The 115343-nt window shown below is 39.2% G+C and carries 112 protein-coding genes, 1 tRNA gene, 3 rRNA genes, 1 pseudogene, 1 riboswitch and 1 other annotated feature (2 of these 119 running past the window's edge); of the genes and pseudogenes, 32 read left to right on the top strand and 85 right to left on the bottom strand.

Annotated elements, in window-relative coordinates; translation table 11 throughout:
* A protein-coding gene (locus tag J9537_RS05950; protein ID WP_218257078.1) for a V-type ATP synthase subunit I crosses the window boundary here: on the bottom strand, positions 1-1641 show its 5' portion. The gene continues 321 nt to the left of window position 1, outside the view; only the first 1641 of its 1962 coding nucleotides appear in the window; the start codon lies at positions 1639-1641; the stop codon falls past the left edge of the window.
* Positions 1631-1951 carry a hypothetical protein gene (locus J9537_RS05945; RefSeq protein ID WP_218257077.1) on the bottom strand — a complete coding sequence of 107 codons (321 nt, stop codon included), beginning with the start codon at positions 1949-1951 and terminating at the stop codon, positions 1631-1633. The genes J9537_RS05950 and J9537_RS05945 overlap by 11 nt, the downstream gene beginning before the upstream one ends.
* 49 nt (positions 1952-2000) lie before the next feature.
* Positions 2001-2048, bottom strand: a sequence feature (sodium ion sensor (DUF1646 type); this cis-regulatory element may regulate processes involved in with the transportation of sodium ions).
* A gap of 219 nt (positions 2049-2267) precedes the next feature.
* Between J9537_RS05945 and J9537_RS05940 the strand changes: the two genes are divergently transcribed.
* The 3 genes from J9537_RS05940 (at position 2268) to J9537_RS05930 (ending at position 5098) form a co-directional block, all read left to right on the top strand.
* Positions 2268-2990, top strand: a complete 723-nt coding sequence (locus J9537_RS05940) for a gamma-glutamyl-gamma-aminobutyrate hydrolase family protein (RefSeq protein ID WP_218257076.1) — start codon at positions 2268-2270, stop codon at positions 2988-2990.
* 157 nt (positions 2991-3147) lie between these two features.
* The gene (locus tag J9537_RS05935) at positions 3148-3825 is read left to right on the top strand and encodes an ABC transporter ATP-binding protein (RefSeq protein ID WP_218257075.1); all 678 of its coding nucleotides are present in this window, start codon (positions 3148-3150) and stop codon (positions 3823-3825) included.
* A 1-nt stretch (position 3826) separates the two neighbouring features.
* Entirely contained in the window at positions 3827-5098 is a 1272-nt protein-coding gene (locus J9537_RS05930; RefSeq protein ID WP_218257074.1) for an ABC transporter permease, read from the top strand.
* A 45-nt stretch (positions 5099-5143) separates the two neighbouring features.
* Here the strand turns inward: J9537_RS05930 and J9537_RS05925 are convergent, their stop codons facing one another.
* The 7 genes from J9537_RS05925 to uvrC all read right to left on the bottom strand — a co-directional run bounded on the left by J9537_RS05925 (position 5144) and on the right by uvrC (position 12361).
* Complete coding sequence (locus J9537_RS05925; protein ID WP_218257073.1) at positions 5144-6592, bottom strand: alanine/glycine:cation symporter family protein; 1449 nt, start codon at positions 6590-6592, stop codon at positions 5144-5146.
* Between the two features lie 193 nt (positions 6593-6785).
* Positions 6786-7601, bottom strand: a complete 816-nt coding sequence (locus tag J9537_RS05920) for an aldo/keto reductase (protein WP_218257072.1) — start codon at positions 7599-7601, stop codon at positions 6786-6788.
* Positions 7602-7666: 65 nt separating this feature from the next.
* Positions 7667-8926, bottom strand: a complete 1260-nt coding sequence (locus J9537_RS05915) for an ABC transporter permease (protein WP_218257071.1) — start codon at positions 8924-8926, stop codon at positions 7667-7669.
* Positions 8919-9818 carry an ABC transporter ATP-binding protein gene (locus J9537_RS05910; protein ID WP_218257070.1) on the bottom strand — a complete coding sequence of 300 codons (900 nt, stop codon included), beginning with the start codon at positions 9816-9818 and terminating at the stop codon, positions 8919-8921. The genes J9537_RS05915 and J9537_RS05910 overlap by 8 nt, the downstream gene beginning before the upstream one ends.
* 11 nt (positions 9819-9829) lie before the next feature.
* The gene (locus tag J9537_RS05905) at positions 9830-10294 is read right to left on the bottom strand and encodes a hypothetical protein (protein ID WP_010744493.1); all 465 of its coding nucleotides are present in this window, start codon (positions 10292-10294) and stop codon (positions 9830-9832) included.
* Positions 10291-10497, bottom strand: a complete 207-nt coding sequence (locus J9537_RS05900) for a helix-turn-helix transcriptional regulator (protein WP_010744492.1) — start codon at positions 10495-10497, stop codon at positions 10291-10293. Before J9537_RS05900 ends, J9537_RS05905 begins: the two co-directional genes overlap by 4 nt.
* 88 nt (positions 10498-10585) lie before the next feature.
* Complete coding sequence (gene uvrC, locus J9537_RS05895) at positions 10586-12361, bottom strand: excinuclease ABC subunit UvrC (protein WP_010744491.1); 1776 nt, start codon at positions 12359-12361, stop codon at positions 10586-10588.
* Positions 12362-12729: 368 nt separating this feature from the next.
* Between uvrC and J9537_RS05890 the strand changes: the two genes are divergently transcribed.
* Entirely contained in the window at positions 12730-14031 is a 1302-nt protein-coding gene (locus tag J9537_RS05890; protein ID WP_002302440.1) for an ISL3 family transposase, read from the top strand.
* A gap of 73 nt (positions 14032-14104) precedes the next feature.
* On the opposite strand, the gene trxA is transcribed toward J9537_RS05890, so the two are convergent.
* The 4 genes from trxA to zapA all read right to left on the bottom strand — a co-directional run bounded on the left by trxA (position 14105) and on the right by zapA (position 17951).
* Complete coding sequence (gene trxA, locus J9537_RS05885; protein WP_010744490.1) at positions 14105-14419, bottom strand: thioredoxin; 315 nt, start codon at positions 14417-14419, stop codon at positions 14105-14107.
* Between the two features lie 115 nt (positions 14420-14534).
* Positions 14535-16895 carry an endonuclease MutS2 gene (locus tag J9537_RS05880; RefSeq protein WP_218257069.1) on the bottom strand — a complete coding sequence of 787 codons (2361 nt, stop codon included), beginning with the start codon at positions 16893-16895 and terminating at the stop codon, positions 14535-14537.
* A 60-nt stretch (positions 16896-16955) separates the two neighbouring features.
* Positions 16956-17504, bottom strand: a complete 549-nt coding sequence (locus J9537_RS05875; protein WP_218257068.1) for a CvpA family protein — start codon at positions 17502-17504, stop codon at positions 16956-16958.
* Positions 17505-17516: 12 nt separating this feature from the next.
* Entirely contained in the window at positions 17517-17951 is a 435-nt protein-coding gene (gene zapA, locus J9537_RS05870; RefSeq protein WP_010744487.1) for a cell division protein ZapA, read from the bottom strand.
* Positions 17952-18085: 134 nt separating this feature from the next.
* On the opposite strand from zapA, the gene rnhC reads away from it, so the two are divergent.
* A complete protein-coding gene (gene rnhC, locus J9537_RS05865; RefSeq protein ID WP_218257067.1) occupies positions 18086-18988 on the top strand; it encodes a ribonuclease HIII in 903 nt (300 codons plus the stop codon).
* 44 nt (positions 18989-19032) lie between these two features.
* On the opposite strand, the gene J9537_RS05860 is transcribed toward rnhC, so the two are convergent.
* The 8 genes from J9537_RS05860 to J9537_RS05825 all read right to left on the bottom strand — a co-directional run bounded on the left by J9537_RS05860 (position 19033) and on the right by J9537_RS05825 (position 26022).
* The gene (locus J9537_RS05860; protein WP_218257066.1) at positions 19033-20223 is read right to left on the bottom strand and encodes an amidohydrolase family protein; all 1191 of its coding nucleotides are present in this window, start codon (positions 20221-20223) and stop codon (positions 19033-19035) included.
* Positions 20224-20327: 104 nt separating this feature from the next.
* Positions 20328-21785: an amidase gene (locus tag J9537_RS05855; protein WP_218257065.1), complete on the bottom strand. Its 1458-nt coding sequence runs from the start codon at positions 21783-21785 to the stop codon at positions 20328-20330.
* 212 nt (positions 21786-21997) lie between these two features.
* Positions 21998-22657 carry an amino acid ABC transporter permease gene (locus tag J9537_RS05850; protein ID WP_218257064.1) on the bottom strand — a complete coding sequence of 220 codons (660 nt, stop codon included), beginning with the start codon at positions 22655-22657 and terminating at the stop codon, positions 21998-22000.
* Complete coding sequence (locus J9537_RS05845) at positions 22657-23493, bottom strand: transporter substrate-binding domain-containing protein (RefSeq protein WP_376713217.1); 837 nt, start codon at positions 23491-23493, stop codon at positions 22657-22659. The genes J9537_RS05850 and J9537_RS05845 overlap by 1 nt, the downstream gene beginning before the upstream one ends.
* 208 nt (positions 23494-23701) lie before the next feature.
* On the bottom strand, positions 23702-24805 hold the full coding sequence (locus J9537_RS05840; RefSeq protein WP_218257063.1) for an alpha-hydroxy-acid oxidizing protein: 1104 nt from the start codon (positions 24803-24805) through the stop codon (positions 23702-23704).
* Positions 24806-24991: 186 nt separating this feature from the next.
* Positions 24992-25312, bottom strand: coding sequence for a DUF1292 domain-containing protein (locus J9537_RS05835; protein ID WP_218257062.1), 321 nt, complete (start codon positions 25310-25312; stop codon positions 24992-24994).
* A gap of 15 nt (positions 25313-25327) precedes the next feature.
* Positions 25328-25756 carry a Holliday junction resolvase RuvX gene (ruvX, locus tag J9537_RS05830; RefSeq protein ID WP_218257061.1) on the bottom strand — a complete coding sequence of 143 codons (429 nt, stop codon included), beginning with the start codon at positions 25754-25756 and terminating at the stop codon, positions 25328-25330.
* Positions 25753-26022, bottom strand: a complete 270-nt coding sequence (locus J9537_RS05825; protein WP_010739601.1) for an IreB family regulatory phosphoprotein — start codon at positions 26020-26022, stop codon at positions 25753-25755. Before J9537_RS05825 ends, ruvX begins: the two co-directional genes overlap by 4 nt.
* A 251-nt stretch (positions 26023-26273) precedes the next feature.
* Here J9537_RS05825 and J9537_RS05820 point away from each other — a divergent pair, with 251 nt between their 5' ends.
* The 3 genes from J9537_RS05820 (at position 26274) to J9537_RS05810 (ending at position 27757) form a co-directional block, all read left to right on the top strand.
* Entirely contained in the window at positions 26274-26741 is a 468-nt protein-coding gene (locus tag J9537_RS05820; protein WP_218257060.1) for a TspO/MBR family protein, read from the top strand.
* 156 nt (positions 26742-26897) lie between these two features.
* Positions 26898-27347, top strand: coding sequence for a LytTR family DNA-binding domain-containing protein (locus J9537_RS05815; protein ID WP_218257059.1), 450 nt, complete (start codon positions 26898-26900; stop codon positions 27345-27347).
* Entirely contained in the window at positions 27344-27757 is a 414-nt protein-coding gene (locus J9537_RS05810; RefSeq protein ID WP_218257058.1) for a DUF3021 family protein, read from the top strand. The genes J9537_RS05815 and J9537_RS05810 overlap by 4 nt, the downstream gene beginning before the upstream one ends.
* Positions 27758-27816: 59 nt before the next feature.
* On the opposite strand, the gene J9537_RS05805 is transcribed toward J9537_RS05810, so the two are convergent.
* Positions 27817-28551 carry a class I SAM-dependent methyltransferase gene (locus J9537_RS05805; RefSeq protein ID WP_218257057.1) on the bottom strand — a complete coding sequence of 245 codons (735 nt, stop codon included), beginning with the start codon at positions 28549-28551 and terminating at the stop codon, positions 27817-27819.
* 340 nt (positions 28552-28891) lie between these two features.
* Positions 28892-30142: an IS110 family RNA-guided transposase gene (locus tag J9537_RS05800; RefSeq protein WP_028020802.1), complete on the bottom strand. Its 1251-nt coding sequence runs from the start codon at positions 30140-30142 to the stop codon at positions 28892-28894.
* Between the two features lie 392 nt (positions 30143-30534).
* On the opposite strand from J9537_RS05800, the gene J9537_RS05795 reads away from it, so the two are divergent.
* Together J9537_RS05795 and J9537_RS05790 are read left to right on the top strand one after the other, a co-directional pair.
* Entirely contained in the window at positions 30535-31290 is a 756-nt protein-coding gene (locus tag J9537_RS05795) for an ABC transporter ATP-binding protein (protein ID WP_218257056.1), read from the top strand.
* The gene (locus J9537_RS05790; protein ID WP_218257055.1) at positions 31271-32113 is read left to right on the top strand and encodes an ABC transporter permease; all 843 of its coding nucleotides are present in this window, start codon (positions 31271-31273) and stop codon (positions 32111-32113) included. The genes J9537_RS05795 and J9537_RS05790 overlap by 20 nt, the downstream gene beginning before the upstream one ends.
* Before the next feature lie 55 nt (positions 32114-32168).
* Here the strand turns inward: J9537_RS05790 and glnA are convergent, their stop codons facing one another.
* Complete coding sequence (gene glnA / locus J9537_RS05785; RefSeq protein WP_010744472.1) at positions 32169-33509, bottom strand: type I glutamate--ammonia ligase; 1341 nt, start codon at positions 33507-33509, stop codon at positions 32169-32171.
* Positions 33510-33557: 48 nt separating this feature from the next.
* Positions 33558-33938, bottom strand: a complete 381-nt coding sequence (locus J9537_RS05780; protein ID WP_010744471.1) for a MerR family transcriptional regulator — start codon at positions 33936-33938, stop codon at positions 33558-33560.
* Positions 33939-34130: 192 nt separating this feature from the next.
* On the opposite strand from J9537_RS05780, the gene J9537_RS05775 reads away from it, so the two are divergent.
* A complete protein-coding gene (locus J9537_RS05775; RefSeq protein WP_218257370.1) occupies positions 34131-34376 on the top strand; it encodes a hypothetical protein in 246 nt (81 codons plus the stop codon).
* Here J9537_RS05775 and J9537_RS05770 read toward each other — a convergent pair.
* The 5 genes from J9537_RS05770 to J9537_RS05750 form a co-directional block, all read right to left on the bottom strand.
* On the bottom strand, positions 34330-35583 hold the full coding sequence (locus J9537_RS05770; protein WP_218257054.1) for a methionine gamma-lyase family protein: 1254 nt from the start codon (positions 35581-35583) through the stop codon (positions 34330-34332). The two genes, J9537_RS05775 and J9537_RS05770, sit on opposite strands and share 47 nt — an antisense overlap.
* Entirely contained in the window at positions 35567-36811 is a 1245-nt protein-coding gene (gene hflX / locus J9537_RS05765; RefSeq protein WP_218257053.1) for a GTPase HflX, read from the bottom strand. Before hflX ends, J9537_RS05770 begins: the two co-directional genes overlap by 17 nt.
* A 90-nt stretch (positions 36812-36901) precedes the next feature.
* On the bottom strand, positions 36902-37831 hold the full coding sequence (gene miaA, locus J9537_RS05760) for a tRNA (adenosine(37)-N6)-dimethylallyltransferase MiaA (protein WP_218257052.1): 930 nt from the start codon (positions 37829-37831) through the stop codon (positions 36902-36904).
* Positions 37828-38562 carry a glycerophosphodiester phosphodiesterase gene (locus J9537_RS05755; protein ID WP_218257051.1) on the bottom strand — a complete coding sequence of 245 codons (735 nt, stop codon included), beginning with the start codon at positions 38560-38562 and terminating at the stop codon, positions 37828-37830. The genes miaA and J9537_RS05755 overlap by 4 nt, the downstream gene beginning before the upstream one ends.
* Positions 38563-38623: 61 nt before the next feature.
* Entirely contained in the window at positions 38624-39139 is a 516-nt protein-coding gene (locus tag J9537_RS05750) for a hypothetical protein (RefSeq protein ID WP_010744465.1), read from the bottom strand.
* 287 nt (positions 39140-39426) lie between these two features.
* Here J9537_RS05750 and clpP point away from each other — a divergent pair, with 287 nt between their 5' ends.
* Complete coding sequence (clpP, locus tag J9537_RS05745; protein ID WP_010744464.1) at positions 39427-40020, top strand: ATP-dependent Clp endopeptidase proteolytic subunit ClpP; 594 nt, start codon at positions 39427-39429, stop codon at positions 40018-40020.
* 74 nt (positions 40021-40094) lie between these two features.
* Here clpP and J9537_RS05740 read toward each other — a convergent pair whose 3' ends face one another.
* The 4 genes from J9537_RS05740 to J9537_RS05725 form a co-directional block, all read right to left on the bottom strand.
* Positions 40095-40736, bottom strand: a complete 642-nt coding sequence (locus tag J9537_RS05740; RefSeq protein ID WP_218257050.1) for a lactate utilization protein — start codon at positions 40734-40736, stop codon at positions 40095-40097.
* A gap of 426 nt (positions 40737-41162) precedes the next feature.
* A complete protein-coding gene (locus tag J9537_RS05735; protein ID WP_376713208.1) occupies positions 41163-41831 on the bottom strand; it encodes a DNA/RNA non-specific endonuclease in 669 nt (222 codons plus the stop codon).
* 182 nt (positions 41832-42013) lie between these two features.
* Positions 42014-42958 carry an SPFH domain-containing protein gene (locus tag J9537_RS05730; RefSeq protein ID WP_010744460.1) on the bottom strand — a complete coding sequence of 315 codons (945 nt, stop codon included), beginning with the start codon at positions 42956-42958 and terminating at the stop codon, positions 42014-42016.
* Positions 42945-43160: a hypothetical protein gene (locus J9537_RS05725; RefSeq protein ID WP_028021263.1), complete on the bottom strand. Its 216-nt coding sequence runs from the start codon at positions 43158-43160 to the stop codon at positions 42945-42947. Before J9537_RS05725 ends, J9537_RS05730 begins: the two co-directional genes overlap by 14 nt.
* Positions 43161-43296: 136 nt before the next feature.
* On the opposite strand from J9537_RS05725, the gene J9537_RS05720 reads away from it, so the two are divergent.
* The gene (locus tag J9537_RS05720; RefSeq protein WP_218257049.1) at positions 43297-43986 is read left to right on the top strand and encodes a CPBP family intramembrane glutamic endopeptidase; all 690 of its coding nucleotides are present in this window, start codon (positions 43297-43299) and stop codon (positions 43984-43986) included.
* Between the two features lie 19 nt (positions 43987-44005).
* Here J9537_RS05720 and J9537_RS05715 read toward each other — a convergent pair whose 3' ends face one another.
* Positions 44006-44260: a DUF1648 domain-containing protein gene (locus J9537_RS05715; RefSeq protein WP_245001297.1), complete on the bottom strand. Its 255-nt coding sequence runs from the start codon at positions 44258-44260 to the stop codon at positions 44006-44008.
* Between the two features lie 468 nt (positions 44261-44728).
* A tRNA-Gly gene (locus J9537_RS05710) sits at positions 44729-44799 on the bottom strand.
* A gap of 133 nt (positions 44800-44932) precedes the next feature.
* On the opposite strand from J9537_RS05710, the gene J9537_RS05705 reads away from it, so the two are divergent.
* On the top strand, positions 44933-45271 hold the full coding sequence (locus tag J9537_RS05705; RefSeq protein WP_218257048.1) for a thioredoxin family protein: 339 nt from the start codon (positions 44933-44935) through the stop codon (positions 45269-45271).
* Between the two features lie 74 nt (positions 45272-45345).
* Here J9537_RS05705 and J9537_RS05700 read toward each other — a convergent pair whose 3' ends face one another.
* Entirely contained in the window at positions 45346-45990 is a 645-nt protein-coding gene (locus J9537_RS05700; protein WP_010744455.1) for a redox-sensing transcriptional repressor Rex, read from the bottom strand.
* Between the two features lie 202 nt (positions 45991-46192).
* On the opposite strand from J9537_RS05700, the gene J9537_RS05695 reads away from it, so the two are divergent.
* Positions 46193-48112 (top strand): ABC-F family ATP-binding cassette domain-containing protein, encoded by a 1920-nt coding sequence (locus J9537_RS05695; RefSeq protein ID WP_218257047.1) that lies wholly within the window; start codon positions 46193-46195, stop codon positions 48110-48112.
* Positions 48113-48179: 67 nt separating this feature from the next.
* Positions 48180-48839 (top strand): C39 family peptidase, encoded by a 660-nt coding sequence (locus J9537_RS05690; protein ID WP_218257046.1) that lies wholly within the window; start codon positions 48180-48182, stop codon positions 48837-48839.
* Positions 48840-49121: 282 nt separating this feature from the next.
* On the opposite strand, the gene J9537_RS05685 is transcribed toward J9537_RS05690, so the two are convergent.
* The 9 genes from J9537_RS05685 to J9537_RS05645 all read right to left on the bottom strand — a co-directional run bounded on the left by J9537_RS05685 (position 49122) and on the right by J9537_RS05645 (position 56697).
* The gene (locus tag J9537_RS05685) at positions 49122-49760 is read right to left on the bottom strand and encodes a bifunctional 4-hydroxy-2-oxoglutarate aldolase/2-dehydro-3-deoxy-phosphogluconate aldolase (protein ID WP_218257045.1); all 639 of its coding nucleotides are present in this window, start codon (positions 49758-49760) and stop codon (positions 49122-49124) included.
* 26 nt (positions 49761-49786) lie between these two features.
* On the bottom strand, positions 49787-50854 hold the full coding sequence (gene uxuA / locus J9537_RS05680; RefSeq protein WP_218257044.1) for a mannonate dehydratase: 1068 nt from the start codon (positions 50852-50854) through the stop codon (positions 49787-49789).
* A 21-nt stretch (positions 50855-50875) separates the two neighbouring features.
* Positions 50876-51319, bottom strand: coding sequence for a PTS sugar transporter subunit IIA (locus J9537_RS05675; RefSeq protein ID WP_218257043.1), 444 nt, complete (start codon positions 51317-51319; stop codon positions 50876-50878).
* A 16-nt stretch (positions 51320-51335) separates the two neighbouring features.
* Positions 51336-52208, bottom strand: a complete 873-nt coding sequence (locus J9537_RS05670; protein ID WP_218257042.1) for a hypothetical protein — start codon at positions 52206-52208, stop codon at positions 51336-51338.
* 34 nt (positions 52209-52242) lie between these two features.
* The gene (locus J9537_RS05665; RefSeq protein WP_218257041.1) at positions 52243-52749 is read right to left on the bottom strand and encodes a PTS sugar transporter subunit IIB; all 507 of its coding nucleotides are present in this window, start codon (positions 52747-52749) and stop codon (positions 52243-52245) included.
* Between the two features lie 21 nt (positions 52750-52770).
* Positions 52771-53640 carry a PTS system mannose/fructose/sorbose family transporter subunit IID gene (locus tag J9537_RS05660; RefSeq protein ID WP_010744447.1) on the bottom strand — a complete coding sequence of 290 codons (870 nt, stop codon included), beginning with the start codon at positions 53638-53640 and terminating at the stop codon, positions 52771-52773.
* A 23-nt stretch (positions 53641-53663) separates the two neighbouring features.
* Positions 53664-54506 carry a PTS mannose/fructose/sorbose/N-acetylgalactosamine transporter subunit IIC gene (locus J9537_RS05655; protein ID WP_010744446.1) on the bottom strand — a complete coding sequence of 281 codons (843 nt, stop codon included), beginning with the start codon at positions 54504-54506 and terminating at the stop codon, positions 53664-53666.
* Between the two features lie 74 nt (positions 54507-54580).
* Positions 54581-55684, bottom strand: a complete 1104-nt coding sequence (locus J9537_RS05650; RefSeq protein WP_218257040.1) for an iron-containing alcohol dehydrogenase family protein — start codon at positions 55682-55684, stop codon at positions 54581-54583.
* A 14-nt stretch (positions 55685-55698) separates the two neighbouring features.
* Positions 55699-56697, bottom strand: a complete 999-nt coding sequence (locus J9537_RS05645; protein WP_218257039.1) for a D-isomer specific 2-hydroxyacid dehydrogenase family protein — start codon at positions 56695-56697, stop codon at positions 55699-55701.
* Between the two features lie 281 nt (positions 56698-56978).
* Here J9537_RS05645 and J9537_RS05640 point away from each other — a divergent pair, with 281 nt between their 5' ends.
* Positions 56979-57839: a MurR/RpiR family transcriptional regulator gene (locus tag J9537_RS05640; protein WP_218257038.1), complete on the top strand. Its 861-nt coding sequence runs from the start codon at positions 56979-56981 to the stop codon at positions 57837-57839.
* A 161-nt stretch (positions 57840-58000) separates the two neighbouring features.
* Here J9537_RS05640 and J9537_RS05635 read toward each other — a convergent pair whose 3' ends face one another.
* The 14 genes and pseudogenes from J9537_RS05635 to J9537_RS05570 all read right to left on the bottom strand — a co-directional run bounded on the left by J9537_RS05635 (position 58001) and on the right by J9537_RS05570 (position 72761).
* A complete protein-coding gene (locus tag J9537_RS05635; protein ID WP_218257037.1) occupies positions 58001-58621 on the bottom strand; it encodes a YczE/YyaS/YitT family protein in 621 nt (206 codons plus the stop codon).
* On the bottom strand, positions 58614-60509 hold the full coding sequence (locus J9537_RS05630) for a BglG family transcription antiterminator (protein ID WP_218257036.1): 1896 nt from the start codon (positions 60507-60509) through the stop codon (positions 58614-58616). The genes J9537_RS05635 and J9537_RS05630 overlap by 8 nt, the downstream gene beginning before the upstream one ends.
* 54 nt (positions 60510-60563) lie before the next feature.
* The gene (locus J9537_RS05625) at positions 60564-61991 is read right to left on the bottom strand and encodes a glycoside hydrolase family 1 protein (RefSeq protein WP_218257336.1); all 1428 of its coding nucleotides are present in this window, start codon (positions 61989-61991) and stop codon (positions 60564-60566) included.
* 83 nt (positions 61992-62074) lie between these two features.
* Positions 62075-62416, bottom strand: coding sequence for a PTS lactose/cellobiose transporter subunit IIA (locus J9537_RS05620; protein ID WP_010744438.1), 342 nt, complete (start codon positions 62414-62416; stop codon positions 62075-62077).
* Positions 62417-62454: 38 nt separating this feature from the next.
* Positions 62455-63720: pseudogene (locus J9537_RS05615) on the bottom strand (PTS sugar transporter subunit IIC).
* A 3-nt stretch (positions 63721-63723) separates the two neighbouring features.
* Positions 63724-64029, bottom strand: coding sequence for a PTS sugar transporter subunit IIB (locus J9537_RS05610; RefSeq protein ID WP_028021270.1), 306 nt, complete (start codon positions 64027-64029; stop codon positions 63724-63726).
* 227 nt (positions 64030-64256) lie between these two features.
* On the bottom strand, positions 64257-65336 hold the full coding sequence (locus J9537_RS05605; RefSeq protein ID WP_218257034.1) for a helix-turn-helix domain-containing protein: 1080 nt from the start codon (positions 65334-65336) through the stop codon (positions 64257-64259).
* Positions 65337-65487: 151 nt separating this feature from the next.
* On the bottom strand, positions 65488-66609 hold the full coding sequence (locus J9537_RS05600; RefSeq protein WP_218257033.1) for an aminotransferase: 1122 nt from the start codon (positions 66607-66609) through the stop codon (positions 65488-65490).
* A gap of 169 nt (positions 66610-66778) precedes the next feature.
* Positions 66779-67891: a hypothetical protein gene (locus J9537_RS05595; RefSeq protein ID WP_218257032.1), complete on the bottom strand. Its 1113-nt coding sequence runs from the start codon at positions 67889-67891 to the stop codon at positions 66779-66781.
* A gap of 483 nt (positions 67892-68374) precedes the next feature.
* Positions 68375-69445, bottom strand: coding sequence for an ABC transporter substrate-binding protein (locus tag J9537_RS05590; protein ID WP_218257031.1), 1071 nt, complete (start codon positions 69443-69445; stop codon positions 68375-68377).
* Positions 69442-70287, bottom strand: coding sequence for an ABC transporter permease (locus J9537_RS05585; protein ID WP_010746410.1), 846 nt, complete (start codon positions 70285-70287; stop codon positions 69442-69444). The genes J9537_RS05590 and J9537_RS05585 overlap by 4 nt, the downstream gene beginning before the upstream one ends.
* The gene (locus J9537_RS05580) at positions 70284-71093 is read right to left on the bottom strand and encodes an ABC transporter permease (protein WP_218257030.1); all 810 of its coding nucleotides are present in this window, start codon (positions 71091-71093) and stop codon (positions 70284-70286) included. The genes J9537_RS05585 and J9537_RS05580 overlap by 4 nt, the downstream gene beginning before the upstream one ends.
* Positions 71094-71108: 15 nt before the next feature.
* Positions 71109-72197 (bottom strand): ABC transporter ATP-binding protein, encoded by a 1089-nt coding sequence (locus tag J9537_RS05575; RefSeq protein ID WP_218257029.1) that lies wholly within the window; start codon positions 72195-72197, stop codon positions 71109-71111.
* Between the two features lie 21 nt (positions 72198-72218).
* On the bottom strand, positions 72219-72761 hold the full coding sequence (locus J9537_RS05570) for a helix-turn-helix domain-containing protein (protein WP_010746413.1): 543 nt from the start codon (positions 72759-72761) through the stop codon (positions 72219-72221).
* Positions 72762-73262: 501 nt separating this feature from the next.
* Between J9537_RS05570 and J9537_RS05565 the strand changes: the two genes are divergently transcribed.
* The 4 genes from J9537_RS05565 to J9537_RS05550 are packed head-to-tail and all read left to right on the top strand — an operon-like array spanning position 73263 to position 76146.
* Positions 73263-74258: a YhdH/YhfP family quinone oxidoreductase gene (locus J9537_RS05565; protein ID WP_218257028.1), complete on the top strand. Its 996-nt coding sequence runs from the start codon at positions 73263-73265 to the stop codon at positions 74256-74258.
* Positions 74255-74980 carry a phosphopantothenate--cysteine ligase gene (locus J9537_RS05560; protein ID WP_218257027.1) on the top strand — a complete coding sequence of 242 codons (726 nt, stop codon included), beginning with the start codon at positions 74255-74257 and terminating at the stop codon, positions 74978-74980. Before J9537_RS05565 ends, J9537_RS05560 begins: the two co-directional genes overlap by 4 nt.
* Positions 74977-75519, top strand: coding sequence for a phosphopantothenoylcysteine decarboxylase (coaC, locus tag J9537_RS05555; protein WP_010746416.1), 543 nt, complete (start codon positions 74977-74979; stop codon positions 75517-75519). Before J9537_RS05560 ends, coaC begins: the two co-directional genes overlap by 4 nt.
* A 3-nt stretch (positions 75520-75522) precedes the next feature.
* Entirely contained in the window at positions 75523-76146 is a 624-nt protein-coding gene (locus J9537_RS05550; protein WP_010746417.1) for an ECF transporter S component, read from the top strand.
* 45 nt (positions 76147-76191) lie between these two features.
* On the opposite strand, the gene murB is transcribed toward J9537_RS05550, so the two are convergent.
* Together murB and J9537_RS05540 are read right to left on the bottom strand one after the other, a co-directional pair.
* Positions 76192-77100 (bottom strand): UDP-N-acetylmuramate dehydrogenase, encoded by a 909-nt coding sequence (murB, locus tag J9537_RS05545; protein ID WP_218257026.1) that lies wholly within the window; start codon positions 77098-77100, stop codon positions 76192-76194.
* Between the two features lie 85 nt (positions 77101-77185).
* Entirely contained in the window at positions 77186-78097 is a 912-nt protein-coding gene (locus J9537_RS05540) for a Gfo/Idh/MocA family protein (RefSeq protein WP_218257025.1), read from the bottom strand.
* A gap of 116 nt (positions 78098-78213) precedes the next feature.
* Here J9537_RS05540 and J9537_RS05535 point away from each other — a divergent pair, with 116 nt between their 5' ends.
* On the top strand, positions 78214-78969 hold the full coding sequence (locus J9537_RS05535) for an exodeoxyribonuclease III (protein WP_218257024.1): 756 nt from the start codon (positions 78214-78216) through the stop codon (positions 78967-78969).
* 76 nt (positions 78970-79045) lie between these two features.
* Positions 79046-79579, top strand: coding sequence for a 3'-5' exonuclease (locus J9537_RS05530; protein WP_218257023.1), 534 nt, complete (start codon positions 79046-79048; stop codon positions 79577-79579).
* A 22-nt stretch (positions 79580-79601) separates the two neighbouring features.
* Here J9537_RS05530 and J9537_RS05525 read toward each other — a convergent pair whose 3' ends face one another.
* The 9 genes from J9537_RS05525 to J9537_RS05485 all read right to left on the bottom strand — a co-directional run bounded on the left by J9537_RS05525 (position 79602) and on the right by J9537_RS05485 (position 87561).
* Positions 79602-80123, bottom strand: a complete 522-nt coding sequence (locus J9537_RS05525) for a GNAT family N-acetyltransferase (protein ID WP_218257022.1) — start codon at positions 80121-80123, stop codon at positions 79602-79604.
* Positions 80120-80587, bottom strand: a complete 468-nt coding sequence (gene tsaE / locus J9537_RS05520; protein ID WP_218257021.1) for a tRNA (adenosine(37)-N6)-threonylcarbamoyltransferase complex ATPase subunit type 1 TsaE — start codon at positions 80585-80587, stop codon at positions 80120-80122. The genes J9537_RS05525 and tsaE overlap by 4 nt, the downstream gene beginning before the upstream one ends.
* Positions 80588-80746: 159 nt before the next feature.
* Positions 80747-81211, bottom strand: coding sequence for a PTS sugar transporter subunit IIA (locus J9537_RS05515; RefSeq protein WP_218257020.1), 465 nt, complete (start codon positions 81209-81211; stop codon positions 80747-80749).
* A 2-nt stretch (positions 81212-81213) separates the two neighbouring features.
* Positions 81214-81666 (bottom strand): hypothetical protein, encoded by a 453-nt coding sequence (locus J9537_RS05510; RefSeq protein ID WP_218257019.1) that lies wholly within the window; start codon positions 81664-81666, stop codon positions 81214-81216.
* Positions 81667-81703: 37 nt separating this feature from the next.
* Positions 81704-82483, bottom strand: a complete 780-nt coding sequence (locus J9537_RS05505; protein WP_218257018.1) for a MurR/RpiR family transcriptional regulator — start codon at positions 82481-82483, stop codon at positions 81704-81706.
* A 64-nt stretch (positions 82484-82547) separates the two neighbouring features.
* Entirely contained in the window at positions 82548-83879 is a 1332-nt protein-coding gene (locus tag J9537_RS05500) for a 6-phospho-alpha-glucosidase (RefSeq protein WP_028020723.1), read from the bottom strand.
* Between the two features lie 19 nt (positions 83880-83898).
* A complete protein-coding gene (locus J9537_RS05495) occupies positions 83899-85488 on the bottom strand; it encodes an alpha-glucoside-specific PTS transporter subunit IIBC (protein WP_218257017.1) in 1590 nt (529 codons plus the stop codon).
* 253 nt (positions 85489-85741) lie between these two features.
* On the bottom strand, positions 85742-86722 hold the full coding sequence (pta, locus tag J9537_RS05490) for a phosphate acetyltransferase (protein WP_010746429.1): 981 nt from the start codon (positions 86720-86722) through the stop codon (positions 85742-85744).
* A 158-nt stretch (positions 86723-86880) separates the two neighbouring features.
* On the bottom strand, positions 86881-87561 hold the full coding sequence (locus J9537_RS05485) for a uracil-DNA glycosylase (protein ID WP_218257016.1): 681 nt from the start codon (positions 87559-87561) through the stop codon (positions 86881-86883).
* Positions 87562-87729: 168 nt separating this feature from the next.
* Here J9537_RS05485 and J9537_RS05480 point away from each other — a divergent pair, with 168 nt between their 5' ends.
* Entirely contained in the window at positions 87730-88593 is an 864-nt protein-coding gene (locus tag J9537_RS05480) for a Cof-type HAD-IIB family hydrolase (RefSeq protein WP_218257015.1), read from the top strand.
* 26 nt (positions 88594-88619) lie between these two features.
* On the top strand, positions 88620-89141 hold the full coding sequence (locus J9537_RS05475) for an LURP-one-related/scramblase family protein (protein WP_218257014.1): 522 nt from the start codon (positions 88620-88622) through the stop codon (positions 89139-89141).
* Between the two features lie 61 nt (positions 89142-89202).
* On the opposite strand, the gene J9537_RS05470 is transcribed toward J9537_RS05475, so the two are convergent.
* Positions 89203-89784 (bottom strand): GNAT family N-acetyltransferase, encoded by a 582-nt coding sequence (locus tag J9537_RS05470; protein WP_010746433.1) that lies wholly within the window; start codon positions 89782-89784, stop codon positions 89203-89205.
* Positions 89785-89985: 201 nt separating this feature from the next.
* On the opposite strand from J9537_RS05470, the gene J9537_RS05465 reads away from it, so the two are divergent.
* The 3 genes from J9537_RS05465 (at position 89986) to J9537_RS05455 (ending at position 92282) form a co-directional block, all read left to right on the top strand.
* On the top strand, positions 89986-91053 hold the full coding sequence (locus J9537_RS05465) for an endonuclease/exonuclease/phosphatase family protein (RefSeq protein ID WP_218257013.1): 1068 nt from the start codon (positions 89986-89988) through the stop codon (positions 91051-91053).
* A 325-nt stretch (positions 91054-91378) separates the two neighbouring features.
* Positions 91379-91846: a GNAT family N-acetyltransferase gene (locus tag J9537_RS05460; protein ID WP_218257012.1), complete on the top strand. Its 468-nt coding sequence runs from the start codon at positions 91379-91381 to the stop codon at positions 91844-91846.
* Positions 91836-92282 (top strand): GNAT family N-acetyltransferase, encoded by a 447-nt coding sequence (locus J9537_RS05455; RefSeq protein ID WP_218257011.1) that lies wholly within the window; start codon positions 91836-91838, stop codon positions 92280-92282. The genes J9537_RS05460 and J9537_RS05455 overlap by 11 nt, the downstream gene beginning before the upstream one ends.
* Positions 92283-92328: 46 nt before the next feature.
* Here the strand turns inward: J9537_RS05455 and mgtA are convergent, their stop codons facing one another.
* The 3 genes from mgtA to J9537_RS05440 form a co-directional block, all read right to left on the bottom strand.
* The gene (mgtA, locus tag J9537_RS05450) at positions 92329-94983 is read right to left on the bottom strand and encodes a magnesium-translocating P-type ATPase (protein WP_218257335.1); all 2655 of its coding nucleotides are present in this window, start codon (positions 94981-94983) and stop codon (positions 92329-92331) included.
* Between the two features lie 199 nt (positions 94984-95182).
* Positions 95183-95611, bottom strand: coding sequence for a GNAT family N-acetyltransferase (locus tag J9537_RS05445; RefSeq protein WP_245001294.1), 429 nt, complete (start codon positions 95609-95611; stop codon positions 95183-95185).
* A gap of 175 nt (positions 95612-95786) precedes the next feature.
* Positions 95787-95956: riboswitch (M-box (ykoK) riboswitch) on the bottom strand.
* 264 nt (positions 95957-96220) lie between these two features.
* The gene (locus J9537_RS05440; RefSeq protein ID WP_218257009.1) at positions 96221-98638 is read right to left on the bottom strand and encodes a hydroxymethylglutaryl-CoA reductase, degradative; all 2418 of its coding nucleotides are present in this window, start codon (positions 98636-98638) and stop codon (positions 96221-96223) included.
* 229 nt (positions 98639-98867) lie between these two features.
* On the opposite strand from J9537_RS05440, the gene J9537_RS05435 reads away from it, so the two are divergent.
* The 3 genes from J9537_RS05435 (at position 98868) to J9537_RS05425 (ending at position 101939) form a co-directional block, all read left to right on the top strand.
* A complete protein-coding gene (locus J9537_RS05435) occupies positions 98868-100019 on the top strand; it encodes a hydroxymethylglutaryl-CoA synthase (RefSeq protein ID WP_218257008.1) in 1152 nt (383 codons plus the stop codon).
* A gap of 478 nt (positions 100020-100497) precedes the next feature.
* The gene (gene nrdI / locus J9537_RS05430; RefSeq protein ID WP_218257007.1) at positions 100498-100947 is read left to right on the top strand and encodes a class Ib ribonucleoside-diphosphate reductase assembly flavoprotein NrdI; all 450 of its coding nucleotides are present in this window, start codon (positions 100498-100500) and stop codon (positions 100945-100947) included.
* 86 nt (positions 100948-101033) lie between these two features.
* Positions 101034-101939: a lactate/malate family dehydrogenase gene (locus tag J9537_RS05425; RefSeq protein WP_218257006.1), complete on the top strand. Its 906-nt coding sequence runs from the start codon at positions 101034-101036 to the stop codon at positions 101937-101939.
* 25 nt (positions 101940-101964) lie between these two features.
* Here J9537_RS05425 and J9537_RS05420 read toward each other — a convergent pair whose 3' ends face one another.
* From J9537_RS05420 to J9537_RS05400, 5 genes are all read right to left on the bottom strand, one after another.
* Positions 101965-102525 (bottom strand): histidine phosphatase family protein, encoded by a 561-nt coding sequence (locus J9537_RS05420; protein ID WP_218257334.1) that lies wholly within the window; start codon positions 102523-102525, stop codon positions 101965-101967.
* Positions 102526-102670: 145 nt separating this feature from the next.
* Positions 102671-103657 (bottom strand): RnfABCDGE type electron transport complex subunit D, encoded by a 987-nt coding sequence (locus tag J9537_RS05415; RefSeq protein WP_218257005.1) that lies wholly within the window; start codon positions 103655-103657, stop codon positions 102671-102673.
* Positions 103658-103659: 2 nt separating this feature from the next.
* Positions 103660-104973, bottom strand: a complete 1314-nt coding sequence (rsxC, locus tag J9537_RS05410; protein ID WP_218257004.1) for an electron transport complex subunit RsxC — start codon at positions 104971-104973, stop codon at positions 103660-103662.
* 396 nt (positions 104974-105369) lie between these two features.
* On the bottom strand, positions 105370-106290 hold the full coding sequence (locus tag J9537_RS05405) for an IS3 family transposase (RefSeq protein ID WP_315968035.1): 921 nt from the start codon (positions 106288-106290) through the stop codon (positions 105370-105372).
* The gene (locus tag J9537_RS05400) at positions 106269-106952 is read right to left on the bottom strand and encodes a helix-turn-helix domain-containing protein (RefSeq protein ID WP_060789657.1); all 684 of its coding nucleotides are present in this window, start codon (positions 106950-106952) and stop codon (positions 106269-106271) included. The genes J9537_RS05405 and J9537_RS05400 overlap by 22 nt, the downstream gene beginning before the upstream one ends.
* Before the next feature lie 158 nt (positions 106953-107110).
* On the opposite strand from J9537_RS05400, the gene J9537_RS05395 reads away from it, so the two are divergent.
* The gene (locus J9537_RS05395) at positions 107111-108412 is read left to right on the top strand and encodes an ISL3 family transposase (RefSeq protein WP_002302440.1); all 1302 of its coding nucleotides are present in this window, start codon (positions 107111-107113) and stop codon (positions 108410-108412) included.
* 174 nt (positions 108413-108586) lie between these two features.
* Here J9537_RS05395 and rrf read toward each other — a convergent pair.
* The 5 genes from rrf to J9537_RS05370 form a co-directional block, all read right to left on the bottom strand.
* Positions 108587-108702 (bottom strand): 5S ribosomal RNA (rrf, locus tag J9537_RS05390).
* Between the two features lie 78 nt (positions 108703-108780).
* Positions 108781-111693 (bottom strand): 23S ribosomal RNA (locus tag J9537_RS05385).
* Between the two features lie 223 nt (positions 111694-111916).
* Positions 111917-113475 (bottom strand): 16S ribosomal RNA (locus J9537_RS05380).
* Together the 16S, 23S and 5S rRNA genes form the textbook arrangement of a ribosomal RNA operon.
* Before the next feature lie 423 nt (positions 113476-113898).
* A complete protein-coding gene (locus J9537_RS05375; protein ID WP_218257003.1) occupies positions 113899-114690 on the bottom strand; it encodes an endonuclease/exonuclease/phosphatase family protein in 792 nt (263 codons plus the stop codon).
* A gap of 48 nt (positions 114691-114738) precedes the next feature.
* Positions 114739-115343, bottom strand: the end of a protein-coding gene (locus tag J9537_RS05370; RefSeq protein ID WP_218257002.1) for a PTS transporter subunit IIBC. The gene runs 1579 nt beyond the window's last position; the window shows 605 of its 2184 coding nt (coding positions 1580-2184); its start codon lies beyond the right edge, outside the window — the gene reads right to left on this strand; its stop codon occupies positions 114739-114741.

The following is a 115343-nucleotide window of genomic DNA, read 5'->3' as shown; positions in this document are numbered from 1 at the left end:
GTTGTATGCACCTTTTGCTAATCCCTTAATCTTAGATTTTGCTTGCAACATCGGCGTAACAATGATCATAAGGGCGCTTAAAACAGCTAGAGCCACACCAATCACAAATAATGCTTGATTATTAAGCAACATTTTTCCCAAGCCTCCGATGATTGCACCAACCATGATTCCTTGCCAAGCGAATCCATCGGAAACCGCACCAAGGTAATTCTTTGCCTTTATATTTTCTCTTGCAGCTAAACCTAATCCAATAAAAATTTGAATCACACCAAAAACGATTGATAAAATCAAAATACTAATGACATCGTTACTAGTTGACAGGATAGGTGTGTAGCCAAGCGAGAATCCAAAGAATGAATTATATATCAATCCCCATAATATTGTAGGAATTGATAAAATTTGGAAGAAACGCATAAATCGTCCCATTCCTCTAGGCAAGACAGTTCTCAACGCAATTGTCGTAGCAATAAGCATCAACGCGCCATAACCAGCATCAGCAACCATCATTCCAAAGAACACAAAATAAAATGGCATAAACCAAGGTGTCGGATCAACCTCATGATATTTAGGTAAGCTATACATTTCAGTCAGCATCTCGAATGGTTTCACGACCGCGTGATTTTTAAGTTTTGTTGGAATCTCTTCATTTATTTCGATATCAGTAGGTTCCTCTATCTCTAAATAAAGATTTTCTTTCCCAACCGCTTGGTTCATAAAGTCTTCAAATGACGTAAAGGCTTCTGTCTCAAGCCACCCTTGTAATAGGAATAACTTATCATCCTTAATAAAACGATCGTGAATCATCCAACGATTTTTACGCGCGAGTAAAACCTCTTCCGCTGTTTCCAAACGTTGGATAACTATTTTTTTCTGTCCGATTAGTCGAGCCAATTGTTTTTGCTCCTCGACCAACTCAAGTATTTCTCGTTGAATCACGGTTAACTCAGCCTTAGGCAGAAGTGATCTATTATAATTAAACGTGCTAATACTAAATTGCCGAACCAGTTCTTGGACTTCCGTCTGTTCCTCTCGCAAAAATAATAGAACAAAATTAACGCTTTGATCATCACTATATATACTTTCACAATGAATCTGTTTTTCTTTAACTTTTTGTTCAAATAAATCCCAAATACTTGCATCAGCAGTTCCTAAAAAACATTTTGTTGACCGCAAGCTATATTCATTAGGCAAAAAATCTAACATTTTCCATTTTTGTAGCAGACTTTCTTGTTCTTGCAACTCACGTTGTTTCGAGCTGGCTTCAATAAAACGCTTCTCCAAGTCTTGGATACTCTCTAACTCGCTTAACAATGCGGACTCGTCAAACGTATCTTCTAATTTTTGAAGAGTTGCCTGCTGACGTTTAAGGTGAAGCCCTTTTTCTCGACTGCTACCATGATGCTCTACAAATTGTATAGCATGCGTTATTTGTTCTAACTGATTATCCACTCTTGCAAGGGCGTCTTGACTAGGTAAGGGTGCTACTTCTTCAAAATATTTTTCTACCCAATCATTGCTCACAGTTTGCTCAAAAAGGTCACGAACTTCCACACCTTGAAATCCTTGAATCGCAGATAGAATTTGTTCACTATGTCCTTGTTGGGCAATCAAGGTCAGTTTACTCATTTTGCTAACTGCCATATTCTGAGATCACCCTTTCAATAATTTTTTGAACCGTTTGTTCCTTTTTTTCTAAATAATTGTCTTCCATTTTCTTAATTGCAACTTCTGCACGACTGGTTAGTTCTCGTTCTTCGGTTTCTAACTCTTCAGCTAATGTTCGTTCTCGTATAGCCAAGGCATTAGAAAAATCATTTTTTAACTCATCACGTTTCTTTTGCAACAATTGTTTTTTAGTTGACTCGTAACTCGACAGTTCTGCTAGTAACAGTTCTTTTTTTCTTTCATTTTGTTCTTCAGCAGACTTTATTTTCTCTAAAGCTTCTAACACACAAACCCTCCTTTATATACAAAAAAAGAGCGCAAAACTCTTAAGGTTGCTCTTCTCACCCCTTGAAGAACACGATCCTTGAAGCTTACGCCCAACCATTTTGTATCTATTCAATGAGTCTAGTATATCAAAAAAAGGAATACTCGTAACTATTTTTCCTCAAAAAGGTTAAAAATCTCATATATTTAGCAAGTAAAATCTGCTTTATTTATAGTAGGGTTTTACTCAATAAAAATTAGAAAAAGTTTAAAAACCATAATACTTGCTTTTTCAGTTTTGACTATGGTATCAAGTAATGTAGAAGGAGTGGTCGGTCATGAAAAAAAATATTATCGGAATAGCGGCAAACCAGCATTATCAAAATAATCAAGATTTTTTTGATCAGCAATTTACTTACACCCCACAAGGTTTTATTGATGGTGTACACCAAGCTGGAGGTATCCCAATGTTGTTACCAATCAGTGACCCTGAACTTGCTAAGGATTATATTGCTTCTATTGATAAATTATTACTTGCTGGTGGTCAAGATGTCACACCATTTCTTTACGGGGAAGAACCTCATCCGAAATTAGGTCCGACAAGTATCGAGCGAGATTCTTTCGAAATGGCACTAATTAAAGAGGCCATCAAACAAAACAAACCAATTTTTACTATTTGCCGTGGAACCCAATTACTGAACGTTACTTTAGGTGGAACATTGTACCAAGATCTTTCACAGTATTCTGATTGGAAAGTAAAACATGACATGTTTCCCACCTTACCAGATTTCGGGCTTCACTCAATCACAGTGAACTCTGATTCAACATTAGCTCCCCTTTTTGGTGAACAAGCACAAGTAAACTCTTATCATCATCAAGCGATTAAAGATTTGGCAGAAAATCTTATGCCTATTGCTTGGTCTCAGGATGGGATCGTGGAAGCAGTAGAAAGTCGTGAAAAAAATACTAAAATTCTTGGTGTGCAGTGGCACCCTGAATTGACTCAGAAAAAAGATGTAAAAGAGCAACGCCTATTCGATTTCTTCGTTCAAGAATTTTAATAACAGCAAATAAGGTTCAATCTCCAAATCCGAGATTGAACCTTATTTATTTACATTTTCTTACTTTTTATCAATAAATCCTACTTTAGTACCATTTCTTTCGTTTTCACTTATGGGAGAATCATCTCATAGCTTTTTAGCTAAAAGGAGGAAAATAATGAATGCAATTGAAGTAAATGATGTGAAAAAGGTGTACGGTTCTGGACCAGCAGCCTTTGAAGCACTAAAAGGGATAAGTTTCACGATTAAAAAGGGAGAATCAATCGCGATTATTGGTAAAAGTGGTTCAGGTAAATCTACCTTAATGCATATTCTTGCGTTACTTGATCGACCGAGCTCCGGAAAAATAGCTTTATTAAACCAAGACACACAAAAGATTAATAAACGAACGCTGAATAAAATGAGAAATGAAACCTTTGGCTTTGTCTTCCAACAATTCTTTATGAACCCTAAAGATACCGTTCTTTCCAACGTTGTCTTACCGCTTAAAATAGCTGGGCTTTCTAGTCGTCAACGAAAAGAAATGGCCATCAATGCATTAGAGGCGGTCGAGCTCAGTGATAAAGCCAATAACAAGGCCAATGATTTATCAGGAGGGCAAAAACAGCGTGTATGCATTGCACGTGCGATCGTCAATCAACCAGAAATTATTTTTGCTGATGAGCCCACCGGAAACTTAGATTCGACTACTGGTGAAAAAATTGAAGAACTTTTATTTAATTTGAATCAAAATAAAGGGATTACCTTGATAATAGTGACTCACGACCCTGAACTCGCAGCTCGCTGTGATCGTCAAATCCATATTAAAGATGGTCAATTATTGGAGGGCGCGTAAAATGAGACTAATTGACATACTTAAATCTGCAAGCTCAAATCTTTGGCGTAACAAAGGTCGAACACTACTTACAGTTATCGCAATATTCATCGGTGCCTTTACAATCTCACTAACCACTGGTGTGAATAATGGCGTAAATGATTACATTGATCGCCAAATAAGCGGAGTTGGCGGAGAGGATCAATTAATGGTTTTTCCTGAATCGCAAATGAGTTCTGGTAATGAGGACCCTCAAGAGTATAATCCTGACAAGGGCGCGGGTGCTGATGCAGATTTTTTAACAACAAAGGATCTTGAAAAGATCAAGAGTACAAAGGGAATCCGCAAGGTTGAGCCTTTTCATTTTCTATCTACAGATTATGTTCAACGGCATAACGGAAAAAAATATTTACTCTCTGCTGTAAGTGTCAGTGATATCTCTATTGATCTAGAGTCTGGTCGTGAAGTAAGTAATTCCGACGAACATTATGAAATCAACTTAGCACCCGAGTATCTAAAATCATTAGGCTTCAAAAATGCAAAGTCTGCACTAAACAAAAAGATAAACATTGCGGTTAGTAGTCAAGCTACTGGAGAACAAGAAATTATTGAGGCAACAATTGTCGGTGTTCGAAATGTTAGTTTGATTCAACAAGGACAATCTATTATGAGCAAGGCATTGTCTGATAAAATTGTCAGTATAAATGAAAATGGTTTGCCTGAAAATATGAAGAGCAAGTACAGTACTCTTTTTGCAACAATGGATAAAAACTTATCAAAAAAACAAATCGATCAATTAAAAAATCGTTTGTCTAAAAAAGGGTTCAGTTCAATGACTGTTGAAGATGAAATTGGCATGATACGACAAGTAGTTAACGCTATTACTGGTGTACTCACTCTATTTGGCGCAATCGCATTATTGGCTGCAAGTTTTGGCATAATCAACACCTTATATATGTCTGTGCAAGATCGAACACGTGAAATCGGTTTGATGAAAGCGATGGGAATGGGACGACTAAAAGTCTTCTTAACTTTCAGCGTCGAAGCACTCTTAATTGGCTTTTGGGGAGGAATCACCGGAATAGCTGGAGCTATCGTTGCAGGGAGTCTTCTAAATGATTTTGCTGCCACCTCCTTTTTAGATGGATTAACTGGTTTAACCCTGCTACAATTTTCGTGGCCTTCTATGCTGATCATTTTAGTGATTATTATGTTCATTGCTTTTTTAGCAGGAACTTTTCCAGCAAATCGAGCAGCCCGTCTAGATCCAATTAACGCTTTACGCTATGAATAAAAAGAAGCTATAGCAATTTTTGCTATAGCTTCTTTTTATTCTTTATTAGTCATCTTCAATAGTTGTCTCTGACACTGAAAATGTTGATAAATCAGTCGTTTCACCTGTAGACAAACGTTCAAAATAGGATTTTGTCTCTTTAAATACCACAGGACTTAGTAAAATCAGGGCAATGATATTTGGAAATGCCATTAATCCATTAAAAATATCGGCAATTGTCCATACCGCAGAAACTGTCAAATACGGCCCAATAAATACCGCTAAGATATAAACCAGACGAAATGCTGATGAAAACTTCGTGTTCCCTCCAGTCAAATAACTTAAACAACGCTCCGAGTAGTAATTCCAGCCTAAAATCGTGGTAAAGGCAAAAAATGCTAAACATGTCATTAATAATAAAGACGCAATGGTTTGCGAAATTGGTAATGCTTCTGAGAAGGCAAAAATCGTCACTGCGGAACCCTCTAGACCAGTTTCCCATGCCCCTGTAAGAATAATTGCCATACCAGTCATATTACAAACAACTAACGTATCAATAAAAGTACCCGTCATAGATACTAAACCTTGTCGTACAGGTTCTTTCGACTGTGCAGCTGCTGCCGCAATTGGCGCACTACCTAATCCAGATTCATTTGAAAAGATTCCTCGAGCAATCCCTTTTTGCATGGCGATCATCATTGCCCCCATTGCACCACCAGAAACTGCGCGTAAGCCAAATGCACTTTGGAAAATTTCAATAATAACTCCTGGTAATTTTGTGATATTCACAATGATCATGAACAAACAAAGTCCTACATAAATGACGATCATTAAAGGAACAATAATCTCAGACACTCTTGCAATACGTTGTACACCACCAATTAGAACAATAGCAACAAGAACTGTCACTACAATACCCGTGAGAATAACTGCCCATGAATATTCAGTACCAAAAAGGGTAATCGTATTCACTTTATTAGGATCAAAAAAAGTTTCTGCCGCTGAAGTAATCCCATTAATTTGAGCAATTGTACCAATTCCAATTAGTCCAGCAATTGCTCCAAAAAAGGCAAACATCTTCGCTAGCCACTTCCACTTTTGTCCCAACCCATTTTCAATGTAATAGAATGGACCACCTAGTGCTTTTCCATGGTCATCGAACGTACGGTATTTAACCGCCAGTAGCCCCTCTGCATACTTTGTAGACATTCCTAACAAGCCAGCTAATTCTAACCAAAACAGGGCACCTGGACCTCCCGCAACAATTGCCGTAGCAACGCCTACAATATTACCTGTACCAATTGTAGCTGATAGCGCTGTACATAAAGCTTGGAAACTTGTGACATCTCCTTGTCCACCCTCTTCATTTTTCACCATGTACTTCAGGGCAAGAGGCAAACGACGAACTTGAATCATCCGGCAACCAACAGTTAAAATAATACCAATTCCTAAAATTAAGACGATCATTGGTGCTCCCCAAATCACAGAATTAATTTTCAATAAAATATCACCCATCAAATTCCTCCCTTTTTCTAGTTATTCTATCATAAAAATAATTCACAAACTCTTTTTCAATTAAAAAAATTTTCATTCTTGTTTTTATGGACAGAAAAGATTCAGCATTTTTCATTGGAAAATACACAAAAAACACGTATAACAAATATGAATTATATCTGTTATACGTGTCTCTTTTCTTCTAAAAACTTTATTAGAAATCAAAATTATCAGGATCGGCACCAAGACGTTCATTAATATTTAAACTATCTATTTGATTCATATCTTCTTCACTCAGTTCAAAATCAAAAACTTCAAAATTTTCTTTGATACGATTTTCATGAACAGATTTTGGAATAACAATGATATCACTCTGCAGATGCCAGCGAATAATTACCTGTGCAGCAGTTTTATCATATTTTTGTCCAATCTCAACAAGTGTTTCGTTTTGTAATATCTTACCTTGTCCTAGCGGCGACCATGCTTCAATAGCAATATCTTCTTTAGACAAAAAGTCACGTAGCTGAACTTGTGTTAACGTCGGATGTAGTTCAATTTGATTGACCATTGGTTTAATTTTTGCCGTTGTCATTAATTCTTCAATGTGATGCTGATGGAAGTTTGAGACACCAATTGCTTTAGCACGACCGCTCTCATAAATTTCTTCCATTGCTCGCCAAGAATCATTGAATTTTCCTTCAACAGGCCAATGGATCAAATATAAATCTACATAGTCTAGTCCTAAACGCTCTAGACTATCATTAAACGCTTGATGAGCAGATTCATATCCTTGATCGACATTCCAAAGCTTAGTGGTGATAAATAGATCTTCTCGGTTCACTCCAGCTTGACGAATCCCCTCGCCAACTCCTTTTTCATTTTTGTACACTGCTGCTGTATCAATCAGTTGGTAGCCATTACTTATGGCCCATTTAACAGAATTCGTAGCATCATCATCATTCACACGCCAAACACCTAAACCTAATCGAGGCATTTCGAGACCATTTGCTAATTTCTTCATCTTATCCATCAAATTTCCTCCTTCTAGTTTGTGTTTCAATTCTATTGTGAAAGACTTTGATTCAACGAATTTGTCTATTTCTTTTTCCGATCATTTTGCATAATAGAAATTGATTGTTTTAAAGCACTAAGCGTTCCGCCTTCACTATAGACTAAGACATTTGACTTATACAATTGTGCTGAGAAAAGTGTCAGTAAAATCGTAAAGACTATCAAAATTCCTAAAGAGACAAATGCGCTGGACATTGCGGCTGTACCTGATGCTAAACGCAACGGCATACTGTACGACGATAAAAATGGAATGTACGAAGTAACCTTGATGATTACATTGGTTGGATCAGAGGTCCCTAGAATTAAACCTAACATATAACCAATCATCGAAAGATACATCACTGGTTGGATCGCTTTTGCAGTATCCTCTGGTTTGCTTACTAACGAGCCGCATAAGGCAGATAGAACAGCGTATAAAAAGAGCCCAACCAACATAAAGGCAATAATCGCCAAGGCACCGCTTCCCAGTAACGATTTAATAGATACGTTATTGATAAGATCTTTTACCATAGCAACATCTTTGAATTGTCGATAACCAAACACGACAGCTACACCATAAATTAATAACTGGGTTAAGGCCACTAACAAGACACCCAATAATTTCCCATAATAATGCGTTTTTGCCTTCATACTTGACAGTAGGACTTCCATGATACGTGTACCTTTTTCTGAGGCAATTTCTTGAGCGATAATTGATGAATAACTAATAATAAACACAAACATAATGATAGTAGTTAAAAAACTCAAAATAAACTGGGTTCCTGAATCTCCCCCATCACTTTGCATCTTTCCATTCTCAAAAGTCACTTTAGTAGATTCGAATTTTGCCGGCTCCATAACCTTCTGTACTTGTGCAGTTGTTAAATTTAACTGATTGGCACGAATAGTCGCTTGCATTGAACTTAAAATCTGCTGCAACTGCGTCTCAGTCGAGGTCCCTAGAGAAGCTTTACTATAGAGCTTTCCTGAAACATTCTCCTGACTCATCTTAAGATCAAGATAAGCATCAACCTTCTTATCTTCTAATTGTTTTTGCGCTTTTTTATCGGAGGATATTACTTTGAAGCTGTAATCCTCACTTTTTGTTTTTGCTAATTGTTCTGTTACTGCTGGCTGATCACTGACAATACCAATTTTATTAATATCATTAGCATCTCCAAAGAAATGTTGTGATAAATAGAAAATGCCCATAACTAAAAATGGTGCAAGGATCATAATGACGAAGGCGGTTGATTTCACATTCTTTTTATAAACATCTTTTATAATAATCCCCATTTTACTCATTTACGGCACCTGCTTTCCATTTAAAAATTTCTTCTAGTGTTGGCGGTTGTTGATTAAACATTGGAATATAACCGTCTTTAGTTGCTTGATTAAAGATGTCTTGTCCAGCATCTGGATTTTCCAAAGTAATATCAAAACTTCCATCCTCTTTTTGAATCACAGTATGCACACCAACAAAGGCTTCTATGTCCTCTTTTTTCAAATGAGAATCTAAATATAATTTACTACGTCCAAAAGACTCACGGATTTCATGAACCTTCCCATTTAGAACAGTTTCGCCATTTCTCAACATAATCAGGTGATCACAAATTTTTTCTACGTTATCCATATTATGACTAGAAAATATAACGCAAGATCCCTTCTCTTTTAGTTCAATAATGCCATTCTTTAGTAATTCAGCGTTCACCGGATCTAACCCACTGAATGGTTCATCTAAAATGACTAACTTCGGTTCATGAATCAGAGTTGAAATTAATTGAACCTTCTGTTGATTCCCTTTCGATAAAGATTTTACCTTATCTGTTTTTTTCCCTTTGACCTGAAACTTTTCCATCCATTCATCAATTTTCGGTGCTATTTCCTGTTTGCTTTTTCCTCTCAATGAGGCAAAGAAAAGCAACTGATTTTCAATTGTAACCTTGGGATAAAGCCCACGTTCTTCTGGCAAATAACCAATGATGTTATAGTCGTTACCAGATAATTCATGTCCATCCCACAGAACACTCCCCGAATCTTTTGATAGGAAATCTAGAATTAAACGAAATGTTGTAGTTTTTCCTGCTCCATTCTGCCCAATCAATCCCAAAATCTTTCCATCTTCGATCGTAAAATTCATATTATCTAACGCTTTGTATGATCCGAAACTTTTACTCAAACTCTCAACCTTTAACATTTTTTCACTCCTTATAATTTCTTTCTAAAATAAAGACAACAAATCAGATAGCTGAATAGAAAAACATAAAGCAAGCTGCTCGCAGTAATCATCAAACTCTCTGAAATAAAGCTGCCAATCATACTTAACATTACTAAAACAACCGCAAGTATATACGCAGTTACTTTTAAAGCCATATTTGAAATTTCTAGGTTACGTTCATCCGTTCTAGCAATCCGTTGTTGTTTCAATTTTTCAGGGTTACGTATTGTACGTTGATTTCTAAAAATAAAAATAATGAAGGCAACACTTATTGAAAGAAAGAAACCTAGCAAATATCCAACAGCATGTTCACTTATTTTTAATTTATACCAATTCGTTCCAACAAATAATATGCCAGAACAACTTAACATAAACAAAATCGTCACTAAATAAATTTTACTCTGCTTTCGTAATTTCTCTGCATATTCACGGTCTGCCTTGGATAGCTCTTTCATTCCTCGTCCTCCTCATCGAAAATGAACACCTCTTCAATTGTTAAGCCAAAAAAACGGGAAATCTTATGGGCTAAAATTAACGAAGCATTGTATTTTCCGTTCTCTAAAGAAATAATGGTTTGTCGCGTTACTTCTAGATAATTCGCCAACTCATTTTGGGTCAGCTTACGTTCTTTACGTAAGGTTTGAATTCGATTTTGCAAATAATCCCCCCTCAATGTATAGCGCGCTTTACATATGATACAAAAAAAGTATAGCATCCTTTACATTTAATGTAAAGGGTACTATACATTATTTCTTTTGCAATTCATTATAGGTGTTTTCAGCTACTACTTTTGGTAACCCTACTTTTTGTAGTTCATCAATTGAGGCTGCTTGAATATTCTTTAATGATTTGAATTCCTTTAACAGCATTTTTTTTCGTTTCGGCCCGAGACCATCAATATTATCCAGCTTAGAGGCAAAGCTGTTTTTACTTCGTAATTGTCTATGAAAGGTGATGGCGAAACGGTGAACTTCATCCTGAATTCGTTGAAGCAGGAAAAATTCCTGAGAGTTGCGCTCTAACGGAACGACATTCAATTCTGGTCCAAAAAGTAGTTCACTTGTTTTGTGCTTATCATCCTTTGCTAAACCAGCAATGGGAATATCTATCCCTAATTGATTGGCTAACACATCTTTTGCTACATCTACTTGGCCTTTTCCCCCATCAATCACAATAAGATCTGGAAAAGGTAGACCTTCTTTCAGAACACGTGAATAACGCCGATAAATAACCTCTCGCATTGAAGCATAGTCATCGGGGCCCTTGACTGTTTTAATTTTATACTTACGATATTCTTTTTTAGCTGGTTTCCCATCAATAAAGACAACCATTGCTGAAACTGGATCCGTCCCCATAATATTTGAATTATCAAAGGCTTCAATACGAATAGGAGCTGGAATATTCATAGCATCACCCAATTTTTCCACCGCACCGATTGTTCGAGCTTCACTGCGGCCAATTAAATCAAATTTTTCATTTAAAGCTACTTGTGCATTTTTTCCCGCCAACTTAACAAGTTTTTTCTTGTCACCACGTTGTGGCTGCAGAACTTTTGTGTCTAACATTGCTTCCACACTTACTTTATCGATATTATCGGGAATCAATACCTCTTTTGGAATAAAATGCTCATTCTCCTGATAAAACTGACCGATATATGTAAGAAAATCTTCCTCTGCATCGTTGTAAAAAGGAAACATCGAAACATCCCGTTCGATCAACTTTCCTTGACGTACAAAGAAAACCTGAACACACATCCACCCTTTGTCAGTAGCATAACCGAATATATCACGATCGACTAAATCCGTATTCGTCATTTTCTGCTTCGTCATAACTGTTTCAATCGCTCTGATTTGATCCCGATATTCCGCAGCTTTTTCAAACTCCATGTCTGCTGCTGCTTGATTCATCTTCTCTTTTATTTGATCTTGAATCTCTGTGTGTCCGCCATTCAAGAAATTCTTTATCTCTTCTACCATATCTTTGTAAACTTGAGGATCAACGTGAAACGCGTAGGGACACAAGCATTGTCCTAAATGATAATAGAGACAAGGAGTTTTCTGTGATGGCTTGCATTTTCTCAGTGGAAAAAGTCGATCCAATAATTTCTTTGTTTCATTTGCGGCATTTACATCAGGATAGGGACCAAAATAATGAGCTTTATCCTTTAAAACCTTACGAGTAATCATTAATCGCGGATATTTTTCATTTGTAATTTTTAAAAAAGGATACGTCTTGTCATCCTTCAACATAATATTGTACTTAGGATCATTTTTTTTGATTAGATTAATTTCAAGCAACAATGCTTCGATATTTGATTCTGTCACAATATATTCAAAATCCACAATCTCACTGACTAGTCGCTCCGTCTTAGTGTTATGACTACCTGTAAAGTAAGAACGAACACGATTTTTTAAAATTTTAGCCTTTCCTACGTAAATAATCGTCCCATTTTTATCTTTCATCAAATAGCAGCCAGGTTGATCTGGTAATAGTGCTAATTTATTTTTTATTCGTTCATTCATAAGTTGCTATCCTCCAAAGCTGCCTATAGTTAAACAATCCTCTTTAATAATCTGATTGTTACCAAGGTTTATTCCTACATTAATCTAAACGTTCAAAACTCTAGGGTAGCTACATAGCTACTTATATTCTTATCATGCATACTATCCTACTAAACAGCTTATAGTAAAATCAATCCTTTAGTACGAATAAAAACGTAAAAATTAAATTGAAAAAAGCTGGACATAACGTCCAGCTCATTTTCTGGCTCTATAATTTCTAGGACTGATAGAAAATCATTCTATCGGTCCTTTTTGAGCATGAAAAAACAAAACATACAGAAGCTCCGTTAGAATTGAATCACCACAACACAAGCAAAGGAGCGTTCTGTATGCCTGATCTTCATCATATCAAACTACTACTTGGAATCAAAGATAAAAACATTTTCATCACAAATGTGGAATCGAAGAGCATTAAGAATATCAAGAGTCTTGTTGTTTCTGCGACGTTAAGTAAAGAAATTCGTCGCTGTCCTTTGTGTAAACAGATGAATCATGAAGGCATGATCGTTAAGAACGGAAAGAAAAAATCGCTCATTCAACTTAATAAATGTGCGAACCAACTGACTTATCTTGCTTTAGCGAAACAACGCTACCACTGTCGTGGCTGCCACACCTATTTTACGGCGAATACCTACATTGTCGATAGAAACTGCTTTATCGCTAAACAAGTGCGCTATAAAATTTTAGAAGAGCTAACGGAAAAACAAGCAATGACGACAATCGCTAAGCATTGCGGAGTTTCTTGGTCGACCGTTTCTCGGACACTCGCTTCTCTGATCCCCATGACAAAAGTAAAAAGAAATTGGTTACCGCGTTGTTTATTAATGGATGAATTTCGTTCACTGAAAAATCAAGTCGGTCCCTACTCCTTTTCTTGTATGGATGGCGATACTGGAAAATTACTGGATATTCTTCCTTCACGGAAGAAAAAGGCTCTCGTTTCTTATTTTATGCAATTTGAACGACGCGCACGATTGAAGGTAAAGGTCATCGTGACGGACATGAATGTTTCTTATGCCTCTCTGATAAAGGAATGTTTTCCAAAGGCAAAACTCGTTGTGGATCGTTTTCACATTGTCAAACATCTCATTCGTAAATTTGAGGATATTCGCGTACGAATCATGAAAAGCTTTGATCGAAACGATCCAACACAAGCCAAATATTATCGACAATTAAAGGCGTTGTCTCGGCTTCTGATCAAACGACAGGACAAGCTTGTTTATGACAAATGGACCAAATGGCGCAATTTTGGTTGGGCGTATCTCACCGAAAGTGAAGTGGTGGATCGTCTGCTTTCGATCTCTGACGAATTACGAATCGCCTATTTTTACTATCAAGAAATTCTTCAAGCGTTTCACGACAAAGAGGCGGACACTTTCTTTAAACTTGTAAGAACGATGCCCAATTCCGTTCCAAAAGAACTGCATTCTATAAAAAAAGCTTTTATAAACTATGAATCCGGCATTCGTTTAGCCCTCGAATTGCCTTATTCAAATGCCAAAATAGAAAATCTGCATACCCACATCAAAGCATTGAAACGAGTCGCTTATGGCTTTCGAAGCTTTCGGAAAATGAAGACCAGAATTTTCTTACTAAATAATCTGATTACCTATGAATCAAAAAACATCTAAAGTAGAAAAGGAATTCTACCTTAGATGTTCTTATCTCACTCTATCAGTCCTATTTGACAAAGAGCCCATTTTCTTACATGTGAGCTTGGATAAGCTCTTTTAATTGATCCTTTGTGTGAACACCAATAACTTTGTCAACAACTTGTCCATCTTTTTTCAATACAAGCGTTGGAATGCTCATGATTCCAAATGATGCTGGAGTTTCAGGATTCTCATCTACATCCATTTTTACAACTCTGAATTCATCTTCGTCGTATTCTTCGGATAATTGTTCTAAGATCGGTGCTTGCATGCGACAAGGACCACACCAGGTTGCCCAAAAGTCGATTAAAACAAGACCGTTATCTGTTTCTTCGTTAAAAGTTTTATCAGTAACTACTTGTGACATTTGAATTCCTCCTATTATAAATCGAATACCATAAAAACAGGTATTTCTTTTTCTTACTAAAAGTAGTATATCACGGTCGCATTTTCTTCGCTACTCTTCTGCTTACACTTGTAAACTATTTAAAAGTAACTACAGTTGCACCGCTTCCGCCTTGATTCGCCGGAGCAAATTCAAAGCTCTGAACATTACGATTATTTTTGAGATAATCTGTAATACCTTTACGTAAAGCACCAGTACCTTTTCCATGAATGATTCTCACTTGAGCAAAATTCGCTAAAAGCGCCGCATCAATATATTGATCAACTTCGGCCAGGGCTTCTTCGTACCGTTTGCCTCGCAAATCCAATTCTGGTTTCACACGAGCACTGGCTCCGCGTTGCACGCCTGTGACTACACGTTGTTTCGGTTCTTCAACAGGTGTAGTTAATGTCATATCGTCTTCGGAAACAGTCATTTTCAAAATTCCTAGTTGAACTTGCCACTCATTATTTCCAACCTTTTGAATTAACGTTCCGCGCTGACCATACGTTTCTACGATCACTTCATCATTTGGCTTGAACTGTTTCTTTGCCTTCGCTTTTTGTAAAACCTTATTTTTCTTTAATTGCTCATCTTGTTTTAAGTCAGCTAGTTGTGACTTTGCATCAATCAATTGGTGTTCTTTTATCGTTCCTTGACCATCCAACTGCATTTGACGAATATCTTTAATAATTTTTTCAGCTTTTTCTTCTGCTTCTGTAACAAGCTTATTTGCTTCTTTGCGCGCTTTTTCCATTTCCTTCTCACGCTCATCAAAGAAATACGTATAAGCGTTTTTCAAATCACGATAAAGTCTCTCAGACTCCTCTACATAGTGTCTAATTTCTAGGTATTCCGTCTCTGTAGCTTTACGTTGATTTTCTAAATCCGAAATCATTTCATTTAAATCTTGGCTTTCCTCATCGATAATTTGTTTCGCACTTTCGATCACCAAAGGATCCAAGCCAAGTCGTCGAGAAATTTCAAAAGCATTGCTTCGTCCGGGTACCCCAATCAATAAACGGTAAGTTGGACTTAGTGTATCCACATCGAACTCCATGCTTGCATTAATTGTGTTTGAACGATTATAGCCATAAATTTTCAGCTCAGGATAGTGGGTCGTCGCCATCACATATGCTGATTTCGCACCAACTGCATCTAAGATCGCAATCGCTAAAGCAGCTCCTTCTTGTGGGTCTGTTCCAGCCCCAAGTTCATCAAAAAGTACTAAACTATGTTCGTCAATCTTATCTAGTATTGATACAATATTTGTCATATGAGAAGAGAACGTCGATAAACTTTGTTCAATAGATTGTTCATCACCTATATCTGCAAAAACTTCCTCGAAAATGCCCATTTCACTTTCTTCTGCGACAGGGATTGGCAAGCCTGCTTGCCCCATCAATTGTAAAAGGCCAAGTGTTTTTAAGGAAATGGTCTTCCCACCCGTATTTGGTCCAGTAATTACGACAGCTTGAAAGTCTTCTCCAATCATCAGATCATTTGCCACCGCTTTTTCCTGATCCAATAATGGATGTCGAGCCTGCTTAAAGAAAACATGGTTTTCTTTATTGATAGTTGGAACAACTGCCTTTAAAGTTTTGGCAAATCGTGCTTTTGCATTCATTAAATCAAAACGTCCGAGAACATAAGCATTGTGTAAAATATCTTTACGTGGAGCAACTAACTCAGCGGATAGTTCAGCTAAAATTCGTTCAATCTCTGTTCTCTCAGCAATTTGCTGTTGACGTAATCGATTATTTAATTCAACAACTTGCTTAGGTTCCATAAAAAGTGTTTGACCTGAAGCGCTTTGATCATGAACAACTCCGCCAAAAATACCGCGATACTCTTGCTTTACAGGAATAACATAGCGGTCATTCCGCATGGTAATAAGACTGTCACTTAAGTATTTCGCGTTTTTTCCACGAATCAAGCCGTCTAATTGCTCACGAATTGTTTGCTCACTCCGACGAATCTGATTTCGGATAGCACGCAGTTCTGATGAAGCCTCGTCTCGAACTCTTCCATCTTCTTCTATAGAACGACGTAATTTGCCACTTAATTCTGGTAGAGTCGTCAATTGCTCTTCCCAAAAATAAATTCGTAGAAATTCTAATTCACTGTCTTTTAAATCTTCAATAAAACGAACAAGTTCACTAGTTGTTGACAGAACACGAGAAACCTCAGCTAATTCTAATCCATTAAGATTCGCACCGATCTCAATTCGTTTCATATGCGGCTTAATATTATTTAATTTAGGAATCGGCAGCCCACCCCGCAGTCGTTGGACTTTCATTCCATCTTCTGTTTCATCCAACCAAGCTTGAACAATATCTTCATCGCTAGAAGGCGTTAATTGTCGGATTTCTTCCTCACCTTGCTCCGTCGTTAAGTGTTGCTGAATCATTTTCATTACTTGGTCAAATTCTAATGTTTTTAGAATGCGTTCATTCATTTTTTCACCTTCTATACATAAATAAACCGAAACCTGTCAAACAGCGTCCCGGTTTTTACTTTATCCAATAATTTTTGTCACCCATAAGTTATCAAAATGAGAACTTAAAAATAGTGAATGCTCAACCATAAAGCGAGCATACCAACTACCCTCTAACTGATTTTGAATTAAGGCCATCGGTACGAAGCTGACTAATTTCAAAATCAAAAAAATAGACACATAACAAACAATCAATTGTAAAATTCCAGCAACAATGCCATCATACTGAGGAATGATCACCTTAAACAACAAATCTTTAAAGAAGATTGCAATTAAATGTGTCACTAACCATCCGGCTATTAAAATCATAACGAATGCAACTCCAGCATAAAAGGCCTTGTCCAGATTAAATGCTTGTTCAACTGAATAATAAATCATTTTAGAATTACTCGTAACGGATGGATAGGGAACAAATAGGTCTAGATGAGAACCTAATTGTTGATAATACATCCGTGCAACGATAAATGATAGTAAATATCCAACAGTAAACACTATCTGATAAGCTGCGCCACGTCGATAACCCACATAAAAAGATAGCAGTAGTGCAAATAAAATTACCAATGTTAACATAGTATCCCTCACTTATTTATTTGCCGCTCTTTTTTGAATCTCACGTTTTCGATTTTCATTAACAATCTGTTGTGCTTCAACGTGATTCCGGATTGGAACATTTTCTTTTCCATTTTTCCGCATAATTTCTTTGGCTTCGGCTTCAATTGCTTCAATTTTCTTAATGCGATTTTCTAATTCCAAATTATGTGCAGCTTGTCCATCAAGCGTATACTGCTGCTTTTCCAGTTTCATTAACGCTTCTTGTTTTTTTAATTGATCTGAGATCGCATTTATCGCTAGCAACATCGCAGCTTTTTCTTGTGTGATTTCAGGGGATAATGACATGATCTCATTTAACTGCTCATTGACCAAAGCGGTAACCATATCCATATGTTGCTTGGATTCTTGTCCAATGATAGTATAAGTCTGACCGGCAACGATTGCCTTATAGCGATTTTGCGCCATATCGATCAACCTTCCTAATACAATTTTTTATTTACTCAGTTTTAAAAATACTAATATATTATATGCTAAAACCTTTCATATGTACAACTTTCATCAATTAAAAGCCAATTAACTTAAAGAAAAGAGAAAAATTTATGAGTTCTACTGTTTTAAAACTATCAAAAACTGAAATCCAAAAGCTGAAATCCTATTACACTGATTACTTGCTAAACAAAAAAGCCCCCTATAGTGAGTTTTCAGCAAAAAAGAATGGCACAAGCATCACCGCCTACACCTCTGGAAAAGTATTGTTTCAAGGAAGCAATGCTGAACAGGAGGCCGCAAAATGGGGGAAATCAGAATCATCAACAGTAAAGAAAAGCACCAGTCTGCCCGAAAACTTTTCATCGCTATCCGTTCTCGGCAGTGATGAAGTTGGAAACGGCAGCTACTTCGGCCCCCTATGTGTCTGTGCAGCATATGTAGACAAAGAACACCTTTCCCCCTTAAAGAAACTCGGCGTGAAAGATTCAAAAATGCTGACTGATGATCAAATTCGTAAAATGGCAATTACTATTAAAAAGCTGATCCCATACAAATTACTAGTTGTTAATCCAGAAAAATACAATGAGATTCAACCAAAATATAATGCGGTACGCATGAAGGTTGCTTTACACAATCAAGCCATTCGTATATTACTAGAAGAGATTGAGCCAGTTAAACCTGATGCAATACTAATTGACCAATTTACTTCAGAAGCCAATTACATGAAGTATGTTAAACAAGAAGCACAGCGTGTTAATCAAAAAATCTATTTTGTCACTAAAGGTGAACAATATCATCTAGCTGTGGCAGCTGCTTCAATCATCAGTCGTGCAAGCTTCCTTGAAGAATTAGACAAAGCTTCTGTTGAACTCGGAAGAAAAGTTCCTTCAGGTGCAGGCAAACCTTCTGATGAGTTAGCCGCTGATCTGATACGTCAAGGAGGAACCGAATTATTAAGTAAATATGTTAAACTCCATTTCGCTAATACAGAGAAAGCGAAAAAATTAGTTTAATGGGCTTTGCCCGTCAAAATGCGCAACCATTTTGACGGGTAATTTTAGACTTCTGTTCCTGCAAGATAGACTTGCTGAACATTCCGGAGTGCCTCAATGTCGGAAGCAGCGTCACCAGTAACTACCAGGATATCTGCTTGTAAGCCGCTTTTCAATTCACCAGTAAGATGAGATAAATCAAAAATTTTCGCTGGATTTTGCGTAGCCGTCTGAATAGCTTCGATTGGCGATAAACCATATCGCACCATCAATTCTAGCTCTTCTACAATCGGGACACTTGGTGCTTCAAGCATTACCATGTCCGTTCCAGCTAAGATGGTTACTCCCTCATCGTAAATTGCTTTGAAGTTTTCTGAGTAAGCCTGAACCGAACTTTCGAAAAAATCCAAATGATGTGAATACGTTTCGGTTGATTGATTTGAATGATCAATGCCAACTTCTTGAACCTTTTGATTGTATTCTGCAAGAAAATGGTACGCAAACATTGTCGGAGTCCATGATTGGTGATTCTTCGCCATTTGTTTTGCTTGCTCAACAGTTAAAAAATTTCCATGCTCAATCGTATCAAACCCCGCATCAATACACATCTGAATCCCTGGTTGCGTTCCTGAATGTACCACACATTTCAATCCAAGACGGTGTGCTTCGGCAACGCATGCATTTAACTCCTCTTGTGTAAACTCACAAATGTCGTCACGATTTGTCGTTAATAACTTAATCCAATCGGCTCCATCTTTCTTTTGACGTCGAATCGTATGCCGTATATTTTCAACACCATCAACCTCTTCAATACCATCTTCGTGACCATGACCTCCAGTTATGCATATTCCTCGATCGGTATGTAATATACGTGGGGCTTTAACAAATCCTTTCTCAGCGGCTAGTCGAAGTGTTTCTAATAAAAATTGCGGCCCACAACAATCACGAATCGTTGTGACTCCCTTAGCCAAACACGTTTCTGCTTGCTTTTGTGCATAATAGGCAATCATAAAATCATTGTATCGATGCAAATCTGGCTGCGTCCAATAATAGCCAAGGTGGATATGGGCATCCATCAACCCTGGTAAAATAGTCCCGTTGCCATAATCTCGGATTTCGGCCTGTGGAAATTCTGCAGATAATTTTTCTGCCTTTCCTACAGCCTTAATCGTGTCATTTTCAAAAACAACACCACCGTCTTCAATGATTGTCTTCCCATCACCAGTGATTACTTTTTTTGCCTTTAATAAAATCATCTCTACCCCTCCAAAAAAACGTTTTCATTAACATAATTAAGTGTAACAAAAGAACCCTTAAAAAGGATAGACAATTTTAAGGGCTCCTTTGACTAACTATATTTTTATTGATAATACTCTGGTAATTTAAATCCATATTCTACTTCGAATACTTTTCCAACCTGCAGCAATAAATCTTCCCGTCCCCGCGCAGCCGTGAATTGAATACCTAGGGGTAAGCCTTCTGAGGTCACATGCGTCGGTAAACTAATTGCCGGTTGACCTGTTAAATTTGCTAACTGAGTATAAGGGGTAATTTGTAAACTCTTCTCGAACATGCGATCAATTAAATGAAGAAGTTCCGACTCCGTTAGCGTAGCTGCTGCTTCAAGTGCATCCCGAACCTCATCGCTTACTAAATGATCACTCAACTTAGGCGCGGTCTCCGCAGTCGTTGGGGTCAAGAGCAGATCATATTTCGTAAATAATTCTTCCATTTTAAAAGCAGCGTAATCCCATTGATTCAAGGCATTTACAAAATGACTAGCTGGAATTTTTTTGCCATATTGATAAATTCCCCACGTCATCAATTCCATATCATTCTTTTCAACCGGTCGTTTCATGCCTTTTTCGATCTCTGAAAACATCGCCGCAGTTTCTGCACCGTTCATTGAGTAATAACTGGTGATTATCTCATTTCCATTTACTGGATACGAAATCATTTCTACTTGATGTCCCTTTTCCGATAAGAAATCCCGTGCTTGCTCCACTGCTTTGATTGCTTCATCAGAAACTGGCGAATCGATTGGAGAATCAATAATGACTGCTATTCGCAGTTTCTTTCCATGTGCTGCTTGAAAATGTTGCCAAGCTCTTTCAGGAGCCTGATAGGGTGCTGCACTATGGATACTGCGCATTCCATAGAAGAGTTTCTCCGTATCACGCATTGAAACAGTTAATGCAAAATCGATTGCCGCTCCTTGCCAGCCACGCCATCCGCTTGGACCAACTGGCATCACTCCTCGAGTAGGCTTTAACCCAATCAACCCGCAAAACGAGGCAGGGATTCGGATGGAACCGCCGCCGTCGCTTGCTCCTGCAATCGGAACAATCCCTGAAGCCACAGCACTAGCTGCACCTCCACTAGAACCGCCAGAATAATAGTCAAGATTCCATGGATTTTTGGCAGAACCATAAATTTGAGTATCTGTAATATTTTTAAACCCAAATTCAGGTGTATTTGTTTGAGCAAAAGGGATCAAGCCATTTGCTACCAATTGATTAGTAAAATTACTACTATGACTTGCATGATGTTCTCGTAATAACTTAGAACCTGATGTGCTTAGCCACCCTTTCTTTTCTTGCCCCAACATTTTTAATGGGATCGGTAGACCAGCAAATGGACGGTCCAAAATATTATCTAGTTTTTCATATTCTTTAAGTGCCTCTTGGTCCATTATCGTTACAAAGGCATTTAGAGCTGAATTTTGCTTAAGAACCCTTTCTTCAAATTTCATTAATAATTCTTGAAAGCTTATTTCTTTTTTTCGCAGCAATTCTGCCCAATACAAACCATCTTTCATTAGCGACACCTCATTTTATGTTTTATTTATTATCACAAATTTTTTTGGATAATACTAGCAGCTGATTCTTAGAAATAGGTAGATGAATAAACCACTGAATTCAATCATTCTATATTAACACTTGCTGATGATGGTTGTGTTAGAAAGTCATCACCGCTGATTGAAACTTAGACTAAATAAGAACCCACATTGTTTTGTGAGTTCTTACTTTATCATATATATTTTCTTTGAAAATGAATTTCCAAACGTTTCTGAATATTGCCAACAATAATACAAAGCAGCCAATATATAATCGCTACTAAAATATACATAGATAAATAATCGAATGTTCGTCCCCCTACGATTTTAGCCTTTTGAAAGATGTCTGGTACGGTGATCATAGCAGCTAAGGAAGTCCCCTTTACTAGATCCATCGCAACGTTACTTAAAGCCGGAATAGAAATTCTCATCGCTTGAGGTAGAATAATGTAGCGCATCGTTGGAAAAAAACGATTTCCCAAAGCATTCGCAGCATCCCATTGACCTTTATTTACGCCTGCAATTGAGCCACGATAGATTTCACCGATAAACGCACTACTGGTCAAGCTAAAACAAATAATTGCCGCGGCCACTGCATTTAATTGGTAAGGCAAACCAAAGTACAATAAAAATAGTAAAACCAATGCTGGTGTTCCACGCAAGAAAGACAAGTAAAAACGTACAAAAAGCTGAAGGGGTTTCCAAGATATAAACCCTAAAATAGTTACAATTATTCCAAGAAAATTCCCAAGCAGAAAGGCTGCCACACTAATCCCTAACGTGTAGCCTAATCCGCTTACTATAAATGGAATAGATTCTATCATTAAATTGATATTAATTGTAGGGATATACATTAATCTGGTGAAACCTTTTCTGTTACTTCTTGTTTCGGTTTTACTGAAACATCTATTCCAAAGTACTGTTCAGCTATTTTTGTTAAAGTCCCATCTTCTTTTAAATCCTTCAACGCATGATTAATTTTAGTTTTTAACATCTTATTTTCTTTTTTGAAAAGAAAACCAGTTGTATTTGCATTGAAGTAAACGTCTTCTAAAATTTTTACGGGGATATCAGGTAACGCTGCTACGGACATTTTTTGCAGATAATAGTCATTTAAGATCACATCTGTCCGGCCGTTTGCCACATCCGTTAAATATTGATCATTCGTAGCATTGTCGTAAGTAATTGCTTTTGCACCATATTTTTCCGCAATTTTCATATAGCTAGTATTCGGTTCGCCTGCAGCCTTTTTCCCTTTTAAATCATCTAAAGAGTGAATGCCTGAGTCATCGCTTTTCCTAACGATCATGCTATCAAAAGAATATTTGATCGGGGATGAAAGAGAGAATTTTTCCGAACGCTCTTTTGACATGCCAAAGTCATTGGCAGCAAAGTCGGCTTCCCCTCGATTAACTGCGGTAACTTGTCCATCGACATTATATTCCTTGAATTGAATTTTCAAATCTAGTTTTTTCGCTATCGCTTTTGCAACATCTACATCATAACCAACTAAATTGTTCTTACCATCGTAATAGGATGACGGAAATAGTGTTCCCGAAGTCGCCACAACGATCTCTTTTTTGTCCTCAACTTTTTCCCAACTCGCATCCTCTTTTGCTTGACCATTTCCGCATGCAGTCAAAATAAAACCTGCGGCAATAAGTGTCACACCTATCATCCATTTCTTCAATGCTCTTTCACCCATTCCTTTAAACATATTTTTTTATTGCTTCTTTACTTATAGCATATAAAAAACACATGTTAATAGAAAGTTGCCTATGAAAAACAGGATATAATACAGATATGATCAATTTCAATGTGTGATAAGACACCTCTTAAAATAACTAAATTTATTTTTAAGAATAACTAGTTCTCAACTTGTATTCGTTTAAAAGCTTTTATACATATCTATTTTCTCTTAATTCTATCTTCCGTATGTCCTCTATTGTTTGTGTTCCTGCCAATTGCATCACCATCTCCAATTCCTTCTTGAAAAAATCAAAGACTTGTTGTACACCAATGGAGCCACCAAGTGCTAAACCATAAATGACAGGACGACCTATCGCAACCAAATCAGCGCCAGATGCCAGCGCCTTGAAAACATGCTGACCGCGACGAATGCCGCTATCAAAAACAATGGGAGCTCTGCCTGCCACAGCGCCCGCTACATATTGTAAGGAATCAAAGGATGCTGGCCCTCCATCAAGCTGCCGACCTCCATGATTTGATACCCAAATGCCAGAAGCACCTGATCCAAGTGAACGTTCTACATCTTCTTCTGACTGAACGCCTTTTACATAGACAGGAAGTTTAGAATTCTGGGTGATAAATTCTACATCTTTCGCGCTAAGTTTTTGTTTTGATGAACCATATACAGCATCCATGGTTTGTCCGATTCCTGATTGATACGCTTGAACAATTGGCATTGCTAAAGGGAAAGTGAAGCCATTTCTCCGTTCTGTTTCACGATTTCCTCCCACGGTAGCATCCGCAGTCAGAACGATCGCCTTAGCGCCATTTCTTTTTGCCATATCTAAGATATCACGATTTATCCCATCGTCTTTACTCATATAGAATTGAAACCATTGAGGCGCTTCTTTTCCTCCAGCTTGTCGTATCTCCTCTAACGTACAGGAAGCATAAGAACTTGCTGTATAAATTGTACCAAAGCGAGCAACCCCCTTTGCAGAAGCCTTTTCTGCGGAAACATTAGCCAATCCATGAGCTGCAACAGGAGCCATAATTATCGGTGCTGCTAACTCAACATTATCAAACGTTGTCTTCGTATTAGGTAATTCCACGTCTCTTAATACATGCGGAATAATCAATTTATGATTAAAAGCCTTTTCATTTTCCTGATACGTAAAGATATCCCCTGCACCACTGCTGATATATCCATACCCGCCTCTAGGGATAACCTCTTTTGCAGCTTCTTCCAGGTCAAACATATTAATAAAATCGATGGCACCTTCTGCAGTGCTCGCCTGATAAATCTTTTCCATCTAAATCCCCACCTTCAATTTGATAACGTTTACAAATCCAATGTTACCCTTCTACTTAATTAGTGACAAATGATCTGTTTATCGATTATTTTTAGTAGTAATCTATAAAAATATTCTTTTCTATTGACGTTTTATTCCAGTGGAAACAAAAAAAGAACCCTAAAAAAGGATTCTTCTTAATTCATTTTATTCTTCTTCGGTCATGAAGGTATTGAAAACTTCTTCAATCATATCCCATTCAGCATCTGTTTCGATTTGCTGCAATTCGCCTTCGCTACCGTCTTCATTTTCAACATAAGCGTAAGCCTGCAATTCAACATCTTCGTCTTCAGGTGCTCCTGCGGGATAAAGTAATACATAATTGCGATTAAATTCTTCTTGTCCATCAATTGTCAAAAGAATTTCGTATAACGTTTCATTTCCTTCATCGTCAACTAAAGTAATTACTTCGTGTTCGTGGTCATGATCATGCTCGTGATCGTGGTCATGTGTATGTTCGTGTGCCATATCTATTCCTCTTTTCTAAAGTTTATTGCCAGTACGGTCAAGATAATTTTGTAAGATCATCACCGCTGCAAGTTTATCGATAACTTTTTTTCTTTTCGAACGCGACACGTCCGCTTGTTCGACTAACATCCGTTCAGCTTGCACTGTCGTCAGTCGTTCATCTTGAAACTCAACTGGTAAATCAAAAAGTTCTTTGATTTTTTCAGCATAGGTCATAGAAGCTTCTGCACGTGGACCAATTGAATTGTTCATATTTTTAGGGAGTCCTACTACAAATTTAGTAACCTGATATTCCTTGGCAAGCTCGCGTAAACGATCAAAGCCAAACTCCCCTTGCTCCTCATCAATACGGATGATTTCGACTCCTTGAGCCGTCCAGCCAAATGGATCGCTTACCGCAATTCCAACAGTTTTAGAGCCGACATCTAGTCCCATTATTCTCATCGAATATCAATACCGTGATCTTTTAGATAGTATTTTACCAAAACTTCCATGACTTCATCGCGCTCATGACGACGAATCAAGTTTCGTGCATCTTGATAACGAGGAATATACGCAGGATCTCCTGATAATAAATAGCCGACGATTTGGTTAATCGGGTTGTAGCCTTTTTCAGCTAAAGCATTGTAGACAATCGTTAACGTTTCACTAATTTCTTTCTTACGATTATCATCAAAATCAAAACGGACTGTTTCATCTGTGTATCCCATTTTCTCACACCTCTCCTTGGAATTATCAACAATTATATTCTACTAAAAGAAGACAAAACTTACAAACTTTGCAAGTTGCCAATCTATTGGCTTTAGAAAATCTTCCAAATTATTATAACATGCTTTCCTCTAGTGTATGTCTTTTTTTATAAGCATCTTTTTTTCTTTTAAGGATAATGCTCGTTATACTGAAATTATAACTTGTTTTACTAAATACATTTCTTGCTTAAAAAAACAAAGGAGGCTCTACTATGTCCAATAGATTTTTTAAATTACTTGCCTGTATCATTGGTGTAGAATTAATCGGATCAATCTCTGGTTTCTTTGCTGGCGATATCCCTGCAATCTACGCTCAGCTAAACAAACCATTTTTAGCACCCCCGGGCAGCATCGTAGGAACGATTTGGATTATCCTTTATGCTCTAATTGGTTTGGCATTATTCTTGGTGATCGATAGTAAGGAAGCAAAAGGCAAAACTCTTTCTTATATTCTCTTTGGCATCCAATTAGTACTTAACTTTATTTGGAGTATCATTTTCTTTGGAGGTTCACATTTCTGGATCGCCTCCTTCATCAGTTTGTTTCTACTAATTAGTATCATTTTTAGCATTCGTGAATTTCGAGGAATTTCTACAGGAGCAGCGATTTGTTTTGTTCCTTACCTTATTTGGATTATTTATGCTACCTACCTTTCATTTGGATTAGCGTTTTTAAACTAGTCAAAAGACATCAGCTCTCTGATGTCTTTTTATTAGCTTTGATCATTTCATTTTCTTTCCGTCAGTCAATAGGACACTTCTTTTCTCTCCGATTTGACCTTTCCATAAAGCGCTTGCTATACTTTTAGACAGGAATCTATTGGAAAGGAGCCGCTTTTGAAGACAATTGTTGAGATTATTGAAAAATCAAAAGAAGAAACAGCCAATTTTAAAGTTCATGAAGTAACAAAATCCCTTCAAAATGTGCTTTCTATTCTCAAGAACGAAAAACTTTTTTTAGTTGGTGAGGAAAATGGTGCTCATTACAAAGTGCCATACTCAAATGTTTTTTATATAGAAGTTGTCGATAAGAAAAGCTTTATTTATACGCAAGACAAGGTCTACCAAAGTGCTGAAAAGCTTTATCAGCTGGAGGAAAAGCTTTTGCCCCACAAATTTATCCGAATCGGAAAATCAATGTTACTAAATATCGAAGTCATTCAATCTGTATCACCTACTTTGAGTGGCCGCTTTGAAGCAACTCTTGTTAACGATGAACGCGTTGCTGTATCGAGAAAATATGTTCCTGAACTAAAAAAAGCCTTAGGAATGAGGAAACGGATATGAGAGTAATCGACTATTTCAAAAGTGTTTTCCGATTGTCATCTATGATTTTTACGTTACTAGTCCTTGTAAACTTGGCAATCAATAAGCAAACGCTCTTTGAAATCATAGAATACATGCTGATCGTCTCATTAATATCTGGATTACTGCGTTTCATTATTGAAGACAAGGAAACCTACTCTAATCGTCGTATTATTTTAAATCAACTGCTCTATATCGGATTGATTTTCCTACAAATTATCATTGGCGATATTGGGTATGGTTGGAATTTAGGAATGATTGGACTAATGCAAAATTTTGGGATCACTCTATTAATTTACGCTTTCATTAAATTTTTCATCTACAGTAATGACAAGAAGGAAGCAGCCGAGATCAATCAGCTAATTCAGCGAAAAAGGAAGCAAAATAACTAAGTGAATGCCTAAAATACAATTCTCTGCCGATTGGAATAGCCAATCGGCATTTTTCATGCTCACCTCGCAACGACAATCAATCGCTTGCTCTCTAAATCATAAAGGGCTTGATCATAATCTCCAAATATTCGTACATCTTTATATCCAGCTAAACTAAGCAATCGACGGTACTCATCATCAAGAATTATCTTATATACAATGTCATATTGGTTGCTTTCCAGACGCTCTGTCGAATGATACAGATCTAAAACATGGATGGTTTGGAATGCTCCATCCTGTTCCTTAACAAATACACGAGAGAAATTTGGCTTATTCACTACTACTTCAATTGCTGGCAAACTTAAATTATGATGTGTTGTCCCTTGTGTCAAAATAAGTATCCCATCGTCTTTCATCCTTGCTTTCATTGATTTTAGAGCAGTAACCAGATCTTTTTCCGTGTGCAAGTGAGGCAAAGAAGTCGTTAAGCAGACGATTGCATCAAATTTCTTTTGATACGCTTTCTCTAAATACCTAAAATCACATTGTTTAAGTGGTACCTCTATCCCTTTTTCACTTAAATTTTTAGCAGCAATTTCTAACATAGATGCTGAGTAATCCGATCCAGCGACATCTAAGCCCATCTCTGAAAACATATAAAGATGCTGTCCTGTTCCACATGCGCAATCCAACACACTTTCCACTTTCTCTTTCGAAAAGACGGATTGAAAAAACTCCTTCTCTGTGCCAAGATATTCCTCAATACTGCCAAACTCATCATAATCATAAGCGAATTGTTGATATCTATCTTTCATCTTTCACACCTCACAAGTCTTTACTTCCATTATATCAAAATGATTTTACTAGGCATTTTTTATTGAAGACCGGCAAAAAAATAGGGGAACATTCACCTTAGTTCGAGTTAACAACCACTTAGAGAAATTCCATTGTTTCAGCCAAAAAAGTTGCTTATAGTGGGTTTATTAAGAAGAACAACGAGAGAAATATTAACTAGAAAGCCTAATGGTAATAAGTCAAGATAGAAATTTAAAAAAATGAGTTAGATTTTCAAAGATTAGACCGCACTGAACTAGACCCGACGAAAATTCAAATTTTTTCGGGCTGATTACGAGGTTTTGTGCAAATAACTTTGCGTTATTTTTCTATCACCACCTTCGTTGGCTGATAGAGTTGACCGTTGCGTAGTAGCACATCGATCAAGCGCACAAATTTTCTTCCGGTTAAGACGAGCGCTCGCTTATGTTTGTGTTTAGGTACTTCATTTTTCTTTTTTTGGTAGTACTCTTTAAATTCTGGAAGCGTGATTCTTACTCGATTGGTGGCTTCAATTAAGTAGTAACGAAAATAGCGATTTCCAGAACGATTTAGTGGTGTGTTTTCAGATTGAGAGTTTCCCGATTGATTCTTAGTCCAAGTTAGACCCGCATACTTTGCTAATTTAGATTGATCGTCAAATCGTTCGATTTGACCAATCTCAGCGATTAAGCCTGCGGTATAAACAGGCCCTAAACCTGGGACGCTTAACAAGCATTGGGCCTCTGGAATTGTTTCAAGTAAGGCAGTAATGGCTTTTTCGATTTCTTTAATCTGTTTTTTTAGAAATTTGATTTCATTGGCTATTATTCCTAACACAAGATCAATAGAGTTCTTGGTTACTTTACCTAAACGATAAGAACTACGAACAGCTTTTTTAATACTTTTGACAAGTTGCTCTGGATTTTTGAATCGACCTTTTCCTAGCTTTTGAAGTAATTCGGCTGCTTCTTCCAAAGGCATTTCTGAAAATTCGTCTAAGGTAATGTCCTCTGTTAGGAGGTTCATAATCGTAGTTCCGAATACGGAAGTTTTATTGTCTTCATTCGCAAGTTCTTTTGATAAGGTGTTACATTTATACGTTAGATTTTCTAAAAAATGTTGTTTGGCTTCTACCATTTGAGTTACTAATTGATAACGAGATCTTGTCAATCGTTGAAGACCAACATAGATTTCTTCTTTAATAGGAGATAGTGTATGAAGATCTACTCGCAGATAATCGGCTATGATCCGTGCATCAATTTTATCTGTTTTATCCTGATCAAACATTCTTGAATACTGTTTGATTCTATAAGGATTTTCTACAGTAACTTCGACAGGTAACTGCTTTAAATCTTCATCTAAGTAGAAAAACATTGATGGATGAAAACTGTAGACAGAGGTTGATTCCATGCCTATGACAATTCGACTGAAATCGCAGGTTTCTTGGTAATTCAGAATTTTTTGTTTGATTTCACTAGCTCCGATCAAATCGTTGCTAAGTGAATCTTCAAATAGAATTTCTTTTGAATCTGTTAAAAAACAAGTATCTAATTTTTGAGAGCTAACATCTAAACCGATAAATAATTTCATGGAAGGGCCTCCTTTCGTAAATTATTTGGAAATACTTAGCTATTGAAGTTTATCCCTGAACCTTACTGGATAACCGCAGTCTCGCTTAATAGTACTCAATTGTTTACTTTCTAAAAGCCACTCTATTTCCTACTAGAAATAGTATAAAAAGTAAACGGTACAGCTAATGGGTTTGAGGCATGATAACCAATAAGTCGGGATGCAGGCTTTCTGCTGTAGTCATAGCTACAAAGGAAAATAGCAGTGTTTCGATAGACCATTTCCACAAGTCTATTATTCAGGAACAAAAGTCAATAGCCAAGGTTTTAAAGTTATTTAATAAGGAATAACCCGAAAGGGTGACTGGAACGATGAAAATCGTTTCAAAATATATATTACGAGAGGGAACTAAAATGAATGAACTCGTAACAATATCAAACCTAGCTAAATCTTATAATCATCAAGAAGTTTTAAATAATATTTCATTTTCAATAAAAGAAGGAGAGTTGTTTTCTGTCTTAGGTCCAAATGGGGCAGGAAAATCAACTTTGATTTCTTTGATTCTAGGATTAGCCAAGGCAGATGCTGGTGAAATTCTATTTGAAGGAAAAGCTTTAGAAACACAATCCACTGAGCATAAATCAATGATCTCCGTTGTTTTCCAAAACAGTATCTTAGATCCAGATTTATCAGTGAAAGAAAACTTATTTATTCGGGCATACTTTTACACTAATAATTGGAAAGAAGCCAAGCAATTAGCCAAAGAAAAACTAGCGGATGTCCAAGGCGAACATCTCTTAAATAAACGATATGGTGTTCTATCAGGCGGAGAAAAGAGAAAGGTTGATATCGCAAGAGCTTTGCTTAACACACCGAAATTATTGTTCTTAGATGAACCAACTACCGGACTAGACATTGGTTCACGATCAGACATGTGGCGATTGATTCATCAATTAAAATCAAAATATCACATGACCGTTGTATTAACTACTCACTACATGGAAGAGGCTCGAGATTCAGATAATATTTTGATGCTAGATAATGGGAAAATTATGGCGTATGACGCCCCAGAGAATTTGAAGAAAAACTATCAGTGCTTGACACTGGAGGATGTCTTTTTGACGATTATGGAAAAAGGGAGAGAGAATTATGAATGCATTAGTATATAGAGGATTGTTGCTATTTTTCAAAAACAAACAGGCGGTGATTGGTTCGTTTATCGGAGCATTGATTATGATTATCCTTTACGTTTTCTTGCTAGGCGACAGTTTAGTTGATTCCTTATCTGCCCTTTCGCATCCGAAACTTGTAATTGACACTTGGATGCTTGCTGGTGTGATCGGTATTGCATCAGCAAGTTCTACTCTTGGTTCAGTCAGCCTAATGATTAGAGACAAGGAGCGAAATGTTTATACTGACTTTATGATCTCTCCGATTTCTAAAAGTAAAATTATGTTGGGTTATTTTTTTAGTACCTTCTTGATTTCACTGTTGATTACTTTTATCGTGATTCTTGTAGCAGAAATCTACATTGTGGTTCTTTCGAATGGTGACTTTCTCACTTTGCCACAGTTGGGCCTATTATTCATTGTTAGTTTATTGACAGTTTTTTGTTCTTCAGCCTTTATGTTTTTCATTGCGAGCTTTTTTAGACGAATTGATACCTTCTCCACTATGACTTCTGTGATCGGTCCTTTCATTGGTTTTTTGACCGGTTGCTATGTTCCGATAGGAAGTCTGCCTGACAATGTGCAGACAATAGTAGAATATTTTCCTTTAACTAGCGGCATCGTATTAATCCGCCGTATCTTAACGGCAAACGTATTTACTGCTGCAGATGAACCAATTGCGACAGTAATTAAAGAAGAATTAGGAATTTTATTAAATGGTCAAGAGAGTATCATTCTTCCTATCGCTATTCTAGTGATCTCAAGCTGTATATTTTTAGCTATTGCCTTATGGAACGTCAAACGGATAGAAGTAAAGAGATAAACTATTAATTTAAAAGACCTCTTGAGGAAATCCTCAAGAGGTCTACGAGTTAGGATTAGTAAAGTTCTAAGTATTGATCACGTTCCCACTCTGAAACAGTTTGACGGAAGGCTGCCCATTCCATGCGTTTTGCTTCATTGAAGTTCGTGTAGATATGATTACCTAGAGCATCGATCATCGTTTGATCTTCACGCAATGCTTTGATTGCATTATGAATTGTAGAAGGTAAATCATATATTTCAGCTTCTTTACGCTCTTCTTCAGTCATTACATAAATGTTGCGGTCCACTGCTGCTGGTGGTGTCAATTCATTACGGATACCATCTAAACCAGCTTCTAATAAAACAGCCATAGTCAAATATGGATTTGCTGCTGGATCCACAGAGCGTAATTCTAAACGTGTAGACAAACCGCGAGATTCTGGAATACGAATCAATGGAGAACGATTGCGTCCGCTCCAAGCTACATACACAGGAGCTTCAAAACCAGGAACTAATCGTTTGTAAGAATTCACGATCGGGTTACATACTGCCGTATATGCACGCGCGTGCTTCAAAAGACCAGCTAAAAATTGATAAGCTGTTTTGCTCAGTTTCATTGGACCATCTTCGTCGTAGAACACGTTGCCTTCATCATTAAACAGTGACATATTGCAATGCATTCCTGAACCGTTGATTCCGTAAAGAGGTTTAGGCATGAACGTTGCGTGCAAGCCGTGTTTACGTGCAATTGTTTTTACAACTAATTTGAAGGTTTGAATGTTATCGCATGCTTCAATCGCATTTGCGTATTTGAAGTCAATTTCATGCTGACCAGGAGCAACTTCATGGTGAGAAGCTTCTACTTCAAAGCCTAAGCTTTCAAGTTCTAGTACGATATCGCGACGACAATTTTCACCTAAATCAGTTGGTGCAAAATCAAAGTATCCGCCCTTGTCATTCAAGTCTAATGTTGGATCGCCATTTTCATCCATTTTGAATAAGAAGAATTCTGGTTCTGGTCCTAAGTTGAATGAAGTATAGCCGAACTCTTCCATTCCCTTCAGTACACGTTTCAAGTTTCCACGAGGATCTCCTGGGAACGGTGTACCATCAGGACTATAAATATCACAGATTAAGCGTCCTACTTTGCCATGATCGCTTTCCCATGGGAAAATCATCCAAGTAGACAAATCTGGATATAGATACATATCACTTTCTTCAATACGGACAAACCCTTCAATAGATGAACCGTCGAACATCATTTTGTTATCTAGGACTTTTTCCATTTGGCTAACTGGTACTTCAACATTTTTGATAGTCCCCATAATGTCTGTAAACATCAGACGTAAAAAACGGACGTTTTCTTCTTCGACAATTCTTGTAATATCCTCTTTACTTAGATCTCTTTTCGGCATAATATCTAATCCCTTCCTCGCACTTCATTTTTTTATATTCCACAATCACTACAGCTTTGGACCTTGTGATTGATATGGATTTTGTTGCTGGAATCCACCTTGTGTCAACATTTCGTCATAAAAAATACGGCGAACATCCTTATCAGTCAATGGCGGTTTTTCTTTAGCCGCTTTCACTTCTTCTTGACGCATTTGATAGACTCGTTTGATTCCTGCCATATTTAGGCCATCGGATAGATAGTCCTTGATTTCTAGCAATACATCAATGTCATTTAGAGAATACATCCTACGGTTACCTTCACTTCGTTCCGGATGGATCAGTTCTTGCTCCTCATAGTACCGAATCTGTCGCGCAGTCAAATCCGTCAACTTCATAACTGTACCAATTGGAAAAACAGCAAGTGAACGACGCAATTCTTTTTCCCGCATAACATCTCCTCCTTGTTTTTTGATGTTGAAAAAAGGATACCATCCGTTAGACCAATCGTCAAGTCTTTATGTCACATTTTCTTACATATAAATTCCGAACGTTCGTTTTTATCAAAGAAAGCTTATTGTATCAAGGGTTGATTGGTTCAAAGAAATTGATATACTGGAGAAAAAAGACAGGAAGATGGAAGATTGTTTAAATTTGAAATTGGTCAAACCGTTGAACTAAAAAGGCCTCACCCAATGGCTGGGTTGATTGGAGTCGTTAGAGCTTCTTATGAAGAGAATCGTACCTATCTTGTGTATTTCAACCATGATTATCAATTAATCCTCCACGAAAATCAGCTTGAAATAAAAAAATCCGAAGTTCAACAACTTCGGATTTTAACTATTATGAATAATAAACTTCATTTACAGCGTTTGCTACCGCAACTTTAACATGTTCAAAGGTCAAGCCCCCCTGAAGATAGAGAGAATAAGGTTCTCTCAATGGACCGTCCGCACTGAGTTCAATACTTGCCCCTTGAATAAAGGTTCCTGCTGCCATAATGATATCATCTTCATAGCCAGCCATGTAAGATGGGATTGGGGCCACATACGCATCAATCGGAGAATATTTTTGAATCGCTTGACAAAACTGAATCATTTTCTCTCGATCTCGAAAGTCGATCAACTGAATCAAATCTGTTCGCGGCTGATCCCACTTGGGTGTAGATTCTAAATTGTACTCGGCCAACAAAGCAGAAGAGAAAATCGCACCTTGAATCGCTTGGCTTACTACATGAGGTGCCAAGAAGAAGCCCTGCAGCATGTCAAAGACACTCCCTAACATCGCGCCACCTTCCGCTCCAACTCCAGGCGTGGTTAAGCGATAAGCACATCGCTCAATCAACTCTTGTTTCCCAACAATATAGCCGCCAGTTTTGGCAATCCCTCCACCGGGATTTTTGATTAAGGAGCCCGCCATCAAATCCGCCCCGACTTGAGTCGGCTCCATTAGTTCTGCAAATTCACCGTAACAATTATCTACAAAAATAACAACGTTTGGAGCAATCGATTTAACAAAATCACACATTTCTTTGATTTTTTCAATCGTAAAAGAAGGTCGGGACGCATAGCCACGAGATCTTTGAATTGCCACTACTTTGGTCTTATCTGTTATCTTTTCCTTGATTTTATCAAAGTCGACGTTTCCATCCGGCAAAAGATTCACTTCATCGTAACCAATGTTGTATTCTTTGAAAGATCCAATACCATTTCCTTGTATTCCGATCACTTCTAGCAAAGTATCATAAGGTGTCCCAGTAATATAAAGCAGATCTTCACCTGGACGTAGCACACCAAACAATGATGTCGCAATGGCGTGTGTTCCTGAGACAATTTGAGGTCGTACTAATGCAGCCTCTGCTCCGAAAGTCTGAGCATAAACTGTTTCTAATACATCCCTGCCCTGATCGTCATTCCCATAGCCTGTTGAGGGTAAAAAATGACTTTCCGAAACATGGTTTTCTCGAAACGCAGTCAATACCTTCGCCTGATTTGATAACGCAACCTCTCTTATTTCCTGCAACCGCTTTGCAATCTTTTGATCAACCTGATCAATTATTTCAACCAACTCAGGTGCTAGGTTAGTCGTCCAATCCATCGTCCATTCTCCTAATCCAAAGAGATTTTTTCTTAGCAAATCCCCGTACAATATATTGTTCTTTTTCTTCATCAAAGCGCTCGCTCAACACAAGCGTTTCCCTTTTCATCTCATTCAAAGCCTGTCCTTCATCGGTATTTAAAGTCACTAAATAGGGCTCCAACAAGTTCATGATTTCTCGCTTGATGGCCTCTGCCAAGAGGTCTTTTCCCTTATTTGTTTTCGCAGAAATCAAAACACTTGGAAACAAGGTCGGTGCAAAGCTGAATTCATCAATTCGATCAGCTTTGTTATAGATAGTTAGCATTGGAATGTCGTCCATTTCCAGTTCCTTTAACAGTTCAATCACTGTCTTTTCCTGCTGCTGTCGATCCTCCGCACTTGCGTCTACAATATGAAGCAAAAGATCCATCCCTTTGCTTTCCTCTAATGTTGATTGAAAGGCATCAACCAATTGTGTAGGTAAATCCTGAATAAATCCAACTGTGTCTGTGATGGTCGTTTCCATTCCTTGTGGTAAATGCCATCGCTTAGTCAAAGGATCTAATGTCGCGAATAACTGATCTTCAGAATACGTGTCCGCATTCGTTAATAAATTCAGAATCGTTGATTTTCCAGCATTCGTATACCCAATCAAGCCCATTTGAAAAATACTTGATTGTTGCCGTTTTTGACGATTGCGCTCACGGTGTGCCTCGACTTCTTTCAATTCTTTTTTGATTGCTGAAATACGACGTCGAATATGACGTCGGTCTGTTTCCAATTTTGTTTCACCTGGACCGCGGGTACCAATCCCACCACCAAGTCGAGATAAGCTTTGACCTTGTCCAACCAACCTGGGTAATAGGTAATCCAACTGTGCAAGCTCTACTTGCAGCTTTCCTTCTTTTGAGCGGGCACGCTGCGCAAAGATATCTAATATCAATTGGATTCGATCAATCACTGGAACACCCACCTGAGCTTCAATAGTTTGGCTTTGGCGTGGTGAGAGGGCATGGTTAAATATCACCAAATCAGCTTCGTGTACATCGACAAGCTGAGCCAATTCCTCTACTTTCCCTTTTCCGATAATCGTTTGACGATCTACTCGAGGGCGCTTTTGTGTTAATGAAAAAACTATCTCGCCATGAGCCGTCTTGGTTAGTCCGGCCAACTCATGCATCGATTCTAAATAATTATATTTACTTTCGTCTGTCTCGACGCCGACTAATATGACTCTTTCTGACAATCCGTTTCCTCCTAATTTCATTAATAACGTTTCCGCTTCATAATGAATACTATTGTTTTACGCTGTGCACCTGTCTTATTTGTTCACCCATCAATTTTGATCATTCTCCTCTGCCAACCATCTCGTGATTTCCGCTTCAATGTCATTAATCACTTTCGGCTGCTGAACCAAATCAAACCAATGAACCGACATGCGATTACGGAACCATGTTAATTGACGCTTCGCATAGCGGCGCGAGTGTAATTTCACCTCTTCGAGCGCTGCCTCTAAGGACATTTCTCCAGCAAAATATGGAAACAATTCCTTATAGCCTATTCCCTGAGCAGCCTGAACATCCGGTGTTTCAGCAAGTTTCTTAGCCTCTTCCAGCAATCCTTGTTCAACCATAAGATCCACTCGGTGGTTAATTCGCTGATACAAAATTGCGCGATCTGTATTTAAACCAATCAAAAAGCTATCATAAAGTTTTTTAGGCTGGTCCTTAGGTTCAAGGATCGAATGACCGGTCAATTCAAACACTTCTAACGCTCGGATCATTTTTTTTCGATTATTAAAATGAATCTTCTCAGCCGCCAATGAATCAACTGCCTGTAATCTCTCCCATAATGCTTGGTTGCCATTTTTTTCAGCGAAATGCTCATAGCTTTTTCGTAATGTGTCATCTTCCGGCTCACCTTCACTACCAAGCTTGTAATCCCATAATAAAGATTGAATATATAACCCAGTTCCGCCAACGACAATTGGGAGTCTTCCACGTTCAGTAATCTCTTGAATGGTTTGCCTAGCTGCTACTTGAAAGTCAGCAACAGAATAGTTTTCATCTAACTCTCGAACATTAATTAAATGGTGGGGAATCCCATCCATTTCCTCAGGTGTTACTTTAGCGGTACCGATATCTAATCCACGATATACTTGCATAGAGTCTCCACTAATGATTTCTCCATTAAAGCGTTTCGCTAAATCAATACTTAAACTCGTTTTACCTACAGCGGTAGGTCCTACAATTGCAACTACTTTCATTGCTTAAACCTGCTTCTCGTTCGAATCGCTTTTTCTGGAAAGTCAGTAATGATACCAGCTAAGTTGTTCTCATAGCAGGTCATCATTGTTTCGTAAAGATTTGGTGTCCATGGGCGAATCGCTTTTTCAAAGTTTTTTACAATCTCTGGATGCTGTCTCACCCAGTCATAACTTGGATGCAGTCCTTCAATAAAATCTGTATCCAAGACGAGTTGATATTTTTCTAAGTCATTCTTCTGGATCAAGTCATATTGAACATCCGGTTCATACTCGTGCATGATTCGCAATGAATCAATATTAAAGCTTGTATACCAATAGGTGAAGGGCCATTCTTTACTCGTCATTACGTTTGATATTTTCTCTTCGATCCCTGGATAATGATATTTATTCGTCTTTATCTCAATACATAAGAAACCACGAAACCGCATCTGCAGCAGGAGGTTTAAAACTTCCTGCAGCGTGGATATCTTGGTAGCTTGATATTTTTCGTCAAACCAACTACCAGCATCTAATGCCTTAATTTCTTCCAGTGTTAACTCACGAATGAATCCCTTACCATCTGTGGTACGGTCAACACTTTCATCATGAATAACGACCAATTGCTGGTCCGCTGTTAAATGGACGTCAAGTTCAATTCCATCTGCGCCCGTTCGTACTGCCTCCATAAACGCCGGCAAGGTATTCTCCGGATGAGTCCCTGCACTCCCGCGATGAGCAATAATTACTGTCATTTACTTCACCTCGTTCATCATCAATAAAAAAACTCGTAAGTTTGTGAGTGTTGCTAAGCTACTATTGTACATTAAAATAGCGCAAAGGTTGTTTGGTAGAACGAGACAACTGTTGTTTCTTTTCATCTAATATTTCTAAAAGCTGTTCAGAAAAAGTTTCCATGACAATCCGTCCGCCTTTGTACGTATATCCCCCGATTTTTACCGTTTCTTCCGGAGATAAAATAACCTTTCGATGAGAAATATTTTTGAAAAATTCCTCAATTAAATAATTTGGTAGATAGAAATTATTTTGCGCCGTAAAGGAATTCAAATAGATGAAATCATCAATTGTGATATAGCAATCATCGAATGAATTAAATGTCACATACTCCTGCATTAACACATTTCGTTTTGATAAAATTTCATTTACTTTTTTATTTAAGAGATTAATGGTTTCAATTTCCTTTACCTGATGCTCCAATTCTCTTTCACGTCGATGACGCAAGTCAATATACTTAAACACAAAGTAAACCGCGATGCCTGTTAAGCCCGCTCCAATTAACACGCCGATTAGTCCAATAAATGCGATTTCCACGTTTTTCCCTCCTAATTCATCCTTATGAAATTATTTCTAAAAAATTGATTTTCACACGCCCTTCATCCCACAGAAATCATTTAAGTTGCGGCAATCTGACATCCTGTTATCATCGTTATTAATAGTACCATATTTTGATGTTTTGAGGATAGTTTGACCTGTTTAAAAAAACGAAGCCTAATATTTGACCAAAACTGACCAACGTTGTATACTTTTTTTAAGTTTTAGCAATCTAACCTCGTTTGTGCTAAAATAATTTATGAACACTATTTTAAGGAGGATTCACTATGAATTTAGTTCCTACAGTTATTGAACAATCATCTCGTGGCGAACGTGCTTACGACATTTATTCTCGTTTATTGAAAGACCGCATCATTATGTTGAGCGGAGAAGTGAACGACGATATGGCGAACACTATCATCGCCCAATTACTTTTCTTGGATGCCCAAGATTCTGAAAAAGATATCTATCTTTACATCAACTCTCCAGGCGGTAGCGTTTCTGCCGGCTTAGCGATTTTTGATACGATGAACTTTGTTAAAGCCGATGTCCAAACAATCGTCCTTGGGATGGCAGCTTCCATGGGAAGCTTCTTGCTGACAGCTGGTGCTAAGGGGAAACGTTTCGCCTTACCAAACGCTGAAATTATGATTCACCAACCCCTAGGCGGCGCGCAAGGACAAGCAACAGAAATTGAAATTGCTGCACGTCACATTTTGAAAACGCGCGAACGCTTAAACAACATTTTATCTGAACGCACTGGTCAACCGATCGAAGTAATCGAACGTGATACTGATCGCGACAACTTCATGACAGCCGAAGAAGCAAAGGCATACGGCTTAATTGATGAAGTGATGGAAAACAGCAGCGCTTTGAACTAAACGTTTAAAAACCGAGGATATCCTCGGTTTTTTTATTTTGGCTATTGATTATTAGCTGATACGAAAATAATTTCCTATAACCCAACCTCTTCAATAATCAAAAAAATCACAATACGATTTTTTTTCATTGATCGTCTCGTTATAGCGATGGTATTGCAAATACATTCTGCCTGTAAACAATCTCCACAAGTTCCTTTTTTGATACATGGCGTTTTTTCAAGGCCTAAACGATAGGCATTTAATGGTGCCGTATTTCGCCTAACCATTTCGACAGTCGTCTTCAGATCGCCATACACTTTTTTCATACTGACAAATGTAAATACATTGTCTGGACCATAGGTTAACGCAGCGACACGATTTCCTACGCTATCTACATTAACTAATTCTCCATCCTCGGTAATTCCGTTAATACTCGTCAAAAAATAATCAGCCAGCAGTGCCTGCTTCATTACTTGATGCCGTTCTTCTGCTGATTTTGTTTTTTCTCGATCAATCATTCGTTGACCGCGTTCATATAATTTCTCAATAATTTGCGATTGCTCTACAGTAACAGAACCTCCAAAACCTACCGACTGATCGGGAGCGATTTTCTCTAATGCTTTTTCTCTGGCTTCTTTTAAACTTTGACAAATAATCGGTTGAAAATTTCTTCGCTCTAATTTTCTGCTTAGGCTTTCTGCGGCAGCTACGTACCGATCTTTTTGATATTTCTCCATATCTACTCTCCTTAAGTCCTCATTTATAAGCTTTACTAGCTAAATTTTTTCAGCCAGACCTAAAACAACGAAATCCATCTTTACTTGAATTCTTCTTGTTCATTTTCAATGATTTGTGACTGATTGGCAACCAAAAAAACACCTAAAATAATTTTTAGGTGCGTGCAGCTGTTCTCTAAAAGCAATTAGTCCTTTAATATACTGTAGAATTCGCTCATTAGTTACTTCAAATGAACCTGTATGCCTTTATTCATGAATTAAAAAATGAAAAGTGACCTCTCAATAAAGGGTGAAAAATGATAGCAAAAAACCAGATGATTAGCTAAATAACCGATCATCTGGCTTCTTCAGATTTCTTACTAGGAATTTCAATGACAAACTGTTCACTTTATAGGTAATCCACAATGAACTTGTAAAACTTTTATTTTATTCTTTTTGTGAATAGCCGGTTTGATAGTCGATGTTAATTCCTTCTTGAACGTTGTAAATAAAGAGATTAAATGAAATCTGACCGTCTTCAATACTTTGCGCTTCCATCTGGACCCCACGAGCGACTAATTCATTCCCTTTGAAATATGGAGTTACCCGATAACGAACGTGGTGATTCGTTTTGCGAATATAATTTCCGATTTTAATTTCACAATCATTCATGCCTGGATCATTCATTGATGCAGTGCCAGTCATTAAATTTTTTAGATTATTATTTTCGCCTGAAAATTGATACGCAATCAAGTGCGCTCGATTATACAAGGGCTCATCATTATAAAATTTTTGATGCCAGCCAGTCGGCTTTACATATAAACGTTCCCGCTCTTGATGAGGCATCAAATCTTTTCCTAACATCCCATTCGCTACACCAACGCGATTCAATTGATCTAAATCAGAAAACTGCGTCCATGTTCCCTTCGTCAAAGAAAGATCGCTGTTTGAAAAATTGGGTTGATTATTATTTAATTGAATAGTTTGATGCTCCCCATCATACTCTGGAACCTCAGAAATATGACTGACGGACACCTCTTTCACTGCATCTCTTGCTTCATTGCTAGGACTTACTTGTGAATAAACACCGTAAATCCCAGCTAAAGCAACGACCACAGCAGTAATAATTTTCGGTACTTGTTTTTTTACTGTGATGGTACTTCAACTCCTACTATCTAAATACAGGTTTATCATTCAACCACTGACTATCGAATTACACCAATACTAACTTGTAACAGTTGATATGTTGAGTGGTCTGGAAGATTTTCTGCCTATTTTTTCCCATCACGCTGATCCACTTATTTTGTTTGCTGCCAAATTTCCTTAATCGCTGGGACATTTCCTAACTCGGTTAAATTACTTGGCATAATCACAGTATTACCATTATTTTCTACAACGTGTTTGAAGGCCTCGATTCCTAGATAAGCAATCATTTCATCCGTCAAGTTGCTTTCAGCAATGGCTTTATTGATTTCCTTAATTCGTGCAGTTTCAGCTTCCGTGATTCGAGCGATTCGATCTGCTTCTGCAGCAGCATCGATTCTAGTACGTTCTGCTCTAGCATCTGCATCGATTTTTGTTTGTCTGGCTCGGGCTTCTGCATCAATCTGCATCTCAGAAGATTTTGCTTCAGATTCTAAGATCACTGATTGCTTTTTCCCTTCAGAAATCGTGATCAACGATTCTTTATCCCTGCTAGCTGTAATTAATTTATTCATCGAATTGACAATTTCATTCGAAACAGAAATCTCACCAATATTAATCCGATCAATTGATAACCCGTAACCAGCTGTAATGTCCTTCACGCTTTCATAAAGATTTACGTTAATCTCTTCCGTCCCATTCAACACTTCGTTCAGTTCCATCTTACCGATAATGCCTCTTAAATTTGACTGACAGTCTTGGATCATTGACGTGACAGAATCTTCATTATCATACACAAAAGCTCTAGCATCTGTCACGTGATACTTAATCGCCTCATCGATTTCGACAATAACATTATCTCTGGTGATCACACTTTGTGGTTCAATTTGAATCGGCGTTTGTTTCAACGAAACACGACGACGAACCACGTATAAAATCGGAATCAAAAAATGTAATCCTGGTTCTAAGGTCTTCACATACTTACCAAAACTCTCAACAACTTTAACTTCTCCTTGCTGTACAATCACGACTAATTGACTGATAACAAACAAAAGGACTACTATTGCAAGGACTAACAAAACAATATTAACTATTAACAATGTAATTCACATCACTTTCTTCTAAATTATTATTAATGATGACCAGCAACTCTCGACTAGTAAAGTCGACAACTTCCAACATATCTTGCGGCTCAGGCGGACCGTTCACTACTTTATAATCATACCAACTACCCAAGATTCGAACGAGCCCACTAATACTTGACCCCTTACTGCGAAAACATTTTCCCATCGTTTTCTGCATCTGATAATCCACTACACTCTCCCCCTCCTTTTTTCTAGTATACCAAATCAATCACAAAGAACCTGCTTCTTATTTCATATTGCTTTACACTATTCCTCAATTTTTTTAAACTAGGAAAAGAAATGGGGCATAAAAGATGGAGACGAATAAAAAACAATGGTTGGGACTTCTAATCGTCCCAGCAGAATTATTGATTGGTGATTTTCTTTTTCCACTCATTCACTTAGACAGAGACCCAAAACTTGCTTTGCTTGCTTCGACCGTTCTTTTTTTAACAGGATTTGTCATGATGCTTTACTTATTTCATGATTTTTTAAAAGCACAATGGCGCCTGTTTCGACAAAAACTTTTTATAAAATTACTCATTAGTATTGTTTTAGTTGCCGGAGCATTTTGGTTACTTCGGGTCGTGCGTGGAATGATCCCTAGTGAGCTTCTTCAGCTTCGGTCTTCCACAAGCTACACTTCCCAGAAACTTGATCCTTCTTGGACGGTTTTAGCAGCCATTACACCCTTTATTGCGCCTTTTGCTGAAGAGCTAACTTTTCGCTATTTATTATTAGGGAAATTCCAGAACACAATTCTGCGAATACTGATGCTGTTTGTTCAAGGAATTTTATTTGGATTGGTCCACTGGAACAATTTTAGCGGCAATTTATATGCCGTGATTCCCTACATGGTATTAGGTGTTTACTTAGGCGCAATCTACTTATTGTCAAAAAATATTTGGTCATCCATTATGGTCCATTGGATGATAAATACCATTAACGGTATGCTCCCGGCTCTTTTACTTTTCATCCTAAGTCTTTTTGGAATCACTACTTAATCCGCTTTGTGGGGATTATCTATTCTAGCAGTCGCGCATAGAGAAAAAAGAGGTAAACGCCTACAACACAAATTAACAACAAAGATCCACACAATGCTATTTTACTCACTCGATTTTCGATACTTCGTACAGGATATTTCATGTCACTATAGTTACTACTGCTGATGATTGCTATCAGCAGTAAAAGGGTCGGAAAAAGAAAAACAGTTCCTCTGCTTCCCCAGTTAGTCACCTTCTCATCAAGACCAAACTGAATCGGAATTTTAGCAGGCAAACGAGAATAGAAAAAAGACTTAAGCCATAAAGTCCTACAGAAAATAGAACACTAATTCGTCGTACCCAACGATAACCTCTTTCAAACATCATCGTTTCTCCTCCTTTAATAGTTAGCTCATAGTATATGCCTCACAAAATAAGAACACTAGAAAATCTCAAATAGAAAAATGCGATTTTATATACAAACAAATTCCTTCATTAAAGTAAGCACTTCAGATTCTATTGTATTTCAAAAAAATATACTTTTTCGCATAATCCGCTTACAAATCTACACAAAAAAACCAACGCTCAGCCACAAACGTTGGTTTAATCAGGATAAATTACCCTAAGTGAAGGTTTCCCCTCACATCACCCTTAGCATACATCAATCACTGATTGAATAGCAAGGGGACATTAAAAAGAAAAGTATTAAATACTAAAAAACACAGCAGCCAATTAATCTAAGGCCCTGTGCTTTCGTAAATGAAGCGGGTGACGAGAATCGAACTCGCGACGGAAGCTTGGGAAGCTTCTGTTTTACCACTAAACTACACCCGCGGTACATAAGAGAGTATAACGCTTTTTATTCAATCCAACAACTATTTCTATCGAACATAAGAATTGACAAGTTGACCAATTCTGATTATCTTACAGATAGTAAGTAAGCATCACAGAAAGGAAGCTTTAATCAATGGAAAATCTTACAACTGTAAAGAAATCCCTTGCCAGCGAAATAAATAGCATTGTTTTCATCTCCTCTGAAACTTGCAGTATTTGTCATGTTGATGCTCCTAAGGCAAAAGCACTGGCTGAAAGCTACAAGATTCCTTTTCATCATTTAGATATTGTTCAAGACCCTGAGTTATCTGGCTTTTTTGAGGTTCTGACTGTGCCAGCCGTTTTGGTTTATCACAATGGAAAAGAAGTCGCTCGTCAAGCTCGCTTCATTGACTTTAAATTGTTGGAAAAACTTCTACAACAATTACCGGAAGAAGCTGAAGCGATAGATTATCAAGAGCTGTTCAAATGAAAAAGACTAAGCACTGAACCGACCTCCAAAAGTAAGATTTTTGGTCTAGCTTTTTGGGATCGGTTCACACACGCTTAGTCTTTTTTATTATCTGTATTATGATGTAAAAAGTAAATCAATGTTTGCAATTCATTCGTTAAATCAACGCTTTGAATAATGACATCTTCAGGCGCAGTTAACCGAGCTGCGGTAAAGTTCAAGATTCCTTTAATACCTGCAGCGGCTAATTGATCCACTACTTGTTGGGCCTGTTGTGCAGGCAACGTCAAGATTGCGATTTCGATTTGCTGCAGCTTGATTTGCTCCACCATGTTGTCTAATGGATAAACTGGAATACCGTCAACGATACGTCCCACGATATCTTCTTTCACATCGAAAGCACAGCTTACACGGATACTATTGCTTTGATGAAATTTGAATTTCAACAAGGCGCTCCCTAAATTACCGACACCGACTAATGCGACATTGGTCAATTGATCATCGTTTAAGATTTTTCCGAAGAAATGCATCAAATCTTCAACGTCATATCCATATCCACGTTTGCCCAATTCACCAAAGTAAGAAAAGTCTCGGCGGATCGTTGCACTATCGACCTGAATCGCCTCACTTAGTTCTGTAGATGAAACTTTGGTTTTTCCAGCATTATTTAAAATACGTAAATACCGATAGTATAACGGCAATCGTTTAACAGTCGCTTTTGGAATTGAATGTTCTTTCACAATAACTCTCCTTTATCAAAAAAATTCGTAAATGTTGACTACTGCACTATAATAGCAAGAATGTTAGTGAAATTGCAACGCACTTGCTCGAAAATTTGTGAAAAAATCACGATTAGGTGAAATGACCGCTTCCAATCGCAAGGACCTTAAAAATATGGTAGACTGAATCCATTCGGAAAAATAAATTTAAGGAAGATATCCAATGATTTTATTACAAGCAAATCAAATTGCCCGCTATTTTGGTGCGGATACATTATTTGAAAACATTCACCTTGAAGTCGCCAGCAAGGCTCGTATCGGTCTAGTTGGACGAAACGGTGCAGGAAAATCTACATTACTAAAAATTATCGCGAACATCGAAGCGCCAGATGCTGGTCAAGTAATCAAAAATAAACAAGCTAGCTTAGGCTATCTTGCTCAAGACACCGGCCTAGATTCCAACGAAACCATTTGGAATGAAATGCTGAAGGCCTTTGAATCGGTACGTCAAATGGAAAAACGAATGCGGGAAGTAGAAGTCGCAATTGGTGAAACACCGGAAAGTGATAGTCGCTACGCTTCTCTATTGAAGGAATACGATCAGTTGCAGCACGACTTTAATGATCAAAACGGCTACGGTTACGAAAATGAGATTCGTAGTGTTTTACATGGATTTAAATTTGACGAAAGCTTTTATGATAAAGAGATCAGTACTCTCTCTGGTGGTCAGAAAACACGTTTGGCTTTGGCTCGAATGTTGCTAGTTAAACCAGATATTTTAATCCTCGATGAACCGACCAACCATTTAGATATTGAAACTTTGGCTTGGCTGGAAGATTATTTGCAAGGCTATTCCGGTGCACTGCTAATTGTCTCTCATGACCGCTACTTTTTAGATCGTGTCGTTAACGAAATCTATGAAATTTCCAGACATAAGATTCGGCACTATACAGGAAATTACTCTCGCTATTTAGATTTAAAGGCCGCACAGCTTGCCAGCGATTGGAAGGCTTACGAAAAGCAGCAAGTAGAAATTGAAAAGTTGGAAGATTTTGTCGCTCGCAACCTAGTTCGTGCTTCAACCACAAAACGTGCCCAGAGTCGGCGGAAAACTTTGGAAAAAATGGATCGACTGGATCGACCTGATGGAAAAGAAAAATCCGCGAAGTTTATGTTTGATATTGATAAGGTTTCTGGGAATGTCGTCCTGCAAGTGGAAGAAGCAGCCATCGGCTATGAGGAGACATTGTCTGAGCCAATTGACTTAGACATACGACGAGAAGATGCCATCGCTTTAGTCGGACCAAATGGTATCGGCAAATCTACCCTGCTAAAATCTCTCATCGGTCAGCTGCCCTTTATTAAAGGCCAGCCACATTTTGGGACAAACGTCACTGTAGGCTATTATGATCAAGGTCAAGCAGACTTACATGGAAACAAGACAATTCTGGCAGAGCTATGGGATGAACACCCTACAACGCCTGAAAAAGACATTCGAAATGTTCTTGGCGGATTCCTTTTCAGTGGCGAAGATGTTGAAAAAACGATTCCCTTACTTAGTGGCGGGGAAAAAGCGCGGGTTGCATTGGCAAAGCTTTCAATGAATAAAGAGAACTTCTTGATTCTAGATGAGCCGACGAACCATTTAGACATTGACAATAAAGAGGTGTTAGAGAACGCCCTTATTGATTATCAAGGGACCTTGCTCTTTGTTTCTCATGACCGTTACTTTATTAATCGTATCGCCAACAAGGTCATCGAACTGTCTCCTGAAGGCAGCAAGTTGTATTTAGGGGATTACGACTATTACTTAGAGAAGAAAAAAGAGGAAGAAGAAATTGCCGAACTGCAGGCGAAAGAAGAGACTGCAATAGAAGCTCCTAAAAAGAAATTTTATCAAGACAAAGAGCAGCAAAAGCTGATCCGCAGCTTGCGTCGAAAAATCGAAGCTATTGAGGAAACGCTTGCCACTTTGGATGAAAAAATCGATGAATTAGAGGCTCAAATGAGTCAGCCAGAAATACTGAACGACCATGTCCAACTTTTAGCACTGACGAATGAGTTAGAGGCTCAAAAAGCCGAGCAAGAAGAACAACTCGCCAGTTGGGAAGAACTTAGCTTAGAATTAGAAGAATTTGAATAACTTACAACTTTTGACCGATGACACCTTCACTCTTTTTCGCTTTAATAAGAGAGTGGAGGTGTTTTTTATGAGGCGAAAAAATCGACCCTTATCAATAATACTTGGAATTTTTTTAGTGATGGCAAGTTTAGGGATCCTCTCTTCTCGATTCTTTCACTTTGATAATAAAGTTAACAGTCAACAGGATTTTTCGGCCAGTGCCAATCAATATTTACAAGAGCATGGTCAGGATTTCTCGTTACTTTTGCAAACAGACCCGCGTTGGGCAGATAAAGCCTATGGCAGTGGCTCCAGTCAAAATGACTTAGCCACAAATGGGTGTGCGATCACCTCCTTAGCCATGATTCTTTCTTACCAAGAAAAGCGAACCGTTTATCCAACAGAAATTCTGCAATGGAGCGGCAACAATTATTATGAAGCAGGACAAGGCACCGCTTGGTCGATTTTCCCTGCCTTTGCTCAAAATTATGGCCTTGCCCTTGAAGAACTTGGGAAGGATCAAGCCAAAATACAACAACACTTAAATCAAAATCAGCCCCTCGTGATTTCCGTTACCCCTGGCGAGTTTACAGAAGTTGGACATATCATGGTAATCAAAAAGGATCTTCAAAGTGATCAAATAATTGTCTATGATCCAAATGATCGCCCAGAAAAGGAACACTACAAACAAAAGTACTCCTTGGACCATCTCATGCCTGAGCTAGCCAATGCATGGGTATTCAGTTAGGATGGATGTAAAAAAATAGATAGACATAAAAAAGAGCTGACGTCCTTGCGCCAGCTCTTTTTTATTGGGGGTTCCTGCTTTCACAGGGGAAAAAGAATTATTTTTAGGGTTAAGTTCATCTTACGCTAAATATTTGAAAAAGCTATGAGCTTTTTGAAGGAAAGTTAGAAAAAAATGTGGCGTTATTATGAAGAGAGCGACTTATTACAATTAAGAAAAAAACATTTGCATCGACCTTTTTTCAAAAGTCTGGATGCAAATGTTCTTTATTTCAAGTTAGAATTAATTGATTTGTTGAACGTATGAGTGAAGAAGCTGATTCATTTTCTTTCCATTGTCTTCTTTAATAACTTTTTCTGAGAGAATGAAGGAACCGCCCACACCTAGTACATTTGGGTTATCAAGATATTCTAGGAAGTTTTCTCCGTTAATTCCGCCAGTTGGTAAGAATTTTATATCATAGAATGGACCGCTTAATGCATCAATGGCTTTTAGTCCTCCATAAATATCTGCTGGGAAAAATTTTACGACCTTAAGTCCATAATCTGCTGCCTGCTGAATATCTCTTGGTGTTGCCGTTCCAGGAAAGACTGGAACCTCATGATCCAAGCAATATTCGATCACATCAGGGACGACTGCTGGAGAAACAACGAATTGCGCACCATTTTCAACCGCAATTTTCGCTTCTGCTAGTGTTCGAACTGTTCCAGCACCAACCATTAGCTTACCGGACTCCGCCAATCGCTTGATTGCTTCAGCCGCTAGCTCACTACGAAAGGTCACTTCAATCAGAGGAACATTATTTTCGATTAGAATCTCTTCTACTACAGATAAATAGCTCAAATCAGTTGCCGTGTATAACGGCAAAAGTTTGGTTTGCGATAATTGTTCATAAACCTTATGTTTCATATTTACTGACATTTTCCCGCTCACTTTCTGCGCAATATTTAACCTTTTCGTTTGGTAATGGCTTCGTGCAAACCCTGCATATACGTAATACCCATCGCGCGATCGTATAAGCCATAGCCAGGTCTGGCAACCTCACCCCAAAGTGTACGGCCATGGTCTGGACGAATCACGCCGTCAAAGCCGACATCTACTAAGGCCTCCATAATTGCGTACATATCTAATGAGCCCTCCGTAGATAAATGTGCCGTTTCCTTAAACTTCCGATAGCCTAAGAATTCTACATTACGGAAGTGGACAAAGTTGATCCGATCACCAATGGCATGAATGATTTCGACCATGTCGTTATCCGGATCTGCACCCAAAGCTCCAGTACATAGAGTGATGCCATTATATGGAGAATCAACTATGCTGGTAATTCGCTGCAAATCCGCAAGATTTTTTGTAATACGAGGAAAGCCAAAAATTTCCCAAGGTGGATCATCTGGGTGAATCCCCATTTTCACATCCGCTTCTTCACAAATCGGAATGATCTTCTCAAGGAAGTATTTCAAATTATCAAACAGAACCTCTTCAGTCACCCCTTCATACATTTCCACTAACGAATTGAATTTGTTAAGCCGCTCTTCCTCCCAACCAGACAACTGGAAGCCTTTTGATTGACTGCTGATTAGTTTATACATGTCTCCTGGTTCCATATTGTCTACGACTGCTTGATCGTATAATAGAGCCAGACTGCCATCTTCATTTTCATAATTCAGCGTTGTTTTTGCCCATCCGAAGATTGGTTTGAAGCTGTAACAAATCAGATGGACCCCACATTCTGAAAGATTTTTGATTGTCTGGATATAGTTCTCGATATACTGATCTCGTTCAGCGGTACCTGCCTTGATCGCATCATGAATCGCGACGCTTTCTATTCCTAATAATTCTAAATTTTCTTTTTCAATCGATTCTTTTAACTCTCTTATCTCAGAAACTTCCCATACGTCGCCGGGTAATTTGTTCAGTAATGTTCCCACTACGCCGTTAATGCCTGGTATCTGTCTCACATGATTTAAAGGAATGGAGTCGCCTTTCTCTCCATACCATCTAAAGCCCCATTTCATTAATTTAGTCTCCTATTCCTATTAAAAGTCGTCTTCGTCTTCCTCATCTTCAACCTCTGAAATATGCCAAATAGCTAAGCTATCTGAGCCTTGCTTCATAACCGCTGGTGCTGCTTCTTCAACGGGGGTACTCAAAATTTGATGATTGATAGTTTCTAACAGCATGGGTAAATTTACTCCGCCAATGATATAAACCTTTTCTTGAAGTGTTGGATCTAAACCATTGGTAATCAAAACAGATTGATTATAAGGACTGGCACTAACCAAGTCCGTTAAAACAATAACCCCGTTCTCCTGATGGACCTCTTTGACTGCTGCTTCAATCTGTTTTCCCAATTCTTGAACATCATCTCCGGGATTTAAATTGACTGTCGCTATATTATTCGTTGTCCCAACAATCACTTCTGCTGCATCCTTCAGCCCATCACTTAAATTTCCATGTGTTGCAATTACGATCCCTAACATAGGTCCTCCCTTTCTCTCACTGAAACAAGCTCGTCACAGTGGCTATATTTTCCATATTTAATTGCTTTTCCTTTAAATCAGCTGGATTTAAATAAAAAGCGCGATTCTCTTGATCTGTTCTTGCACTGAAAATATAATTTACCTTCTGATCAGAAGCTTGATAATCCATATTTTCATGAATGATTTGGTTATTCGGTGATTCACCGACAAGATGTAATGGCGCTGGCGCACCTATACTGTCTAAATAATAAATTTTACAACGTCCATTTGCTTGTTTTTGCAGCTCGTCCAAACCTTTAGTGCCATAGCTGCCTTCATCTAAAAAAGCATAGGCAATATTTTTCTGTTTATTTTCCGCGATCATCTTCAGCATCGTCAATATCGACGACGTATTGCGTACCAATGTTTTTCGATTAGACAATCCCTTTGTTACTTTTCCTAACAAAGCAAAGTAGCCTGCGTAAATCGCCATAATCACAAAAGTGCTGAGTGCGTTCCATTGAAAAGAATTTGGTGCAAAACGCATATAGACCAGCGTACCAATGATTCCAAAAAGAATTGCGGCTATTGAGCTTAGCAAAATAAACTTGGTCGTCTTCTGCGCTTGGTCTTTCCGATCAAACAACTGATACGAACCAAAACTTTCAGGAGGAGTATCATAGAAGGTGCAAATGATGCGATCCGCTTGTTTGATATTACCAACATAGACATTTCGCGCCGCGTATTTTTTTTGTTGATCGTATTCAATAACACGAACATCTTTCCGCATTTTAGCGATATCCGTTACCAATGCCGCAAGAAATCTTTTTTTACTCTTTTCAGTCCGCCGCAATCGATAAACGTATTGGTATCGAAATAACCAATCCTTGAACCCCTCTGTTTGCTCCATCTATGCTCTCTCCTGTTCTTTCAGTCAAAAAATTCTACAAACCGAATTGTTTTAGTACATCTTTTAAACTGGATTTTGGTGCAGCTGGTGTTGCTTGGAAATAAATATCTTCGACACCATGATTTTCATTCATATCTTTTAATCGTTCTGCATCTTCTTTGTTTAGATAAACAGATTTCGTCACGAGTAAATCTTTCTCAGGATCTTTTTGTGCAATCCCGCCAATATTTAATTCTTTCATTGGCACACCGTGTTTTACTAAATCGTAAATTACACTGACTGTTTTTGTGATCAAAATACAGTTGTATTCTTTAAAATTGAATTCATCCCAGTAAAATTTCGCTTTTTCCGGAGTAATCACGATGGTCTTCTGTCCTGTGCGGCTGCCAGCATTTTTATATAGATCACGCATAAATTTATCCTTCGCCACTACTTCGTCCACTACGAAAATTGAATTCACTCCACTTTTTTGTGATAAGGTCATCATTACTTGTCCGTGGATCAACCGTTCATCCACTCGAGCTAGATTAATTACGCCCATTTCATACACATCCTTTTCAAATTATAAGATTCCGATTCCAGCTAGAACAATTAAAATCAAGGTTAGCCAGAGCAATGCTTGTGTTACTTTTAACCCTTTTTTCGTGTAGAACCAATACACACCCATTACAACAGCTAATGGCAAAATACCAGGTACGATTTGATCGAGAATCTCTTGAATAACAAACTTCCGTCCAGAAATAGCGAACTTCAAGGTGGATTCAACTTTTACATAATTCCCGGCCAAAATCCCCATCATGAACAAACCTAATACGGACAACGCTTCGATCGCTGTTTGAACACCTGTACTTTGCATTAGGCCTGTCGCATTTCGACCCATAGTAAAGGATTGTTTCGCAAAGAAGACCCCTAACGCCGCTTGATACAAAGCGAAGAAAACAAATGGGAACAAGGCGCCTAAGGCACTACCTTGTTGTGCCCAAGGAACGGCAATCGCGATGAAAATATATTGAACGGTCCCTGAGTCGATCGCATCACCGATTCCGGCTAACGCTCCCATCAAACCAGCTTTCGTGTTGTACATTAAGTCATCTTGCATCAGAATTTCTTTTTTCTCGTATTCTTCTTGAGCGCGCTGCTGCTCCATGGATGACATTAACCCTGTAATAACGCCGCCACCCCAGCTTAGCTGTGTGTTGAAAAATAGTAGCTGGCGTTTATAAGCGGCCTTTAAAGCATCGTCGTCTTTATATAGCTTTTTCAAGATTGGCATCATGGCATACAATAATGATGGTGCCAAATAGCGTTCGAATGAATGAGGAATCTCATTTGCGAAATGCCATCTCAGATAGGCTTTCGTAACATCTTTACTGGTAATCTCTTCAGGTGCTAAGCTTTTATTTTCTGCTTGATTGGTTGATACTTCAGTCATGTTTTTTCCCTCCTAGTAATAAATTAGAACCCGTCATCGTAATCGTCGTCATCATCAAAGGATGCTGCAGAACTTTGCCCTGCCGATTCGGCTGCGGGTGCCGCACCTTTGCCTTTTTGTGATTGTACGAAGATTAGCGCGATCAAGACCCCAAAAATTGCGTAAGTAACCATCGTGATCTCAAGGGACTTCAACACAACACTCATGAAATAAGCAAGGAAGAAAAAGACCATGTAATCCTTTCGGCCAATAACATAAACCGTTGTCGCGATTCCGATCGCCGCCAAACCGCCACCAACTACTTCAAGAATATGGATGACTACTGTTCCTTCCAACGCATTGATGACATCCGCAATAATTGGTGCACCTAAATAAAGAGCAATAAATACTAATGGAACGAACAAAATAAAGGACGCCAACGTTGGGTATAAAATAATCGAGCGTTTGATTGCTTTCGCATTTAAGTCTTCTACCGCCTTATCTGTATACTTCCCTAAGAACGTATTAATGAAGAAACGGAACTGATACAAATAACTCCCCAACAGTCCAACGGGTACGGCAACGGCAATCGCCGCTTCTGGTTTTAAATTCCCTAATAACGCTACTGGAACCGCGATAGCAGCAGCGATGGATGGTTCTGCCGGCATTGATCCGCCAGGTGAGAAAACCCCCATATAAATCATTTGCAAAGCGGCCGTCACGATCATGGCTTGTGCCACATCTCCCATGATAATCCCGACGATCAAACCGGTCATTAAAGGTGAAAAACGCAAGGTTAGCGTTGCTCCGCCTCCTAGCCACCTAGACATTACCGCGGCGACCCACAAAGCGATTAGTAAACTCTGCATTACACTTAAAGTATCCATAATTTCCTCCTCATTCGTAATTAAATCCTGTATTTAAATTGTTAATCACTCTCTTCAATAGCAAGAAGGAGCAATTACTTTTTTTCTAAATAGTTCTCTAACTCATTCATTGATTCCTTCAAGAGCTCTTTTGTAATTGGGATCGGAAGCAGGTGGACCTTTTCCTTTGAATCAATAAATGCAACAATCTGATCGATAACTGCTTCATCTTCTGGAAAGAGCTGCATCTGCTTTAATGACATCGGCAATCCCAATTCTTGATAAAAAGGCAGCAGCACATCAATTTGTTCCCATTTCTTTTCCACAGCTAGCTGGTAGAAAATGCCATAGGCAACTTTTTCTCCATGTAAGAAATCGTGACTGTTTGGCAAATACTTGCTCATGCCATCATGCATCGCATGGGCGATCGCGTTCCTTGCATATTTATCTCCTAAGCCACCAACTAGTCCGGCAACAGCAAAGACAATTTCAGATAGATGAACAAATTCTTCTGATACTATGCCAGCTTGCATATCTTTGATCGCTTTCGCTGAATTGTTTAGAATCGCTTCTTTACAAAGCGCCGCCGTATACCCAGCCAACTGAAGAAAGGGTTCATTTTTTAAATGATCCTGCTGCAAGATTGCTTCTGATTCATACCATTTCGCGATCGTATCCGCTAAGCCTGCGACAAAGTAATTCACTGGTGCATCAACCACTAATTCCGGATCTGTAATGAAAAAGGACGCTTGGCGCAAGAAATGTTCACTCTTTCCTTCAGATTCCCCACTTTCTTTGTACATCACCGATAAAGGCGTCCATGGTGCACAATTACTGGCAAGTGTTGGGATCACGCCAAAATTTACATTCACTCTATGTGCCGCGTAGCCGACAAGATCCGCCAGCTTTCCGCCGCCAACGCCAATAATGAAATCAATTTGATTGGTTTTTACTGCTTTTTCAATTTGTTCGGCACCATAATAACTGCACTCTCCGGTGTATCGTAAAAAAGAAAAATTATAGGCTTCCTCACCTAAGAAACTCAGAAACGGCTTCGCTTTCTCAAAAGAAACTTGACCATGAACAATTAGCACATTTTTAGCTGAGAACTCCTGTAAAAGCATTGGCACAAAATCAATAGCACCAACGTTGTACCGATAAAACTGCGGTCCTACTTTTACCTTTAAATCAGTTAACACATTTGCTCACCTTCCTAACTGACTACCTTACTTTCTGCTTGGACCGATCGTTCCGGAATTTTGCCAGCGACGACATCTTCAACATCTCTCAGACATTTCGCCCCCATTTCCTGTAGACACTCCATCGTATAGGCGGAGGTATGAGGCGTCATGACCACATTGCTAAAGGCCAGATAGGGATGATCGCTGCGGCCTGGTTCTTCTTCTAAAACGTCGGTGGCTAATCCCGCGATTTTCCCTGATTTTAAAGCGCTGACAATTGCTTCTTCATCAAGTAAAGCGCCGCGAGCACTATTCGAGAGATAAACATTGCCCTTCATCTGGGCAATTTCTTCAGTGGAAATCATATGATAGTTCTCTTCATTAAGGCTGGCACAAAGACAAATAATGTCTGCTTCCTTCAGCAATTCGGGAAGGTCTACTTTTTTTGCTCCATAGCTTTCAATATGCAGCGCTGACTTGTAGGGATCATAGGCTAATACGTGACAGCGAAAGCCATTCCTTAACGTCTCCACAACACAGCTGCCTGTATTTCCGACACCAATAACGCCGACTGTTTTATTAAAGAGGGTGCGGCCGACAAAATTAGCACGATCTTCCCAACTATCATTTTTCACACTGATATCCGCTTCAACAGTCTTTCTTAAAAGTGCTAACAGGTTCGTAATATTATTTTCTGCAACGGCATCCCGTTCAACTAAAGCTGGAATAATCGAAACTAATGTGCCGTGTTCTCGTGCGGCTTCAATATCAATATTGTTGTACCCAATGCCGTGTCTCGTAATTAAAATAAGTTCATCCTTATAGTCAAAAAATTCCTGCGTAAAAAATGGAGTGACACTTGCAATAATGATATTGTAGCCCGCCAACAGCTCTGCCAATTCTCGTCCACCAATTTCGCCATCTACTGTAAATGAACGAACCTCACCGATCTTTTCCAATCGTTCCAATTGATCGTGAAAAATTTTGCCGAAACTACTTGAATTTACAATCGCTATTTTGTATTTTCCCATCCTTAAAGCTCCTTTTTGTCTTGTTTGACTCTTCCTGACAAATCATTTCTACCTCATTCATTGATTCATTGATTCTTTTCTATCCAACTCCCTTTCATAGACTATTCAAAGTCAAGCGTCCTACGGAAACCGATTTCTGATAACGCATTCAACCTTATGCCTTTATTATACAAAAAAATATTTTTTTGTAAACAGAAAAAATAAAAAATATTTTTGTTGATTTTTTTTTCGTTTCCTAGTATCTTATGAATAACTACTTATGAGATAAAGGAGGATTGCCTATGTCTAGCCCTATTCACTTACAAATTAAATCCATGTACAACGATTTTAGTCCGAAAGAACAAGCGATTGCCGATTACATACTTGAAAACCCAAGTAAGGTTAGCCACAGCTCTATTAGTGATCTTGCAGCTGAACTGGGGATTGCTGACTCCACTTTTTTTCAATTCACCAAAAAATTAGGCTTTAACGGCTTTAAGGATTTCAAGATGGCGCTATTGAAACAAGAAAATGATCTTACCGCGATTACGATTCACGAAAATGTACAAAAAGATGATTCGGAATTAGTAATGGCGCAGAAAGTTTTCGATTCAAATATGTCAACTTTGGTCGATACAAAGAAACTATTGAAGGAACAAGACCTAAAACGAGCGGTAAAAATGATCTCAGATTCAAGGCGGCTTTATTTCTTTGGCGTGGGAGGCTCTGAAATCGTAGCGACTGATGCCTATCATAAATTTTTGCGTTCTCCTATTCCAGTCGGTCATAGTACCGACTATCATCTTCAATTAATGGAGGCTTCCTTACTTACAGAGGAAGATTGCGCATTGTTTATCTCCCATTCTGGAAAATCGAAAGAAACCATTCATATCGCTGAAGCAGCTAAGAAAAATGGCGCGAAGGTTATCGTAATGACAAGTCAGGCCCACTCACCTTTGGCAAAATTAGGCGATGTCGTGTTTATTTCGATCTCTGAAGAAATTGAATTTCGCTCTGAAGCATTGGCTTCTCGAATCGCTCAATTAAGCATCATTGATTCTCTCTATGTGATTTTGATGTTCCACAATCGTGAGAATGCACAAAATACCATCACTAAAGTTCGAACAGTCATCCAAAGTCTAAAAGAAAATAAAAGCGAATAAAGAAACAAAAAAAGCGCCGCAACTTAGTTAGCGTGTTCTAACTAAGTTGTGGCGCTTTTTCAATTTATCCCCATTGCTTAATCCCTTATGATTCAAACTGAAAATCTAACTAATCACTCCATTGAATGAGAACTTCAGCTATTATACATCACTTCTTATTATTAAAGTATTTCTCCATCGCGGTATTTGTAGCGTACCCGCTTTTGCAATATAAGCATGAATCCCTGTATCATTGGACCTAATAAAATAATAGCAAATAGCGTTCCGATTCCAACTGAACTTTTTAATAAAAGTCCTCCTGCGACAATCACGAAATCCAACAATATCCGTCCCTTTTGCAGGGATACTCCTAGTAACTCACAGGTACAAAACATCATACCTTCCAAAGGTCCCGATCCTAGATTCCCAGATAAATAAATTGCGGTCCCTAAAGCCATTACAACAAAACCTAAAAAAGAAGCGACAAGACTATTCTGCAAAAGAACAATCCCTTCAAGAAAAGGAGCTGCTCGGCTAATCGTTTCCCCTACCAGCAGCGTGTTAATGATACTGCCAATGCCCAACATACTCCGTTTGTAGAAAAAAGTAATGAGTAAAAAAACTAAACTAATTAATTGGCTCCAGCGTCCAAATGGAAGGGGCGAATAATTCATAAGACCTAAAATCAAGGTACTGACTGAATCAAATCCTTGATTGGCGATCACGATAATTTCTATGCCGACGCCCATTAAGATCGTTCCCGTAAAAACTAAACCGAGCCGATTGAATACTTGCTTATTCATCAGCATCCACCATGGTTTTCAAACGGAGAATAAATTCTTCATAGTCCTCACTCATACTTAGCTGCTTCGTATTGATTGGTTCTGAAACAATCTCAATAAATTTTTCAAAAAAGTCATTGAACTCATTGGCTTCCTCCTTGTTGATGGCAATATAAGCAATAAGCTTAATGGACTGATCCGCCCATACTAGCGGGTCCTGTAACGTCATAATTGCCACACCACTTCTTTCAGCCTCCAATTCTACTGAATGGGGCACCGCGATCCCTGAAGGAAAGCTCGTAGGAGACATGCGTTCACGTTTTTCCACTCTTTCAAAGAACGCAGCATCTACAAAGCCATTCTCTAACATTCGTTGATTCATCTGCTTCCGAATTTCGATTGGCTTTAATCCAGCGGGATCGATTTGATTGAAATATAATTCTGGTAAAATAAACTTTTCAATTGATTGATACATCCGTCGTTTTTCTCGCTGTGATTTTAGCGAATCCATTCGTTTTTCAATTTTTTTAATATCTTTAGTCGTCAAAAAAGGATGAATGAAAACAGAGCCAGCAAATTTAGAAGCTATTTCCCGATCTGTCGTCAGTAGCAAATCATACTCTTTAGAAAAATGTTTACCTCTTTCTGTCACTAAAACATGGACTGTTTCACCAAAATGCTCTTTGAGCTGTTTGCTAAGATTGCTCGCGAGATCATGGTAGTTATTCACGATTAATTGAATAGTCACTTGATTTTGAAAGTGCTTTTGTGTCTCAAGGAACGAGCCAATATGTAACGCAATGAAGGAAATTTCGTCATCATTGAACCAAATATCCAAACGATCTTGAATCAAAGAAGAAATATAGACTGCTAAATCATAAATTAATGGATAAGCTGTTTTTAAATCTAAAAGACTGCTATTACGGGTGAAGGTTTCGTAATGTGAACGATAATAGAGACTTTGTAAATGAATGGCTAATTTGTTGAAAAACTCTTCATCATGCAGTTCGACAAGATAGGTGCGCTCTACTTCTGCTAACACATCCTGTAGCGCAACAATAATCTTCTGATCAACAAAACTAGAAAGCTGTTGATTGTCTTGTTTTGTCAGCGTTTCATTTTGCATTCCAATAAATAATAAAGACAATTGCTCTAATTCAGCTTGAGAGAAATGAATGTCGTACTGCTGTGCCAACTGATCGCTGATCTCCTCTGCGATCAGAAATTCTGGATGATGCTGTATCTGTGGATTAGCCAGACACTTCTTCAAGCTATGTCCCTGTCGGATACGTTCGATGCTAATTGCAAAATGCAGGACAATATTGTTCAAAGAGTATTGATTGATTTGAATCGAGTGTGTAGACAAAACTGCTTGAATCGTTTGTTGAAGATTGTCTAATGAGATGTAGCCGATCATTTGCTGAATACTGGCCTTCAGCTTTTCCTGCAGATCGCTTTCATTGTACAAAAGTGAGATAAGATAGCGCCTTTTTGCACGTTCAGGTCCCGTTAGCTTGATAAAATCTTGTTCAAAAACGATTTGGATCGCATCATTAGTTATTTCTTTTTTTAGTTGCTGAATATCATTTTTCAATGTTGACTCAGAAACGAACAGTTTTTCCGCTAACTCATAAAAATCAACACCTTCTGAAGAATGCTTTAGCAGCTCCAAAAAAATACGAGATTTTCGATCTTCGAGTCCCTTTGTTTGTATTTTTGCTTCTGGGTTTAACTGGTAACCCAAATGACTCGTCAAAATGAGCGCCTGATTGTTCTGGTTGATCCGAGCAACCCGATTGCGAATCGTACGAGTCGTACAATTACTAAATGATGCCAGTTCGTCAGAGGTTACCCAACGTTTTTTCTTCGTCAAGTAGTCAACCAACTCCTTTTCTTTTTTCGTCAGCACAGGAACACCTCCATTCAAAGAAAAGTTGATCCAAAAGATCAACTTTTCAATTGGTTATAATGTTTCGCCATTTGATGCAATCACTTGCTTGTACCACTCGAAGCTGTCTTTTTTAATTCGCTTGCCAGACCCTTTGCCTTCATTGTCCAAATCAACGTAAATGAACCCGTAACGTTTCTCCATTTGCGCAGAAGAACAACTGATAATGTCGATGGGTCCCCAAGCACAATAGGCGATGACATCAACACCATCATACATCGCGCACTTCATCTGAGTGATGTGTTCAGACAGATAAGAAATTCGATAATCATCATGTACTTGACCATCTACTAATTCATCATACATACCAAAACCATTTTCAGCGATAATGATTGATTTGTGGTAGCGATCCCAATATTGAGACAATGAATTATACAAGCCTTGGGGATCGACCGCCCATCCCCATGGATTGGCTTTTAGATTAGGGTTGGGTGTCACGGATGAAGGACTCATGGTATTTTTAGAGGCGTCCACCATTTGTGAATAGTAATAAGAAAGCCCTAAATAATCCATTGGATGATCTTTTAATAATTGCTTATCCTCATCTGTAATCTCTAAATGAATATTGTTTTCAGCAAAATAATTTAGAGCATACTGCGGGTAAGCACCTTGAAACTGAACATCTGTATAAAAGTATTGCATACGATTGCGGCGTAAAGCTAAATTCACATCATCTGGGTCACAAGAATAAGGATACGCCGTACAATCAGCCATCATCGTTCCGATCTGCATATCAGGATTAATCGTTTTAGCGTAAGCTGCTAATTTCGCACAGGCTACGAACTGGTGATGAACGGCTTGGAAACTTGCCTCTTCATAATTATCGACGGTATCGTAGGGAATTGCTGTTGAATTAAAGGGCTCGAACTGGATTAGATTGACTTGGTTGATGACGATCCAATAGTTCACTTTGGCTTGATAGCGTTCTAAAACGACTTTTCCATATTTAACAAACAAATCGATCACTTTGCGATTGTTCCATCCGCCATACTTCAAAGTAATCTCAACAGGTGTTTCATAATGCAAAATAGTAATGATCGGTTCCATTCCCAGTTCAATAATTTTGTCGATCAGACGATCGTAATAGGCTAGCCCTTCTTCGTTTGGCTCCTCTTCCTCACCGGTCGGAAAAATTCGTGTCCAATCGATGGATGTTCGGAACGTTTTAAAGCCCATCTCACTAAGTAATTCCAAGTCTGACTCATACGTATGATAGAAGTCAATCCCATGACGTTTTGGATAGTAGCCCTCTGTGTCCGCCAGATTCGCTTGGACATCCGCCAATGACATTCCCTTATGCTGTTCTTCGGCAATCTCGGCATTGCTTTTATCTGGATAATACTTGTGCAAGTCGGCTAAACTGATGCCTTTTCCAGCTACTTTGTAGGCACCTTCTGCTTGATTCGCCGCGATTGCTCCACCCCATAAAAAATTCTTAGGCATTCGATAATTTTTCAATGAAATTCCTCCTCGTATCTCTGTAGCATTAACCAATCAAAGGCTCTCTGACTGGCTAAGCGTACCTGCTATTTTTGGTCAAAAGCTTCGAATAAGCGAATCAAATGTTCGCCGATTAAAATCTCGCTTTGTGCAGTCATTAATGTATCTTGCGCATGGCAAAATAAGGTAGAATAGCGAATTTGTTCGCCGGATGCCTCTAGCTGCAACGTATCCGTTTGCAATCCATGTGCGATCACTATTTCTTTACGTGCCGCTGCTACTTCTTCTTTTGCTTGAGTAAAATCCTTCGCCTCTAAGCTTTCTAACGAATGAACCAAGTGATCTCGTGCACTGCCGGCGTGAACTAAGATGTTCATAGACAGCTGGTTCAACTGGTCATTCTCCTCTAAAAATTTCGTCTCTTCCATAGGTGTCCTCCTGCTGATGACTAATCGTGCATCTTTTTTTATTGTACAGCTTCGGCTTCCGCTTCTTCCAAAGCCTCTTGTGCTTCTTGTTTAACTAATGAATTGTCGTAGGCCTTAAAGAATGGCAAAAAGACCAGCCAAGTAATAACGAAAATCACTGCACAAACAATGATCGCTCACCAATCCTGTGTTGCTAAGTAGGAAGTGAATGGATACGGCATATACCATAACAAGAAGGTACTAGATGGTACGTTGACCAAGCCCACTGACATTGTTACGTAGGCGATTGTTGGAACAATAATGCTGTTGATCCACATCGGGACCATCAGGTAGGGATTAAAGGCGATCGGTGCACCAAAAACTAACGGTTCATTGATATTAAAGATTGAAGGAATAATTACCGCTTTTCCAATAGCCTTCAATTGCGCAGACTTACTTAACAACAGCATCATCACAGATAATGCTAATGTCGTTCCAATTCCACCCATTGAAGAAAAGGCATAACAGGTTTCCTGTGTTGCGATGTTTAAGGCCTGTCCACCATTCGCTACCGATTCAGCATTTGCTGCTAGTCCAGACATATAGACTGGATAGACGACTGGCATCATAACCCAGCCAGAAATTCCGAAGGTATACAGAAATACTGGGATAAAGACCGATAACACAAAGCCTGGGTACGATTGGACAATGCTAGCTAAAGGACTGAAAACCAATAAAACCACATCGAAGAAATCGATTTTGAATTGGAAAGTGATTAACCAGCCGACAAGCAAAATGAACGTAATCGGCAGTAAACTATTGAACCAGCCCACCACAAAGTCTGGAATTGGGGTGTCTTCATCGAAGAAAGAATATTTTACTGCAAAATTCATAACAAACCCGACGAATAAGCCTGTAATCATAGAGAGAAACATCCCCGTAGCACCAAATCGAGAAAGAATAAAGACGGCTTCTCCTTCTGCTGTCATCGTGGGGAACAAAAGCATCATGAATAATACCAATGAAGCTGCGCCAGAAATCAATTTCTGTCCGCCATAACCTTTTTTCTCCATTAGGTAATAAGGAATCAAAAAGGCCACGACTAATGCGTACATTCCAAAAGAGAAATTACTGATCATCGAAAAATCAGGCATTCCACTAAAAATGTTTTTTAGTAATGAAACGACTGTTACCAATGAACCGACGAAAACAAGTGGTAAGGCTACCATAATCGAATCCTGAATGGCTGAAATCCAAGGATTCTTCACTACCTTATTTACTTTCGGTGCAAAAGAATTCGTCATAAAATTCATGATTTTATCCATCAGCTAACCCTCCATTTTCAAGATTAAGTCCAGAGCTTTCTCTCCGTTTAGTGTTCCATAGACAGCCTGCGGAATCACCGCCGCTTGGACATTTTTGTCCTTTGTTTGTTCTTGGAGATCCTTCAGCATATAGGACAGATGTGGACCAATCAGCAAGTAATCGATTTCATTAATACGATCATCTAACTGCGATTCACTTGCCGCCTTAACTGTTACCTCTACCTTTCTTTTTTTTGCTGCTTTTCTGATCGCCGCTGCCATAAACCCGCTAGAAGCACCTGACCCGCATATTAACAAGATGTTTTTCATTTCCTTCACCACTTTCATTTATTTACATGCTCATTATAGGAAAATTAAATCTACTTCGACAAACTTACTTTTTTCCTAGAGCTGGGAAAAAGTACCCTACTACTCGATAAATATCCCATTAGAAAAGAGTGCAACTATTTAAGTCCCACTCTTGTTTCAATTATTTAATTCACCTACAAAGTTCTTACTAGCGAACCAGAACGCTCGATTATTCTTTTATATCTTTTCTACTTTAATTCTCTCAAGGTCATCAGCAGTGTTTTAAAACGCTCTTCTGTTAGTAACGATTGAAATTCTTCTGAGTGCTCAATTAAATCGGCCATTCCCTTAGCAATAAACGCAGGGGAGACAGAAGGATCTTTTAGCTCAAGTCTATCAAAAAGCAAATCATCCAAGTTTTCATTCAAGGCAAAGACCGTCTTTAACGCCGGAATAAATTGTTCTAACTCGAGCAGCGCCGCTTGGGTATCTCCTTGTATAGCTGAAATCTCAGCCTTAGATAAATAATAATTTGCATTTAATCCACTGATTCTGTCCATATGAAGCAACTTATCAAGTTCAATGCCGATTTCTAGAATGGCCTTGGCTTTATCATATTGTTCATAATTTCTTGCGATTTTTACTAAATTATAAAGGTGCAGACTGATATCCCGTACTTGTTGGAATATGCACATCTGACTTAACTTTAAGGATTCCTCAAATTCTTTCTTTCTAAAAAGAATGTTGGTTTTCATCATTCGTGTGTCATAATCCGTATTCGGTAATTCTTCAATCACCTGTTCAGCTTTATCTAACTCATCATTCATCATGTATAGCCCTGCTAATATGTGAAGGGACGCGTGTCGGAGTTCGAGGGTCTCTGAAGAACGGAGTGCTTCAAAAAGTCGTATAGCAGCAGTTAACTGCTGATTTGCCAACTCTTCATCGGAAGAAGCGCCTAAATAGAACATATACAGCGAGGCCAAACGAAATTTTAAGCCATCATCGTTCGGATACTCTCGCAGCAAAGATTGACAATACGTCATCGCTTCTTGACTATTCCCCTTCTCAAAAATAGACCGAGCGTCCTTTTCAAATCGAGCTACTTCGCTGTCACTTAGGTTTCCTTTGAAATTGACCAGTCGATCTACGTTTGTTTTTAATAGTCGTGCCAAAGGACTTAGCAATGAAATATCTGGATAGGTACTGTCTGTTTCCCATTTTGAAACAGCGGCTGTCGATACTCCTAGTGTAGCAGCGACCTGCTCTTGAGTCATTCCTTGATCTTTCCTAAGCTTCTGTATTGTTTTGCCCATCAACAATGCCATCGAAATCACTCCTCTCTTTTCACTCTTAGTGTACCATTATCAGGTAATGATTATAATGGAGTGCTTGTTAAACTATTTGGTGTTTTTGTTAACCATTGAGACTATAAAAAAAGCATAACGATCCAGCTAGGAAACGTTATACTTTTATAAATCATACAGTTGCTAAATACTCAGAGAACTTATTCAAGCCAGCTATTAACTCCTCCGTACTGCAGCCATAACCGATTCGAACACAGGATTCAAACTCAAAACAATCCCCCGGAGTAAACAGCAAGCCATAATTGTTGATTAAATCAAGACAGAGCTCTCTGCTTGAACGATCAAAATCATAATAAAGCAATGTGACCGTTCCCGCTTGAGGTTTGACATATGTGATATGAGGTTCCTTCGCTATCCATTCATCTAAAATTCTCAGATTTTCTCGAATGATCTGCTGATTTCTCGCTAAAATCTTATCCTTATTCTCCAAAGCAATCGCCGCCAACTCTTCATCAATCATTCCGCAGCTGATCGTATTGTGGTCACGATGAAGCAAACATTGCTCCATCGCTTCTTTATTTTTCGTTGCTATCCAGCCCAAGCGCAGACCGGCTAAAGACCACACCTTAGACATGCTGCTAACACTGATTCCTTTGTCATACAAATCAGCGATCGATGGACTTTCCACCTCAGCCTGAGTCAATCCGCGATATGTCTCATCTGAAAGAATGTACGCTCCCACATCTTCAGCAATAGCGATGATTTCTTCTAACATCTTTCGATTCATCAAAGAACCAGAGGGATTGTTCGGATTATTTATAATGATCAGCTTTGTTTTTTGACTGACTAAACTTCTAACTTCCTCTATATCCGGTAAAAAATTATTTTCTGGTGTCAACACATGCTGCTTCACAGTTGCATGAAAAGACTCTGGAATCGAATATAACTGTTGATACGTCGGTAAAACAGCGACCACTTCATCCTCTGGCTCGACCAGTGAATAAAGGACTAAATGATTGGCTCCGATCGCACCATGCGTCGTTGTGATATCCTCTTCTTGAATCGTTTGATACAGTGAAGCAATCCCTTGCTTGAAACGTGGGTTGCCGAAAATATGCCCATAAGTCAAACGCTTTTGTGTCAGTTCATTCAACACTTCTTGTTTATCCAATCCGGCAATTTCAAACAATTCATCCATACTGATTGAGTCAACGCAAGTTTCTCCTGTATTATAGATCGCCTTCTCCTCGTGCTCATTCATCCAGAGTTCTACTTTAAATGGTGCTATTTTCATTTAGTTTCTCCTCCCAACACTCATTGAATCCGTACCTGTGAATAGTTATTCGTTAATTATAGTTGATGAGTTTGGAAGTAGCTAGAGGGAATTCTCTCTGATTCCTAGCACATGTTAAAAATCGGTACGAATCAAATAAGCATTGAAAATAAACCCTATCCTCTAATAATCAACGCTTCTTTTTACTTGAATTAAAATTCTTTATAAGATTACGTGTCTTCTTATTTATTTTTTTGGACGAACTTGTCTCAGTGGTTGGGGATTTACTTTGCTTATCAGTACTTTTCTCATTCATCGCTCCAGCCACTACGGGTACACGCAACTTCTCTTCAGTTCGCATCATCGTAGATAGTGTTCCCTGCTGAGTATCACCTGTACTATCTAGTTTGGTTTCCTCTATATTCCTCGCATTCATTTGTGCAAGATGCTTTGAGCTAGAATCGTCAGACCATAATTCATCAGTATCACCCATTATTTCTAACTGTTCCGCCTGTACAGCAGCTTCCACTTCTTTGAAGATTCCTTTAATCAGTATAATCAGTTCGCTTTTTGTCATGGATTCTAAATTCACTTCTTCAAAGAAATCCCCAGTTACTGTTGATTCTGACGGGCTTTTTTCTATAGTAGTTTCCTTATTTTTGACAGACTCCTCCGGTGATTTCTTCTTCGCTGCTCGTGAAGAATAGATGACTGTCGTCCCTGTACATTTACAGTCTAAGAATTTCGCAAAACGACGCACCCCATCTTTTTCAAAAATAGTGAAGGAGTTAAATATTCTCAAAATACGCTGGTTTTCTGCAAGTGTATTGCGACCATCCACGTCTCTCATACGAAACGTATGCTTTTTGCCATTCGCATCGTCAAAGTGGGCCACCATAATATAACTCTCATAGTGCTCTTCAAGCACGGCAGTTCCTCTATTTTTCAAATAGCTGTCATAAAGACACATCGTCTTGGTTTCCTTAAAATACTCCTTCTTACTTTTAAACAGACGAGAAATGACCTTTTCCCATTCTGACTCTTCCACATAATCTTTCAAAAAAGGACAAAACTTTCTCACGACATCACTTGGTTCTGCATGGAAAAGCAGTTCTTGAACCACTTCTGGACAAGGGAAAGAAAAATCACTTACCACTAACGCGTTTCTCACAATAAGCGCAACAATGTACTCTGTCACAAGATCAACATTTTTTGTCGCTTCCCAAAATTTCTTTACTTTCACTTCAATGTTGGCTCTCTTCATTGTTAGTAATTGACGCTGTGTAAGTGGTTTGCTTTCCATTTCATCCGCTCCTTTTGAATGCGTTTTCTTAAAAACTATTTTGCCTGAAAAGCAACGTTTTGCGCATCCAAATTTTTTATAAAAAATAATGTGATTGATCCTATATAACATTGCCAAAAGCCATAACTGCAATAAACAGAAAAAGAATAAATAAATCTTCGAATAACACCTAAATAAGTTGACAGTTCAGAAGAAAAAAAACGTGAAACCTTCTGAAAAAAACAATAAAAAAAAGCCAAAAAGATAATTTTATAATCTTTTTGGCTTTTATAATTTTTTTGTTTTATAGATATATTTTTTCTGTTATCATACTCATTCTACAAAGAATTTGAGCACTCCAAAATCAGACAATCTTTTCATATCAAAATCTTTTGGCTTTGCATGAATAGTCTTACTACTTATTATGGTAATTCCATCAGCTCTTAATTTCATTCGCTAGTATATTATAAAAAATAGTATAAAAGGCAGCTCGCAAGCCGCCTTTTATTTCCTATACATCTTAAACTCCAAATACAAATCATTGTAAATCCCTAAATATTCTGGTCCTAAATCTTTATAGACCTCCAAATGACTAATCGTTTCATTGTCTGGGTAGAACTGCTTATCCCCAGAGATACTTTTTGGCAGCATCGCCAATGCTTTTTTATTGGGCGTTGAATAACCAATATATTCAGCATTTTGTTTAGCGACTTCAGGCTTCAACATGAAGTTGATAAAATCATACGCCCCTTCTTGATTCTTCGATGTTTTAGGGATCACGATATTATCAAACCAAAGATTGGAACCTTCAGGTGGAATAACATAATGAAGATGTTCATTTTCTGACATCATATCAGCGGCTTCTCCAGAAAAGGTCACTGCCACAGCACTTTCCTCATTCGCCATATACATTTTAATCTCATCGGCAACGATCGCCTTAACATTTGGCGTTAGGCTGCTCAATTTTTTGATTGCTTGATTTAATTGCGTCATGTCTTTACTATTGATCGAATAGCCAAGTGTCGTAAGCGATAGACCCATCACTTCTCTAGCGCCATCGATTAGCATAATATTATTCTTCAATTCTGGTCGCCATAAGTCGTTCCAATGCTGAATCTCGTCCCCAGAAACAAATTTATCATTATAAACGATGCCCAATGTTCCCCAGAAATATGGAATCGAATAGGTATTATCACGATCAAAATCCAAATCTAGAAAACGCGGATCTATATTCTCTAATCCTTGAATCTTTGAATGATCCAACGACAGCAAGAGCTTTTCCTTCTTCATTTTTTGGATCATATATTCACTAGGGATCGCAATATCATACGCTGTTCCGCCCTGTTTGATCTTGGCTTCCATCGCTTCGTTTGAATCGAAGGTTTCGTAATTGACCTTGTAGCCATATTCCTTTTCGAATTGTTTGATCAATTCTGGATCAATATAGTCGCCCCAGTTATAAATGTTCAATACTTTTGAGCTTGCATTCGATGAATGATTCAACCGCACCACTAAAAAAGTCAGCAGCAAAATGATGGCGACAACACCGATAAAAAGTGATTGTAATTTTCTCATTTCAGTACCGCCACCTCCTCAAATTCGCGTTTACGTTTTCGAGCCTTTTTAGAGGTATCTCGACTAATGAAGTAATAGCCAACCACTAATAATAGAGAGAAGATGAAGACCAAGGTAGACAAGGCATTGATTTCTAAACTAATTCCTTGCCGTGCTCGCGAGTATATTTCAACAGAGAGCGTCGTAAAGCCGTTGCCAGTAACAAAGAACGTCACTGCAAAATCGTCCAATGAATAAGTAAAGGCCATGAAATAGCCGGCGATAATTCCCGGCGTCAAAAATGGCAAGATGATATTGGATAAAACCTGAAAATTGTTCGCACCCAAATCTCGAGCTGCATCGATCATTGAATCATTCATCTCTTTTAACTTAGGCAATACCATTAATACCACGATCGGAATGCTGAAGGCGATATGTGAAAGCAGAACGCTAACAAAGCCTAATTGAAAGTTCTTCAGAACACCACCCAGCATTGTAAACAGAATCAAAAAGCTAGCCCCGATAATGACATCCGGCGATACCATTAAAATATTATTCAGCCCTAAAAGAACATTACGTGAGTTACGTTTCCGTGTATAATAAATGCCCATTGCTCCGAAAGTGCCGATGATGGTTGCTAAAAGTGCGGATAGAAAGGCTAGCACAAACGTTTGAACAACGATACTGATCAAACGACGATCAGAGAACAAATTTTGATAATGTTCCCATGTGAATCCAGTGAAAGTGCTCATATTGCCGCCTTGATTAAAGGAATAAAAGATTAAATAGAAAATCGGAATATACAGCAGAATAAATACAAAAATCAAGTAGATATTTGCCCAAGAAAATTTACTTCTTCTCACTTCACTCGACCTCCCTTACGTTTTTCGCCAGTCAGCATCATCACAATGAACATTGCAACAATCAAAATAACACCTATTGTTGAGCCCATGCCCCAATTTTGAGTTACTAGGAAATGCTCTTCTATTGCAGTTCCAAGTGTAATCACGCGATTCCCGCCGATCAGACGTGTCAGCATGAAAAGGGATAGTGACGGAATGAAAACAGCCTGTACACCACTTTTTACCCCATTTAAAGAAAGCGGGAAAATGACACGACGAAAGGTGTCGAAATTATTCGCGCCTAGATCCCGACTTGCGCTAATTAATGAAGGATTGATTTCCTCCAAGGCATTAAAAATCGGCATGATCATAAAGGGCAGCTCGATATACGCTGCGACAAACATGAAACTAAAATCGGTAAACAATAGCTGCTTCTGGCCGATTCCAATGAAACTAAGAAAATCATTCACCGAGCCATTCGCGCTGAAGATACCGATAAACGCGTAGGCCTTCAGTAACAAGTTGATCCATGTTGGCAAAACCACTAGCAATAGTAAGAGTTGACGATGCTTCAATTTAGACAAGAAATAGGCCGTTGGATAACTGATCAACAATGTCATTAACGTAATCAAAAAAGCAAACAACACAGAATTCACCGTCATCATCAAGTACGTTTTCGAAGTTAAATACGTGTGGTAATTGCTTAACGTAAAATGACCGTTCATATCAAAAAACGATTGATACACGATTAGAATTACCGGTGCAATAACGAAAAACACCAACCAAAAGAAATAAGGAATGGAATAAAATCGACGTATATTTTTCATTGCTCCATCCCCTCCTTAATCTTCATAGCTCTCTAAACGCGCTTCAAAATCTTCTTCACTCTCATTAAACCGCATAACATGAATATCTTCTGGTTCGAAGGACAAGCCGACCTTGCTGCCCTTCTTGGCTTTCTTAGTAGAATGGACCATCCATTCATTCCCATCCGCATCAATACAGTTCATTTCATAATGAACCCCGCGGAAAAGCTGGGTATCAACTGTAACAACTAACTTGCCGTTTTCTGGTGTGGTCAATGATAAATCTTCTGGACGCAGCACTACTTCTACTGGTTCATTCGGACGCATACCGCCATCAACACATTCAAAGGTTTTACCGACAAATTTAACTAAGTTGTCTTCCACCATCTCACCTGCAACGATGTTACTTTCACCAACAAAATCTGCAACAAAATGATTGATTGGTTCATCATAGATATCAACCGGGGTCCCGCTTTGAACAATCTTGCCTTTATTCATAACAAAGATCTCATCACTCATAGCCAGAGCCTCTTCTTGATCATGTGTGACAAAGATAAAAGTAATGCCCAAGCGTTTTTGCAAGGCACGTAATTCATATTGCATATCTGTTCGCAATTTCAAATCCAAAGCAGACAATGGTTCATCCAATAAAAGAATCTTCGGCTCATTCACAATGGCACGGGCGATCGCCACCCGCTGACGCTGGCCTCCAGACATTTCAGTAATTTCACGATTCTCATAGCCTGGCAATTGAACAAGCTTCAAGGCTTCTAAAACTTTCTTTTCAATTTCCTTTTTGGACAATTTCTTGATTTTTAATCCAAAAGCGACGTTTTCAAAAACATTCATGTGAGGAAACAATGCGTAATCCTGAAAAACCGTGTTGACTTGGCGTTTATTTGCCGGAATGTCATTCATTCGTTTTCCCTCAAAAAAAATATCGCCTTCACTTACGTCTGTAAAACCGGCGATAATTCTTAAAATTGTCGTTTTTCCACAGCCTGAAGGACCTAATAATGTATAAAAACGACCTTCTTCGATATCAAAATTTATTTTTTTCAATACGGGATCATCTTCGTCGTATTGTTTAATTACGTCTTTAAATGAAATAATTGTGTTTGCCATGACTTCCTCCTAATGAGTTTTTTATAAATAAGATTCTGTAGCGACGATCAGTACTTTACTGACCCCTGACGCCTGATTTTGTAAACGATGCGGTTTACTCGCTTCATAGTAAATACTCTCGCCTTTTTCCGCTTCATACAACGTTTCACCAAACTGCAAAGCAACCTTGCCCTCTAAAACATAGATAAAGGTTTCTGATAACGAAGGTGTAAATTGCTTATACTGACCTTTTTTATCCAGGGTTAATAAGATCGGCTCCATTTCCTTTTCATTGGATTCAGGAATCAGCCATTTAATGTGGTAGCCATGTTCTTCATCACTATAAAAAGTAGTGTCCTCTTCTTTATAGACAATCTTCTGATCACCCGTTTTTTGCTTGAAAAATTCAGCTGGCGTCACCCCTAAAACCTCTAAAATATCAAAAAAAGTCTCCATTGAAGGAGAACTCAGGTCACGCTCTAATTGAGAGATGTAGCCCTTGGATAAATCGGTTCGTTCCCCTAACTCTTCTTGTGTTAAATTTTTCTGAATTCGCAAATTACGCAACTTCTCACCAATCTCCATGGTCTCACTCCCTCTTTATAATCATTTCTCCAGAAAAATAGGACCGAATCTCAGCCCTAGGAAAATTCTAATGATGTTTGCTAATAGTAAACTTATTGTTTAATAGCACCACTCAAGTATACGAACTTTTTACTAAAAATCAAGTATTTAACCCCATTTTCTTAGGATAGTTTTATGGAAATGATAGAGAAAAGAAAGTTGCATTTTCTTTCATTTCCGCTAAGATAATAGTAACCGAATCTGCGAGTTTTGCTTTTCACGGATTACTAGGCTTGAAATCAATTAATATGCACATCTATACATCAAATGATCTGTCTAGCAGAATGGTATGCGTATAAAGATCCTTGTATTTTTTATGCACTTCAAAAAATTCTTTCCTTACTATGAGCTAGCTGCGAGTCCGATTTTTCACCGTTCATCAAAAATATAAATGTATGAGAAGTTTAGCAATTACGGAGTCATTTCTGATAAGAGATTACAATAGAACTAGGAGGATGAACCATGACTGAATATCGCCGTTTACGTGTAGTCAACGATGAAACGCTACACACGGAGATCCAAAGTTTTTCAAAACCTGAGATTGAAGACAATGAGGTACTAATCGACGTTCACTATTCTGGGATCAACTATAAAGATGCTCTAGCGACAAAGGCCAACACAGGCGTGCTAAGAGATTATCCCATGACTCCTGGGATCGACTTGGCGGGAAAAATTATTGAGTCGAAGGATGAACGCTTTACTGTTAATGAGGAAGTTTTAGTAACTGGCTATGGCTTAGGCGTCAAACAAGATGGCGGCTTGAGTGATTTGCAAGTTGTTCCTGCTTCATGGGTAATCAAACGACCGAAGAATTTATCTGCTAAACAAGCCATGACCTTCGGAACAGCTGGATTTACCGCAGCATTAGCAGTAGACGCATTGCAGGCACATGGATTAAATAAAAATAGTCGCGTACTTGTCACGGGGGCAACAGGTGGCGTTGGGGGTTTTGCTTTACACTTCCTCAAACAAATCGGCTGTGCGGAAATTATTGCCTTGAGTCGCAAGGATGACCGGAAGAATTATTTAATGGAAGTAGGTGCCACTTCTGTCTTATCACCTGCGGAGTTATTTCCTGAAAAAAGTCGTCCGTTAAACAAACAGCTTTTTGATTTTGTAGTAGACACTGTTGGCGGCGATACACTAGCACAGGTTCTTCCTTTTGTGAACTACGGAGGAAGCTTAGCGCTTTGTGGAAATGCTGGCGGGATCAAACTGAATACAACTGTCTTGCCTTTTATTTTACGTGGTGTTAACTTATTAGGCATCGACTCTGTAGAAGCATCGATGGAACAACGCCAAAAGCTTTGGGCTAAAATGGCAAACGAATGGGCTCTTTCAGACACGATTAACGTCCAACAAGTCGAACTTGATCAAGTACAAGAGACCGCAGACAATTTATTGGCCGGAACGCATGTAGGCCGTACCATTGTCGCTTTAGGAGGAAAAAACAAGTGAGAATCCTGATAACTTCAGGCGGCACCTCAGAAAAAATTGATGATGTGCGCGCGATTACTAACCACTCTAGTGGAAAATTAGGCAAGGCAATTGCTGAAAGCTTTGCAAAAGAGGATGCCGTGATCGATATGATCACTACTCGTCACGCAATGAAACCAGAAGGCAAAACGATTCATCCCTATTACATCGAATCAACCGCTGACTTAGAACGAACACTGAAAGAATTAATGTCTGAAAATACGTATGATGCCGTAATTCATAGTATGGCTGTCAGTGATTTCACTCCTGAAAGCTCAGTAACGCTTGAAGACCTAGAAGCGGCAGTTGCGACACAGCCGAAGGATTTATCAAGTGCCTTAGTAACTATTGCCAACGAGCGAACGGAGAAGAAGATCTCTTCAGACACTGATCATTTGGTAGTAGTCTTAAAGAAAACACCAAAAATAATTTCCTTGATTAAAAAACTACAGCCGCAGACGATTTTAGTTGGGTTTAAACTATTGGTGGATGTGCCGATGATTGAACTGTTAAATGTGGCAAAGGAAAGTCTCAAAAAGAATCAAGCTGATTTTATTTTAGCGAATGATTTAGCTGAGATTCGTGGGGAAAAGCACCACGGTTATCTCATCAACAAACAGCACAAGGTTAAAGAAGCACATACGAAGACAGAAATCGCGGAACTAATCAAACATGAAGTCATGGAATTGGAGGAAGCAAAATGAAGACCATCCTATTAGGTGTCAGCGGCAGTATCTCTGCTTATAAAGCAGCCGATATCACGAATGAGCTAACGAAAATGGGTTATAAATTGGACGTAGTGATGACAAAAAGCAGTACTGAATTTATCACACCGTTAACGATTCAATCACTGTCCCATCGGCGTGTTCATCTGGATGTTATGGAAGAACCAGATGCCGCTTTGATCAATCATATTGCGTTAGCTAAAGAAGCCGATTTATTTTTAGTGGCCCCTGCTTCCGCCAATACAATCGGAAAATTAGCCAATGGAATTGCTGATGATTTATTGTCCACCGTTGCCTTGGCTCTACTGCCAGATACACCGAAAATTATCGCTCCGGCAATGAACACTTATATGTATCAAAACCCGATCGTTCAACGAAACCTTGCAACATTAAAAGAAGTTGGCTATCAAGAAGTTGAACCTAGAGAAGCTTTACTGGCTTGTGGTGATTACGGCCGAGGTGCCTTGGCCAATGTTGCAGATATCGTGCATATCGTAAATTCAAAATTGAAGGAGTAACAAATGAAAGAGAAAAATGTAAAGAGCTTTACTTTGACCGCGATGTTTTTAGCAATCATGATTATTTTAGCGGTCACTCCACTTGGCTTTATTCCTATTGGTCCGATAAATGCGACGACGATGCATATTCCAGTCATTATTGCATCCATCGTTTTAGGGCCACGCATCGGTGCCGGCTTAGGAACTGTTTTTGGAATCATCAGTTTGGCTAGAGCGACGGTGATTATCACACCGATGTCCTTTGTCTTTTCTCCATTTATCGCAAATCCGTTGACGAACCAAGGGGATTGGCGCGCGATAATTGTGGCTATTATTCCTCGTATTTTAATCGGTGTCGTTCCCTACTTTGTCTACAAAGGGCTTCATCGCCTTTTGAAACAAAAGGCACGGCCAGTCAGTCTGTTCATTGCCGGTCTAGCCGGATCGATGACCAATACCATTTTAGTTATGAACCTGATCTTTTTCTTCTTTAAAGACAGCTATGCCAATGTCTTGCAGGTAACCGCTAATGCTGTTTATGGTGTCATTTTAGGGATTATTTTCGGGAGTGGATTGGTTGAAGCCATCGTAGCTGGTATCGCAACAACGGCGGTTTGCGCGGTTCTTTTACGACTTATGAAAAAATAAAAAAATGTTGGATAGAAATCATTTTCGATTTCTATCCAACATTTTTTATTTTTTTGGATCTTCACCAAGAATCCGAACTTCCGTTTCCAACGTTACATCAAATTTTTCTTTGATCGTTTGCTGGATATGTGCAATCAACTCAATATAATCAGTCGCTGTTGCATGATTGATATTGACGATAAACCCTGCATGCTTCTCAGAGATTTGTGCACCGCCCCAAACCAAGCCCTGCAAACCAGCATCTTGGATCAATTTTCCAGTAAAATGTCCAACTGGCCGTTTAAAGACACTGCCGCATGAGGGATATTCCAGTGGCTGTTTCAACTCGCGCAATTCCGTCAGCTCCGTCATTCGTTTCTCGATTTGTCCATGATCGCCAGGAGCCAACTTAAAGTTAGCACTTAATACGATCGCTGGCTGATCCTGAATCGCAGAGTGACGGTAAGAAAAGTTCATCTGATCTTTGTGCCAGGTTTCAAAGGTGCCATCAGCTAATAATACGTCGACAGATTCAAAAACATCTTCTAATTGACCATCATACGCTCCGGCATTCATGAATACTGCCCCACCAATACTTCCCGGAATACCGCAAGCAAATTCAAAACCTGTCAAGGAATGATCCAAGGCGACATACGTTGTATCAATTAATTTCGCTCCGGCTTGTGCAGTAATGGTGTCTTCTTCCACGCGAATCGTCGTCATATCTGTCAGCATGATTACCACACCACGGATTCCGCCATCTTTGACAATCAGATTGCTGGCGTTCCCTAAAACGATCCATGGGATATCATTTCCGCGACAATAGTCTACCAACGCCTTCACTTCTTCGTTATCTTTAGGAAATGCTAGAGCGTCCACAGGTCCGCCGGTTTTTGTAAAGGTATAATTCATTAAGGGTTCATCCAAAAGGATTTTCAAATTTGGTAATGCGTTCGTTAATTCTGTTGTTTTCACTTTGATAAGCCTTTCTCGTTCGATACGGGTAAATTTTTCAAACATCCTTGCTATTTTAGCATGCGGGAAAAAAACTTACCACCCCTTATAGCTGGTAGCGAATGTGTTGCTTCAACATTTGCTCACAAAGCTCATGACTCAATAGTACGTCTTCTTGACGTAAATCTACATTTTCGCCATTCAACGCCGCAATGAAAGTAGTTACTAATTGTTCAAACCCGCGCTTTTCAAGCGTTGTAATCCAATCGCCAAACCGATGTACCTCTTCTGTTTGTCCTCGTTTAATCGTCAAATCTGTCAATTGCTCTAAAACCATCGTTTCTTTAGGAGAACTTACTTGGTAACGTTCCATTTTTCCCCCGCTTTGCAAATCCATTGAAAGAATACATTCTGTCGTTGGTGTTGAAAGCAATAGTTGCGCATACGTCATTTGGCCCTTTTCTTCCCGAATTTTAGAATGAACCTTCATGACCTCATCATCTAATAAAAACACTGCTGTATCCACTAAATGAATAAACAAATCATAGATGCCATATTGTGTATTCATCGCATGATTCGGTTCATTCTTTTCCAAATGAATAACTTTTTTTTGCGGAAGCTGTTTCAGCTGATCCACCATTGGTGCGAAGCGGCGATTGAAGCCCACCATAAATAAAAGTCCTTTTTCTTTCGCTAGCTGCTGGAGCTCTTGAACCTCCTGTAATTTCTCACTAACAGGCTTATCAATGAAAACCGCAACCCCTGCGTTCAGACATTGCTTGGCAATTTCAAAATGAACACTCGTTGCCACATGAATAAAGCACGCATCAATTTTTTCTGCCAATAATTCATCAATTGTTGCGACTGTATGCTCAAAGTTGTATTCTTGAGCTATTTTTTCCCGAACTTCTTCTCTGCGAGTCGCAAAAATAAAGGTCGCTTCCTTGCGCATTTTCGCATAGGTAGGCAAATAAGCCTTCTGGGCGATGCCTCCGATACCGATAACTCCGATTTTCATGACTAAGACCCCTTTTTTATGATTTAGTTTTTGTTATTATTAATACTTGTATCCTTTGCTTTCTCCTTTTTTTTCGTTACAATAAACTCATCTTTATATGGATGGAGGAATGCATCGTGAAATTAATTTCTTGGAACGTCAATGGCTTGCGTGCCGTGATGAAAAAGAATTTTATGGATGTTTTTAATGAATTAGATGCCGACTTTTTCTGTCTGCAGGAGACCAAATTACAGGCTGGACAAATCGAAATGGATTTGCCTGGCTATTACGAATATTGGAATTATGCAGAGAAAAAAGGCTATTCTGGCACGGCTATCTTCACCAAGCACGAACCGATGAATGTAACTTATGGATTGGGTGTGGATGAACATGACCAAGAAGGTCGCGTCATCACGCTTGAGTATCCTGAATATTACGTCATCACTTGCTATACACCGAACTCACAAAACGAATTGAAACGGTTGGACTATCGTATGACCTGGGAAGAAGCTTTTTTAGCTTATCTGAATGGTTTGAAAGAAATCAAACCTGTCATTTTTTGTGGTGACTTAAATGTTGCTCACGAGAATATTGACTTAAAAAATTGGAAAACCAATCAAAAAAACGCTGGCTTTACACCACAAGAGCGTGAAAAATTTAGCATCTTATTAGAGAATGGCTATATCGATACCTTCCGACACTTTTATCCAGATCAGGAAGGCATTTATTCTTGGTGGAGCTATCGCTTCAATGCTCGTAAGAACAATGCTGGGTGGCGAATCGATTATTTCGTTGTTTCTGACGACTTGAAAGAAAAATTGCAAGATGCCAAGATTCATACCGATATTTTCGGCAGCGATCACTGTCCTGTAGAATTAGACATCAATCTTTAAAAAGTTTGAAGCTTTACCTGTAGGACTTTCGCCCTGCTAAAAAATATGGTAAAACATTGGCGAAGAGGTGAATCTGTTGAATTTTATCGCAATGGACTTTGAAACAGCCAACTATCAATCTCACAGTGCCTGCTCCTTGGCATTGGTGATGGTAAAAAATAGCCAAATTGTCGGAGAGTATTATTCATTGATCAAACCCGAGACTGAATTCTTCTGGAAAAACATCCAAATTCATGGGATTCACCCAGAAGATGTGGAGGATGCACCGAAATTCCCTGAGGTATGGCAAGAGATCCAACACTATTATAAAGAGAATCGTTTGATCGTCGCTCATAACGCCGGCTTTGATACAAAGGTTTTAGCTGGTTGTCTCGACTACTATCATTTAGAGCACCCCTCTTACCTTTCTCTTTGTACCGTTCGAACCAGTCGCAGACTGTTTCCTGAAATGGCAAACCATCGACTAAACACAGTGTGTAAGGAGCTTTCCATCCCTTTGGAACATCATCATGATGCCTTGGAGGACAGCCGTGCCTGTGCAAAGATTTTGCTTTATCAGGAAGATCATTTTGGGATCGATCCACTAAAAAAATTAGTATTGCCCATGTAAGCGAAGCACTCCGCTTCGCTTTTTACTTGATCAATTTACTCATCAGCAATACATCTAAAAAGTCACCCTGTGCATCACGGGCTCCCCGCACCATTGTTGCTTCTGTTTTGAATCCAAACTTTTGATATAAACGAATGGCCCGTTCATTTCTTTTTTGAACGGTCAGTTCTAAACGGTATAGGGACGAGGCATTCTCACTCCAATAGATAACCTCATCAAGCAGCGCCGTTCCCAAACCGATTCCCCAGAATTCCTTCAGCACGCTAATCCCAATCTCACCGATGTGGGAAACAGTGTACTCCGATGCGGCTTTAACTGAAGCCATTCCAACAATTTGCTCATCAGCAAAGGCCAATAAAAGCAAGTTATTCTCACTTTCATATAAATCTGCCAACTGCAGACTCAGCATGTCCTCACTTAATCCTAAGCCAACTTCATCCATGATCAAAAAATCAGTTTCTTTCGCGATTTGGCGGCTAATTTGTAATAAATCTGCCGCATCGTCCGGGATTGCTTCTCTCAATGTGATCTCAACTTCACTCATTCTGCTTCCCACGCCTTCAAAATTCGTGCTTTAAATTCTTCCGCTTGTTTTCCATTCGCGATGAAGTCAACACGACGCATCGTTTCATCTTGATCGTCTTTTGCTAAAATCAATTCCAGATAATCTTCTGGCATATACTCGCCTAACTGTTGCCCCCACTCAATCACCGATAAGCCGTCACCTTCAAAATAATCATCTAAACCTAAATCATCGGCCCCTGTTTCGATCCGATAGACATCCATATGATAAAGCGGTAAACGCCCCTGCTGATATTCTCGAATAATCGTATAGGTTGGACTTTTAATCATTTGGTCGATTCCTAGACCTAAAGCGATTCCTTTAGTTAAGGTCGTCTTACCCGCCCCTAAATCACCGGTCAACACTAAATTATCGCTAGCCTGTGCGGCTGTCCCAATCATTTTTCCTAAACGTTCCGTTGCTGCTGTATCTATTAACGTAATCACGCAAATCCCCTCTTTTCTACTACCAACTTAGTATAACGATTTAAGCATTGAGAGAAAAGAAAAAGATTCTTCATTTTTGCTTCCGTTTAAAGCGTGTTTTTAGATAAACAAAAAAAGATAAGCATTTAGCCTATCTTATTGATTATTCAGTATATTTAATTAGGTGAACTTGATTTCTTCTGCTGCTTCAACGGCTTTCGATTTTGTTACATAGCTTTCGGTATCCCCAGGGAATAAAACCATAATTGTACTTGCTTTTCCCTGTGCCTTCAAATACTCTCGATCTACAACAGCCAGCTTTGTCTCGGGTGTGACCTTAGCAGCTTCACCAACAAGAACATCAAATCCTTGACCCTGCAACTCAACCGTATCAATACCAATGTGAAGCAGAACTTCTTTCCCATCACTCATTTCAAGCCCAATCGCATGCTTAGTTGGAAAGATACTGGTTACTATCCCTGTAACAGGTGAGAAAATCTCATTTGATGCAGGTTCAACCGCAAAACCTGGTCCCATCATCCCTTGAGAAAAAACAGGATCACTTACCTCAGACAAAGGAATCAATTGTCCTTTCACAGGACTAAAAATAACCCCTTGCTTCTTTTTTTTAAACATCGAAAACATGTTTATCCTCCTTTCGTCCTCATCGCAATAAATAAGATGATTACTGTAATTAAACTAATAAATCCAATCGCAAAATAAAAAATGAACATTGTATTGCGTGAGATGGACTGTTTTTCAGCAACTATTTTTCTATTATAGAAAAAACACAAGGCAGCGCCAATAATATTTCCCGTCAATATTTGCTGAACCAAACTAAAGGCTAAGAAACGTTTCTCAACAAAGTGGTTCTTCTCATTTTGAGAACTAATAAAATAGAGGCAAGCTGCTTGAAAGAGCATTAAAAAGGACAGTAGCAAACCTAATGTTAATCCTGGAATTTGAAGAATAAGTTGTTGGATGGTCACCTGCTGATTGAAGCTTACTAAAAATAAATAGAAGTAAAAGAGCACTGGCATCAGGACCCAATAGCCAATCAACACATTTCTTTTCACTCTCAAAGATTTAAGCGCTATCATTTTAAAATCTCCCTTTCGTGTCAAAATCTAGATATATTTAAGTTGTGGAATCAGTACTTTTTTCAAGTGTATAAATGCCATAGGACCGAAGCAAGTAATCCATTAAACAGCTTAGTCCAATCAAAGATTGTGATTGAAGCCTTCTCCTGCCAATAACGAAAAAGTCACAATAAAAATTTAAATGATGCGTGCAATGTCTAGCAAAATAGTTATCTCCGACTGCCGTAACCGCCAGTACCGGGATTTTCCGAACTTCAAACGCTGTAAGATTCTCTTTCACATCATCTGTCTCTCCGCTTAATGAAGCAATCACTACACAATCATTTTGGGTAATCATTGGCATTACCATATCCAACTCAGTTTTGTTTGGCAAAACCAGCGCTCGTTTATCCACATTTAATAACATTTTGTAGAATTCATCGATAATATTTTTTTGAGAAAACCCCGTAGCATAGCAATAAATCGTTTGGCTTCGATCAAACATCTCGTTGATTGGTTCCAAGTTCACTGATTGCATATACTCAATTGTCTTCTTGATATCATCAAGTTGCTTCTCAAAAATATTCTTCTCGCTCGTTTCTTGCTGCTCGCTGATTTCCGTATGCCGCAGAAAATATTTTAATTCTGAGTAGCCGGAAAAGCCAAGCTTCTTCGTTGTTCTTAATACAGATGATTTGGACGCGTGGACCATATCGGCAAGCTCCATAATTCCTGAAGATCTAACTTTTTCGGGATTCGCCAGCATGAATTGTAAGATATCTTTATCCAGTTCGCTCAGTTCTGCTAAATGTTGATGAATCAACTGCTCTAATGTCATAATTTTCCCCCTCCTACACTATTATACGTGATGGAGGAGGAAAAAATATTGTTTTTCATCGCAACTAGCTTAATTCTGGCCAAAATTCTTTATTTGCTTCAATCAGGTCATCCAATAATTCTTTTGCAATCCGAGCATTTGGAACAATTCTTGACAGTGCTAACGCCTGATACAATTTTTGATAAGATTTTTCTGCCCAAGCTTCAACCACTAATTTTTCTACTGCTACCTGTTGCTCCATCAAGCCTTTTTGGAAGCGTGGAATCTTTCCTTGCGTCAATGGTTCTGGTCCATTACTACCTACAACACAGGGTACTTCTACCATCGCTGTTTCATCAAAGTTGACGATGGCTCCTTCATTTGGCACAATCAGCAACATTCTTTCATGTGTGTTATAAGCGATCGCGCGAGCAAGATCCACGATATAACTTGCGTGTTCATCCACTTCTAAAGAGGTGCCTTCAGCGGTTCCTGCTTCTGCAATACGGTCACATTCGCTGAATACATGCTGTTCCCGACCAGCCATCACTTCGTTTGCACGTGTAAATTCAGGATTTGCATGTGCAACTTCATCTTGTGGATAGAAATAATATTTCAAATAGGTGTTTGGTAATGTATCTGGATCCAACGCGTAAACCTCTTTTGCTTTTGCAAAGGTATGCATCCAGCTAGCATCCGTATGCTGAGATTCTTCAATCTCTTCCGGTAATGAATAGCCATGATCCTTCACATGCGCTTTAATCTGTGGCATCAAATCATTGCCTTCTTTGTCGCGAATATCTGTCCACCAGCCAAAATGATTCAGACCATAATAGCGAACTTCCATTTCTTTACGTGAATTCAAGCCGATCGAATGCGCCATCCGTTCTTCGATTCCAACAGGCATATCACAAATATTAATGATCTTTGATTCTGGTCTTAATTTTCTAGTCGCTTCTGCTACAATAGCCGCCGGATTCGAATAATTCAGCATCCAAGCGTCTGGAGAGTATTTTTCCATATAGTCGACTAATTCCAATACGCCGCCAATCGAACGCATCCCATAAGCAATTCCCCCAGGCCCGCAGGTTTCTTGCCCTACTACACCATATTTTAATGGGATTTTTTCATCTTTTTCCCGCATCGCATACAATCCAACACGTATGTGAGCCATAACAAAGTCTACGTCTGTGAAGGCTGTTTCTGGATCTGTCGTAGCAACAAAGTTGATTTCTGGTGCACGTTCCTTTAATAAAATCTCACAGGCACTCGCCACATGATTTTGACGTTCCTCCAAATTATCGTAAAACTTTATTTGTCTGATTGGAAATTTATCTAAGTTGTCCAATAACATCAAAACAATTCCTGGAGTAAAAGTACTTCCCCCACCTGCAATAACAATCGAAAATTTCTTCATTCTTCATACGCTCCCTTTATTAATTTTCTGTGTTCATTAATGTTTCAAACTGTTCACGAACCTGCGGCACATCTAAACCGACAATCACCTGAAACGCATTGCCATTTCGTACAACGCCATGAGCGCCGCCTGATCGAAACACTTCATCAGGTTGTACAAGTGTCTCATCCTTAACTGTAATTCGTAGACGGGTGGCACAATTATTCACTTTTTCAATATTCTCCGCTCCGCCAAAACCATCTAAATAAACAGCTGCTTGTTCAGTATATTGATTCGCACCTTCTAAAACGGGTGCGTTGCCGCCTTGTTTTGCTTTGTAATCTTTTTTTGAGTACAATTTAATGTCTTGGGTATTTTCCTCGCGCCCTGGCGTTGCCAGATTGAACCGTAGAATTAAAAAGCGGAAAACGACAAAATAGATCAAAATAAACGCCAGTCCGATAAATAACTGAGTAAAGATCATGCTTTTATGATTTTGAAATAATGGAATCCAAACCTTCGCCAGCAGATCAATGAAGCCGCCGCCCATATCCCCTACTACACCGAAGCCGTACATTGTCGCCGCCATCGATGCTGCTAAAAATGCATGTACAGCAAATAGCGGTGGCGATACAAATAGGAAAGTGAATTCTAAAGGCTCTGTAATCCCAGCTAACACAGCAGTCAAGGTGGCTGGAATTAAAATAGCTAATACCTTCTTTTTGTTTTCTGGCTTCGCAGTAAAATAGAAAGCTGCCGCAATTCCTGGAGAAGCAAAAATTTTAGAATTTCCATGTAAAGCAAAGCCGCCCTCTGGGAATAATTGTTTTAATGGCTTAGTTGTCTGAGCAAATTCCTGCAGATGCCCCATCCAATATTTGGTGATCCCTTCCTCAACAACTGCTGGCCCGTATACAAATGGCGTATAGATAAAGTGATGCAAACCTGTTGGGATCAATATCCTCTCTAAGAAGGTGTAGAGCCAAACCCCAAAGATCCCTGCACTTGCTAAGAAACCTTGCAAAGAACCGATTCCTTGTTGAACCTTTGGCCAAATCAAACAAATCAGAAAGGCAATCGGCAGCATTGAGAAAAATCCTAAAATGACAATAAACGACGATCCTTGAAAGATACCCAAGAAATCCGGCAGCTTTGTATCAAAGTATCGATTGTGTAAAAAAACAACAATTGCTGAAATAAAAATCGCACCGATAATTCCGGTATCTAATGTTTTGATTCCTCCAATTAGTTTAAGCCCGCTCTCTCCACCTGGTTCTGCTGCAAAATTTACTCCAAAAAAGTTTCCAAAGTACTCCAACATCGATGAGATGAAATAATTACAGGTCGTATAAACAACGAATGCCTCCATCGCTGCTCGAGCATTTGCCTTTTTCGCTAGCCCAATGGATAACCCGATAACGAATAGTAGTTCCATCTGATTGAAGACTGTCCAAGCACCATTTTCAACGATGCTCCAGATCGAGTACCAAGTCGTCCCCTCATTGGCGATGCTGCCCACAAGCATTGGGTTTTTGAAAATAATGCATAGAGCAACCATTATTCCTGAAAAAGAAAATAATAGTACAGGGGTAAACATTGCTCCTCCAAAGCGCTGAATCTTTTCCATCATGACAACAATACCTCTCCTTCCAATTATTGATTTTCCTGTTTACACCTCAGACTATACAGGGCGAATAAACCGTTTACAATATTCTGAGACAACTCTGGGAATTAGGTTCCAAGCTTGTCACCAAGTGTCTGGGACTGGGAAATTTCCCAACCTCCCCCAGTTTCGATTATTGACAGAAAAAAAGACAAGAATTCGTCTAATTGCGAATTCTTGCCTTTGTTACTTTTATTCTTTATCGTTTAGCCCTTCGAGACTAGCTCATCAATGATTGGGCTGCTGTAATAATTGATAGTTTGTATACATCTTCTTCGTTACACCCGCGTGAAAGGTCAGAAACTGGTTTGTTCAATCCTTGCAAGACTGGACCAATAGCTTCAAATCCACCGAAGCGTTGGGCAATTTTATAGCCGATATTTCCTGATTGAAGCTCTGGGAAAACAAAGACTGTTGCTTGACCAGCTACTTTAGATTCAGGGGCTTTTAGTTGTGCCACACCTGGAATATAGGCAGCATCAAACTGTAATTCGCCATCGATTAAGAAATCTGGCGCTAATTCCTGAGCGATTTTTGTCGCTTCAGCAACTTTTTCTACTTCTGGAGCTTTTGCAGAGCCCTTTGTTGAGAAGCTCATCATTGCAACTTTTGGCTCAATATCGAATAATTCTGCAGTTTTTGCTGATTCAACAGCAATTTCCGCCAATTCTTGAGCATTTGGATTTACGTTGATGGCACAATCCGAGAACAGATATTTTTCTTGGTCACGACCACGAACCATTAAGAACGCACCACTTGTTCGGCTTACGCCTGGTTTCGTTTTAATAATTTGCAATGCTGGACGAACTGTATCTCCTGTTGAGTGAATCGCACCAGAAACCATTCCGTCTGTGATACCCATATAAGTCAACATTGTACCAAAGTAATTTTCATCCTTAAGAATCTTTTCAGCATCTTCTTTGCTGACTTTTCCTTTACGGCGTTCAACAAAGGCTTCTACCATTTCATCCCAGCGATCAAAATGATCAGGATCAATGATCGTGAAGTTGCTTAAAGCGATTCCACGAGCGCCCGCAGCTTTTTCAATTTCAGCCATATTCCCAATCAAGATTGGTTCAATTAGTTCTTCCGCTTTCAACCGTGAGGCAGCCCCTAAAATACGTGCGTCAGTTGCCTCAGGAAATGCAACTTTAATGTTGCGACGAATAATCTTAAATTTCAAACTATCAAATAGTTCCACAATAAAACCCTCCAGATATTTATTTCCTATCTATCATACAATACTTCACATGAAAAGAAAAGGACAGAATAAAGCATCTGTACTACTAATTAAAATCTAGTAAATGTGAATTAAGAGCCTTTTCACAAACTGTCTCTATAACAGAAACCGTTGTCATACTACACTGTTTCAGGTAATTGCCAATCAATCGGTGCCTCGCCCCATTCCGTCAATAGCTGATTCGTCTTTGAAAAAGGTTTTGACCCAAAAAATCCACGATGAGCAGACAATGGTGACGGATGGACAGATTTCACAACGGCATGTTTGCTTGTATCAATCATTTTAATTTTTTCCTGAGCCGGTTTTCCCCACAAGATAAAGACAATGGGCTTTTCCCGTTCGTTTAGCCGCTCAATAATCGCATCTGTCAATTGCTCCCAGCCCTGTCCTCGATGAGAATACGCCTGCCCTTCTCGCACAGTCAAGACTGTATTAAGCAACAATACGCCTTGTTTCGCCCAACTTACGAGATTTCCATGTTGAACTGGCGGAATGCCTAAATCACTTTGCATTTCTTGGTAAATATTCCGTAAGGATGGTGGAATTTTTACACCAGGTTGAACAGAAAAGGACAGTCCATGTGCTTGATCTACGCCATGATAAGGATCTTGTCCTAAAATGACAACTTTCACCTTGTCATAAGGGGTTAATTCAAGTGCTTCAAAAATATGGTACATATCTGGATGGATTCGTTGCGTACTGTATTCTTGTTTCAAAAATTCACGCAGCTTTAAATAATATGGTGCCTGAAATTGATCGGCTAAAACATTCTGCCAGTCATTATGGATGATTTCTTTCACGTTCACTCACTCCTGTTTGAAATAATTTGCAATAGAAAAACGGTTTAATCCTTCCACTCTATTTTTCCTGTTCAACTAATTCTTTTTAAAGAATATCCTCGACATGGTTATCCTCTCTGGGATTATGGTACACTATCGTTGTATGATAGGAAAGCTAGGTGAATAATTTTGATAAAACTCATTGCCTCTGATATGGACGGTACACTGTTGAATGATCAAATGCAAGTCCCGACAGCAAATATCGAAGCCATTCGGAAAGCTCAAGCTCAAGGAATTGAATTTATCACAGCTACTGGACGCGGAATGAGCCACGCCAAAATTTCTTTGGATGAAGCGAACATTCACGTACCAATGATTTTATTAAACGGCGCTCATGTCGTAAACGCAGAACGAGAAACCATTTTTACGATTCCGATCGGCAAGGAAAAGACATTTGAAGTAATGGACGCGCTGGAAGATGCCGACCTTTATTATGAAATTTTTACTGCCGAGCATGTCTACTCTTCAAATCAGCCGATGCGAATCGAATTTTTCTCTGAACATATTCTAGAAAAGATGCCTGGAATCTCTAAAAAAATGGCGATTGCGGCTTCTTCTAGACATTTATCTTTAACACCGATTACTTTCGTCAAAGATATGCGTCAAACATTAATTGAAAAAAATGAAGACGTATTAAAAATCATTGCTTTTGACAAAAACGGACCCGAACAGCTAAAAGAAGTTACTGGTGTTTTAGAAAAAATGGGTGATTTAGCAATTGCCGCTTCTGAATTGACGAATATAGAAATAAATCACGTCAATGCTCAAAAAGGGATTGCCTTAAAACAATTTGCCGAAGAACGGGGCTTTACTGCGGAGCAAGTGATGGCTCTTGGAGATAATTTCAATGATGTCAGTATGCTGACATACGCTGGCACTAGCTTTGCGATGGGCAATGCAGCACCCGCCATCAAAAAAATTGCTAAACATGTCACTGATACGAATGAAGAAAATGGAGTAGCAACGGCAATCGATCGAATTCTTTCTGAATAATGGATAATTAGAAGGTGTGATACAACATGACCGAATTTTTTATTCAAGAAAAACAACTAAGTTCCATGACACGAACGATCGTCAAAGACAATAAGGGAGTTCCTTTATACTTAATGGTTGGCCACTGGGGACGAAAAGGAAATGTACTATCTCTATATGCCATGGATGGTCAAATCGTCGCTTATATCAAGCAGGCAAGTGTGATTTTCGGGCGCAAATTTGAAATTTATTGTGATCACACAAAAGTAGGTGTGCTTCACAAAATTTTCCATTGGCCTGGCGACTTCTATTACATTCAACAGCTTCATTGGGCTGTTTATGGAGATATTTATAATCATAAATATAAAATCAACCACTTCAACCAATCAATTATGACAATGGATAAGGCGACTTTGCTAACAGGTGATTATTATGTTCTAGATGTCACCAATCCGGCAGATGCCCCAGTCTGCATCTGTGTAGCAGCCATCATGGATTATTGGCTCTACAATCGAAACAAACAGCAAGAGTCCGAAACGGCCTTTGAAGTGACTTTTTCTCAAAATTAAGAGCTATGACTGCATCGTCATAGCTCTTTTTTCGCATTCTTTCTCAGCAACTTGTCAGAAGTTAACCTCTATCAAAGGCTTTTACTTTTCGTTGCATATGGTCATAGACATGTCCGCTGATCACGATTTCGCCAACATCCTTGAACCCGTCTCGTAGGTAAAGTCGTTTCGCATTTGGATTCGCCTTGTCAACATTTAATCCAATCACTTTTTCTCCTTCATGAGTCGCTAAACGATCGACAGCTGTTAATAATTTCGAACCAATCCCTTGACCGCGGAATCGTTCATCAACCGCAATCGAGTCTAAATACCATTCATTCGGAAAGGCCTCTGGGTCAATAAACATTTGAACCTCATCTTCAATCCCCTGAGCCCTCAAATATTTTTGTAAGGGCAGATCAATAATCGCTTCCTTATTCGCCGGATAACCAAAAACAGCACCAGCAATTTCGCCATCGATTTCTTCCACAAGCCCTCTTGCATATCCAAAGCGGTAGGTTGGATCTTCAAAGCAAGCAGCGATAGCTTCTAAGGCCTGTTCTTCTCCAAACTCTTCAAGAAAATCCAGCTCCATATCCTTTAAAATAACCAATATCAGTTTAGCTACGGCCGCTCCATCTTCTTTTTTTGCAAATCGAATCATTTTAAAACCTCTCTTTTAATAACGTTTGATACTACCTTCACAGTGTACCATGAGGCGCCGATTTTCGAAAGTGCGGTTCCTTTGTATTCAGTAAAAAGTTTGCTATGATTACTTTGACCAGTTTCATTTCCATATTGCTGTGTTTAAAATCAATAGATAAGAACTATTAAGGGCGTTTTCGTTTATTTAGGAGGAAAATCAATGAAAAAAATAGTAAAAATTTTTTTAGGAGTTATTGCAGCAATCATCCTTGTATTAGGCGGCTACCTGATCTACCTATTCGCAAGCTATGACCGTCTGCCTGACGATCAAACCTTAGAACCAAACAATTCGCATAACCAAACTCTTGAAACAAATAAAACGTATCGCGCAATGAGTCATAATGTAGGATACGGTGCTTATCCACCAAGCTATAGTTTTTTTATGGATGGCGGGAAGTACTCACGAGCATATGACAAAGAAACCGTTAAAGAAAACATGCAGGGAATTGTGAATACGACAAAGGAGCTAGAACCGACACTAGCCTTTTATCAAGAAGTGGATCAAGATGGCGATCGTTCGCAGCATGTGGATGAAGTTGCTTGGTTGAAGAAGCACCTGCCTGCATACAATAGTTTGTATGGTCAAAATTATGATTCCTCTTACCTTTTCTATCCTTTTACAGATCCCATCGGTCAAGCAAAGTCTGGACTTGTGACATTGAGTAAAGCAGAAATAACCAGCAGCAAGCGCTACTCTTTACCAATCGAGACAAATTTCAATAAATTCTTTGACTTGGATCGCGCCTTCACCGTTAGCCGTATTCCAGTTAAGGGGGATCATGAGCTGATTGCGATCAACACGCATTTATCCGCTTTTACTAAAGACCGCTCGATTCAAGCAGCTCAATTAAAAAAGATTTTTGATGTGATGGAAAATGAGTATAAAAAGGGCAACTATGTTTTGGTCGCAGGAGACTATAATCACGATGTCTTAGGAAATAGTCCTGAGGTTTTTGACACGACCAAAAAACGAGAAACCTGGACGCATCCATTTCCAAAAGATCAACTTCCAGCAGGCTTTCACCTGCCTAATGGAAAGCTATCTGAAGAAAAAATTCCATCCGCTCGTGCCTTAAACGAGCCCTATAAAAAAGGAACCACGTATACTACTTTGATTGATGGTTTTCTTGTTTCGGATAACATCAATGTTAAAAATGTTCATGTAAAGGATATGCAATTTAAATATTCTGATCATAATCCCGTCTACCTAGATTTTAGTTTGAAATAATCCTCGAAGGCAGCAGCTTTAAAAAATAAGCCTGCTGTCTTTTTTTATTTCTCCTTTGATCTACTCTTCCATGAGAAATTGCATTCCCTTTTTTTCCTTGTTAAAATTAAGAAAAATAAGAAAAGAGTTGTTCTCTATGCGACATTTTGTCTTCAATATACGCACAATTGCTTTCCTTCAAACAAGAAAACTACTATAAGATGAAACATCGTTTGAAGGAGGAATAAGAAAGGTTTCATCGTCTTCATTAAAGAGCCATTTTGGGTGCTCTTTATTTGTTGCGGAGAAAAACACTTCTTCCTTACAAAAATTGGAGGATTGCTAAATGGGAACTATTAAACAAGTAAATAGAAAGAAAAAAAATGAACTCGCAAATTTGTTGCTGATTTGGGAAAGTTCGGTGGCAGCTACCCACCACTTTTTGACAGCAGAAGACATCCAGTCTTTAAAGCCTGAGGTAAAGAACGCTCTATTAATGATCGATCAGCTTTATGGCTATTACGACCCAACTCTTGTCGGGTTTGTTGGAATCGAAAATGAAAAAGTCGAGATGCTCTTTGTTGCTGCTCATTTCAGAGGAAACCGAATCGGTAAAAAATTGCTTCAATACGCAATTGACGAACAACAGATAAAGTATGTCGATGTAAATGAACAAAATGATCAAGGAATAGGATTTTATCAGCACATGGGCTTTCAACTAGCTGGTCGTTCAGAATTTGACGAGCAGGGGAACGCTTTTCCCATCCTGCATTTAAAAATAAGAAACACTAAGGAGAACTCAAATGAAAATTGAAGAAATTCATTCAAATAAGAAAAAGTTTTTAGATTTGCTTCTTTTAGCAGACGAACAAGAAGACATGATTGATCGGTACCTTGATAGCGGGCGTATGTTTGTCCTGTATGATGACGATCTGAAGTGCGAAGCCGTTGTCACACGATTAAATGAAACGGAATGTGAACTGAAAAATATCGCGACGATGCCAAATGAGCATGGTAAAGGCTATGGCAAAGCCATGATTCAGTTTTTATTCAATGAGTTTTTAACTCAGTATCAAACGATGTATGTTGGAACTGGTGATGTCCCTGGCATCCTGAACTTTTATAAAAAGTGTGGATTTCAAGAATCTCATCGTGTAGAAAACTTCTTTACAGACAACTATCACGAACCGATAATTGACCAAGGCGTTCAACTCGTCGACATGGTTTATTTGCGAGCAGATAAAAAATAAATAATAAATCACGCCTCTGAAATTAATTTTTCGGAGGCGTGATTTATTATAAAAGTTCTTGGTAACGTTGGATATAGATTTTTTTTACCAAGGTAACTAGCAAAAGATAAGCCAAAATCGTGACAACTAACCATAGCCAATATTGATTAGGTAAGATACCTAATCCCAAATTCTGTCCGAAATTTGTAAATGGCAACAAGGTTCCTACAACAATCCCTAAAGTTGTAATGACCGTCATGATAAATGACCCTCTGCTTTGAATAAATGGAATCTGGGGAGTTCTCAGCGCATGTAAAACTAAGGTTTGTGACCAAAGCGACTCGACAAACCAGCCTGCATGGAAAATAGCGATAAAAGCTACCTGCTGATCTGGTGACAATGAGTGATAGCTTCCGCCAATGACAGCTGGACAGACCACAAAATACATCAATAAATACGTGGTAATATCAAAGATTGAACTAGTTGGTCCAAGCCAGACCATAAACTTACCTATACTGGAGGCAGTCCATTTTTTTGGTTTTTCTAAATACTCTTTATCCATCCGATCCCAAGGAATTGAAATACAAGAAATGTCATAAATCAGATTCAAGAAGAGAATTTGTAGCGGCAGCATTGGTAAAAACGGCAGAAAAGAACTAGCTACTAATACCGAAAACATATTCCCAAAATTTGAACTAGCAGTAGCTTTGATGTACTTCATGATATTGCCAAAGGTTTCTCTTCCTGAAAGAATTCCTCGTTCCAAAATCATCAAATCTTTCTCTAGCAAGATGACGTCTGCAGATTCTTTCGCGATATCCACTGCAGTATCAACAGAAATTCCAACGTCGGCTGCCTTCATTGCCGGAGCATCATTGATCCCATCTCCGAGGAATCCAACCGTATGCCCATTTTTTCTGAGCAAACTCGTGATTTTCTGTTTTTGCTGCGGATTTAGCTTCACAAAGACATTGTAATTTTCTGCGATCTCCGCTAATTCATCTTCTTTTAAATGAATTAAGTCTTCTCCATGAATGATTGTTTCCGTTCCTAATCCAACTTGCTTACAAACAGATTTTGTCACTAAGGCATTGTCGCCTGTTAAAACCTTCACACCTACACCGTGTTCTTTCAATGCCTTCAATGCTTGTTTCGTGGTTTCTTTTGGTGGATCTAGAAAAGCTAAATAGCCTATAAGCACCATCTCTGCCTCATCAGCAGTTGAAAATTCACCGACAACACTAGGATTCGTTTTTTGAGCGACCCCGATGACACGTAAGCCATCTTCATTTAACTCGTGTACCTTTTGTAATACTTTTTTTCTTAATTCATTTGTTAATTCTGTGACTTCCCCTTTAAAATCTACGAAAGAGGAAATTTCCAGCATTTCTTCAATCGCGCCTTTTGTAATCATTTGAGTTTTTCCTTGTTGATCCTCCACAACAACACTCATTCTACGCCGCTGAAAATCAAAAGGAATTTCATCTACTTTTTTGTAACGAATCGCATCGGTGTCTAATTCCTGCTTGGTAGATTCAATAATCGCAACATCAATCAAATTTTTTAATCCTGTTTGATAATAGCTGTTTAAATAAGCATGTCTTAGAACTCGATGATCCTCTTCTCCATCACAATCCAAATGATATTCGAGAATGATTTTGTCTTGGGTCAAGGTTCCCGTTTTATCTGTACATAAAACATCAATTGCACCAAAATTTTGAATCGCGTTTAAGTTCTTGATAATTGTGCCATTATTCGCCATCCCTGTAGCACCTTTGACCAAATTAGTCGTTACGATCATCGGCAGCATTTCCGGTGTCAAACCTACAGCAACGGATAAACCAAATAGAAATGCTTCCATCCAGTCCCCTTTAGTAAATCCATTAATAACAATCACTGTTGGCGCCATCAAGGCCATGAATTTAATAAATAAGAAAGAGGTCTTACGAATTCCTAGCTCAAAGCTTGTTTGAACGGGAGTGTCCGATAAAGAACTTGCGACATCGCCAAACAATGTATTTGCACCTGTGGCAATTACAACGCCTTCAGCACTTCCACTAATTACATTACTTCCCATAAATACCAAATTATCATAACTAGTTTCAGAATTCTTATTCCCCATTATCTCACCAGCACTTTTCTCAACAGGATAGCTTTCGCCAGTTAGAGCAGATTGTGAGATGAATAGATCCTTCGTGGTAATCAGACGGATATCCGCTGGAATCATATCCCCTGCGGAAAGTTTTACTAGATCACCGCAGACGATCTCCTCCATCGGAATCTCGTTATAACGATTCTCTCTACGAACCGTTGCCGTTACCTTGACCAATGATTTTAACTTTTCTGCCGCTTTATTTGAACGAACAGACTGTACCAGTGTCATTGTTCCACTGACTAACACCATAACCAAAATAATGCCGCTGCCAAAGAAATCTTTCTCACCTGCTTCTGGCAAGATCCCTTCTGTAACCAAAGAAATGAATCCTAACCCAATTAGTACCAAAGTAAAAGGGGTAATAAATGCTTTTAGAACTTCTATGATAAATGGTGTCGCCTTTTTTAAAGGAAGCTTATTTTCACCAAATGCTTCTCTAGCTTCTAAAACTTCCTCAGCTGATAATCCCAATGTCGATGTATTAAACGTCTCAAAAATATTTTTCACTGTTTTTCTAGCAAATAAACTATAATCTGTCCTTGTTGTTACTTTCTTTTGTTGTCTCATTTTTTTCTCCTTTTCTCCGAAAAAAATATGCCATAATCCTATCCCTATAAACAAGTATAGAGCCATATCTTTTACCGTATTCATCCTTACCCCTCCTGCAATCGACGGGCTTATGGAGAAAAGTGGAGGTTAAAAACAAATAGACAATAGTATCTTGTTTGTTCTTTTCTGCCATAAACCCGTAATTATTGAGCTACTGTCATCCATTTGTTTTCATCTCCTTTTTTTCTGTTTGTTCAAGTGATGATTGAATCTTCTTTTTATAGCTTCTCATAACCAATCTGCCTTCTTCATAATCATCAGAAATCGCCTGGTATCCTAATTTTTCATAAAATCCCCATGCTTGCTTTCTACCAGTTAAAAAAACGAAACAAAAGCCGAAACTCCTCGCGATCTGTTCTGCATAAATCAATAAATTTTTTCCTAACCCTTCCCCTTGAAAATGAGCATCTACTGCAACTTGTTTGATCTGAGCACATTTGTTTGAGATCGGATGTAGTAATAGCGTTCCTACTACTCGATTCCCTCGCTTGACAACCAAGTGAAGATCGTTCTTTTCCTCTCTAGGTGCTTGGAATAGAAGTTGCTTACCAGAGCTTAGCTTTAACTCGTTGTTTCTAAGTGTCAAGGCCTCATTATATAATGGGCTATTCCACTTTGTTAATGTGAACACTGTTTTACCATGATTGTTCCTCCTTATTCTTGTTTTAAAAATAATAATGATTGCTACGTAAAAAAGGCTTTTCGCTCAAAAACTCAGCGAAAAGCCTTACTATTATTCATCCTAAAGAGACAAAGTCGTATAGTCGATCTAATCGTTGAGTTTTGGCACTATACAACGTAAAGACAAACATCTTAGCTACCTTAAGAAAAGCCTTGTATTCGACAGTTCCTGTTCTACCCATTGGCGTCTCTCGACATTTTTGGGCAGTAGCCTATGTTTGTATAGGAGCCTCACCTAACAAATCATATTTTATTTTCGAACACAATATAACAAGTAATAACGAGTCTGTCAAACTTTTTTATGAAAAAAATCCGTTGATCCCTTTATTCACACTTTGAAAAATCCAATTTCATATTGATTTAAAGCGATTTTTTTATTAAAAAAAGTTTTCAAATTAATTTATAGTTTATATAAAAGTTCAGAAAAATCTGAGAGGATATAATTAAATAACGATTGTTTCTATAAAAAAGAGTAGAGCCTCTTGCTCTACTCAATCGTTTTCGACTCTTTTAATTAACCCAAACGAAGTTTTTTTATAATTTCTTCAGCTGTCGCTAAATTCATTCGTTCAGCTTTTCTTAATTGTCTAGAAACTTGTGGGATTTCACTAGTTGTGGCGCCTGCAGTAATCGCTAACGAACGACTTTGCATCGCCATGTGTCCCTTTTGAATTCCTTCTGTGACTAATGCACGAATAGCCGCAAAATTTTGAGCCAATCCAACAGCCACGATGATTTCTCCTAGCTCTTCAGCAGACGTTATTTCTAATAACTTCAAGCTTAATTGCGCTTTTGGAAAAACCTTTGTTGCTCCTCCAACAATTCCAACCTTCATAGGCAAAGTCAGTTTACCAATGAGGGTGTTCTCTTGAATAGACCAATCAGTCATCCCTTCGTATCGACCGTTTCGTGCCGCGTATGCGTGACACGCAGCGGCTACAGCACGTGTGTCATTTCCAGTTGCCAATACCACAGCATCAATGCCGTTCATAATGCCTTTGTTATGGGTAGCCGCACGATACGGATCAATCTTACTGTATTCACTCGCAGAAACAATTTTTTCAGCCAACTCAGGTGAGAGCTGTTCCAATGAAATTTCACATTTCGCTTCAATGAGAGACTGTGTCGCATAATTGCTTAAAATACTAAATAAGATATCTGCTTCTGGCATTAGTTGTCGGACTTCTTGAGCAACAGCCTCCAGCATTGTGTTTAAGATATTCGCTCCCATCGCGTCTTTTGTATCCACTTCTAAGTCGATAGAAACATAACCTTCTTCAAAGGTACGCACTTTTATCGATTGTACTCCACCGCCACGTTGGTAAATAGACGGATAGCTTCTCTCAGCGACCGCAAAAAAGCTTTGTTCGTTGGCATCAACGATTTTTTTCACTTTCTCAAAATCTGTAACGTTCCGCAAAACAATTTGACCAACCATATTTTGATTCATCACACGTGTCGTGATTCCACCAGATTTAGCGATTATCTTCCCTGCATTACTAGCAGCAGCGATAACAGAAGGTTCTTCTGTCGCCATTGGAATAAGCTTTTTTTTTCCATTAATGACGAAATTTTGTGCCAATCCAAGTGGAATGGAGCACTCACTGATTTGATTCTCAATTAAATGATTCGCGATTTTCTCTGGTAATACTGTCTCAGTGGCTAGTTGTGCCGCTTCCTTCGCCGACAACTTTTTTTCTTTGACCAACTTAGCTAATCGTTCGGCTTGGGTCATTTGATAAAACTTTTTTTTTGCAGTTTCTTGATCCTCAGCTTTCGTTATCATCAAAGCTAGACCTAAGCCGCCACCGATACAGAGACTTGCGACGCCTCGCTGTTTGTCCTCTTGTACAAGCTCTGAGATCAAAGTCGTGATAATCCGTGTTCCACTAGCTCCGATTGGATGTCCTAGTGCAATTGCACCACCATAGACGTTGATTTTTTCATTAGGGAGCTTTAATTCCCTTTGAACAGCGACAGAAGCAGCCGCAAATGCTTCATTGATTTGGAACGTATCAATTTCGTCAATCGTTCGGTTTGCTTTGTGTAATAGTTTATTAATCGCTGAAACTGGAGCCATCCCCATGATACTAGGGTCAATTCCCACTTCACTATAGCCATTGATAACCGCTAAATAAGCTAATCCATTCTCAATCGCATAGGATTTCGCCGCTAGAACAACCGCTGATGCCCCATCATTCAAAGTCGAAGCATTAGCCGCCGTAACAACGCCTCCTTCCTTAAAAGCAGGCTTTAAAGAAGCAATTTTCTCAAGTGTTGAATCATGTCGAATCCCTTCATCTTCCCATAACGTGCTTCCATCCGAAAGAGGAATAGGAACGATTTCTGATTCAAATTTTCCATCTTTACTGGCTCTTGAAGCCTTCATTTGGGAATCATAGGCATATTGATCCTGCATTTCACGAGTAATTTGATACTCTTCAGCTACCTTTTCCGCAGTTAGTCCCATATGCTTGCCACTAAAAGCATCTGTCAATCCATCATAGATCATGCTTGATTTTGGTTCCTGCCACTCTTGTGCAGAATAGTCAAAACTTGTCACTTTTGGTGCTTGTGACATGTTTTCAGTTCCTCCTGCGACAACAACCTGAGCTTCACCTAGCAAAATCTGCTGCATTCCAAAAATAACTGATTTCATTCCTGAACCGCAAACTTCATTGATTGTCGTGGCGGGTACTTCATAAGGAATTCCTGCTTTTACTGCAGATTGCCTTGCGACATTTTGACCATTTCCTGCCTGCAATACATTCCCCATGAATACTTGTTCAACTTGATCTGGCGCGAGATCTGCGCGTTTCATCGCTTCTTTTACGGCGAACGCACCTAACTCGACGGCTGAAACAGTTGCTAATTTGCCTTTATATCTGCCAATTGGTGTTCGTACAGCGCTTAAAATAACTACTTCTTCCAAGAGTGCACCTCCAATATTTTCATTAAAAACCAGACGTAAGTATAGCATAGATAGTTTTATAATTTCTTAAGATTCAAACTTAACTAATTTTGACCTTTCTATGATATATTTACCTTTGGAAGAAAAGAATGTCTACTCTACTTTTTTACTTTGGTAATTTAGTGGAAAGATATGCTGGTGAAATTGATTGATGAAGCATTATTCATCAATTAGAAATAGGAGGAGCAATATGAATATAGGGATTGATAAAATCAGTTTCCATGTACCAAATTATTATCTTGATATGACGGACTTGGCAAATGCACGTGAGACTGACCCCAACAAATTTCACATTGGTCTTGGACAAGATCAGATGGCAATTATTCCTGAGACACAAGACATCGTTACTTTAGGAGCAAGTGCTGCTGCGAAAATTCTTACAGATGAGGACAAAAAGAATATCGACATGGTAATTGTCGGCACAGAATCTAGCACCGACTTTTCAAAATCAGCGTCAGTTATCATCCATGAACTGTTAGATATTCAACCATTTGCTCGTTCATTTGAAATAAAACATGCCTGTTACGGTGGTACTGCTGCACTTCAACAAGCCAACGACTATGTTACTTTGCATCCGGATCGCAAAGTTCTAGTTATTGCAGCAGATATTGCTAAATATGGACTGAACACCGGAGGCGAGCCGACACAAGGGTGCGGTGCAGTCGCTATGCTAGTTACTAAAAACCCACATCTATTAGCTTTCAACAATGATAGTGTCTTCTATTCTGAAGATGTTTATGATTTCTGGCGTCCGGCCGGACATGATTACCCATTAGTTGATGGTCACATGTCAAATCAGGTGTATATCGATTCCTTCACTCGTATTTGGGAACAAAATAAAAAAGTCAATCATACAGATAGTAGTGATTATGCCGCGCTGACTTTCCACCTACCTTATACAAAAATGGGACGTAAAGCGCTGCGGGCAATTTTCTCTGAAATGTCGGAAGAAGAGCAGCAACGACTTGAAGCTCGTTATGATGAGGCGGTTGTATATAGTCGACAAGTCGGAAATCTATATACAGGCTCTTTATACCTTGGGCTCATGTCACTACTCGATAATGGGGACTTAGCTGCTGGCGATCGGATTGGTCTATTTAGTTATGGCTCTGGTGCAGTCAGCGAATTCTTTTCAATGACTTTGATGGATGATTACAAAACCTATCTATCAATTGAGGAAAATCAAGCATTGCTTTCAAGTCGTCAACAATTGTCGATTGACGAATATGAAGCGATGTTCAATAAGAAATTACCGACAGATGGAGAAACGTATACTTTCTCTGATTCCACTGATTACGCAATAAACAAAATTAGTGGTGATATTCGTTATTACAATAAATAACTATCGAAAAAGCCAGCTTTTCAGCTGGCTTTTTTGGGCAAAAAAAATAATCTAGCAGGTCTAATGGCTAAGTGTTTTTTCTTCATTCCAGATTTCTGGAATATTCACACTCTTGTCTAGGTCTTAAACGTCTTTGTGGTTGAATTTCGTTTAAGCCTCACCATTAAGTGGAGAAATGGTTCTACTGTCTACATTTCTCTTCCCCGCTAGATTAGAATAACTTGGTAAGGAGACTTCAAATCCCTACTTCCTTTCTGCCATTTCGGCATTCACTTTGAAATGAATACTGCTTCCATTCATTTCTGTTGTACAATTTTACAACCTTAGGGACCTACCCCTTACATCTATATTTATAACACATTTTACTGATTTTTGCAACCGTTTACAATCTGTTTGTTTATCTTTTTCATGTTATAATTCTGTGGTCAGATAAAACGATTATGATTCACTCATTTTAATAAATAGGAGGCGTCAGTTAATGAATATTTTATATATCTCGATCTCTGGAAATACAAAAGCTTTTATAAAACGCTTGGAGGAATACGGGAAAGAACAACATGAGTTAGACTCAGCAAATCCATTGATTTCAGCCAAAGAAATTTCAGAGAACAGTATTTTTGAAGTGGAAGAATCTCCTTTCTTTACTTTTGTTCCCACCTATTTAGAAGGCGGTAACGGTGTAGATAGCGGGGATACTGAGATCCTGACCGAAGTGATGCGTGAATACTTAGAATACGAAGATAACTACAAAAAATGTCTAGGTGTAGTTGGCAGTGGAAACAAAAACTTTAACTACCAATATTGCTTAACCGCAAAACAATATAGTGAAGCTTTTGGTTTTCCCTTTTTAGCGGATTATGAACTAAGAGGGACCTCTGCAGATTGTGAGCATGTGTACCAGATTTTAAAGGAGAAAGCCGCAAATTAATCATTTACTAATTATTCTATTGACTTTTTCTCATGTTAGGGGCATTCTTTTAAAATAAGAATTTTTTTGAGAGAGGCGTGTTGGAATTGAGAAAAGTCGCAATTATCGGTGTAGGTCATGTTGGAAGTACGACAGCTTATACCTTGATTTCAAAAAATATAGTAGATGAGCTGGTTCTTTTTGAGCCAAGAGAAGCTATTCTTAGAGCAGAATTAAATGATCTGATGGATGGACAAATGGAACAAAATAATCAAGTACGACTAATCGAACCTGATTTAGCTGAGTTGTCAGACACTGACATCATTGTTTTTTCAGCCGGCGACATTTCCATCTTCGAAGGAAATCCTGATCGTTTCGCAGAATTGAACCTTACTAAAAAGATCGTGGAGGAATGGGCACCAAAAATCAAAGAATCTGGGTTTAATGGAATACTATTGAACATTACCAATCCATGTGATGTGATCACCCAGTATTTGCAGGAACTAACAGGTTTTCCTCAAGAACGAGTGCTAGGCACAGGTACTACGTTAGATACTGGACGCATGAAACATGCTGTTAGTCAGAAATTGAACGTTCATCCTTCTTCAATTGACGGCTATGTTATTGGTGAGCACGGTGAAAGCCAATTCGTTGCTTGGTCAAGTGTTCGCATAGGTGGAGTACCAATTACAGATACCTTATCTGAAGAGAAACTTGTAGCATTAGATGCTGCTGCTCGAGATGGTGGCTGGGTTACGTTCAGAGGTAAAGGCTATACTTCTTATGGGATTGCCATTCAGGCCTCACGAATTGTTGAAGCCATTCTGAATAATAACTATCTAGTCGCTCCAGTCAGCCATTATCATCCTGCTGAAGACTGTTATGTAGGCTCTCCAGCAAAGCTTTCACGACAAGGAATCATGGAAAGCTTTCCTTTAGATCTTTCAAATGCAGAACAAGTAAAATGGCAACAGACGATTCAGACGATTCATTCCATGCACGGGACAATATAAAAAAACGGACATCATGTCCGTTTTTTTATGCACTCTTGATCGTTGATGCTACTTTTTTCCAATCAAAACCAATCAATTTTGCATTAGGGGTTCGATAGTTAAAGACTTTTTCATTTTCAAGAGGTTCAAAATAATTTTTGATCGCCCGAATCACAGAATTATGACAGACTAATAAATAAGTATTTTCAGAATCCTGTTCCAATTCTTCCAGCAATGGGACAATTCGCGCGTAAACATCCATCAAAGATTCTCCATTGGGATACCTGACTGCAAATTGTGTTCTTAATTTTAAATACCCTTCAGATTTATCACTTGTCCCATCGTAATCCCCGTAATCTAACTCTATTAAGCGTTCATCCATATTCATTAGCAACTGATTTTTTTCTGCTACGATCCGTGCAGTTTCTCGCGCTCTTTCTAACGGCGAATGGATTATTTTAGTTATGGGCGTTTTAAGGGCTGCTACTTCTTCTGCTAAAAATTCGGCTTGCTTATACCCCACTTCTGATAAAGATATATCACTTCTACCTGAAATGATCCCCTTCCGATTCAATTCAGTCTCACCATGTCTCGCAACGTAAAGCAAATAAAACAATCCTCTCTATCCTATAAATTGAAAATCATGGAGTGATTCCCAAGATAATTCTTTCTAATAAACTGGTAATAGCCACCAACTTTATCACTTTATCATTAGAATGAAAGGACGTCTACTTTTTTACTGAAAATAATTGCTATCTTTCCACGCCGTAAGCTCGCGGTATAATAAGATGATCAATTAGAGGAACGAAACAATTCATAATTAATAGAATAAAGGTCATTCCCTCTGGCATCGAACTTAGCTCCCGCCAAGCCATCAATAACAAACCGCAGCAAATCCCGTAAATAATCTCTCCTTTTAGTGTCGTGGGCGAGGTACTGTAATCTGTTGCCATAAAAAAGGCCCCCAGCATCGTAGCACCACCAAAAACATGGGCAAAAACAATCGTCAGATCCCCTTTTCCTATGAATAGCGCTAAAATAATAATTGTACCAATCATACAGAAGGGAATATGCCATGTAATCACCTTTTTATATAAGAGAAATAATCCGCCTAAAAGTAGAAGAATAGCGGTCGTTTCCGCATTTTTACCTGCAATTAGACCTGTCAGACTATCCACCATCTGACCAGAACTGAGTGATTCACCAGCTTTAGCTTCCATCAATGGAGTTGCTGATGATACCACATCTAAACCATTTATTGAAAAAAACGGCTGTGGCTGAACATTTTCAGACATCTCTTTGACAAAAATTAGTCTTAAAACAGCACGACCAGTCAAGGCGGGATTCAATAAATTCCTACCGATACCGCCAAATAACTCTTTTGCAACAATAATTCCAATGACTCCACCTAAAGCCGGATACCATAAGGGGACACTTACCGGTAGACTCATCGCTAATAAAACTCCCGTAACAGCCGCTGAATAGTCTTTAGGCAATGAGTGATTACGAATCCTAAACCATACAAATTCTGAAAGCAGACAGGTCGTAATCGAAATTACATATAAGAGCAGCGATCGAGCACCAAAGAAAATAATTGAGGCAACGATACTAGGAAATAGTGCCAATAATACGAGTCGCATGATTTGGTCGGTTTTTTCATGAAAAAGCAAATGCGGGGATGCTTCCATCATCGGATACCGCTTGCTGCGAACTTCTTCGAAAGAACGGTTATTATCCATAATCAGGCCTTCCTTTCTTTGAGCGTGTGCTGTCCTGCGACGATATGTTCAGCTAGATGACGCCTTGCAGGGCAAATATAGGTACAGCAGCCACAGTTGATACAGCTATCCACATAAAGCTTTTCTAGACGTTTCCAATTTTCCTTTAAATAGCTTTTTTCAAGCTGATGAGGCAATAGGCCAATTGGGCAGACTTCTACACAACGCGCGCACATGATGCAAGGACTGGGGGAGCTGTCCTGATCATGTGTTTCATTTATAACAATCAATCCGTTGGCAGATTTCGTCAAAGAAGCCGCCATTGTATCGACCGTCTTTCCCATCATAAAACCACCTGTAATAATTTTTGATGGTTTCCCCTCAAATCCACCGCAAAAGTCAATCATATCTTCAATCGTCGTTCCAATGGGGAAATAGACATTCTTTTGCTTTTTTACATCTCCAACTACTGAACATATTCGATGGCTAAGAGGAATTCCTGGATCAATGGCCTCAAAAACTGCCACGGTCGTAGCTACATTAATAATCAAATAACCTAAATCTCTAGTTGATCCGTCGGCTGGTGCTTCTTTACCTGTAATAGCTTTAAACAACATCTCTGTGCTCCCCTGAGGATAGACAGACGGGACTTCCGCAACGGAGAGCTTCGGATTATCTTTAGACAGTCTTCTCATCACTGTGATGGCTTCTTGCTTATCATCTTCAATCGCGATAATTCCTTCATTTGCCTTTGTTGCTTTTAAAACTAATTCACACCCTTTAATCAACTTTTCACCTTGAGTAACCATTAATGCAGCATCTGCCATTAATAGCGGTTCACATTCTGCTCCATTAAAAATACAAGTATGAATTGTCTCTTTAGGATTCAATTTTACATGACTAGGAAATGTTGCACCACCCAAACCAACTACTCCCGCAGCCTCAACACGTTCAACAATCCTTTCCGAGGATAAATCATCAATTGTCTCATGATGAATCTCTCGCGGTTGTTCACGAAAATCATTTTCGATCACCACGCAAGTCATCTCATTGTCTTGGCCTTGATCAATTTCCTTTATTTCAATAATGGTTCCAGAAATACTGGCATGAACGTTTGCCCCCAATCCTTCATCCATTTTCGCGATCGTTTGACCTAAGAACACTTCTTCTCCTACTGATACCATTACTTCCGCAGGTTCACCAATGTGTTGTTGAACCGGAATATAGACCTTTTTAGGATGTATGTTTTCCACTTTTTTATAATTATCAATTCCTCTTAAATGTAAAGCAGAATCTTGATGCAGATCAATTCCGCCTTTAAATGCTTGCTTGTTCATCACGTTCCTCCAATATTCTTCATATTTTTAGTATATCATGAACATTTTATAGCTAAAAATAATACCCTTTATCCCAAAAAATCTAATTAGATAATTTGAAAAGTTATTACATAACCATCCTAGTTTAGTTAGTTTCTGGATTATCAAAATCGTTTTTTCTGATGATAGCACTATAATTTAATGTAAAACAAAAAAGCATTCAACAGACCGATCTACTCAATGGTGGGCTACCCGTCAATAGGACAATGAAATAATGAATGATTTTTAGAACTACTCTTCGCTTCTTGAAGAGTAGTTTTTAACTTTTCTAAGAAACAACTACCGCGCTGCCGCTTGGTTGGTCATGCGTTTCAAACACAAAACAAAGGACGTTTTATGTTTGAAACGCACGAATGATTAGGCTGCTTCGTAATACAGATTGTGATACTCCATCGGTGTCAACACATGCAATTTCCGTTGATAGCGCCCATTGTTGTAATAGTCCATATAATTCGCAATCATCGTGACTAGTTCTGTACGACTCGTAAATTTCTTGCCGTAATATTTTTCTCGTTTGATCATTCCCCAAAACCCTTCCATCGGACCATTATCGATACATTTTCCAACACGAGACATGCTTTGCGTCATTTCAGCTTCAATGATTCTGTTATAAAAATTCTGATGCGTATATTGGAATCCACGATCGCTATGAAAGAGCGGGTGAGCATCAGGTTCTGTTTCGATTGCTTGATCGAAGGTATCAAAGGCAATATTCAGGTCATTGGTATCACTAATGACGTAAGAAACAATCCGACGATCATAGAGGTCTAAAATCGCGCTTAAATAAACCTTGTGGATTTCTGGTCCCTCATAATATTTGAATTCCGTTACATCCGTTAGCCATTTTTGATTCGGCGCTTCGGCAGTAAACTTACGATCTAAAATGTTTTCGGCGGTGTGGTAGGGATGATTCGCTCCTTTTGTAATACTGTTGGCAGAGTGTTTGATGGTCGACTGAATCCCTTCATGTCGGCAGATACGCAACACGCGTTTGTCATTGACATGAATATCGTGTTCTCGAAGCAAGTCATTATTAATCCCGCGATACCCTTTTTCAGGATGTTCATTATGAATGATCCGTATAACTTTCGCCAATTCCATGTTTTCTAGCGTCCGTTCACTATAGGGATGTTCGATCCACCGCAAATAAGCCGAACGAGTGACACTCATGATTTTACACATGGGTAAGATGGCATAGGCTTTTTCTTCGTGAAGTTCTTTGATTGCTTCGTAAGCAACTACTTTTCTGACTTGTCCTAGCGATCCCTTCTTTCTAATTCCTTTACTTTTTTTAACAGGTCGATCTCCATCTGTTGGTATTTTACTTGTTCTTCGAGTTGAGCGATTCTGATTTGCGCGTCTTCCTCTGGGGTGCGACTTTCTTGTTTGGCTTTTCGTTGTCCACGACGATCTTCTAAACCGGCCTTGCCTTTTTTTTCGTAACGCTTTACCCAATTGTAGAGATTGGCATATTTCACTTGGTATTTGACTGCGGTCCTGCTGTAATCATAGTCATTTGCGATACAATACAGGACCATTTCTACACGTTCTTCCAAACTGAATTTTTTTGTTTGTCTCACGTTGCTTCCACCACTTTCTGATTTGAAGTCTCCATGAGTATTATATCTCTTAATCCAGTCTCGAAGTTGAGTTGTACTTCTTAATTCGTATCTTTTAGCTACTCTCAATAGGCTGTCTGAGCCATTCAGATAATCAAGAACGGCTTCAAGTTTTAGTTCCTTTGAATATCCCTTATTCTTTCTTGTGGCAATCAACCCAGCAGGACCTTCGTTTTCATAAATTGCGCACCATCGTTTCAACGTAGTGGAACTAATTCCAGCTTCTTTAGCGGTTCGAGCTGATCCTCGTTCTCCATTCAAATACTGCTTAACAAACTGTACTCGTTTTTCCACAGTAAGTTTCATCTGTCTTTTTCCCATAATAAATACCCCTAACTAGGACTTAATTATTTCGGCTCTATAATTTCTAGGACTGATAGAAAATCATTCTATCGGTCCTTTTTGAGCATGAAAAAACAAAACATACAGAAGCTCCGTTAGAATTGAATCACCACAACACAAGCAAAGGAGCGTTCTGTATGCCTGATCTTCATCATATCAAACTACTACTTGGAATCAAAGATAAAAACATTTTCATCACAAATGTGGAATCGAAGAGCATTAAGAATATCAAGAGTCTTGTTGTTTCTGCGACGTTAAGTAAAGAAATTCGTCGCTGTCCTTTGTGTAAACAGATGAATCATGAAGGCATGATCGTTAAGAACGGAAAGAAAAAATCGCTCATTCAACTTAATAAATGTGCGAACCAACTGACTTATCTTGCTTTAGCGAAACAACGCTACCACTGTCGTGGCTGCCACACCTATTTTACGGCGAATACCTACATTGTCGATAGAAACTGCTTTATCGCTAAACAAGTGCGCTATAAAATTTTAGAAGAGCTAACGGAAAAACAAGCAATGACGACAATCGCTAAGCATTGCGGAGTTTCTTGGTCGACCGTTTCTCGGACACTCGCTTCTCTGATCCCCATGACAAAAGTAAAAAGAAATTGGTTACCGCGTTGTTTATTAATGGATGAATTTCGTTCACTGAAAAATCAAGTCGGTCCCTACTCCTTTTCTTGTATGGATGGCGATACTGGAAAATTACTGGATATTCTTCCTTCACGGAAGAAAAAGGCTCTCGTTTCTTATTTTATGCAATTTGAACGACGCGCACGATTGAAGGTAAAGGTCATCGTGACGGACATGAATGTTTCTTATGCCTCTCTGATAAAGGAATGTTTTCCAAAGGCAAAACTCGTTGTGGATCGTTTTCACATTGTCAAACATCTCATTCGTAAATTTGAGGATATTCGCGTACGAATCATGAAAAGCTTTGATCGAAACGATCCAACACAAGCCAAATATTATCGACAATTAAAGGCGTTGTCTCGGCTTCTGATCAAACGACAGGACAAGCTTGTTTATGACAAATGGACCAAATGGCGCAATTTTGGTTGGGCGTATCTCACCGAAAGTGAAGTGGTGGATCGTCTGCTTTCGATCTCTGACGAATTACGAATCGCCTATTTTTACTATCAAGAAATTCTTCAAGCGTTTCACGACAAAGAGGCGGACACTTTCTTTAAACTTGTAAGAACGATGCCCAATTCCGTTCCAAAAGAACTGCATTCTATAAAAAAAGCTTTTATAAACTATGAATCCGGCATTCGTTTAGCCCTCGAATTGCCTTATTCAAATGCCAAAATAGAAAATCTGCATACCCACATCAAAGCATTGAAACGAGTCGCTTATGGCTTTCGAAGCTTTCGGAAAATGAAGACCAGAATTTTCTTACTAAATAATCTGATTACCTATGAATCAAAAAACATCTAAAGTAGAAAAGGAATTCTACCTTAGATGTTCTTATCTCACTCTATCAGTCCTATTTGACAAAGAGCCATTATTTCTTTGTCCTAGTTAGGGGTAGCATATCACAACTGTTGAACGCTGAATTTTCTACATTATTTATCAAAAAAAGACTATCCACGACATGGACAGTCTTTTTGGGCGTGGCGACGTCCTAATCTCACAAGGGGCAACCCCTCACTACAATCGGCGCTAAGAAGCTTAACTTCTGTGTTCGACATGGGAACAGGTGTATCCTTCTCGCTATCGCCACCACACTGCTATTTACTTGAGTAAACTTCGTTCACTCAAAACTGGATCAGAAACGTTTTTAAACGACCGACAATCATTTTATTTTGGTTAAGTCCTCGATCGATTAGTATCAGTCCGCTCCGTACATCACTGCACTTCCACTTCTGACCTATCTACCTGATCATCTCTCAGGGATCTTACTTTCTTAAAGAAATGGGAAATCTCATCTTGAGGTGGGCTTCACACTTAGATGCTTTCAGCGTTTATCCCTTCCCTACATAGCTACCCAGCGATGCCTCTGGCGAGACAACTGGTACACCAGCGGTAAGTCCATCCCGGTCCTCTCGTACTAAGGACAGATCCTCTCAAATTTCCAACGCCCGCGACGGATAGGGACCGAACTGTCTCACGACGTTCTGAACCCAGCTCGCGTGCCGCTTTAATGGGCGAACAGCCCAACCCTTGGGACCGACTACAGCCCCAGGATGCGACGAGCCGACATCGAGGTGCCAAACCTCCCCGTCGATGTGGACTCTTGGGGGAGATAAGCCTGTTATCCCCAGGGTAGCTTTTATCCGTTGAGCGATGGCCCTTCCATGCGGAACCACCGGATCACTAAGCCCGACTTTCGTCCCTGCTCGACTTGTAGGTCTCGCAGTCAAGCTCCCTTGTGCCTTTACACTCTGCGAATGATTTCCAACCATTCTGAGGGAACCTTTGGGCGCCTCCGTTACTCTTTAGGAGGCGACCGCCCCAGTCAAACTGCCCATCTGACACTGTCTCCCACCACGATCAGTGGTGCGGGTTAGAGTGGTCATAACACAAGGGTAGTATCCCACCAGCGCCTCTGTCGAAACTAGCGTCCCGACTTCTACGGCTCCTACCTATCCTGTACATGTGGTACAAACACTCAATATCAAACTGCAGTAAAGCTCCATGGGGTCTTTCCGTCCTGTCGCGGGTAACCTGCATCTTCACAGGTACTAAAATTTCACCGAGTCTCTCGTTGAGACAGTGCCCAAATCGTTACGCCTTTCGTGCGGGTCGGAACTTACCCGACAAGGAATTTCGCTACCTTAGGACCGTTATAGTTACGGCCGCCGTTTACTGGGGCTTCAATTCGTACCTTCGCTTACGCTAAGCACTCCTCTTAACCTTCCAGCACCGGGCAGGCGTCAGCCCCTATACGTCATCTTTCGATTTTGCAGAGACCTGTGTTTTTGATAAACAGTCGCTTGGGCCTATTCACTGCGGCTGATCGTTAGATCAGCACCCCTTCTCCCGAAGTTACGGGGTCATTTTGCCGAGTTCCTTAACGAGAGTTCTCTCGCTCACCTTAGGATTCTCTCCTCGACTACCTGTGTCGGTTTGCGGTACGGGCCATTGTTTTCTCACTAGAAGCTTTTCTCGGCAGTGTGACATCAGGAACTTCGGTACTATTATTTCCCTCCCCATCACAACTTGTCCTTAAAGACGTAAGCATTTGACTCACATCAAGACTTATTGCTTGGACAGACATTTCCAATCGTCTGATTCCTTAGCCTCCTGCGTCCCTCCATTGCTCAAACAAAAACAACGGGTACAGGAATATCAACCTGTTATCCATCGCCTACGCCTTTCGGCCTCGGCTTAGGTCCCGACTAACCCTGGGCGGACGAGCCTTCCCCAGGAAACCTTAGTCATTCGGTGGACAGGATTCTCACCTGTCTTTCGCTACTCATACCGGCATTCTCACTTCTAAGCGCTCCAGCAGTCCTCACGATCTACCTTCAACGCCCTTAGAACGCTCTCCTACCAACACACCTATTGGTGTGTTCCACAGCTTCGGTAAACTATTTAGCCCCGGTACATTTTCGGCGCAGGGTCACTCGACTAGTGAGCTATTACGCACTCTTTAAATGGTGGCTGCTTCTAAGCCAACATCCTAGTTGTCTGTGCAACCCCACATCCTTTTCCACTTAATAGTTATTTGGGGACCTTAGCTGGTGGTCTGGGCTGTTTCCCTTTCGACTATGGATCTTATCACTCACAGTCTGACTCCCAGAGATGAATGGATGGCATTCGGAGTTTATCTGAATTCGGTAACCCGAGATGGGCCCCTAGTCCAAACAGTGCTCTACCTCCATCATTCTTACTCTGAGGCTAGCCCTAAAGCTATTTCGGAGAGAACCAGCTATCTCCAAGTTCGTTTGGAATTTCTCCGCTACCCACACCTCATCCCCGCACTTTTCAACGTACGTGGGTTCGGTCCTCCAGTGCGTTTTACCGCACCTTCAACCTGGACATGGGTAGATCACATGGTTTCGGGTCTACGACCACTTACTCATTCGCCCTATTCAGACTCGCTTTCGCTGCGGCTCCGTCTTTTCAACTTAACCTCGCAAGTAATCGTAACTCGCCGGTTCATTCTACAAAAGGCACGCTATCACCCATTAACGGGCTCTAACTTGTTGTAGGCACACGGTTTCAGGATCTATTTCACTCCCCTTCCGGGGTGCTTTTCACCTTTCCCTCACGGTACTGGTTCACTATCGGTCACTAGGGAGTATTTAGCCTTGGGAGATGGTCCTCCCGGATTCCGACGGAATTCCTCGTGTTCCGCCGTACTCAGGATCCTCCTAGGTGCCAGTCAAATTTTGTCTACGGGGCTTTTACCCTTTCTAGCAGACCTTTCCAGGTCCTTCGACTATCTCACTGGACTACCATATCGGAGTCCTACAACCCCAAGAGGCAAGCCTCTTGGTTTGGGCTTTTCCCGTTTCGCTCGCCGCTACTCAGGGAATCGATTTTTCTTTCTCTTCCTGCAGGTACTTAGATGTTTCAGTTCTCTGCGTCTACCTCTAATCAGCTATGTATTCACTGAAAAGTAACATCCTATAAAAGATGCTGGGTTCCCCCATTCGGAAATCTCCGGATCAAAGCTTACTTACAGCTCCCCGAAGCATATCGGTGTTAGTCCCGTCCTTCATCGGCTCCTAGTGCCAAGGCATCCACCGTGCGCCCTTATTCACTTAACCTTATCCTAACTTGCGTTAGGGGGTTGATTGTTCCATCTAGCGATAGATTTCCCAATCAGAAAAAATAAGCAATTGAACTTATTTAAAAAACTCATTCAACGCGGTGTTCTCGGTTTGTTTAAATTATTGTTTCTGTATCCAGTTTTCAATGAACGATTTGAGAGTAGACCTCTCAAAACTGAACGAATAAAGCAACCTGTGTAGTTTCCGTAATATTCCTTAGAAAGGAGGTGATCCAGCCGCACCTTCCGATACGGCTACCTTGTTACGACTTCACCCCAATCATCTATCCCACCTTAGGCGGCTGGCTCCAAAAGGTTACCTCACCGACTTCGGGTGTTACAAACTCTCGTGGTGTGACGGGCGGTGTGTACAAGGCCCGGGAACGTATTCACCGCGGCGTGCTGATCCGCGATTACTAGCGATTCCGGCTTCATGTAGGCGAGTTGCAGCCTACAATCCGAACTGAGAGAAGCTTTAAGAGATTAGCTTAGCCTCGCGACTTCGCGACTCGTTGTACTTCCCATTGTAGCACGTGTGTAGCCCAGGTCATAAGGGGCATGATGATTTGACGTCATCCCCACCTTCCTCCGGTTTGTCACCGGCAGTCTCGCTAGAGTGCCCAACTAAATGATGGCAACTAACAATAAGGGTTGCGCTCGTTGCGGGACTTAACCCAACATCTCACGACACGAGCTGACGACAACCATGCACCACCTGTCACTTTGCCCCCGAAGGGGAAGCTCTATCTCTAGAGTGGTCAAAGGATGTCAAGACCTGGTAAGGTTCTTCGCGTTGCTTCGAATTAAACCACATGCTCCACCGCTTGTGCGGGCCCCCGTCAATTCCTTTGAGTTTCAACCTTGCGGTCGTACTCCCCAGGCGGAGTGCTTAATGCGTTAGCTGCAGCACTGAAGGGCGGAAACCCTCCAACACTTAGCACTCATCGTTTACGGCGTGGACTACCAGGGTATCTAATCCTGTTTGCTCCCCACGCTTTCGAGCCTCAGCGTCAGTTACAGACCAGAGAGCCGCCTTCGCCACTGGTGTTCCTCCATATATCTACGCATTTCACCGCTACACATGGAATTCCACTCTCCTCTTCTGCACTCAAGTTTCCCAGTTTCCAATGACCCTCCCCGGTTGAGCCGGGGGCTTTCACATCAGACTTAAGAAACCGCCTGCGCTCGCTTTACGCCCAATAAATCCGGACAACGCTTGCCACCTACGTATTACCGCGGCTGCTGGCACGTAGTTAGCCGTGGCTTTCTGGTTAGATACCGTCAAGGGATGAACATTCTACTCTCATCCTTGTTCTTCTCTAACAACAGAGTTTTACGATCCGAAAACCTTCTTCACTCACGCGGCGTTGCTCGGTCAGACTTTCGTCCATTGCCGAAGATTCCCTACTGCTGCCTCCCGTAGGAGTTTGGGCCGTGTCTCAGTCCCAATGTGGCCGATCACCCTCTCAGGTCGGCTATGCATCGTTGCCTTGGTGAGCCGTTACCTCACCAACTAGCTAATGCACCGCGGGTCCATCCATCAGTGACGCAAAAGCGCCTTTCAAATAGAAACCATGCGGTTTCTATTGTTATACGGTATTAGCACCTGTTTCCAAGTGTTATCCCCTTCTGATGGGCAGGTTACCCACGTGTTACTCACCCGTTCGCCACTCCTTTTCTTTCGGTGGAGCAAGCTCCGGTGAAAGAAAAGGCGTTCGACTTGCATGTATTAGGCACGCCGCCAGCGTTCGTCCTGAGCCAGGATCAAACTCTCATAAAAAGTGTTTGAAACAGTCTTGCGACTGATCAGCTCAATTGTAAAAATTGACTTGCTAGCATATTGCTTGCTATGTTGTTTGTTTCTATTAAAAGAAACGCCCTACACATTTGGTTTGTTTTATTCGTTCAGTTTTCAAAGGTCTACATTGTTTGTCGCTTTGTTTCAGCAACTTTTATATCTTAACAGGTTGCTAATTGAATGTCAACAACTTTTTTCATTTATTTTTGAAAAAGTTTTGAAACTCAATTGACAACTTTGAAATAATAACATTTAACAAAAAGTCTGTCAACATTTATTATCCATTGTTAAATCAACTTGTTTCAGCAACGTTATTGATAATATCATATTGAAAAATAATGTCAAATACTTTTCAACTGTTTTTCAAAATAATTTCATTATAATAGAAAATGGACTAGCTAATTGCTAGTCCATCTCTACTTCTATTCCAAAGTGATCACTAATTATAGACTCATTATTTCCATCAAAAATAATATGGTAGCTTTTAACCTCGTAATTATCAGATACCAAAATATAGTCGATTCGAAGCTTGGCATCGTTCCCTGACCAACCGTCAATTTCTTTTTCTACTGTATTCTCACCATACCTGTCTTTTGCCAAAACGAATGCGTCATGCAAACCAAGTGAACTGTTTTTTACTAAATCATACCCTTCACCGATTCTTTTCGCTTCGTTGTTAAAATCACCCATCATAATCAACGAGCCTTGCTTTTCCAGCAATATCTTTTCTATGATACTCCATTCATAAGCAAAAGCTTTTTTTTCATTTTGCCACCAAGAGAAATGAGCGCTAGCTACAAATGTTTTTTGACCATTGATCGTGGTAGTGCTAATCATAACTTTTCTTGTATGATAATCCGTTGGATCAGAGCTTTCAGAAATTAGATGACTTTCCGATTCTATCGGTGTTTTTGATAGCAATCCGATTCCTTCGTGGTAAATATCATAGCCGATATGATTATAGCTCCAGCTCCAATAATAGTTGCAGCCCAAATCTTTTAAGCATTTGACCAAACAAAACAAAAAGTTGTCTTGACGAATCGCTTGTTGCTCTGAGGTCGGTTGAAAATACTCATCCGGTTCTGCCAATGGGCTGTCCATGAGCTGATTCACTTCTTGTAGCCCAACAAAATCATAGTCTTCCTTAGCAATTCGTTTAGCTAAAATATCGACCTGCATATGATTATCTGTTTCCATCCAGCTATGAGTATTCAAGGTTAGTACTTTGATTGTTCTCGCCCCACTTTAATAATCGATTGACCCAATCTTCTCTCCACGAGAAACCAGTCCAGTTTTATCATAATGGTAATTGTCAATCTTGTCACCATTAGTGAACACTACAATCATCGTTGTCATTTTTCCTGCTTTTTGAATTGTCGCTAAATCTGCGCTTGCCACAATTTTCCCAGCTTTTACTTTTTCACCTTCGCGAACTTTAATTTCAAAGGCATCACCACCAAGATCAACCGTATCAATCCCCATGTGTAGTAACACTTCAATATCATCATCCGTTTTGATACCAATCGCATGTTTTGTTGGGAAAACCGAAACAATTGTTCCTGCTATCGGACTAGCGATCTCACCATTTTCAGGAACCACCGCAAACCCTTCACCCATCATTTTTTGAGAGAATACATCATCTTCTACTTTATCAATTGGAATGAGCTCACCATTCGCCGGCGCAACGATATCAGCTTGGAGACCTTTGAACGCCACTGCTGCTTTCTCAGGTTCAGATGAATTGTTTTGCAGATTAGCTACAGGAATTTCTACACCTGAATCTAATAAATCTTGTATATCTGACTTCAATATATCTGCTTTAGGTCCATACACTGCTTGAACACCATTAT

The organism is Enterococcus raffinosus (assembly GCF_019175485.1).
In the GTDB taxonomy this organism is placed as follows: domain Bacteria; phylum Bacillota; class Bacilli; order Lactobacillales; family Enterococcaceae; genus Enterococcus_A; species Enterococcus_A raffinosus.
The sequence above is the reverse complement of the archived record's forward strand: the minus strand, read 5'-3'. Positions and strand labels throughout refer to the sequence as shown.

What these genes read in the sequence shown, in the direction of transcription:
- mgtA (WP_218257335.1), bottom strand. Translation starts at nt 94,983, where the DNA reads ATGAGACAACAAAAGAAAGTAACAACAAGGACAGATTATAGTTTATTT.
- J9537_RS05375 (WP_218257003.1), bottom strand. Translation starts at nt 114,690, where the DNA reads ATGGAAACAGATAATCATATGCAGGTCGATATTTTAGCTAAACGAATT.
- J9537_RS05890 (WP_002302440.1), top strand. Translation starts at nt 12,730, where the DNA reads ATGCCTGATCTTCATCATATCAAACTACTACTTGGAATCAAAGATAAA.
- J9537_RS05515 (WP_218257020.1), bottom strand. Translation starts at nt 81,211, where the DNA reads ATGTTTTCGATGTTTAAAAAAAAGAAGCAAGGGGTTATTTTTAGTCCT.
- trxA (WP_010744490.1), bottom strand. Translation starts at nt 14,419, where the DNA reads ATGTCACAAGTAGTTACTGATAAAACTTTTAACGAAGAAACAGATAAC.
- J9537_RS05905 (WP_010744493.1), bottom strand. Translation starts at nt 10,294, where the DNA reads ATGAAAGAGCTATCCAAGGCAGACCGTGAATATGCAGAGAAATTACGA.
- J9537_RS05910 (WP_218257070.1), bottom strand. Translation starts at nt 9,818, where the DNA reads ATGTTAAAGGTTGAGAGTTTGAGTAAAAGTTTCGGATCATACAAAGCG.
- J9537_RS05635 (WP_218257037.1), bottom strand. Translation starts at nt 58,621, where the DNA reads ATGAATAAGCAAGTATTCAATCGGCTCGGTTTAGTTTTTACGGGAACG.
- J9537_RS05640 (WP_218257038.1), top strand. Translation starts at nt 56,979, where the DNA reads ATGTCTAGCCCTATTCACTTACAAATTAAATCCATGTACAACGATTTT.
- J9537_RS05575 (WP_218257029.1), bottom strand. Translation starts at nt 72,197, where the DNA reads ATGGCAAACACAATTATTTCATTTAAAGACGTAATTAAACAATACGAC.
- J9537_RS05875 (WP_218257068.1), bottom strand. Translation starts at nt 17,504, where the DNA reads ATGTTAACATTGGTAATTTTATTTGCACTACTGCTATCTTTTTATGTG.
- J9537_RS05525 (WP_218257022.1), bottom strand. Translation starts at nt 80,123, where the DNA reads ATGAGTGAAGTTGAGATCACATTGAGAGAAGCAATCCCGGACGATGCG.
- J9537_RS05805 (WP_218257057.1), bottom strand. Translation starts at nt 28,551, where the DNA reads ATGAAAGATAGATATCAACAATTCGCTTATGATTATGATGAGTTTGGC.
- J9537_RS05460 (WP_218257012.1), top strand. Translation starts at nt 91,379, where the DNA reads ATGGGAACTATTAAACAAGTAAATAGAAAGAAAAAAAATGAACTCGCA.
- J9537_RS05925 (WP_218257073.1), bottom strand. Translation starts at nt 6,592, where the DNA reads ATGGGTGATATTTTATTGAAAATTAATTCTGTGATTTGGGGAGCACCA.
- uvrC (WP_010744491.1), bottom strand. Translation starts at nt 12,361, where the DNA reads ATGAATGAACGAATAAAAAATAAATTAGCACTATTACCAGATCAACCT.
- J9537_RS05645 (WP_218257039.1), bottom strand. Translation starts at nt 56,697, where the DNA reads ATGGGAAAATACAAAATAGCGATTGTAAATTCAAGTAGTTTCGGCAAA.
- J9537_RS05510 (WP_218257019.1), bottom strand. Translation starts at nt 81,666, where the DNA reads ATGATAGCGCTTAAATCTTTGAGAGTGAAAAGAAATGTGTTGATTGGC.
- J9537_RS05810 (WP_218257058.1), top strand. Translation starts at nt 27,344, where the DNA reads ATGAGAGTAATCGACTATTTCAAAAGTGTTTTCCGATTGTCATCTATG.
- J9537_RS05720 (WP_218257049.1), top strand. Translation starts at nt 43,297, where the DNA reads ATGGAGACGAATAAAAAACAATGGTTGGGACTTCTAATCGTCCCAGCA.
- J9537_RS05825 (WP_010739601.1), bottom strand. Translation starts at nt 26,022, where the DNA reads ATGGGATACACAGATGAAACAGTCCGTTTTGATTTTGATGATAATCGT.
- J9537_RS05835 (WP_218257062.1), bottom strand. Translation starts at nt 25,312, where the DNA reads ATGGCACACGAACATACACATGACCACGATCACGAGCATGATCATGAC.
- J9537_RS05705 (WP_218257048.1), top strand. Translation starts at nt 44,933, where the DNA reads ATGGAAAATCTTACAACTGTAAAGAAATCCCTTGCCAGCGAAATAAAT.
- J9537_RS05915 (WP_218257071.1), bottom strand. Translation starts at nt 8,926, where the DNA reads ATGAGTAAAATGGGGATTATTATAAAAGATGTTTATAAAAAGAATGTG.
- rsxC (WP_218257004.1), bottom strand. Translation starts at nt 104,973, where the DNA reads ATGAACAAGCAAGCATTTAAAGGCGGAATTGATCTGCATCAAGATTCT.
- J9537_RS05725 (WP_028021263.1), bottom strand. Translation starts at nt 43,160, where the DNA reads ATGCAGAAAACGATGGGAAAATGTTTTCGCAGTAAGGGGTCAAGTATT.
- J9537_RS05670 (WP_218257042.1), bottom strand. Translation starts at nt 52,208, where the DNA reads ATGGAGCAAACAGAGGGGTTCAAGGATTGGTTATTTCGATACCAATAC.
- coaC (WP_010746416.1), top strand. Translation starts at nt 74,977, where the DNA reads ATGAAGACCATCCTATTAGGTGTCAGCGGCAGTATCTCTGCTTATAAA.
- uxuA (WP_218257044.1), bottom strand. Translation starts at nt 50,854, where the DNA reads ATGAAATGGGGCTTTAGATGGTATGGAGAGAAAGGCGACTCCATTCCT.
- J9537_RS05540 (WP_218257025.1), bottom strand. Translation starts at nt 78,097, where the DNA reads ATGAAAATCGGAGTTATCGGTATCGGAGGCATCGCCCAGAAGGCTTAT.
- J9537_RS05580 (WP_218257030.1), bottom strand. Translation starts at nt 71,093, where the DNA reads ATGAAAAATATACGTCGATTTTATTCCATTCCTTATTTCTTTTGGTTG.
- J9537_RS05475 (WP_218257014.1), top strand. Translation starts at nt 88,620, where the DNA reads ATGACCGAATTTTTTATTCAAGAAAAACAACTAAGTTCCATGACACGA.
- J9537_RS05610 (WP_028021270.1), bottom strand. Translation starts at nt 64,029, where the DNA reads ATGAAAAACATCTTGTTAATATGCGGGTCAGGTGCTTCTAGCGGGTTT.
- J9537_RS05500 (WP_028020723.1), bottom strand. Translation starts at nt 83,879, where the DNA reads ATGAAGAAATTTTCGATTGTTATTGCAGGTGGGGGAAGTACTTTTACT.
- J9537_RS05660 (WP_010744447.1), bottom strand. Translation starts at nt 53,640, where the DNA reads ATGACTGAAGTATCAACCAATCAAGCAGAAAATAAAAGCTTAGCACCT.
- J9537_RS05625 (WP_218257336.1), bottom strand. Translation starts at nt 61,991, where the DNA reads ATGCCTAAGAATTTTTTATGGGGTGGAGCAATCGCGGCGAATCAAGCA.
- J9537_RS05770 (WP_218257054.1), bottom strand. Translation starts at nt 35,583, where the DNA reads ATGGATTGGACGACTAACCTAGCACCTGAGTTGGTTGAAATAATTGAT.
- miaA (WP_218257052.1), bottom strand. Translation starts at nt 37,831, where the DNA reads ATGAAAGTAGTTGCAATTGTAGGACCTACCGCTGTAGGTAAAACGAGT.
- J9537_RS05465 (WP_218257013.1), top strand. Translation starts at nt 89,986, where the DNA reads ATGAAAAAAATAGTAAAAATTTTTTTAGGAGTTATTGCAGCAATCATC.
- J9537_RS05790 (WP_218257055.1), top strand. Translation starts at nt 31,271, where the DNA reads ATGAATGCATTAGTATATAGAGGATTGTTGCTATTTTTCAAAAACAAA.
- J9537_RS05920 (WP_218257072.1), bottom strand. Translation starts at nt 7,601, where the DNA reads ATGGATAAGATGAAGAAATTAGCAAATGGTCTCGAAATGCCTCGATTA.
- J9537_RS05590 (WP_218257031.1), bottom strand. Translation starts at nt 69,445, where the DNA reads ATGAGAAAATTACAATCACTTTTTATCGGTGTTGTCGCCATCATTTTG.
- J9537_RS05820 (WP_218257060.1), top strand. Translation starts at nt 26,274, where the DNA reads ATGTCCAATAGATTTTTTAAATTACTTGCCTGTATCATTGGTGTAGAA.
- J9537_RS05565 (WP_218257028.1), top strand. Translation starts at nt 73,263, where the DNA reads ATGACTGAATATCGCCGTTTACGTGTAGTCAACGATGAAACGCTACAC.
- J9537_RS05655 (WP_010744446.1), bottom strand. Translation starts at nt 54,506, where the DNA reads ATGGATACTTTAAGTGTAATGCAGAGTTTACTAATCGCTTTGTGGGTC.
- J9537_RS05665 (WP_218257041.1), bottom strand. Translation starts at nt 52,749, where the DNA reads ATGGGCGTAATTAATCTAGCTCGAGTGGATGAACGGTTGATCCACGGA.
- J9537_RS05935 (WP_218257075.1), top strand. Translation starts at nt 3,148, where the DNA reads ATGAATGCAATTGAAGTAAATGATGTGAAAAAGGTGTACGGTTCTGGA.
- J9537_RS05605 (WP_218257034.1), bottom strand. Translation starts at nt 65,336, where the DNA reads ATGGCATTGTTGATGGGCAAAACAATACAGAAGCTTAGGAAAGATCAA.
- rnhC (WP_218257067.1), top strand. Translation starts at nt 18,086, where the DNA reads ATGAGTTCTACTGTTTTAAAACTATCAAAAACTGAAATCCAAAAGCTG.
- zapA (WP_010744487.1), bottom strand. Translation starts at nt 17,951, where the DNA reads ATGGCGCAAAATCGCTATAAGGCAATCGTTGCCGGTCAGACTTATACT.
- J9537_RS05495 (WP_218257017.1), bottom strand. Translation starts at nt 85,488, where the DNA reads ATGATGGAAAAGATTCAGCGCTTTGGAGGAGCAATGTTTACCCCTGTA.
- J9537_RS05395 (WP_002302440.1), top strand. Translation starts at nt 107,111, where the DNA reads ATGCCTGATCTTCATCATATCAAACTACTACTTGGAATCAAAGATAAA.
- J9537_RS05930 (WP_218257074.1), top strand. Translation starts at nt 3,827, where the DNA reads ATGAGACTAATTGACATACTTAAATCTGCAAGCTCAAATCTTTGGCGT.
- J9537_RS05415 (WP_218257005.1), bottom strand. Translation starts at nt 103,657, where the DNA reads ATGGATAATAACCGTTCTTTCGAAGAAGTTCGCAGCAAGCGGTATCCG.
- J9537_RS05435 (WP_218257008.1), top strand. Translation starts at nt 98,868, where the DNA reads ATGAATATAGGGATTGATAAAATCAGTTTCCATGTACCAAATTATTAT.
- J9537_RS05600 (WP_218257033.1), bottom strand. Translation starts at nt 66,609, where the DNA reads ATGAAAATAGCACCATTTAAAGTAGAACTCTGGATGAATGAGCACGAG.
- J9537_RS05685 (WP_218257045.1), bottom strand. Translation starts at nt 49,760, where the DNA reads ATGTCAGTAAATATGAAACATAAGGTTTATGAACAATTATCGCAAACC.
- J9537_RS05550 (WP_010746417.1), top strand. Translation starts at nt 75,523, where the DNA reads ATGAAAGAGAAAAATGTAAAGAGCTTTACTTTGACCGCGATGTTTTTA.
- J9537_RS05740 (WP_218257050.1), bottom strand. Translation starts at nt 40,736, where the DNA reads ATGGAGAAATATCAAAAAGATCGGTACGTAGCTGCCGCAGAAAGCCTA.
- J9537_RS05505 (WP_218257018.1), bottom strand. Translation starts at nt 82,483, where the DNA reads ATGACATTAGAGCAGTTGATTCATCAACATTTAGCAGAACTGAGCGAA.
- J9537_RS05855 (WP_218257065.1), bottom strand. Translation starts at nt 21,785, where the DNA reads ATGAAAGATGGTTTGTATTGGGCAGAATTGCTGCGAAAAAAAGAAATA.
- J9537_RS05675 (WP_218257043.1), bottom strand. Translation starts at nt 51,319, where the DNA reads ATGTTAGGGATCGTAATTGCAACACATGGAAATTTAAGTGATGGGCTG.
- J9537_RS05755 (WP_218257051.1), bottom strand. Translation starts at nt 38,562, where the DNA reads ATGACAGTAATTATTGCTCATCGCGGGAGTGCAGGGACTCATCCGGAG.
- J9537_RS05860 (WP_218257066.1), bottom strand. Translation starts at nt 20,223, where the DNA reads ATGATTTTATTAAAGGCAAAAAAAGTAATCACTGGTGATGGGAAGACA.
- J9537_RS05850 (WP_218257064.1), bottom strand. Translation starts at nt 22,657, where the DNA reads ATGTATATCCCTACAATTAATATCAATTTAATGATAGAATCTATTCCA.
- J9537_RS05620 (WP_010744438.1), bottom strand. Translation starts at nt 62,416, where the DNA reads ATGGAAGAGACGAAATTTTTAGAGGAGAATGACCAGTTGAACCAGCTG.
- J9537_RS05795 (WP_218257056.1), top strand. Translation starts at nt 30,535, where the DNA reads ATGAATGAACTCGTAACAATATCAAACCTAGCTAAATCTTATAATCAT.
- clpP (WP_010744464.1), top strand. Translation starts at nt 39,427, where the DNA reads ATGAATTTAGTTCCTACAGTTATTGAACAATCATCTCGTGGCGAACGT.
- nrdI (WP_218257007.1), top strand. Translation starts at nt 100,498, where the DNA reads ATGAATATTTTATATATCTCGATCTCTGGAAATACAAAAGCTTTTATA.
- J9537_RS05695 (WP_218257047.1), top strand. Translation starts at nt 46,193, where the DNA reads ATGATTTTATTACAAGCAAATCAAATTGCCCGCTATTTTGGTGCGGAT.
- J9537_RS05940 (WP_218257076.1), top strand. Translation starts at nt 2,268, where the DNA reads ATGAAAAAAAATATTATCGGAATAGCGGCAAACCAGCATTATCAAAAT.
- J9537_RS05595 (WP_218257032.1), bottom strand. Translation starts at nt 67,891, where the DNA reads ATGGAAAGCAAACCACTTACACAGCGTCAATTACTAACAATGAAGAGA.
- J9537_RS05800 (WP_028020802.1), bottom strand. Translation starts at nt 30,142, where the DNA reads ATGAAATTATTTATCGGTTTAGATGTTAGCTCTCAAAAATTAGATACT.
- J9537_RS05690 (WP_218257046.1), top strand. Translation starts at nt 48,180, where the DNA reads ATGAGGCGAAAAAATCGACCCTTATCAATAATACTTGGAATTTTTTTA.
- J9537_RS05400 (WP_060789657.1), bottom strand. Translation starts at nt 106,952, where the DNA reads ATGGGAAAAAGACAGATGAAACTTACTGTGGAAAAACGAGTACAGTTT.
- J9537_RS05780 (WP_010744471.1), bottom strand. Translation starts at nt 33,938, where the DNA reads ATGCGGGAAAAAGAATTGCGTCGTTCACTTGCTGTTTTTCCAATTGGT.
- J9537_RS05455 (WP_218257011.1), top strand. Translation starts at nt 91,836, where the DNA reads ATGAAAATTGAAGAAATTCATTCAAATAAGAAAAAGTTTTTAGATTTG.
- J9537_RS05570 (WP_010746413.1), bottom strand. Translation starts at nt 72,761, where the DNA reads ATGGAGATTGGTGAGAAGTTGCGTAATTTGCGAATTCAGAAAAATTTA.
- J9537_RS05840 (WP_218257063.1), bottom strand. Translation starts at nt 24,805, where the DNA reads ATGGAAAAGATTTATCAGGCGAGCACTGCAGAAGGTGCCATCGATTTT.
- J9537_RS05880 (WP_218257069.1), bottom strand. Translation starts at nt 16,895, where the DNA reads ATGAATGAACGCATTCTAAAAACATTAGAATTTGACCAAGTAATGAAA.
- J9537_RS05470 (WP_010746433.1), bottom strand. Translation starts at nt 89,784, where the DNA reads ATGATTCGATTTGCAAAAAAAGAAGATGGAGCGGCCGTAGCTAAACTG.
- glnA (WP_010744472.1), bottom strand. Translation starts at nt 33,509, where the DNA reads ATGCCGAAAAGAGATCTAAGTAAAGAGGATATTACAAGAATTGTCGAA.
- ruvX (WP_218257061.1), bottom strand. Translation starts at nt 25,756, where the DNA reads ATGAGAATAATGGGACTAGATGTCGGCTCTAAAACTGTTGGAATTGCG.